The following is a 115343-nucleotide window of genomic DNA, read 5'->3' as shown; positions in this document are numbered from 1 at the left end:
CTCGACATTGCCGGAGTTGAAGCCGCCGACGATGCCGGCGAGAACGTCCGGCATGGCATTGCCCAGGCCTGAAATGCAGCCGGCTGCGCCGTTCTGCAACGACCACAGGACCAGATGGTCAGGGCCGGAATAAACTTCGAACCCTTCAACGTCCTTGGAAACCTGCAGATAGGCGGCCAGCGTTTCCTGTGCGCCGCCACTATCCTTGATACCGGCGATGTTGCCGTGGGCTGCAAGCTTGCGGGCGGTTTCCGGCTCGATGTGATTCTGCGTGCGAGCCGGGATATCGTAGAGATAGACCGGCGTTTTGACGGCATCAGCGACGGTGGAGAAGTGGCGGATCAGGCCGTCCTGCGTGCAAGCGATGAAGAAGGGCGTGATGACAGCGATGCCGGTGACGCCGATACGGTCGAATTCCTTGGCCAGTTGCAGAGTTTCGAACGTGGCGGGCATGCCGGCATTGACGATGACGTCGACCTTGCCGCCGACTTCATCGACCACTTCCTCGAGCAGCTTGATCTTCTCGCCGTGGGTCAGCGCGGAGAAATCGCCATTGGTGCCGGCGCACATGATGTTGTTGCCGGCCGCCACCTGACGGCGCACCTGTGCGCGCGTAGCTTCATAATTGATGGTTTCGTCATCGTTGAAGCATGTCACGATCGCGACGAAGGCTTTCTTGGTCATCATTCTACTCCAGAATCAATCAAATCAGGATGCGGTTGCCAGCCGGGCATTGCGGTTGGCCGCCTGCACGTCCGGGTCCGGATCGAGGCTGGCGGCGAGAAGGGCCTGCGTGTAGGGCTTTTGCGGGTTGTCGAAGACCTGGGCGACAGTGCCGAATTCGACCACTTCGCCCTTCTGCATGACCATCACATAATCGGCGAAATCGCGCACCAGCGGCAAGTCGTGGGCGATGAAGATAAAGGCGATGCCCATTTCCTTGCGCAGCTTGTCGAGAAGCGCGATCACCTGTGCCTGAACCGAAACGTCGAGCGCCGAGACGGCCTCGTCGCAGACGATCAGTTGCGGTTCAAGCGCAAGCGCGCGGGCAATGGCGATACGCTGGCGCTGGCCGCCGGAGAACTGATGCGGATAACGGCCCATATGTTCGGAAGAAAGGCCGACCTGACCAAGCAGCTCGGCGACACGCTCGCGCCATTTCGCCTTGGGCAAAATTTCCGGATGGATGACCCAGGCCTCGGAAATCAGCTGGTAGACGGTCATGCGCGGGTTCAGCGACTGGGTTGGGTCCTGAAACACCATCTGCAGATCGCGGCGCAGCTTGAACAGATCACCCGGCGACATGGTGAAAAGGTCTTTGCCCTTCCATTTTGCAGTCCCGCCATCCGCTTCTTCGAGACGCAGCAGGATACGGGCGAGCGTGGATTTTCCCGAGCCGCTTTCGCCGACGACAGCAACGGTCTCGCCAGCCTTGAGATCAAAGGAAACGCCCTTCAGGGCTTCGAAGCCGCCGTAAAACTTGCGGGCGTCCTTGACGCTGAGGATGGCGTCGCCGGAAGCTTCCGGTTCATGCATTTCGCCCTTGCCGGGAGCGGCGGCGATCAGCTTTTTCGTATAGGCGTGCTGCGGATTGTGATAGACCTCGCGCACCGTGCCGCTTTCGACCAGCTGGCCCTTTTCCATGACGACGACGCGGTCGGCGACTTCGGAGACAACGCCAAGATCGTGGGTGATGATCAGCACACCCATGCCGGTTTCGCGCTGGAGTTCCTTCAGCAGGTTCAGCACTTCCGCCTGCACCGTGACGTCAAGAGCCGTGGTGGGTTCGTCGGCGATCAGAAGGTCAGGTTTGAGGGCAAGCGCCATGGCGATCATGACGCGCTGGCGCTGGCCGCCGGAAAACTCGTGCGGATATTTGTCGAGCGCGCGTTCCGGATCAGGCAGGGCGACGCGCTTGAAGAGGCGGAGCGCCTCGGCCTGGGCTTGCGTATTGCCTATTCCGTGGGTTTTCAGCGCCTCGCGCATCTGCCATCCGACCGTGTAGACCGGATTGAGATGACTGAGCGGATCCTGAAAGATCATGGCGATCCGGCGGCCATTGACTTCGCGGCGTTGCTCCCCACTCATCGTCAGGAGATCCTTGCCGTCGAGCAGGATTTCCCCGGAGGAGATCTTGCCAGGTGGCATGTCGATCAGGTTCATGATCGCCGAGGACGACACCGACTTGCCGGAACCGCTCTCGCCGAGGATGGCGAGGGTTTCGCCACGATCGAGATGGTAGGAGATGTTGCGCACGGCGTGCACGACACCTGATGCGGTGTGGAAGTCGACCGAGAGGTTGCGGACTTCGAGCAGATGATCAGCCATGTTTCGGTCCTTTCATTTCCAGGCGCCAGCGCTGCACGGGGTCGAGCGCGATACGCAGCCAGTTGGACAGAAGGTTGAGCGAGAGCGTGGTGAGGATGATCGCCAGACCCGGCCAGAAGGACAGCCACCAGGCATTGGTGAGGTACTGGCGGCCCTGAGAGATCATCAGGCCCCAGGTGATTTCCGGCGGCTGGATACCGATGCCGAGGAAGGACAGCGCGCTTTCCGCCAGCATGACATAGGCAAAATCGAGCGTCATCAACGTCGTCAGCGTAGGGATGACGACCGGCAGGATATGGCGGAAGAGGATACGGTTGGACGACGCCCCCATGACCCGTGCGGCTTGCACGAACATACGCTGGCGGATTTCCAGAACTTCCGCGCGGGTGGTACGCAGATAGACAGGAATACGGGTGATCGCGAGTACCAGCATGAGGTTGAGGATGGACGAACCGAGGATGTAGAGAACGATCACAGCCACCAGCAATGACGGAAAGGACATGATGACGTCTGCCAGACGCATGATGACCTGACTGACGCGTTCCGACGCAAAACCGGCGATAAGCCCGAGCAGCGTGCCGACGATGGCCGAGATGACAACGGCACCTGCAGCAACCATCATGGTGTTCTGGGTGGCGACGATGATGCGCGGCCAGAGCGGGCGGCCAAGCGCATCGGCACCGAGCCACATATACCATTCGCGGTCGAACATGAATGGCGCAAGGTTACGGCCACGCAGGTTTTGTTTGGTAGCAAGCTCATCGAGCCATGTCGGGCCGATGATCGCCATGACGATGACGAAGACGAGGAAGATTGCGGCACAGAGGGCAAACTTGTCTGCCCAAAGCATGCGCGCCATACGCACAATGGCACTTGGTTCTTCCGCGACTGTTTCTTTTGGGGTGTGGGTAGATTGAATGGCCATGGTCATGTCGATCCTCAGTAGCGGATGCGCGGATCGAGAAGCGCGTAAGCGAGGTCGATCACGAGGTTCATGAGGAAGATGGCGAAAGCGGTGACGAGGATCGCCGCAAGCACGACGTTAAAGTCACGCTGGAGAATGCTGTCGATCATCAGTTTGCCGACGCCGGGGAACCCGAAGATCGTCTCGATGATGACAGCCCCGTTCAAGAGGCTTGCCGCCTGATCGCCGATAACGGTGATGACCGGCAACATGGCGTTGCGCAGTGCATGAACGAAGATGATCGGGCCGGATTTGACGCCCTTGGCGCGCGCCGTCTTCACGTAAGCCGAGGAGAGGGCCGAAATCATCGAGCCGCGCACCACCTGAACGATGATGCCGAAGGGACGCACGAACAGAACGCTGATTGGCAGGATCCAATGGGCGAGCGTACCGGTACCGGAGGTCGGCAGCCAGGAAAGCTGGATGGCGAAGATAACAATGGCGACGATGGCCAGCCAAAAATCCGGTACGGAGGCGCCTATCAACGACAACATCGAGGAAAAGCGATCGAAAAAGCCACCGGTGCGGAAGGCTGCGAGCGAACCGACGACAATGGCGCAGACTGTGACCAGCGTCATGGTGATGACCGCAAGCCACAGAGTCCATGTGAAGGCTTCGAGCACGACGTCAAGTGCGGGACGGGCCTTGCGCAGGCTCTCCCCCAGATCACCGGTGACGACATCGCCGACATATTGGCCAAACTGCACGAGAAGCGGCTGGTCCAGCCCATGCAGGGCACGGAATTCGGCCTTCATTTCGGCCGACGCTTCAACGGGAAGAAAGAGCGATGCCGGATCGCCGGTCAGGCGGGACAGAAAGAATACCATGACCAGCAGCCCGATCAGCGAGATAAGGCTGGCGAGGGCGCGTTTGCGGATGAATCTGAGCATTGGGACCTCGATCTTGCTGGAATGGACGGCGAACGCCTCGCCGCCCACTTCGCTTCGATAGGGCGATCAAATCGCCTGGCGGTAGTTACTTCTTGAAGCCGATTTCAGAGAGCTGCAGCATCCCGTTGGTGGCAATGCTGGGCTTGAAGTCCAGACGTTCGGATACGCGAGAATAACCGACCATGTGGAAGAGCAGGACGTCGGCGACAAGATCGTCGTGGACATAGGCGATCAGCTGCGACCACAGTTTTGCACGCTCATCACCGGTGGCGGCCGAAGCGCGGGCGATGAGATCATCGACCTTGGGGTCGGCGTAACCGGACTGGGTACCCTTCGAGTCGTACTTGAAGAACATGGTGAAGGACGGGTCACCCTTGGAGTTGTCGTGCATGGCGGCGACAATGATCGGGCCACGGCCTTCTTTGAATGGCTTCGAGTAATAGACCTCATGTTCGGCAACTTCGACAAACTTCAGGTCGATCTTGAAGCCAACGTCCTGCAGCTGCGCCTGCACGGCTTCCATGATTTCCGTCACGTTGGGGAAGTTGGCCGTACGGGCGACGACTGTGATCGGAGTATCGACCGGAACGCCGGCAGCCTTGGCTTCTTCAAGCAGCTTCTTGGCCTGATCCGGATCATACGGGAAAACCTTGACGTCCGGGTTCCAGCCGAGCGTGGTCGGCGGCACAAGGGCTGTTGCCAGAACAGCATCCTGCGGCACGAGTGTACCAAGGAACGCCTGACGGTCGATCGCCAGATTGAGTGCCTTGCGGACGCGGACATCGTTAAGCGGCGCGATGTTTCCGTCGATACGCAGATAGACCGTTTCGCTGTCGAGATAGGAGAAGTCGGTCTTCTCGTTCGTGGCTTCGACCTGCGAGATCGACGGTGCGAGATCGGCTTCACCGGCCTGAACCATGGCGGCGCGGACGGCAGGATCGGCGCGGAAGACGTAGGTTGCCTTGGTGACGGCGGGCTTTTTGCCCCAGTAATCGTCACGCGCATCAAGCACGATCTGCTGACCCGGCGTCCAGTTGGACAGCTTGTAAGGACCGGTGCCAATCGGCTCGCGAACGAATTCTAGCGGCGTGCCTTCCGGAACTATGGTGACGAGCGACAGGAGCAGCGGCAAGATCGGCTGGACTGGATCAACCTTGAAATCGATCGTGTTGTCGTCGACGACCTTCACGTCAAACTTCATGCCACCGAAATAGCGGCGGGATTCGCAGACATTCTTGTCGCTGAAAATGCGGTCGAAGCTATATTTGACATCCTTGGCGCCAAAAGCCTTGCCGTCGGAAAATTTCACGCCCTGGCGCAGATGGAAACGCCAGCTTCCATCGGCATTTTGCTCCCACTTTTCAGCCAGACGAGGCATCACACCGTTCTTGGTGCGGACATCGAGCTCGGTCAGCGTTTCGCTGACGTTTTCCATGATGACGCGACCAATATTTGAGCGGGTCGCCATGCACGGCTCGAGAAGGTCTGCCTCTTCCGGGAGAACGATCTTGATATCCGTAGACGCGGCATGAACCGGTGCAATGCCGGCACCGAATGCCATGACAGAGCCAAGAACGGCTCCAAATAGATGCGAGGTTTTCATGTCATTTCCTCCCTCTGGGGTGCATGTCGCACCGTTTGCTGCTCATCTCGCGGCGCATTGGCGTTCGCGTGCTGAAGGCACTCCTCCTGAAGCCCTGTGCGTCGGTCGGGATGCCTCCGTCCTTAACGATCGCCTTGATCGAGCTGGCACCGACCATCGGATTTCTCGATAAGTTTGTCAAATTAAATATTCGGAACTATCGATTTGTACAAACTTAACTTTCATAAAACGATTTAATTTCAGATAGATGTATCGCAACATGGGGTCATCAATGGCAAATTTCGTTTTTTTTCAAACTTGACAACTTTGTTATTTGAGTGATTTTCATAGGGTCAAGAGGAGACCCCGATGACGCCTGAAGAGATTGCATCCGCCATGAACGGCGCGGTAAACGTTGCCGGAAATGGACGACATGAGGCCATGTTGGCCTCTCCGATGATCCAGAACCATGCTTCCTTCCTTCACATGACCGATGAAGGCGCACTTATCTGCGCCTGGTTTGGCGGCACGCTAGAAGGGAAGTCGGATATCTCGATCTTTGCTTCGGTCCTGCCTGAAGGCTCCGACCAATGGGGCGAGCCGCAGCGGCTGAGCTTCGACCCAGATCATTCCGAACAGAATCCGGTTCTGTTTGCCGCACCTGATGGCAAGCTCATCCTGTTTCACACCTCGCAGCCATCCGGCAATCAGGACGAATGCCGGATTCGTCTGGCAGAGATTTCGCGCGATGCCTCCGACCCGACCAAGCTGATGGCAAGCGAGGGACAATATCTCGATCTGCCGCGCGGCTGTTTCGTTCGCGCTCCTCTGGTGGTACGCGATGATGGCGCGTGGCTTTTGCCGATCTTCCGCTGCATCCAGCGTCCAGGCCAAAAGTGGAATGGCAGCCATGACCGTGCCGCTGTCGGCATCTCTGAAGATGGCGGGAAGACATGGCGACTGGAGGATATCGACCAGTCGACAGGCTGCGTGCATATGAGCCCTGTCTTGATCGGCGAGAATAAACTGGCGGCAGTATTCCGCCGCCGCCAGGCCGATTCCGTCTATCGCACGGAAAGTGGGGACGGCGGCCGCACTTGGTCCGCGCCGCAGGCAACCGATGTGCCAAACAACAACTCTTCAATTGCAGCGATCCGCCTGCAAGACGGCCGGATCGCAATGATCTGCAACCCGACCAATGCGGAAATGTCTGCAGATCGCCGCGCGTCGCTTTACGATGAGTTGGGCGAAGAAGACGACCGGCCGGATGCCAACCCGGATGGCGGCTGCGTGCCCATCTGGGGCGTGCCACGCGCTCCGGTTTCCGTCTGCATTTCGGCTGATGGTGCCAGAAGTTTTTCACAGCGGATCGTGATTGAAAATGGTCCTGGCACCTGCATGTCGAACAATTCAATCGACGGCCACAACAAGGAAATGTCCTATCCGTGGCTGCTGGAAGGACCAGACGGCAGCCTCCACATCGCCTACACCTATTACAGGCGCGCCATCAAATATGTTCGTCTGGCTCCGGGCTGGGCCAATGCCAGTTCGAGTGCAGAAGTGGGAGAATAATCATGAGCAATATCATCGGCATCACCATGGGTGACCCCTGCGGCGTCGGACCGGAAATCACGGTGCGGGCGCTGGCCGAAATGGACGATGCGGACCGCGCCGCCACCCGCATCTACGGCAACCTGCCAACGCTGGAAGCGGCCCGTGAGGCACTGAATGTCGATATCGATCTCAAACCTTATGTCGTTGACCTCCCTATCGAAGGTGCGCCGCTTCCATGGGGCACGCTGTCGCCGGTCGCCGGCGACGCAGCTTTCCGTTTCATCGAAAAAGCGGTGCGAGATGCGGAAGCCGGAGTGATCGGCTGCGTCGTTACAGCCCCCATCAACAAGGAAGCACTCAACCTTGCCGGCCACCATTACGATGGCCATACGGGCATGCTGCGAAGCCTGACCAAATCAGCGGCGGCCTATATGCTGCTGGCATCGGAAAAGCTGAAGGTCATCCACGTTTCCACGCACGTCTCGCTACAGGAAGCCATCCGCCGCGCCACGACCGAACGGGTACTGGCAACGATCAAGGCCGGCAATGACCACCTGAAGCGCACCGGCTATGCCGCTCCCCGCATCGCGATTGCCGGCATCAATCCGCATTGCGGCGAAAACGGCCTTTTCGGCACTGAAGACGATGACCAGATAACACCGGCCGTTGCAGCAGCGCGTGCCGAAGGCATTGATGCCTATGGTCCGATTTCTGCCGACACTGTATTCCACCGTGCCTATTCCGGCGCATTCGATCTCGTGGTCGCGCAATATCACGACCAGGGTCATATCCCGATCAAGCTTGTTGCCTTTGATACTGCCGTGAATGTCTCCGTCGATTTGCCGATTGACCGTACTTCGGTCGATCACGGAACGGCCTTCGACATTGCCGGCAAGGGCATTGCCAACCACGGCAACATGCTCTCGGCCATAGCCTATGCCCGCAAATTGGTGAACGGCGGCAAAGGAGAACAGGCATGAGCAGCGCTCCCGTTATCACCCTGCATCAGCCGAAAAGACTTCTTGTAGGCGCCGGCACGATCGGCGAAGTTGGGCCATGGGCCGGTGACGTATCCTCGACGCTGGTGATCGCGACGCCGATCACTGTCGGCTTTGTCGATCGCCTTAAACTGCCGGGCAAAATATCCGTGTTCGATGCCATTCCGGGCGAGCCTGAAATTGCGACGCTCGATGCAGCGCTTGCTGCAGCGCGGGCAGCAAAACCGGATCTCGTTGTCGGTCTCGGCGGCGGTTCGGTCATGGATGTCGCCAAGCTGGTGGCAGCCCTGTGGGACGGCGAACAGGCGCTTGCCGACGTTGCCGGGCCTAACAAGGTTACCGGCCGCAAGACCCGGCTGGCGCAGGTGGCAACGACAGCCGGCACCGGTTCGGAAGCCGGTATCCGCTCGCTGATTACCGACCCGGTCAAGGGCAGCAAGATCGCGGTCGAGAGCCCGCATCTGATCGCCGATCTGGCGGTCCTAGACCCGGAACTGACCTATTCGGTGCCGCCGGCCGTAACAGCCGCAACCGGCGTCGATGCCATGGCGCATTGCGTCGAGGCATTCACCAACAGACGCGCCCATCCGATGATCGACGGTTTTGCCCGTATGGGCTTTCATCTTGTCGGCAAATTCCTGGCACGTGCGGTCAAGGATGGATCGGACCGAGAAGCCCGCGAAGGGCTGATGCTCGCGTCCTATTACGGCGGCATTTGCCTTGGCCCGGTCAACACGGCGGCAGGTCATGCCATTGCCTATCCGCTCGGGACGCTTTTGCATCTGCCGCATGGGCTCGCCAACGCCATCGTGTTTCCGCACGTCCTCGCCTTCAACCAACCGGTCATGAGGGACAAGACGGCAGAAGTTGCTGAGGCACTCGGCCTCGGCAAGAACCTTTCACAGGCCGACCTGAGCAGTGCGGCACATGGCTTCTGCGCTGATCTTGGCATCCAGATGTCTCTCGCCAAACACGGTGCCGCCGAAGCTGATTTGCCCCGCTTTGCCGCGGACGCCCACGCCATTCGCCGACTGATGGACAATAACCCGGTCGATATGAGTGTTAACGACATTCTAGGGATCTACAGGGCCAGCTTCTGATCACAGGCCTCTGGAGGAGGAGAGGTGGCGCGATAGCTCGCGCCACCTTTTTTGTCTGATATCGCTGCGGTATAGACTTGAGAGAGCTATTTTCGCTCTCTCCCACCCTACTTATGAGATGACTGGAAAAGCCGCTCGCGCGAGCCCTTCAAATGTTCAAGCATCAGCCGCCGCGCTTCATTCTCGTCACGGCTGGCAATCGCAGTGGCGATAGCCTCATGCTCGCCAAACACGCGGGACAAGCCAGAAGCCTCCCGCTTGATCGAGGCGCCATGGAACTTCATTCCGACGGCAATATGGTCCTTCAACGCTTCCATGGCGGTGGAGAAATAATTGTTCTGGGCGGCGCGGGCGATTGCGAGATGGAACTGAAAATCTGCGTCTTCGCGATGTGACTGGCGGTTTGTCGCGTCACGCAGCAGTTCCAGCGCCTGGCGGATCGCCTTCAGGCTTTCGGCATCATGCCGCGTGGCGGCGGCAGCTGCTGCAGCCGGCTCCAGCGTCAGGCGGAATTCGTAACAATTCAGAAGGTCAGCGACATTTTCCAACTGGCCAAAACCGAGCGGGTTTCTCAGACCCATCGAGCGGACAAAACTACCCGCCCCGCGGCGAGAATAGATCAGGCTCTGGTCGCGCAAGCGCTTCAATGCCTCGCGGATAACCGGGCGGGAAACCTCGAATTCGGCGGCGAGATCATGTTCCGTCGGCAGACGCTCATCCGGCTTGTAGGCACCGGACTTGATCGCACGCAGCATACGCTCGAAAACGACGTCAGCGAGACCTTTGCGAGCTGTTCCTGTTTCCAATCCCATCATCAACCTGCTTTCTGCAGGACAGTATCTGCAATCTGTTTCAACGTATCGGGCTGACCGAAACCACCCGATTTGGCGATAATGCAGCGCCCCTCGGCTGAAGCAATACCCAGGCCCGGCATACATTCACCATGCAGGCGCATCCGCGAAAGACCGAACCTGCGCAGCACGGCTTCCGCAGTCGCGCCACCAGAGAGAAGCAGTATGCCTTCGTAATCGGCGAAATTCCGCTTCAGACCGTCCGCCAGAGCTTCTGAGACAAGCTGAGGGTTTACATCGTCGGTACCCGGCGTTGCCTGAACCAGCGTCAAGTCAGATCCGGTATCGGTTGCCGCGTCGAGATGACCGTTGGGCGCAGGCAGATAATTCAACCTGTGTTCATGGCGCAGAATTTCTATCTGCCTAAGCGTTATCGGATCGCGCGAGCCGATAACGAAAGCAATCCGGCCGGAGGGAATGGCTGCCGCACGTGCCTCGGCTCCGGCGGTCATGCGTCGAGCAAGCGCTTCGGCAAGGCCACGAGCTCCGACCAACAGGTCCGTGCCGTCGCTCTGCGCCTCAGCCAGAATGGCATCCATATCGGCCGGCGTGCGGGTATTCGGAATGCGGGCGCAGGCAGCATGGGCGCCCAGCCGATCGGCAATCACGATCGGTGTCTCTATGCCGAAACCGGAGACGCGCCCATCCTCCACGATACGGTCAAATTCCGGGATCGCCGGCACGACGAGAGCTTTCTTGAAGGGGGTAGCATCCAACTCGGCGACAATATTGCCCTTCAGGCGGGAGTCGACCTTCTTGAAAAGTTTCGTCCCCTTCGGCAGCAGAGCAATGACCGCAGTCGTTACAGCACGAGCCTTATCTGAATCAATTTCCCGCGTATTAAGATTGATCGACAAAACGTCTGGGCGGTCCCCAGCGACACCAGAGATTGCATCCCGGTCGAGCGCGACTTCCGTACGAAGACCACGCCCGGCAAAAGGGGCTGCAGAGTCGAGCGCACCTGTCAAATCGTCCGCGAGAATGGCTAACATATGTCTCCGCCCACTTATGTTGTAATCTTTATACCATAAAAAAACGCTTATATGTCAACAATAATATAGAACTAAATTACAAATGAGATCACCTCTTCTGACAAAGCGAGAGGACGTAAAGCCTACTCTGCCAGGCCTGCGATCGGAGAGAAACCTCGCAGCCATCAACAAGGCCAGCTATCGAATCGACAGCAATTTCGCCGTTTTGATCAATTGCAAAGAAAACAAGGGCAGCAGCAATCGCTCAGCCCTTCTGGAACTTGACGGACATTTTCCGAATGGCAGGGATGCGGTATTTTATCGATGCGGTGGCGTACTGGCACTCGGTGAAATCTCGACTGCCAGTCACAAGCCCGCTCTTCGCTATACGGAAATAGCTTTGGACTGCCATGATTTTCTTCTACCGCTCCAACCGAGGCCGCCAACCATGACGTGGGGCGAGGCTCTCGGTCGAAACGCGATTTTATGCTAGTTACTTTTGCCTGACTTGGCCTTGGTCGGCCACCAGGCGCGCCTGTTTGAATACTTTGCGATTTCCGGGGAAGCCGACGACCGCTTCCGCAACATGTTCGGCGGCGATCGCAACGAAATCAGCCTTGGCACCGACTTCGATCCCATAACCATCAAGCCTGAGCGCCTTGGCACCCGCCGTGGTGACGATATCGAAGGCCGCCTGCAATTCCGCGTCGGTAAAAAAGCCGGAGCGGTAACCGATGATTTCCGCCCGGCGCAGCATGTCGCCATCGCCATAAGGCCACCAGCTATCGCGGATGTTGTCGCTGCCGCTGAAAACGTTGACGCCTTCCGAGCGCAAGAGCGCGACCGGCGGAAAGCTGTGATGTCCCGGCGCGTTGGTCATGATCGAGATACCGCTCCGGGCAACTCTTGCGGCGATCCTGCGCGCTGCATCGGCCGGAAGATCGCCGAGACCATAGGCGTGGCTGATCGAAACGTGGCCCTGCATGCCGAGCGCTTCCGTCCGTGCGCAGATTTCCTCGATGGTGAAGGCTCCCATCGTGCCGCCCTCGTGCAGATGGATATCCGCATCGACGCCGCGTTTTTCGGCGATGCCGAAGACGACATCGAGATGGGCGGTGACATCACGGTCGAAACTGGCCGGGTCAAGGCCGCCGATCAGGTCTGCACCAAGGCCGATCGCCTCATCGAGAAGCTCTGGAGTGCCGGGGCTTTTCAGAATGCCGCTCTGCGGAAAAGCGACGAGCTGGATATCGATGACATCCCGGTATTCTTCCCTCACCGCCAGGATGGTCTCCAGCGACTTCAACCCGACCGACCCGTCGACCATGACGTGGCTGCGCATCTGCAACGTGCCGTGAGAAACGCAAAGTTCGAGCTGCTTGATGGCACGCTCGGCCATCGGCTCCGCTTTCGCCATGTTTTCGGCCTGGAAGGCGACCCGTTCATGCACGTCGAAACCGTTGGTGCAGGGACGATGCGGCACCCATTTTCCGCCGTAGAAGCTCGTATCCAGATGGATGTGACCTTCGACGAAACCCGGAACGAGCAGATCCCCTGCGATATCGACGACAATGCCTGAAGCGGATGCCTCGGTCGCCGGCTGGATACCGGTTATCCGGCCGTTCTCGACATGAATATCGTGCAGCCTCCCATCGGCAAGCTTCGCATTGGTGAATATCGTCTTGGTCATGATCGGGTATTTCCTGAAAATCTTGGTCGTTGAAGGATTCAGACGGCTAGCGCCAGATGACAGGCAACCAAACCGCCGCCCTTGCGTGCCCGAACCTCGGGCGCCGCCTTGCTGCAAATATCCGTCGCCATCGGACAGCGGGGGTGGAAGGCGCAGCCTTTCGGCGGATCGAGCGGGCTTGGTGGTTCACCGCCCATCAGTTCCCGGTCGCGATTGGGAGCCGCGACATCCGGGATCGTCTGGAGCAGCAGTCGCGTATAGGGGTGTTGCGGATCGGCAAAAAGCGCCTCGGTATCCGCTTCCTCAACGATCCGGCCGAGATACATGACTGCGATCCGATCCGCCATGTGCCGCACGACGGCAAGGTTGTGACTGATGAAAAGATAGGTAAGGCCGAGTTCGTCCTGCAGGCGGCGCATCAGGTTGAGGATCTGCGCCTGCACCGAAACGTCGAGTGCAGAGGTCGGCTCGTCGCAGACGAGGAATTCCGGCTCGCTGGCGAGCGCCCGGGCGATCGAGATGCGTTGACGCTGCCCGCCGGAAAATTCGTGCGGATACCGTTTCGCATCATCCGCAGAAAGACCGACCGTGCGCAGCAGTTCGGCGACACGCGCCTCGATCACGTCAGCGCCATTGCGCAGGCCGAATTCGCGGATCGGCTCGGCGATGATATCGCCGACACGCCAGCGCGGATTGAGGCTCGCATGCGGATCCTGGAAGATCATCTGCGCTTCCATCGGCTTGCCGCGGCCTCGGCCCTTGTCCGCGGGTGCAAACAGGATTGCGCCTTCGCTCGGTGCGTAAAGCCCGGTGACAAGCCGCGCGACCGTGGACTTGCCGCAGCCGGATTCACCGACAAGTGCGAGGCATTTCCCCTTCTCGACCGTGAAGGTGACATCCTGCACGGCGCGCAGGTAACGCTTCGGCTTGCGGTCGATCACCCGGTTCAACCAGGGCGCGGAGACATCGAAAATGCGGGAGAGCTGATCGACTTCCAGGGCGTTGTTTGTGCTTCTCACTGAACACCTCCATCATGAACGAGACAGGCAACACTGCCCTGCCCTTCGGCAACCATCACGGGGCGGACCTGCCGGCACCGCGACCCGGATTCAAGACAGCGCGGATTGAAGGCGCAACCGGTGGGAATGGCATTCAGTCGCGGCATTGCACCGTCGATCTGGGCAAGACGCTCGACACGGGCGCCGAGGGCCGGGATCGAGCCCATCAGGCCGCGCGTATAGGGATGTTTCGGTCGGCTCAGCACCTCTTCGACCGGACCGATCTCAATGACGCGGCCGGCATACATCACGGCCACACGGTCGGCGGTTTCGGCAATCACGCCCATATCGTGCGTCACCAGCATGACGCCCGTACCGTGCTCACGGCAAAGTTTTCGCAGCAATGCGGTAATCTGCGCCTGAATCGAAACGTCGAGCGCCGTCGTCGGTTCGTCGGCGATGATCAGTTGTGGATTGCCCGCAAGCGCCAGTGCGATGACGACACGCTGGCGCATGCCGCCGGAAAACTGGTGTGGATAGTGATCGATCCGCTCATCCGCGCCGGGAATGCCGACCTGTTTCAGCAATGCGATCGCCTGGGCGCGCGCTTCCGTACGGCTTCGGCTGGAATGCAGCCGGACGGTCTCGATCAACTGCTGGCCGACGGAGAACAACGGATTGAGCGAGGTGAGCGGATCCTGGAAGATCGCACCGACCATGCTGCCGCGGATCGATGCCATTTCCGCTTCGCCGAGATTGTCCGTGCGCTTGCCGCCGATGCGAATTTCGCCAGAAGCCACTCGGCCGGGCGGTTCGAGCAGGCCGAGCACGGCCATGCCCGTCATTGATTTGCCCGCGCCGGATTCGCCGACGACACCGAGAATTTCGCCGCGTTTGATCGTCAACGAAACATCGGAGAGTGCGGTGAGTACTCCCTTGCGGGTCGGAAATTCGACGGACAGGCCGCGAACATCCAGCGCAAGTGCGTCGGAGGCTGGAGGGTGACAGGAAATGCTCATGACGCGACCTCGCTTTGGCTGAGATGCAGTGGATAGCTTGGAGGAAAGATCGTCTCGACCGGCGGATGCCCGTAAGTGCGTTCGGGATAACGCTTCACAAGCCTGTCGAACTGCGCCTGTGCCTCATCGCGAGCCGCCGAAAGATCGATGCCGGCAACCTGTCCGTCACGCATCGACAGGCGACCATCGACGATGGTGGCGCGGGTGACGCGCCCGGTCGCGCCATAGACGAGCGTCTGGATCGGATCGATGCGCGGTGCGATCATCCGGTCGGCCATGTCGAAGACGGCGATATCTGCTTTGGAGCCGATGGCAAGCCGACCTAGATCGGGGCGTTTGAGAGCGTCGGCACCTGCGATCGTCGCAGCGTCGTAGAAGTCCGCGGCAGATCCGGCATCGCCACGCCCTTCGGCAATGCGGTTTGCCATCAGGCCGACCGCCATGTTCAGCACCATGTCCGGCGGCGCGGTGTCGGTGCCCATCCCGATGCGGATACCCATCGCCTTCAGCTTCGAGAAGGACTTGAGCGCAGAACCATGCCGGGCCGAAACCAGCGGGCAATGGGCGACCGTGACGCCGTTTGCGGCATAGCGGGCAAGATCGTCGTTCGTGGCGACGGTCGCATGCGGTGCTATCAGGCGTGAGGAGAGCAGGCCAAGGCCATCCAGCCATTCCGGCGCGGTGACCCCATGCAGGCGCCGAACGGTCTGCAGTTCCATTTCGCCCTGTGCCATATGCAGGCGAACCGGAAGACCCAGCTCCCCGGCATGGGCGAATGTGCGGCGCAACAGGGTCTCGGTACAGGTCTCTACACGGTCGGGGGCGAACATCCCGGAGAGCAAGCCACCGGCGGTTCCGTGGATACGGCCTGCAAAAGCCGCGGCGACATCCAGTTCCGCCAGCCCCCGCTCCTCGTCGAAAACCGCCTGCATCGCGCCCGTCTCATCGAGGATCACGCCGCCGCTGCGATAGGCAGGCCCGAGCCAGACGCGCAGGCCGAGTTCCTCGGCTGCCACCGCCGCCGCCTCGAATTCCGCCACCGTCTCGCCCCAAGCGCGGTAGAAGAGCGATGCAATCGGCAGAGCCGAAGTAATGCCGTTCAGAAGAAGCTGCGCAAAGGCATAACGCTTCTGAAAGGCAAGCTCTTCCGGGCTGTACATTTCATAAGCCCATGCTGCGTAATCCGTCGGCCAGACACGGCCCTTTTTCCATCCTGGCTGGTTGTCCATGCCCAGAACGGTCGTGTCGAGGTCAGACAGCGCATCGAGATCGACGAAGCCGGGGCCGATCAGGGCGTCGCCCATATCGTAACGTGCCGCAACTTCGCCCTCGAACCGTTTGCCGATCCAGATGACGCGATCATTCTCGATCACCGCTTCGCCACCTTCGACGAGCCGCCGGCCTTCGGGAAAATCGGCAACGATGTAGCGAGCCTTCAGCGCCCACCGGCCGGGCGGCCGTTTTCCGAGCGGAAGGACGGACCAGTTTCTGTCTCTGATCATGGCCGTTCCCGCAGGCTCTTCCCGTCACGGGCAACGACATTGCCGGTCGTCACGACAAGCTTGCGCGGCTGGTGGGTGACGATCGCCTCACCGACACTCTCGCCCTCGACGATGACCACATCGCCACGCCCGCCGACAGCCAGCACATGGTTGGCACGGTCCATCGCCACCGCGCCGCCTGTCGTGCAGACATCAAGCGCCATCAGCAATTCATCGTCGCGGCGCAGATTGTTCTTCATGCCGAGCAGCATGGCGCGCTCCAGCATGTCGCCATTGCCATAAGGCCCCCATGTGTCGCGAAAACCGTCGACGCCCGCGCCGAAACGCACGCCGGCAGCACGCAACCGCTTGAGCGACGGGACTTCGCGCGACGGCGGCGCGGTGGTCAGGATCGGCACGTCGAGTTCGGCGCAGGTATCGATCAGTCCCTGGCTCACGTTCCAGTCGGGCATCCCGAGGCAGAAGGCGTGGCTGACGGCCACCTTGCCCTGCATGCCGAAAGCCCGAATACGCTCGAAGATCAGCTCCATCGAAAAGGCCCCGAGTTCGCCGCCTTCATGCAGATGGATATCGATGCCCTTGCCGTATTTTTCCGCCAGCGCGAAGATCGTGTCGAGATGTCCCTTCGGGTCGCGGTCCATGCCGCAAGGGTCGAGGCCGCCGACGAGATCCGCGCCCATCGCCATCGCCTGATCGAGCAGTTCGACCGTCCCCGGCCGACGCAGCAGGCCGGATTGCGGGAAGGCGACGATCTCGATCTCGACGACACCGGCAAGCTGGCGACGCGTTTCCATCACGCCTTCGAGCGCGACCAGCCCCTGATCGGTGTCGATATCCACATGGGTGCGGATCAGCGTCGTGCCGTAACCGACAGACTGCAGCGACTGGCGCATGGACTGGACATGGGCATCAAGCCCGTAGTCGCGTTTCACCTTGCGCTCGTTGTCGATCTTGTCGATCAGCCGCGGGCCGACCTCGTTGACATACCAGGGATAACCAAGCAGCGACTTGTCGAGATGGGTATGCGCATCGACCAGGCCCGGAATGGCGATGCGGCCACCGGCGTCCTCCGTTGCTATGCCTTCGTCGGAAAGTCCCTGTCCGATCGCGGCAATAAGGCCGTCCCTGATCAGGATGTCGGACGCCTCGCCCCCCAGGGGTCTTGCGTTCTTAATCAGAAGATCACTCATGGATATGCCTCAGCGCAGTTTGGGATTGAGAGCGTCACGCAGCCAGTCGCCCAGCACGTTGATCGAGACGACCAGCAGACAGAGCTGCAGGCCGGGGAAAAGCACGATCCACCATTGTCCGGAAAACAGGAACTGATTGCCGATGCGGATCAGGGTGCCGAGCGACGGTTGTTCCGGCGGCATGCCGACGCCGAGGAAGGAAAGCGTCGCCTCGATCAGGATCCCGAGACCGAAATTCAGCGTCGCAGTCACCAGAAGCGGCGTGGTGGTGTTGGGAAGGATATGCTTGATCAATATCCGCCATGTCGGCACGCGGATCAGCCTTGCCGCCTGCACATATTCCTTGTTGCGCTCGACCATGGTCAGCGCCCGGACGGTGCGCGCATATTGCACCCAGGCGGAAAGTGAAATCGCCAGCACGATGACACTGGAAGCGCCAACCTCACGCAAGGACGGCGGCAGAGCCTGCCGTGCGAGCGCCGAGACGAGGATGGCGATCAGCATGGTCGGCATCGACAGGAGAACGTCTCCGGCCCGCATCAGCAGACCATCCGCCCATTTGCCGTAATAACCCGCGACCAATCCGAGCGCCGAGCCGACGATCAGCGATACCGCGACGGAAGCGGCGCCGATGACGATCGACGCCCGCGAGCCATAAAGAATGGCCGACAACAGGTCGCGGCCCTGCGTGTCGGTTCCAAGGATGAACGGCCACTGGCCGTCCTCCATCCAGATCGGCGGGATCTCGGCGTTGAGCAGGTCGAGCGAGGCGAGATCGTAAGGATTCTGGACGGTGATCAGGGGCGCGAAGAATGCCGAACCGATGAGAAGCAGCAAGAGGATTGCGGCTCCGACGGCGGAAGGGTGGTGCGTGAAACTCCACCACAAATCGGATTCCCGCAGACGGGAGAGCCAGAAGGGAGCGGAGCGGGGGTCCCGTTTCGCAGTCTGTTCAGCAGTATTGATCAGGGGTGTCATGATTGTCTCCCGTCACGCAGCGCGCAGGCGCGGGTCGATCAGCGCGTAGGCAATGTCGACGAACGTGTTCAACGTCACGAAGATGAAGGATACGATGCAGAGATAGGCCGCCATGACGGGGATATCGACGAAGGTGACGGCCTGCATGAACAGCATGCCCATGCCGGGCCACTGGAAGACGGTTTCGGTGACGAGCGCAAAGGCAATCAGGTTGCCCACCTGCATGGCGGTCAGCGTCACCACCGGCATGAGACAGTTTTTCAGTGCATGGCGAAACCAGAGTGCCCGGCGCTTCACCCCGCGGGCACGGGCGAACTTGATGAAATCGGCCCGCAATATTTCCAACATTTCGGCGCGGACGAGGCGCATAACCAGCGTGATCTGGAAAAGCGACAGGGACAGCGCAGGCAGCACGATTGCGGCACGGCCGGAGGGCGTCAGCAGTCCAGTCGACCACCAGCCGAGCTGCACGACCTCGCCGCGACCATAACCCGGCAACCAGCCTAGGCTGACGGAAAAGGCAAGGATCAGGATGATGCCGACGAAGAAACTCGGCAGCGAGACACCGACGATGGAGGAAAACTGCAGGCCTTCAGCCCACCAGCGCCCGCGGCCGATCGCGGTGAAGACGCCGAGCGGAATGCCGATCGCCAGCGATAGGATGGTGGCGATGATGACGAGTTCGAAAGTTGCCGGAAAACGCTCGCCGATCAGGGTGATGACATTCTGCTGATTGCGCCAGGAAAGGCCGAATTCACCCTGAGCGGCATTGGTGACGAAACGCAGATATTGCACCAGAAATCCGTCATTCAGGCCGAGACGGCTGCGCAACTCGTCACGCTCCACCTGGGTGGCGCTTTCATTCACCATCATCTCGACGGGATCGCCGAGAAAACGGAAGATCAGGAAGGCGAAAAAGGCGACGGTCAGCATGACAAGGATGGCGTTGCCGACGCGTTTTACGAGGAAGGCGATCATGGTCGCGGCGTCCCTGGTTTCAGAAAAGCGAAGGGTACCCCTTGCCGGTGTGATCGACGGCAAGGGGCATGGCGACTTACATCTTCACCAGCCAAAGGCGGGGAAGGTTGTCCGAGAAGAGTGGGAAATCCTTGATCTTCGCGGTTGTCGCCCAGGCAAGCGGCTGCTGATGCAGCGGGATCATCAGGGCATGGTCCTTGGCGATTTTCAGCGACTGCGCCTCCATCGCCAGCCGCTTGGTCTGGTCGAGTTCGACGGCGGAAGCCTCGGTTACCTTGTCGAATTCCTTGTCGGACCAGCCGCCCCAGTTGAAGATGCCGAACGAGCCTTCCTTCGTATGAAGAACCTGCGAGGTGAGGCTGTAGGTGTCGAGCATAGGCAGGGTCGCCCAGCCGAGCGTGTAGACATCGACCTTGCCGGACGAGCGCTTCGGCGTCTGTACCGCACGAGTGCCCTGGTCCAGCTTCGGCTTCAAGCCGACGCGCGACCACATGGAAGCAACCGCCTGGCAGATCTGCTCCTCGTTGACGAGGCTGTCGGCACAGTTGAACTCGAATTCGAAACCTTCCGCGCCTGCTTCCTTCAGCAGAGCCTTGGCCTTCTCCGGATCGGCCTTGACCGGCGTATCGAGTGCCGCGTCATAACCGGGGATCTGCGGGGCCACGAGCGCGCCGGCATTGCGCGATTTTCCGCGCATCACCTTCTTGTTGATGAGATCGAGATCGATGGCGAGCTGCATTGCCTGGCGGACACGCAGATCCTTCATCGGGTTTGCAGCACCGGACAGAAGCTGATCACGCTGGGAAAAACCAATCATCACCGTGCGAAGATCCGTGCCTTCCAGCACCTTGACCTCGGGAGAAGCGGCAAGCCGCGGCAGATCCTGCACAGGCGCCTGATCGGTGAAATCGATATCGCCGGCCAGAAGAGCGGCAACACGGGTTGCCGGCGAAGCAATCGGGGTCAGCTCGATCCGGTCGATATTGTGCTCCGGCTTGTCCCACCAGCCGTCGAATTTGGTGAACACCGTCTTTGCATCCGGCTGCCGGCTCTCTACCTTGAACGGGCCGGTGCCGTTTTCATTATAGGTGGCATAGCCTTCGCTACCGGATCCGACATCGGTCGGCGCTTCGGCATTGTTGTCCTTCAGCCAGCCCGCATCGAAAATGTAGATGGTGGTAAGATCGTTCGGCAGAAGCGGGTAATTGGCCGAAACATCGATTTCGATCGTGTGTGCATCGATGACGCGGGAGCCTTTGTAGGCCGGGATGTTACCGCGCAGCGGCGACTTCGGGTCCGAGGCGCGCTTCAGCGAAGCCTGCACGTCTTCTGCCATGAAGTCAGCCCCATTGTGGAACTTCACACCTTCCCGCAGCTTGAAGCGCCATGTCGTCGGCGAGACGATTTCCCAGGATGTGGCGAGCGCCGGCTCGATCTTGAGATTGCGGTCATAACGGACCAGCCCCTCATAAGCGTGATTGAGGACGCCAAGCGCAAAACTGTCGCCGTAGGAATAGGGATCGAGCGAGCTGATATCGCGCGATGCACCCCATTTCAACGTTCCGGCCATGGCCGGCATTGCCAAGGCGAGCAGTGCAACGCCTCCCACCAGAATTCTCGATAAACGCATTGATAATTCCCCTCGGATTGCATGCAATTCTCACAAGACGATGCTTGGGACTGGAATGCATGGCGTTAAAACCGGCTGCTGAAGGTGGCTTTTGGCGCTTTCTCTATCAGCTTGACTTCAGGCTAGATCAGAACGAATGCAAACTCAATAGATAATTGCATGCAATTTATTAGACTGGATGACGTACGATTTTTATGCGATATGCAGGTGAAACTGCATTCAGTCGAAAGAGCGACAGCGATGTCCACCAATCTCAGCAGAAGCGATGCGATCTACGCTTCGCTTCGTCGCGCAATCCTCGAACAGGCGTTGAAGCCCGGCACCAAGCTGCCGGAAGATTCCATCGGCGATACGTTCGGTGTCAGCCGCACGAGTGCCCGTAATGCGTTGCTAAGGCTGGCTTCCGATGGCCTTGTCGAGATCAAGCCGAACCGCGGCGCGGCCGTCGCCATGCCGACGTTGGAGGAAGCGGAAGAGGTCTTTGCTCTGAGGCGCTGCCTTGAGCGCGAGGTGATCGAAAAACTCTGCAAGCGCATGCCGCGCGACGGCATCGACGCGTTGATCAGCCATGTTCGGGAAGAAGAAAGGGCGCTTCAGGCATCCTCACCGCGCTCCATCCGGCTTGCCGGCGAGTTTCATATCCTGCTTGCCGAACTCACCGGATCGAAACTGTTGATAGACTTCATCAGCCAGGTCGTCTCGCGCTCGTCGCTGATCCTCGCGCGTTTCGGAAGACCGCATTCAGCCGAATGCGGGATCGACGAACATGTGCAGTTGATCGAGGCGCTCAAGGAGCAGGATCCGCAGACGGCTTGCCGGATCATGGACCACCATTTGCATGCAGTCGAAGACCGCGCCAAGACGGATGACAAGGATGACGGCCCCGACATCACCGAAATTCTCAGCCGCTACATGTCGGCGTCCGATTGACATGAGCCAGCAGGAAAAGACCACTGCGCGGTCCAGGCGCGGCATGGTGACGAGCCCGCATCATCTCGCCAGCGAAGCCGGAGCCAAGGTTCTGCGCCGCGGTGGTACGGCGATCGAGGCGGTGATCGCTGCAGGTGCCGCGCTGACCGTGCTTTATCCGCATTTTTGCGGGCTGGGCGGCGATGCGATCTGGATCATCGCCGACCGCGCCGGCCGGCGCAAGGCGATCATGGGGATCGGCCAGGCAGCAAATGACCTGCCGAAGTTAGAAACCATCCCTGCCCGCGGTCCGCTTTCGGCCCTGACCACCGCAGCAGTCGTCGACAGCTGGGGCGAGGCACTCAGTTTTTCGCAAGAGAACTGGCAGGGTAACGCAAGCTTCGCGTCGCTGCTTGGCGATGCGATCGAGCTGGCGGAAGAAGGTTTTCCGGTCAGCCGCTCGCAACAGCATTGGCATGCTTTTCGAAGCGGCGAGATCGAAAGCTGGCCGGGGGTCGCAAATGCTTTCGTCACGGAAGGACATCAACGTCAACCGCAGCTTGCCGAAGTGCTGAAAGCGATCGCTCTGCATGGGCATCGCGAATTCTACGAGGGCGAACTCGCTAGCCACATCGCCAGGGCACTGGAGGCAGCCGGCAGCCCGATCCGGGCGGACGATCTGGCAAAGACCGTGGCCACCCTTGTCGAGCCGGTGTCGCTCACCTATCGCGATATCGAGCTTCTGGCCCCGCCGCCCCCCTCGCAGGGTATTTCGACACTCGCCATCATGGGCATATTGTCGAATTTCTCGATGCGGAATGTCGATCCGACCTCCGCCGATTTCTACCATCTCTGCGTAGAGGCGGTAAAACAGGCGTTTCACGACCGGGGACAGATCGCCGATCCGGATTTTGCCGCGCAACGTTGTGCAGAATGGCTGGCGGGCGATTATCTTGCGGCCAAGGCGGAGGCGATCGATCCCAAATCCGCCCTGCCCTGGCCTCACCGTTTCCAGACCGGCGATACTGTCTATCTCGCAGCAGTCGACTCCGAAGGCCGATCGGCAAGCGTGCTGCAGAGCACCTATTATGACTGGGGCAGCGGCGTATTGCTGCCGGATAACGGAATTCTCTGGCAGAACCGCGGAGCCGCGTTCAGCACCGATCCGAAAAGCCCGAACGTGCTGGCTCCCGGCAAACGACCCTTCTACACGCTCAATCCCGGCCTTGGCCTGAAGAACGGGATGCCGCATCTTCTCTACGGTACCCAGGGCGCAGACGGCCAGCCGCAGACGCTGACCGTTCTTCTTAGCCGTCTTATAGACCACGGCTTTGACCCACTATCCGCCCTTTCGGCGCCCCGTTTCCTTTTGGGCAGAACCTTCTCCGACACCTGCGACAACCTCAAGATCGAGGATGCCGTCGGCGATGATGTTCTGGCCGAGCTTGCGGGTCGCGGGCACGAGGTCATTCCGATCTCGGCGCTGAATGCCCTTTCCGGTCAGGCCGGCGTCATTCGATTGGACGGTGACGGCTGGACGGACGGGGCGCATGACCCGCGCAGCGATGGCTGCGCCATCGGAATATAGGTTTCAGATGAAAGTCGATCTCGTTCTCCGCAATGCCTTGATCGCCGGCCATCCGGGCCTGGTCGATATCGCCATCAGGGACGGCCTGATTGCAGAAATAGGAAGCCGGATCACTTGCGAGGCGGTCGAGGTAGAGGATCTCAAAGGAGCCTTTGCTTTTCCCGGCTTTGTCGACAGCCATATCCATCTCGACAAGGCCTGCATCATGGAACGCTGCTCGATCTGTGCGGGAACGCTCGAGGAGGCCGTGCGCGAGACGGCGAAGGCAAAGGCCGGGTTCTCGGAGGACGACGTCTACAAGCGGGCATCGGCGCTGGTCGAAAAGGCCATCATGCATGGCACCAACCGCATGCGGACATTCGTTGAAATCGACCCACGCGCCGGAATGCGCTCCTTCGAGGCGATAAAGCGGGTTCGCGAGCATTACGCCTTCGCAATCGATATCCAGATCTGCGCCTTCGCGCAGGAAGGGCTGACACAGGAACCGGAAACGGAAGCCATGCTGGACGACGCACTTGGCTCGGGGGCGGACCTGATCGGCGGCTGCCCCTATACCGATACCGATCCGACAGAACATGTCCGCAGGATCTTTGCACTGGCGCGAAAACATGATGTCGATGTCGATTTCCACCTCGATTTCAGCCTCGATCCGGCAAGAACCGATCTTCCGGCCGTGATCGAAGCGACACGAATAAACGGTTATGCCGACCGCGTGACGATAGGGCATGTCACCAATCTGTCAGCGCTCGATCCCGATGCGCTTTCCACAGTTGGAAAGAAGATTGTCGAGGCGGGTATCGCACTCACGGTCCTGCCTGCAACCGACCTTTTTCTTATGGGGCGGCAATATGGTTCGAATGTTCCGCGCGGTATCGCACCTGCCAACGCCCTTGCAGCTTTGGGCGTCAAAACGGCAATCGCGACCAATAATGTGCTGAACCCGTTCACGCCCTTCGGTGATGCATCGCTGGCGCGCATGGCCAATCTTTATGCCAATGTCATGCAGCTTTCGCGTGACGCCGACATCGAGCTTGTCTTCGACATGGTGGGAGCGCAAGCAGCAGCAATTACCGGCTTTCGACATGATCTGTCGGTCGGCCAACCGGCAGATATCGTCGCTCTCGATGCCGCAAATCCATCCGAGATCGTCCGTTCCTCAGCTCCCACCCTTGCGGGATGGAAGCGCGGGCGAAAGACATTCGTTCGCCCGAAGGCGCGGTTGCTCTGAGGCGATTGCATTTACGTCAGTGCGAGCAATCCGGGATGCCTGTCGGTTTCCCCGGCTGCAGGAATGCTGCTTTGGCTGCCGCGTCGCGAGCAGGCTATACCGGCCGCGACCGAAGCGCGTTCCATGGCCGCCTTGAGCGGCAGGCCGCGATCGAGTGCTGAAGCAAGCACGCCGACAAAGCAGTCGCCGGCCGCTGTCGTGTCCTTTACATCGATCGGCAGAGCCGTGACCCGGATTTCATCTCCATCGACACAGGCTTCCGCACCGTCTCCACCCAGAGTTCGCAGAACGCCGGTGCCAAGGCGGGTCGAGAGCGCTGCGGCGGATGCTCCGCAGCCGAGCCAACCGGCCAGCGCCTCGGCCTCATCTTCGTTGACGACGACAAGGCCGCAGAGCGACAGTATCTTTTCGGACAGCGGGAAGGCCGGAGCGAGGGTGAGGATCGACAGGGCCTTCGAGGCACTTGCGCGGCGGATGAGCTTTTCCACTTCCGCCACATCGTTTTCCATCTGCATCAGCACGACATTTGCCTGCTGCAGCAGATCCTCTTCCACGGCATCCGAAGACACGGAAAGATTGGCGCCGGATGCGACCACGATCATGTTGCGGCCTCTGGCGTCGATATGGATAGAGGCGTTGCCTGTCGGCTCATCCACACGGGCGACACGGCTGATATTCGCCGCAGTGGCAAGGTTCTGCAGACCGATTTCGGCAAGGCTGTCATTGCCGACCGCACCGACCATCACCACTTCGGCGCCATCCCGTGCCGCCGCCAGCGCCTGATTAGCTCCCTTGCCGCCGGCTTCCGTGCGAAAACCCTTGGCAAGCAGGGTCTGCCCCGGTTGCGGCATCTCCTCGACCTCGTAGACGAAGTCGACGTTGATGGAGCCGAAGGTGATGATCATGGCATGTCTTCCTTCAAGCGACCTGAACGAAGTGGCCTTCGCCGGCTTCTTCATAGGTGCGTTTGGGCGGAACGTAATCGGCGGCGCGGAACGGGCTCTTGATCTCGTCATTGGAGATGCGGCGCGTCTGCCGGCGTGACGGATCGGCGATCGGAACCGCCGCCATCAGGCGCTTGGTATAATCGTGCTGCGGGTTTTCGAACACGGCCTGACGCGGGCCGATTTCGACGATTTCACCGAGATACATGACCGCAACGCGGTGGCTGATGCGCTCGACAACCGCCATGTCATGGCTAATGAAGAGGTAACCCAGCCCAAGCTTTTCCTGAAGGTCCAGCATCAGGTTGATGACCTGCGCCTTGACCGACACATCGAGCGCCGAAACGGATTCGTCGGCGATCAACAGCTTGGGTTCCAGAGCAAGCGCACGGGCGATGCAGACACGCTGTCGCTGGCCGCCGGAAAACTCGTGCGGGAAACGATCCGCCATCGACGCGGCAAGACCAACACGCTCCAGGAGTTCACCAACACGGTCACGCGCATTCGATGCACTCACCAGACCATGGGTGATCATCGGCTCGGCGATCGCCTGCCCGACACGAATACGCGGGTTGAGGCTTTCGAACGGATCCTGAAAGATCATCTGCGCTTCGCGGCGAATGTCCGTCAGTTCCGTATTTCCGGCTTTCAGCACGTTCTTGCCATCGATCCGTACTTCGCCCGACACCGGATCGGTGAGGCGGATGATCGAGCGGCCGGTGGTGGACTTGCCGCAACCGGATTCGCCGACCAGCGACAGGGTTTCGCCCTGACGAAGCTCCAGCGAAACACTTTCGACGGCATGGATACGGCCGATCGTCTTGCGCAGGAAGCCCCGCTTGACCGGAAAGCGGGTGATCAGGTTCTCGACCTTGAGGATCGGCGGCTGATCGCGCTTGACGGTGTCTTCGGTCGCCTTGACCGGCTTGATCTCGCCGGTCTGCATGTCGACCTGCGGGAACCTCAGCGGACGATCCTTGCCGGTCATCGAGCCAAGCTGCGGCACAGCCGACAGAAGCGCACGGGTATAGGGATGTCTTGCGCCGGCAAAGAGATCGTGCGTCGTGCCGGTCTCGACCTGCTCGCCGCGGTACATGACGACGGTGCGGTCGGAAATTTCCGCGACCACGCCCATGTCATGGGTGATGAAGAGGACTGACATGCCCTCCTCTTCCTGCAATGTCTTGATCAGTTCGAGGATCTGCGCCTGGATGGTGACGTCGAGAGCCGTGGTCGGCTCATCTGCGATCAGCAGCTTGGGATCACAGGCAAGCGCGATGGCGATGACGACACGCTGGCGCATGCCGCCCGAAAAGTTCATCGGATATTCGTTGAGGCGCGCCTTGGCCGAGGGAATCCGGACCTTTTCGAGAAGCCGTACGGCTTCAGCCTGAGCTTGGCTTTCCGACATGCCGCGATGCTGACGCAGCACTTCGGTGATCTGCTCACCGATCTTCAGGACCGGGTTGAGCGAGGTCATCGGTTCCTGAAAGATCATGCCTACACGGTTGCCGCGGATCTTCTGCATGTCTTCGAGCGGGATGGACAGAAGATCCTTGCCCTCGAATTCAATCTTGCCGGTCACGCGGGAGTTTCCGGGCGACAGCAGGCGCATGATCGACATGGCCGTGACGCTCTTGCCGGAACCGGATTCCCCGACGACGGCAACGGTTTCCTTCGGTGCGATGTCGAAGCTCACATCTTTGACGACATTGCGCCACTCGCTACCGACGCGGAAAGCCGTGTTGAGGTTGGAGATGGAGAGAATTGGACTTGTCATGATCTTAGCCCTCACGACGCGGATTGAGGATGTCGCGCAGGCTGTCACCGATCAGGTTGATCGCGACGATGAGCAACAGAAGGGCGATGCCCGGGAAGAGGCTGATCCAGTAATCGCCGGAGAGCAGATATTCGAAACCGTTCGAGATCAGGAGACCCAGCGACGGTTCGGTGACCGGCAGGCCGATACCGAGGAAGGAGAGTGTCGCTTCCAGCATGATTGCATAGGCAACGCGCATGGTGGCGACCACGATCAGAGGCGGCAGGCAGTTGGGCAGGATGTGCCGGAACAGGATGCTGCGGTCCGGCAGCGCCATCGAGCGGGCGGCATCGACATAGGCGCGCTTGCGCTCCACCAGTGCCGAACCGCGGATCGTACGGGCATAATAGGCCCACTGCGTCACGACGAGCGCCAGAATGATCTTGTCTACGCCCTGACCGAGAATGGCGAGGAAGATCAGCGCGATCAGGATGGCGGGGAAGCTGAGCTGAATGTCGACGATACGCATCAGGATCGAGTCGGTCCGGCCACCGACATAGGCGCTGATGAGGCCGATGGAGGCGCCGATGACCAATGCGATCGCCGCGCTGGAAAGGCCGACGAGGATGCTGGTGCGCAGGCCATAAAGGATGGCGCTGAACAGATCGCGCCCCTGTGTGTCGGTGCCGATCAGGTAGGTCATGCCCGACATGCTTTCCGAACCCGGCGGCAGGCGACCATCCATGATGTCGAGCTGTGCGAGATCGTAAGGGTTCTGCGGTGCAATCAGCGGCGCGAAGATCGCCGCAAGAATGAAGATGGTCACCAGCACCATGCCGAGTAGCGCAAGCTTGTCATGCAGCAAGGCATAGATGATTTCGCGCGCGGGCGAACGGGAGGTGGATTTTGCACCGCTGTTTGCAGTGGCATGAACTGAAGTGGTGGAGGACGAAGTATTGTCGGTCATCACGAGTTCCCCTCAAGACGGACGCGGGGATCGACGATCGAGTAAAGAATGTCGACCAGAAGGTTGATGACGCTGAACATCACGACGGTAATCATCAGGTAGGCGAGTATAACGGGGCGATCGAGAACACCGATGGCATCGATGATCAGCTTGCCCATGCCCGGCCATGCAAAGATGGTTTCGGTCACGACCGCAAAGGCGATCAGCGAACCGAGTTCGAGGCCGATGACGGTGATCAGCGGGATGAGTGTATTCTTCAATACGTGCACGGTGACGATACGGCGTTCCGGCAGTCCCTTGGCACGGGCGAAACGGACGAAATCGAGCTGCATGGTTTCCATCACGCCGGCGCGGGTGAGGCGGATGACCAGCGAGATCTTGAACAGCGCCAGATTGAAGGCGGGCAGGAACAGATGCGACAGGCCATCCCATGTGAACATCGACAGCGGCACGCCAAACACATTGACGGTATCGCCACGGCCCGATGACGGCAGCCAGCCGAGATAGACGCTGAAATACATGATCATGACGAGGCCGATCCAGAAGGTCGGCAGGCTGAAGCCGAGGATCGAGAAGGTCATGATCGATTTTGAGATAAATCCCTTGGGCTTCAAGCCGGCATAAACGCCGAGCGGAATACCGATGACCAGCGCCATGGCGAGCGCCACGAAAGCCAGTTCCAAGGTCGCCGGCATCCGGTTCAGGATCAGCGTCAGGGCCGCCTGGTTGAACACGAATGAATTGCCGAGATCACCGGAGAGAGCGTTGGTCAGAAAGATCCAGTACTGCTCCCAGACCGACTTATCGAGACCGAAGGCCTGAATGACCTGCAGGCGTTCGGCCGGTGTCGCGGTCGGGCTCAAGAGGACGTCGACCGGGTTGCCGACGAGAAAGAGGCCAGCAAAGACCAGAACAGACATGACGAAAAGTGTGAGCACGGTCTGCAGGGACCGGCTTAATAGATATCCGCTCATGCGTGTGAGCCTCCCATAGTTCGGCTACCGAACGTTTCCCCGCCATGGCGGGCAATGCGCTCGATCAGCAATTCGATGAACCCGGTTTCGTCGACATCGGTGACGACAGTGGTATTGGCTGGCCGGTTCATCTTGTTGTAGAAATCGGCATAGGTATAACCCATCGTCAGGCCGCTAACCTGCGCGCCGACAAAAGCCTCGCGGCTGGTAAACAGTTCGGGGCGGATGAGCCAGGCGATAGTCGTCGCATCATGGATCGGGCCGCCCGGACGACCGAAGCGCTTTTCGTCGCTGCGGTCGAAAGTGGTGAAGAGATTGTAGAGTGCGGCACCCGCCTCGCCGCCGGCGCGGAACCGCTCGAAATGGTCTGCCGTAAACAAAGCCTGAAAGGTCATGTCGAGGGGCATCAGCACGATCGGCACGCCGGACTGGAAAACGATCTCGGCCGCGTGCGGATCGGCATAGATGTTGAACTCCGCCCAGGGCGTGCGATGGCCAAGCGCCGTGAAGGCACCGCCCATCGATACGATCTGGCGAATGCCGCGCGCGACATCCGGATGCTGGATCAGCGCCAGTGCGACATTCGTGAGCGGTCCGATGGCGCAAATGGTGATCTGCTCACCCGCCGTTACGGCGGCGCGAGCCGAACGCACGATAAACTGGATTGCACTCTCTTCTGCCGGCACGACATCGCCCGCCTTGACCAGCTTGTCATCGAACGAACCGATGCGAGCGTATTTGCCATAAACCTGTTCGCGCACAAGCGGGCCACTTGCGCCGGCAAAAACCGGCACGTCACGGCGGCCGCTCACGCCCACCAGCTTGCAGGCATTCGTAACCGTATGTTCCAGCGAAACATTGCCGGCCACGATAGAGAGGCCGAGAACCTCGATTTCCGGCGAGGCAAGCGCCATCAGGATGGCGGCGGCATCGTCCACGCCCGGATCCGCATCGATGATGACCTTGTGGCTGCTCATGCGACAGCCTTTTCGTCAGCGTAGCGCGACAGGCGCTCCAGGAAAAAGGCAGTCACGCCTTCCGCATCGACCTTGGTGACGATGTCTGCATTCGGCGCCAGCCCGCTCTTGCCATACCAGTCGGCAATCGTCTGGCCCATGCAAAGCTCGCTTTCGTATTCGACGAAGACGCGCGCCTTCTGCGTCTCGAACAAATGCGGCGCGAGGATGTAGGCCATGACCAGCGGGTCATGAAGCGGGCCGCCGCGCGAGCCGTAACGGCGCACGTCGTTGCGGTCCCAGAAAGCCATGAGTTCGGCCAGCGTTTCGGAAATACGGCCGCTGACGCGCGAAAACTCGGCGACATGCTCCGGCTTCAGCATCACCTGATGGGTCGCGTCGAGCGCCAGCGCCACGATCGGGATGCCGCTCGAAAATACAATATGCGCGGCGTGTGGATCGGCGAGAACGTTGAATTCCGAGGTCATCGTGCGGTTGCCCGGCTCGCGATAGGCACCGCCCATCATGACGATGCGTTCGATACCGTCGGCCAATTGCGGTTTCATCCGTAGGGCCACCGCAACATTGGTGAGCGGTCCAAGGCAGCAGAGCGTGATGCGCTCACCGGTTTCGGCAGCATTGCCAAGCGCTTCGATAAGAAAATCGACGGCGGACATCGCTTCCGCCTTCTTCACCGGCTCCGGCAGCGTCGTGTTGCCGAGGCCCGTCTTGCCATGGAACTGTCCATGGATCGGCTCGCGCAGCATCGGCCGGAAACAACCGGCATAGACGGGGATATCAGTGCGGTTTCCGAGCTCGCAAACTTGCAGCGCATTACGCACCGTACGCTCCAGCGGCTGGTTGCCGCAGACCGGAGTTATACCAAGGATCTTCAGTTCCGGCGAAACGAATGCGGTCAAAAGCGCAATCGTGTCATCGATACCGGGATCACAATCGACGATGATCGAAGTCGGCTTCATACAAAATGCCTTCAATGTGGGAATCAGAAACGTCAAAGGGCGCCGATACTGCGCAAAACGCCGGCGATTTCCTCGCGCGCCGCGTCATTCAGCGGCATTTGCGGATGCATCGGCGCACCAACGGCAAATCCCTGCAGGTCGAGCGCCGTCTTGATGCAGGCGGCGATCGAGTATTTCGCAAAAACCTCGTTCAGCTTCCAGAGCGGCCGCTGCAGCTCCATTGCCCGCGCCCAATCACCCGCCTTGGCGGTTTCGTAGAGTTCAATGCTCTGTCTGGGCGCGATACAGGCCGGTCCAGCCATCCAGCCAACCCCGCCGATCATCATCACGCAGGTCGGAATGTGTGCGGAAGCTGCAAACACTTCCATCCGGCCACGCGTCCGCTCGATGATGGAGAGAAGACGACCGGTATTGGTGGAGGCATCCTTAATGTAACGAATATTGTCGATGCGGCTAAGGCGCTCGATCACCGGGAGCGACAGGTCGGAGCGCTGGAACTGCGGGTTGGTGTAGAGCACCACGGGGCGCCCTTTTGCCGCCTTGGCGATTGCGGTGAAATACGCTTCAACGCCCTCGTCGCTGATCGGGAAGTAGGCTTCCAGGATGGCCAGAATCCCGTCGGCGCCCGAGTTCACCATATATTCGGTCTGGGCAACGGCATCGGCTGTTGATGTCGACGCCACGCCGGCGACAACGGGGACACGGCCACTGCTGGCCGAGATCACCGTGTCGACGACGCGGCGCCTTTGCTCTTGGGAGAGATAGGCAAATTCACCAGTGCTGCCGAGCGGCGCGAGGCCATGGACACCTTCATCGATGAGATGGTCCACCAGATCTGCAAGCAGATTCCGCATCACATTGCCGGCTTCGTCGATCGGCGAAACGAGATAGGGAAATACACCGCTGAAGGACATGGTGAACCGCTCCTCTTTCGATCAGTTCGGCTTCACGTAATAGGGAAGCGTGTAGCCGTCGGAGCGACCCGCATAGTTTATGTCGCTCTTCACCGCCCAGGTATTGGCGAGATAGAAGACCGGGATGACGCCGAGGTCGGTCATCGCGATTTCCGTGGCCTTCTTCAGCAGGTCCTCGCGCTTGGCATCGTCCAGCGTTGCACGGGCTTCGTTGAGCGCCTTGTCGAATTCCGGGTTGGAATAACGACCGCGATTGCCCTGGCCGGCCTTTTCGCCATAGGTCTCAAGGATAGGCCCGAGAACGCCCGAAGCTTCGCCGGTTTCGACGGCAGCACCACCCATGATGAACGAGAACTCGAGGTTCGAGGCGCGGGTGAAATAAACGCTGCCTGGCAGGGTGGCGACTTCGGTCTTCACGCCGACGCGGCTGAAGAACTGGCCGATTGCCTGTGCCACCTTGCTGTCGTTCGGATAACGGTCGTTGGAGGCATGGAAGGTCAGCGCAAAACCATCCGGGTAACCGGCCTTGGCAAGCAGTTCCTTCGCCTTGTTCGGATCATAGGCATCGACCTTGATGGCCGGATCATAACCGAAATAACCCTCCGGCACGACCTGGCCGGCAGGTACGCCCTGCCCGTCCATTATCCGATCGACCAGCGCCTCGCGGTTGATCGACAGCGAAAGCGCACGGCGCACATCGGCGTTCAAGAGCGGGTTCTTGCCGTCAGGACCCTTGGCGAACGGCGATTGTTCGCGGTTCTGGTCCATATGCAGATACATGATGCGGTTGCCGGCAATGTTGACGACCTTCATCTTGTCGGAGGCTTCCAGGCGGCGGGTATCGGCCGTCGGGATGTTTTCGATCATGTCGACATCGCCCGAAAGCATGGCGGCAACACGGGCGCTCGGGTTCTTGAAGACACGGAAGGTGACCTTGTCCCACTGAGCCTTTTCGCCCCAATAGGCATCGTTTTTCTCAACGACGACGTTATCATCCGGAGACCACGAAACGAACTTGAACGGCCCGGTGCCGATGACGCCCTTGCCAGTGTTCATCTCACCGGTCGTGACCTTTTCCATCTCGGCCGGCAGGATGGCGATACGGCTGAGGTTGTTCAAGAGCAGCGGCGTCGGGCCGGAGGTCTTGATGCGCACCGTCAGTGGATCGACTGCCGTCACGTCGGTGATCGCCTTCACATAGGCGGCAAACGAGCTAGGGCTGTTGGTGGATGCAAGCGGAATGCGCTTGATGCTGGCGACCACGTCTTCAGCGGTGAAATCGCTGCCGTCGTGGAATTTCACGCCTTCACGCAGCTTGAATTCCCAGGTCGTGTCATCAACGATCTGCCAGGAGACTGCCAAAGCCGGCTGGATCTGCTGCTTGTCGTCCTGATTGACAAGGCCGTCGAAAATATTGCGCGCCATCGCGCTATTGGGGCCGACGACATAGAATTGCGGATCCATGGATGTCGTCGAGGCGGAAAGACCGACGGTCAAATCCTTTGCCTGGCTTGCGAGCGGCATGGCGGAAACAGACGCGACCAATGCGGCTGCGAACACAGAAAACTTCATGGTGAGGACTCCTCCGGGTTGTCCAATCTCCGCACTCTCCCTGCGGGGTGGAGATGAGTTAAAGCTTTCTTACAAGAAAGAAAAATTGCATTTTGTACTCGATCCATGCCTAAATGTTATGGAGAGGATACCAGCATGCGATTGAAACCACGTCAGGTAGAGGCATTCAGGGCCGTGATGATGGCCGGGGGCATTACCGCGGCGGCAGATGCCCTCAATGTTACCCAACCCGCCGTCAGCCGGTTGATCCGCGATCTCGAGGACGTCGTTCAGATGACATTGTTCGAGCGGATCGGCGCACGCCTCATACCGACCGCAGAGGCGACCCAGCTCTATCGGGAGGTCGAGCGGCTTTATCTGGGTCTCGACCAGATTGCCCAGGCCGCCGACGATATCCGCCTGCACAAGAATACCGTTCTTCGTATCGGCAGCGTGACATCACTTGTCCGTCCCTATCTGCATCGGGCCATAGTCGACGTGATCGGCGAGCGGCTGGATATTCCTCTGGTTATCGAGGTCGAGAACAGTCGTTACATCTGGGACATGGTCGAGCGGAACCGCTACGATCTCGGCCTGGTCTTCGCTTCACCGCGCATGGCCGACAAAAACGCCGTTCGTCTGCACAGCACGCACGCCGTTGCCGCGATGGCGCCGGGCCATCGTTTGGCGGGGCGTTCCGTCATTACGCCCTCCGATCTCATCGATGAGCGGGTGCTGATACCAGGCCGGAATTCGCCTTTGCGCCTCTCGCTCGACAGGGCCTTTTCTCGCGAGGAGCATCAGCCGGTCAGCACTATGGAAACATCCATGCTGAACTGCTGCTACTTCGCCGCCGCCGGCATGGGAGTGGGGATCGTCGATCACACCAGCCTCAGGTCCGCGGAGGCGGATGTGATCTCCATCCCGTTCGAACCGAATATCGAGGTTTCCTATTTCGCCATACGCCCGAGCGGCGGTCAACGGATCGCCATCCTCGACGAGATCATCAACAGGATCCAGCACCTGATCCAGAACTGACCCAGAGCGAGCCTTTCCTGCCGGCGCTTCGTTACGGCTGATTGGCGGCCTTTCGCACTGGAGCCAGCAATTCCGCCTGATCGGCAATGATGGAAGCAGCCTCGGCCCTCAAGACGTCCTTTGCGTTCTTGCGGGCATTCTCAAGCGCAAGATCCGCACTCAGACTGCGCTCGTTGGCCTGCAAGCCGTCATCCTCGCCACGCAGCACGCCGTCATCACCTTCTGCACGTGCCTTCAGGCGGCTTTCAAGGGCTTTCATCTCTTCTCGGCGCTCGGCCTCATTCAGGGAGATGACGCGCTTTTCCCGTTGCGCCTTCAACTCCGCAGCGTCTTCGACGAAACGCTGAAAATCCTTATCGTCTTTCACGCGGGCTTCATGACGGCTCAGGAGTTGCGGCAGCAACGAAGTCGTCTTGTTTGATGCGGTATATCTGGCAGGCTTGATCTTGTCCCACGGCAAGGCATTGTCATAGCTCGACTCGCCAACGATCTTCGGATCAAGGAGACCCGGCAAAGTAATGTCAGGCGTCACACCACGAAGCTGGGTCGTGCCGCCGTCTATCCTGAAAAACTGCGCGATCGTCAGCTTCAACTGGCCGTATTTCGGCGTATTGTTGCGAACGGCCTGGTCGAGATCGATGACAGTCTGCACTGTGCCCTTGCCGAAACTGGGCTCGCCGATGATCACGCCGCGACCGTAATCCTGTATCGCCGCTGCAAAGATTTCTGATGCCGACGCAGAGCCGCGATTGATCAGCACGCCGACCGGGCCAGCCCAGGCCGGCTTGGAAAGATCATCGCTTTCGACCTCGACCCTGCCCGCCGCATCGCGTTGCTGAACGACCGGACCCTTGCCGACGAACAGACCGGTCAGGTCGATCGCTTCGGTCAGCGAACCGCCGCCATTGTCGCGCAAGTCGATCAGGACGCCATCGACCTTTTCCTGCTTCAACTCCCCGAGAAGCTTGGCGACGTCGCGGCTGGCGCTTCGGTAGTCCTTGTCGCCTTTGCGGCGCGCATCGAAATCCTCGTAGAAGGCCGGCAGGGTAATGACCCCGATCTTGCGGGGCACACCATGATCATCGATGGGCAGGACGGTTTTCTTCGCAGCCTGTTTTTCAAGGCTGATCTTGTCGCGCACCAGGCTGATCACCCGATGGCTTGCATTCGCGGCAGTCTCGGCGGGAAGGATATCGAGCCGCACGACGGAGTCCTTCTCGCCGCGGATAAGCTGGACAACTTCGTCGAGGCGGATGCCGACGACTTCCTTGACCGCGCCATCCTTGCCCTGGCCAACGCCGATGATGCGATCTCCGACCCCCAGCTGCCCGGATAGCTGGGCCGGACCGCCGGGCACGAGTTCGCGAATGGTCGTGTAGCCGTCCCGTTCCTGCAGAACCGCCCCGATGCCGACCAGCGAAAGCTTCATCGAAATGTCGAAATCAGCCGAGGCGGCAGCACCGAAATAGTCGGTATGCGGATCGACGGAGGTTGTGTAGGCAGCCATGAAGGACTGGAACACGTCATCACTCTTGTAGGTGTAGACGCGCTGCTGGATGTTCTCGTAACGCTTGTCGAGCGTATTGCGAATTGTGTCGCTTGTCTGGCCGGCTAGTTTCAGCCGCAGCCAGTCGTTCTTGACACTCTTGCGCCACAGGTCATGAAGCTGTGCTTCCGATTGCGCCCATGGGTCATCCTCACGCGACAGAGGAAAATCTTCCTTGGCGCTGAAATCGAAGCCCTGCTTGAGCAGGTCCCGCGCATATGCCATGCGATCGACAACGCGCTGCGAATAGACGTTGAATATCGAAAACGGGATCTTCAGGTCTTCGTTGACGATGGCATCGTCGATCCTGGTCTTGTTGACCATGAACTTGTCGATATCGGCCTGCAGGAAAAAGCTCCGGTCCGGATCGAGCGACTTCAGATATCGATCCATGATTTTCGCAGACAGGGCATCGTCGAGCGGAACCGGCTTGTAGGCATAGCGCTCAAGGAATTGCGCGCTCAGATTTGCGGCCTCCGCCTGGCTCTTTTGCGGCGCAAGAACCGGTGGCGGGCCAAGCTCCAGGGCATAGGCCGACGGTGCCATTAGAAGAAACAGGCCAACGAAACCGTAACGAGCGCGCATTCAGCTATAATCCCAAGTGCAGAATAAACAGACTGTCAGGTGTTGCATCAACCGTGCCGTTTTAGCAACCCAACTCTATGCGCAATAATTTGTGTCTAACGCCCACATTATCGACAAAATTGCTGTCGCGAGCCGGCTCCCGCTCTGCCCTGCCGTCGCCTTGCGCCATGTTTTCCGGTCGCCATCACATTTTCCTTCATGGTCTTAAGACTGAAACCGGCCTTTCCCTCGCTCCGGTTTTGCTATCTTTATATGTGTCTGCATTCGCACATTCTTTGGGAGGAAATATGTGGGCAATGTTGAACGAGGTCGAGAAGCGTCGCGCGGAGGCGAGGCTGGGCGGCGGCGTCAGGCGGATCGAGGCCCAGCATGCCAAAGGCAAGCTGACGGCCCGCGAACGGATCGAGGTGCTGCTCGACGAGGGTTCGTTCGAAGAATTCGACATGTATGTCACCCATCGCGCCGTAGATTTCGGCATGGCGGACCAGAAAGTCGCCGGTGATGGCGTAGTCACAGGGTGGGGCACGATCAACGGCCGGCAGGTCTACGTCTTTTCCCAGGATTTCACCGTACTCGGCGGCTCGCTGTCGGAAACCCATGCGCAAAAGATCTGCAAGATCATGGATATGGCGGTGCGGGTCGGCGCACCGGTGATCGGCTTGAACGATTCAGGCGGCGCGCGTATCCAGGAAGGTGTCGCCTCGCTTGCCGGTTATGCCGAAGTGTTTCGCCGCAATGCCGAGGCATCCGGCGTCATTCCGCAGATTTCCGTGATCATGGGCCCCTGCGCCGGCGGCGCCGTCTATTCGCCTGCCATGACCGATTTCATCTTCATGGTCCGGGATTCCTCCTACATGTTCGTCACCGGCCCGGATGTGGTGAAAACGGTGACAAACGAGATCGTGACCGCGGAAGAACTGGGAGGCGCAGCCACCCACACGCAAAAGTCATCCGTGGCCGACGCGGCATTTGAAAACGATATCGAGGCGCTGGAAGCGGTTCGCCGGCTTTTCGATTTCCTACCGCTCAACAATCGCGACAGGGTTCCGATCAGGCCGGTTCACGACGACCCATCACGGGTCGAAATGCGGCTCGACACGCTGGTGCCGGACAGCGCGGCCAAACCCTATGACATGAAGGAACTGATAACGGCACTTGCGGACGAAGGCGATTTCTTCGAGATCCAGCAGGCCTTCGCGAAAAACATCGTCACCGGCTTCATCCGCATCGAAGGCCAGACGGTCGGCGTCGTTGCCAACCAGCCGATGGTTCTGGCCGGCTGCCTGGACATCGATTCATCGCGCAAGGCGGCGCGGTTCGTCCGTTTCTGCGATGCCTTTTCCATTCCTATCCTGACGCTGGTCGACGTCCCCGGTTTCCTGCCGGGCACCGCGCAGGAATATGGTGGTGTCATCAAGCATGGCGCAAAACTGCTGTTTGCCTATTCGGAGGCGACTGTACCGATGGTGACGCTGATCACCCGCAAGGCCTATGGCGGCGCCTATGACGTGATGGCATCAAAACATATCGGCGCCGATATCAACTATGCATGGCCAACAGCTGAGATCGCGGTGATGGGCGCCAAGGGGGCGACCGAAATTCTCTATCGCTCCGAACTTTCAGACCCGGACAAGATCGCGGCCCGCACGAAGGAATACGAGGAACGTTTCGCCAATCCCTTCGTTGCCGCCGAGCGCGGTTTCATCGACGAGGTGATCATGCCGCATTCGTCCCGTCGCCGTATCGCCCGCGCCTTTGCCTCGCTGCGCAACAAGCAGGTAACGACGCATTGGAAAAAACACGACACGATACCGCTCTGAAGGCCCGCAACCATGTTCAAGAAAATCCTCATCGCCAATCGTGGCGAAATCGCCTGCCGGGTTATCAGAACAGCGCAGAAGATGGGCATCGCAACCGTCGCCGTCTATTCGGACGCCGATGCGAATGCCCTGCATGTGTCGATGGCCGACGAGGCGGTGCATATCGGCCCCGCACCTTCCAACCAGTCCTATATCGTCATCGACAAGATACTCGATGCGATCGCCCGGACCGGTGCGGATGCCGTACATCCGGGTTATGGCTTTCTGTCGGAAAATGCCGCTTTCGCCGCCGCACTCGAAAAAGCCGATGTCACCTTCATCGGCCCGCCCGTGAAGGCCATCGAGGCAATGGGCGACAAGATCACCTCGAAAAAGATCGCTTCGAAGGCCGGTGTCTCGACCGTGCCCGGGCATATGGGCCTGATCGAAGATGCCGACGAGGCGGTGAAGATTTCCTCTTCGATCGGCTATCCGGTCATGATCAAGGCCTCCGCAGGCGGCGGCGGCAAGGGCATGCGCATCGCCTGGAACGACGCGGAAGCCCGCGAGGGTTTCCAGTCGTCCCGCAACGAGGCGAAAAGCTCGTTCGGCGACGACCGTATCTTCATCGAGAAGTTCGTCGACCAGCCGCGCCATATCGAGATCCAGGTTCTGGGCGACCAGCATAAAAACACGCTTTATCTCGGCGAACGCGAATGCTCCATCCAGCGGCGCAACCAGAAGGTCATCGAGGAAGCCCCCTCGCCTTTCCTCGATGATGCGACCCGCAAGGCGATGGGGGAACAGGCGGTAGCACTTGCAAAGGCCGTCGGTTATTTCTCCGCGGGCACGGTCGAATTCATCGTCGACGGCAACCGGAATTTCTATTTCCTCGAAATGAATACCCGCCTGCAGGTGGAGCATCCGGTGACCGAACTCGTCACCGGCATCGACCTCGTCGAGCAGATGATCCGCGTTGCAGCTGGCGAAAAGCTTTCGTTCAAGCAGAAGGACGTATCACTCAGGGGATGGGCGATCGAAAGCCGACTTTATGCCGAAGACCCCTATCGCAATTTTCTGCCGTCGATCGGCCGGCTTTCCCGTTACCGCCCGCCGGTCGAGGGGCTGCAAGATAGCGGCGCCGTTATCCGCAACGATACCGGTGTTTTCGAAGGCGGCGAGATATCGATGTATTATGATCCGATGATCGCCAAGCTCTGCAGCTGGGCCGAGGACCGGAAAGCCGCAATAGACGCCATGGGGACGGCTCTCGATGCGTTCGAGGTGGAAGGGATCGGTCACAACCTTCCCTTCCTGTCTGCCGTGATGGGGCAGGAAAGGTTCCGCTCCGGCGAGCTGACGACCGCCTATATCGCTGAAGAGTTTCCGGATGGCTTTTCCGGTGTGGAGCCCGATGTCGGCGACGCGCGCAAGCTTGCGGTCATTGCAGTGCTGGTCAACCAGGCTTTGGAGGAACGCGCAAGCTGGATTTCCGGCACGCTGTCCAAACGCCGCCGGGCGGTGGCGAAGGACTGGGTCGTGACACTTTCGGCCGGGGCAAAGTCCACATTCGAAGGCCCGGTCACGCTCGATACGGCGGCCGATGGAGCCTTCGTGCGTTTCGACGATGCCCATCATATCTCTGCTGCGACCGGCTGGTTTCCGGGGCAGAGTCTTGGGGATTTCCATGTCGGCGGTGAGAGCCTGATGGTGAAGGTTGATCTGGTGGGGTCGGCCATCCGGCTGCGCTGGCACGGCATGGATATTCTGGCGCGGGTGCGCTCGCCGCGCATTGCCGAGCTTGCCAAGCTCATGCCGGTCAAGCTGCCGCCGGACACGTCGAAAATGCTGCTTTGCCCGATGCCCGGGGTCATCACTTCGATCGCAGTGAGCGCGGGTGACAAGGTGGAGGCCGGCCAGACGCTTGCCACGGTCGAGGCGATGAAGATGGAAAACGTTCTGAAGGCCGAGAAAGCGGCGCTTGTCAAACGCGTTGCCGCCACACAAGGCCAAAGCCTTGCCGTGGACGAATTGATCATCGAATTCGAATGATCTGATCGCCGGGTGACATTGCCGCCATTGATCATAACCGCTCATGTCGAGCTTGACGACATGGAGCCATTCGATCGTCTCCGACAGGAGCATTTTCCGCCTGCCCGCAATTTCCTCAAGGCGCACGTCACCATCTTCCACCATCTCCCCGGCCAGCGGCTCGCGGCGGTCAAGGAGATCTTGGCCGAAACGCTGCTGGAGCGGACAGATTTCCTCGCAACCGTCAGCGGCATTCAGCATCTGGGAGCAGGCGTCGCATTCAAGATCGAAAGCCCCGAACTGCAGGAGCTGCGAGCCGAACTCTCCCGTCGTTTCGGCTCCTGGCCCGGCCCGCAGGATCTGCAGAAATTCCGCCCGCATATCACGATCCAGAACAAGGTATCGCGGGCAAAAGCCGACCAGTTGTTTTTCGAGCTGACCAGCCGGTTCGAACCGAAATCCATCCGCATGACCGGGCTCGATCTATGGAGTTATCTGGGCGGCCCGTGGCGTCATGAAGGCTTGATGTCATTATCGGATCGAGAGGGGCAGCAGCCCCAGTCATCCGGCGCGGGACACTGATCCTCCGTACTCTTGGAAACGTTTTCGCAATTTCATCAAAAAACCGAGCCATCGTCGGAACCGGAAGCCCTGACAGGCATTACGCCCTCGTTCTTTCTCTCACCACAAGCTTGATGTCCGAGGATTGATGATATGCCCAACGCAAGCAACCTTTTACGCTTAGGCCACATCGTGCTCACGGACTTTGGACCGTCATTCTCGATCCTCCTGTCGATTTTCGCCTTGGGTGCCTGGGTTTTGGGCCTTCAGTTTGGAAGCGTGCTGCACGACTTTCCCGACTACGGAGACAGCGTGTTTCAGAATATGCGGTCGTCGACGATTTCCGATTTCATCGGATAAACACCGCCCGGCCCTAAACGAGCCGGACGCGTATTGCGTGAGGAAACTACCTTACCACTCGGCGAAGCTTCCATCCTCATGGCGCCAGATCGGATTGCGCCAACGATGGCCTTCCTTGGATCGTTCAATCACATAGGCTTCGTCGACTTCAACACCGAGGCCCGGCCCCTGTGGAATGCTGACAAAGCCATCGGCGTAATGGAAGACTTCCTTGTTTGAGATATAGTCGAGGATGTCATTGCCCTGGTTATAATGGATGCCGAGGCTCTGTTCCTGAATGAACGCGTTATAGGAGACGGCATCGACCTGCAGGCAGGCGGCAAGCGCAATCGGGCCGAGCGGGCAATGTGGCGCCAACGCCACATCATAGGCTTCCGCCATGGCGGCTATCTTGCGGCATTCGGTAATCCCGCCAGCATGCGATAGATCCGGCTGGATGATGTCGACATAACCGTCCGACAGAACCTGCTTGAAATCCCAGCGTGAGAACAGCCGCTCACCGAGCGCGATCGGTGTCGAGCAATGGTTGGCGATCTCTTTCAGCGTCTCGCGGTTCTCGGAAAGCACCGGTTCCTCAATGAACATCAGTTTGTAGGGCTCGAGTTCCTTGGCAAGGACTTTTGCCATCGGCTTGTGGACACGGCCATGGAAATCGACGCCGATGCCGATATGCGGGCCAACGGCTTCACGTATGATGGCGATCGTCTCGACGGCCTTTTCAACCTTTTCATTTGTATCGACGATCTGCATTTCCTCGCAGCCGTTGAGCTTGATGGCCTTGAACCCGCGGGCAACCACGTCCTTTGCATTGTTGGCGACATCCGACGGGCGATCGCCGCCGATCCAAGAATAGACTTTGATCCGATCCCTTACCTGGCCGCCCAGGAGCGAATGGACCGGCTGGCCCAACGCCTTGCCCTTGATGTCCCAGAGCGCCTGGTCGATGCCGGCGAGCGCCGACATGTGAACGGCCCCTCCTCGATAGAACCCGCCGCGATAAAGAACAGTCCAGTGATCCTCGATCAGAAACGGGTCCTTGCCGATCAGGTAATCGGACATCTCATGCACGGCGGCCTCGACCGTCAGTGCTCTGCCCTCGACCACCGGCTCACCCCAACCGACGATGCCTTCGTCGGTCTCGATCTTCAAAAACAGCCAGCGCGGCGGGACGATGTAGGTGGTAAGCTTGGTAATCTTCATCAAAGTGCTCCAAATATGAAGTCGTGCGGCTGCATTGCCGACTATAGCGCGGACTATGGTGTTCCTTTTGCTCCAGAAACGGTCGGCACCAGGCGATCTAATCCTCGCTGACAAGGATTAAAATTCATAGGATGGATGTCAATATAAATATGATTTATTTCTGGATTTGATCCAAAAATAAGATCGTTCCATACTATGAATTGCAAACGACAAACGGCACCCCGCAGGAGAGAGATCGAGCAATGACAAAAGAGGGCTCTCTGCTGAGAAACGCTTCGATGACACGGGTGCTGACAGAGGACGGCGAACCGATCGCACAGCGCGGAAAACGAACTGTCCGAGAAGCGCTGCTTCACTGTCTTATCGAAATGATCGTATCGGGGGCGTTTGCCGAAAACTCCACCCTGCCTAACGAGGCCGAGCTTACCGAACGTTTTGGCGTCAGCCGCACCAGCCTGCGGGAAGCCATGCAATATCTCTCTGCCCTCGGCATGGTTCGATCGCGAACAAGAGCCGGCACTACCATCCTGCCGAAGGAAAACTGGAACTATCTTGATCCGATCGTCCTTGAGGTCATACTGTCGGTCGGAGCTGACGACGCCTTTTATTCCTCGCTGATCGACGCTAGACAACTCTTAGAACCTGCAGCAGCCGCGCAAGCGGCCGCCAATGCCAACGCGCGCCAGCTCTACCAGATTTCAAAAGCATTCGAGGACATGGTCGAGGCCAACTCCCGAGATACAGAGGCCTGGAGTCGGGCCGATCTGGAATTCCATACCGCAATCATCAATGCCAGCGGAAACTGGGTCTACCGGCAGTTCGCAAGCGCCATCCAGGCAGCGCTGCTCGCGAGCTTCCGGCTCACCAACCGTGCCAGCCAATCACACGAACAGGCGATCTTGAGTCATCAGGTTGTATTGGAGGCCATTCGCATGCGACGACCCGAGGCAGCGCACCATGCCATGGCACACCTTATCGGCGCGGCACGAATAGAAATGACTGAAGCACTTCGACAAGCAAGTATGGTTTTTCAGCAGCCAAAGCCATAACAGGATATTGAATAAATCCTACAATACATCAAGATCATATGCGATTTTCTGCCACTTCATGCGTGAGAGGGCTGCGGGCCGCTTGACGTAATCCCGTCAATCGTTGACAACTCCAGCAACGAGAGACAGACCGGTCTTGCTTCCGTCGATTTGGGACCGTCTATGGATCATCGAAGTAATAGGCCCAAAATTTAAAGCGATGCGATGAGAGAAGCCATACCTGACCAGATCCTCACTGCTGCCGGAGCACTTTTCTATAAAGAAGGCATTCGAGCGGTGGGAATTGACCGCATCATAGAAGAAGCGAATGTCGCCAAGGCGACGCTTTATCGGCACTTCCCTTCCAAGGACCATCTGGTCGCAGCCTACCTTCAGGCCCGCCACGATCGAGTTATCCGATCTCTCGAAGACGTCACCGAAGCCGCGATGGCCCCAAGAGACAAGATAAAGCTGATCTTCGAACGCTTGCACGAAAAGGCAGACAGCCCGGAGTTTCGCGGCTGCGCATTTGCGTTGGCAGTCGCGGAACACGGCGATTCCGAACGTGTCGTCTCTGTAGCTCGAACTCACAAGACAATGGTTCGGGACATATTCTCTGCCATTATGTCAAAGGCCAACAGCGGATCTCAACAGGCGTCCGCCCATCTTTCCCTTCTTTACGAAGGCGCGCTGGCTACCGTGGCAGTCGGACGCGACCCGAGTGCCGTACTCATTGCCCGTGATTGCGCACTTTCCGTCTTCGATATGGCAGTGTCCACCAAGCAGCCCTCCTGAAAGCGATAGCAGACCATGACAAAAACGATCGATTTCTTCTTCAGCATTGGCTCACCCTGGGCCTTTATCGGGTTGGAACCATTTGCCACGCTGGCAGCTGAACATGGCGCCACGATCCGTCCTCACGTCATTCCGCTGGTCGAGGACAATGGCGGTATCTACTCCCGCAATCGACCCGAAGCGCGCCGCGCCTACTGGACGAAAGACCTGAAACGTTGGGCGGCGTTGAGAGGCAAGACGCTCAACTTCGACAATCGCACCGCACTTTCCGATCCAGCACCGGCCGGTCTGATGGTCGTCGCCGCGATCGAGGCCAATCAGGACTGGCTCAAGCTGACGAAAGCGCTTCAGGAAGCGTTCTGGGGACGTGGCGAAGATATTGGCGATACCGAGATCCGCCGGTCGATTGCGACGGCAGCGGGCTTTGATGCAGCAGCACTGGATGACCTGGGCCAGGGCGAAGCCGTGCAGGCACGCCGCACATCCAGCTACGAGACTGCAAAGGCTGCCGGCGTCTTCGGGCTACCGACCTTCCTGTATGACGGCGAGCTTTATTGGGGCCAGGACAGCCTGCCTTTCCTTGAACGCCATCTGAAGGGCGAAAAGCTGGTCGCCTGATTTTCACTCAAGCGACCTCATGCGCCGCAGACGCGGCACAGGTTTGTTTATCCGCTTATATTTTCGGAGTTTCCCAATGTCTCTTTCCCTGCCCGGCTCTCTTGTCACCACCGAATGGCTTGCAGCGCATATTGACCAGCCGGATCTCGTCATTCTCGATGGATCTTTCAAACTGCCGGGCGCCACCCCGATCGCGGCTGACGATTTTGCCGCCCGGCACATTCCGAAGGCGCGGTTTTTCGATATCGACAAGATTGCCGACCACGAAACGTCGTTGCCGCATATGCTACCCTCGCCCGAAGCTTTCGAGCAATATGCGGCGGATCTCGGCATTTCGAACGGCAGCATCGTAGTGGTCTATGACACGCCCGGCCTTATGTCGGCTGGCCGCGTCTGGTGGACATTGCGGACTTTCGGACACGACAAGGTCGCAGTTCTAGACGGTGGCCTGCGGAAGTGGCTGGCAGAAGGTCGACCGGTAACCGAGGAGGTTGCACCATTCTCCAGAGGCGTTTTTAAGGCGCATTTCAATCCCGGGGCGGTGCGTTCGAAAGCACAGGTCCTCGATAATATCGCAAGCCAGGCAGAACAGGTAATCGATGCCCGCTCCGCCGGACGCTTCACCGCGACAGAAAAGGAAGCCCGCCCGGGTCTTCGCTCCGGTCATATTCCGGGCAGCCTCAATCTGCCATTCAATGCGCTGACCGATCCCCAGACCGGCGAACTTCTCGATACCCCAAGCATCGCGAAGGCTTTTGAACAGGCCGGGCTCGATCTTTCCGAACCTGTCATCGCAAGCTGCGGCTCAGGTGTAACTGCAGCAGCGCTTGCCTTCGGCCTTCATCTTGCAGGCAAGGACGACGTGGCGATCTACGACGGAGCCTGGACAGAATGGGGGCAGCAAGGCGATACACCTGTTGAGACCGGAGACGGAAAATGAGCGCGCTTCCGCTCTCCCTTTCCGAAGCGCTGAGCAAACGCTTCGGTGATCGTTATTCGATATCGCAGGCCCTGCGCGAACAGCATGGTCGCGGTGAATCCCATCACACGCCTGCCATCCCGGATGCCGTCGTTTTTGCGGAGAACACACAAGAGGTGGCCGATATCGTGCGGCTATGCGCTGCCGAAAGCGTTCCGGTCATCGCCTTTGGCGCGGGAACATCGCTGGAAGGCCACTTGACCGCAGTGCGCGGTGGTATTTCCATCGATCTGTCGCGCATGGCGAAGATCACCCGCATCAGCTCCGAGGATCTCGACTGCACCGTCGAGGCGGGCGTTACGCGTGAACAGTTGAACACCCATCTGCGTGACATGGGTCTGTTCTTCCCGATCGATCCGGGTGCCAATGCCTCGATAGGCGGCATGACGGCTACACGCGCTTCCGGAACCAATGCCGTGCGCTACGGTACCATGCGTGAAAACGTGCTTGGGCTAACCGTCGTATTGCCGAATGGCCAGATCATCCGCACCGGTGGCCGGGCGCGCAAGTCCTCCGCAGGTTACGACCTGACCCGGCTCTTCGTCGGCTCGGAGGGCACGCTTGGCATCATTACTGAGGTCACATTGCGTCTCTACGGTATTCCCGAGACGATCTCTGCTGCGCTCTGCTCTTTCGAAAGCGTCGAACAGGCGGTAGCCGCTGCAATTCAGGTAGTCCAGCTCGGCATTCCCGTTGCCCGTATGGAACTGATGGACCGCGGCCTGATCAAGGCAGTCAACGCCTACTCCAGCCTGTCGCTGAAGATCGAGGATACGCTCGCCTTCGAATTTCACGGCTCACCGGCCGGCGTGCAGGAACAGGTCGAAATGGTTGCCGCAATCGTCGCGGAAAACGACGGTCGGGATTTTGAATGGGCAAATGCAGCAGAAGAGCGAAACCGGCTTTGGAAGGCGCGTCATAGCGCCTTTTATGCTGTCGTCTCCCAGCGAGAAAACGCCAAGGGCTGGTCGTCCGATGTCTGCGTGCCTGTCTCCGAATTAAGTGGCTGCATCCTGAAGACACGCGAACTTCTGAAGGATTGCAGTGTCCCGGCAGCCATTCTCGGACACGTTGGGGACGGCAATTACCACGTCGTCTTCGCCGTCGATCCGAACAACCGGCAGGAACTCGACGAAGTCGCTTCAATTAATAAGAAGATGGTGCAATATGCCATCTCTGTCGGCGGTACATCGACAGGCGAGCATGGGGTCGGCACGGGCAAGATTGCCTATCTTCGGGCTGAGCATGGTGATGCCGTTGATCTCATGGCCGTCATCAAGAATGCTATCGATCCGGCGGGCATCATGAACCCTGGCAAGGTTTTGCCAAATTAGCCCTTGACCGACAGCTGAAACACATTGATCGCCGAGGATACCCGCCATGAGCTCGTTCAAGCCTCACAGCTCACATTGGGGCGCCTTTTCAGGCAGATATGAAAACGGCACCCTCCACATCCGGCCTCATCCCGACGATCCGCACCCGTCTCCCCTGCTGGGCAACATTCCGGCGATTGCCGATAGTCCTGCTCGTGTCAGACGCCCCGCCATCCGGCGTGGCTGGCTTGAGCAAGCACCTGCTCACGCAAAAAAACGTGGCGCCGATGATTATATTGAAGTTAGCTGGCCCCAAGCGGTGGAGCTGGTCGCAAACGAACTTCACCGCGTTTACCGGGATTTTGGCCCGCAAGCCGTATTCGGCGGTTCCTATGGTTGGTCCAGTGCCGGCCGTTTTCATCATGCCCAGAGCCAGATCCATCGTTTTCTAAATGTGCTCGGCGGTTACGTGCGATCCGTCAACACCTACAGTTCCGGCGCGGCATCGGTCATCATCCCGCATGTATTGGGGCCTTATGACACGGTCGACCGCAAGAGCGTCACCTGGGATGCAATCGAGCGCAGCACAGAACTCGTCGTCGCCTTCGGCGGAATGGCGATCAAGAACGCCGACGTGCATGGCGGTGGTATAGGTGCCCATATCGTGCGGCCGAAACTGTCGGGCGCCAGCGCTCGCGGCGCCCGGTTCGTCTCCATCACCCCGCTTAAGGACGACTTTCCTTCTGAAGTGAATTCTGAATGGCTGGCGATCATTCCGGGCACCGACGTTGCGCTCATGCTGGGAATAGCACATGTGCTGGCGGCAGAAGGACTGCATAACCGCGAGTTTCTTGAGCGCTATACGGTCGGATATGAGCGCTTCGAGGACTATCTGCTTGGCCGCAACGATGGATTGCCGAAAACGGCCGAATGGGCAGCGGAAATCTGCGGCATAAGCGCAGAAACAATCAGGGATTTGGCGCGGGCAATGGCACGCTTGCGGACGTTGGTGACCGTCAGTCATTCGCTCCAGCGAGCCGACTACGGCGAACAACCAGTCTGGATGGGTATTGTGCTTGCCGCGATGCTCGGCCAGATCGGTCTTGATGGAGGCGGATATTCCTATTCGCTCGGAGCGCTTGGCAATATCGGAAAACGCCAGCTGGCCGTGCCGCTGCCGACACTCAGCCAGTTCAGGAATCCTCTGGCGGACTATATCCCCGTCGCCCGTATCGCTGACATGCTGCTCAATCCGGGCGGCGAATTCCAGTATAATGGCAATGATCTGCACTATCCGGATATTCGCCTCGTCTATTGGGCAGGCGGCAATCCGTTTCATCACCATCAGGATCTCAACAGGCTGCGCGCCGCATTCAGGCGACCCGAGACAATCATCGTTCATGAGACGGCCTGGACGTCCACCGCGCGTCACGCGGACATCGTTCTGCCCGCAACAACGACGATCGAACGGGACGATATCGGCGCAGCAGACCGCGACGATCTGATGGTCGCGATGAAGAAATTGATCGAACCGGTCGGCGAAGCACGCGACGACTATGAGATTTTTTCCGCCATCGCCCGGCATCTCGGGAAATTCGACGCGTTTACCGAGAACCGCACTGCCCGGGAATGGCTCTCATTCCTGTTCGAGACGACACGTCGGGCGCTCGCAGCCGGCGGCCATGATGCTCCGGATTTCGAAGAGTTCTGGGAACGCGGTGAACTGCGGCTGCCGATCAAACCCGATGATGGCGGCCCAGCACGTACCTTCCGTGACGACCCGTCTGCATCTCCCCTGCAGACCCCATCCGGTAAGATAGAGATATTCTCAAAGACGATCGCAGCTTTCGACTATGACGATTGCGGTGGTCATCCATATTGGTATCCGGCAAGAGCCGAAACGGCGGTCGATAAAACGATCTACCCGCTGCATCTGGTTTGCAACCAGCCGCACCAGCGGCTGCACAGCCAGCTTGATTATGGTGACTTCAGCCGCTCGACGAAGATCAAGGACCGCGAGCCGGTCCGCATCAACCCGACAGATGCGGCAGCGCGCGATATAAAGGATGGCGATATCGTCAGGCTTTTCAACAATCGTGGCAGCTGCCTTGCAGCAGCGATATTGAGCGAAGACGTAAGGCAAGGCGTGATGCAGCTTTCGACAGGTGCGTGGTTCGAGCCGGATGATCCGAAGTCGGAACACCCGATGTGCATCCATGGAAATCCGAATATCCTCACGCAGGATATAGGCACTTCCAGATTGGCCCAAGGCTGCACCGGTCAGATCACCAAAGTGGAGGTCGAGCGGTTTTCCGGCGACACTCCACCGGTCCGAGTCCTCCAGGGCATGACATTCGTGACGAATGAGAATGGTTCCGAGACATAAACCCGGACCGCAAATCCCCACCTTTGTGCCGGCCGATCATCTCTCGTATGCGGCCTCGACCAAGATGTAGGCCGGCAGTTCGCTGCATTTTCCATTTCTCACCGCCTGCCTCGCAATCCGGCGTTCAGGCCTTCCCCATTCCCCGTCACCACGTTTGAAACATCAATCCCAAACGCTTCCCAAACTGTGACAAATTAATCCACTAATTCCATGGAAAAAGAATAACCAGTCTTTCTCCTTGGCGCTGCGCTGATAGGCTGTGTGTCATGATCTTCTTGCTGAACAACGGAGGACCGCGTCATGAACGGAATATGTAGCGCCGAGCGCGCTCTGCGCGCGATACGGCCTGCCAGGACCAGCTAACAGCGGCTCCGCCGAAGTCCAGTCATCGGAATTTGCATTTTCCTATTCGCCCGCTCGGCACGGAACCGCAGCGGCAACGGCTTGACGCGCGCAGTTTCCGCTTATTGCGGACCAGCATGCGCGCTCGCAGAACATCGAAACACAACCTACACCCCGAAACATCAGGATCACCCCATGACCGAACGATCTTCTCTTCTCAATCTCTCCCGGCGCCGCCTGCTGATCACGACATCGGCTACGGTTGCGGCGGCTCTTCTGGTCTCGACAACGGGCTTCAATCCGGCTCAGGCCGCCGAAACGCCGAAAGATGGTGGCGACATAACCTTCCTGATTGACTCTCTCGGTGATACCTGGATCCCCAACAACAGCGCCATCTCCAGCTTCCAAGGACATATCTGGGGGCATGTCACCGACAAGCTTCTTTATGTTGATGCTGAAGGCAAGGTCAGCCCCTGGCTCGCCGAACGCTGGGAGCAGAATGACAATGCCACGGAATTCACGCTACACCTCAAGAACGGTGTGACCTTCTCCGATGGTGCACCGCTCGATTCCGCCGCGGTCGTTGCCAATCTCGACATCTGGTATGCAGGCCGAAAGAACGAAGGCATCAACCCGATCGGCCTTTTCCCCAAGACTTACGATCGCGCCGAGGTTATCGACCCGTCCACCGTCAAGGTGTTCTTCAAGAAGCCTACACTGGGCTTTATTCCGACGCTGGGCTATCACGGCTCGATCCTGGTATCGCCCAAAAGCCTGGCCCAACCGGCTTCCGAACAAGCCGACCTGAGCAAGACTGCCGGCAGCGGACCCTATGTGGTCGAGAGCTGGAAGGAAGGCGATCACGTTACGCTGGTCAAGCGCAAGGATTACAACTGGGGACCGGCCGCCGTCGGCCATACCGGTCCGGCCTTCCTCGACTCAATCACCTACAAGCTTGTGTCAGAACCCTCGCTCCGGGTCGCCTCGGTCCAGTCCGGTCAGGCAGATGTCGCCTATAATGCCTCCCCCCAAGAGCTAAAGTCGCTCAAGGAAGAAGGTTATACGATTGCAACGCCGCGATATCTCGGTTTCGTCAATGGCTGGGCAGTCAATACGAAGATCGCCCCCTATGACGACGTAAAAGTTCGCCAGGCGCTGCAGGCCGGTATCAACCGTCAGGAAATCATCGATACGGTCTACACGCCCGACTGGAAGCTGCCGACCTCTTTCATCCAGAGCAACGTGCCCGGCGCGACCGACCAGAGCGGCCTTTTAGCTTACAATCCCGACAGAGCCGAAAAGCTGCTCGACGAGGCGGGATGGGCAAAGGGCGCAGACGGTGTTCGCACCAAGGACGGCAAACCGCTTACGCTGACGCTCCATTCCAATCCCTATCTCGCCACCTCCAAGTCTGTGGACGAGCTTATCGCCCAGCAGCTCGGCAAGCTTGGCTGGAAGGTCGCTATCCGTGCTTATGACGTCGTGACCTATGGAGAAAAGGTGAAATATGGCGGTCCTGCCATCCCGACATACGAAGTAACACGCAGCTTCATCGACGCCGGAACGGTTGCCGGTATCCTGACAAATGCCAACAATGGCGAGAACTGGTTCGCACTCGATGACCGCGATGCCAGGCTCAACGATCTGCGCGACAAAATCGCGGGGGCAGGCACTTTCGATGAGCGCAACCCGCTGCTGAATGACCTGCAGCAATACGTTCTCGACCAGGGATATTTCATCCCGCGCACGCAGATCGTCCAGCGCATCTATGTGCAATCGCCGACGCTGAAAGGCGAGGTCTATAACGGCGTTGCCTATGCCAGCTACTACACGGCCTTTATTGCCGATTGACGCATAAAGCAACCAACCAATGCGAGGCACCGGCATGAGCAATGCCTACCTAACCTATGCCGCAAAACGGCTCGGCCAGGCGGTCGTCGTCATCCTGCTGGCCTATGTGTTCACCTTCGTGGTCGTCAGCATTCTTCCCGGCGATCCGATCACCAGCGTTCTGCGCAACCCGCAGAACGGCTTCAGTGAAGAAGAAATCGCCGAGATCATCGCCGCACAGGGGCTGGACAAGCCGATCATCGTCCAGCTCTGGCATTCGCTGTCCGGCTTCCTGACCGGCGACCTCGGCATCTCGATGCGGTCCAACCGGCCCGTCTCGACGCTGATTGCCGAGGTCCTGCCCTCGACGCTTATTCTGGCATCGGCGGGTCTCGCCGTCGCGCTGGTCCTGGCCATGCTTGTTGCCTATGGCACCCGTTTTGTTCCCAAGCGATACGGGCAGGGCCTGCTTCGCGGGTTTCCCTCGCTGTTCCTGTCTGTACCGAATTTCGTCATCGGCCTGGTGTTGATCCACCTGTTCGGTTTCCAGCTCGGGCTGTTCCGGGTGATCAATCCGGATAGTTTCTGGGCAACCCTGTTTGCGGCAATCGCGCTCGGCATCCCGATTTCCGCACAGATCGCAGAAGTCCTCATCGCCAATCTCGATAAGGAGGCGGAGCAGGAATATGCCACCGTCGCCCGCAGCCGCGGCCTCGGTCAGGCGCGTCTCTTCGTAAGCCACCTGCTGAAGCCGGCTTCGCTCCCCGTCGTCACCGTCATCGCCCTTACGATCGGTGAACTTCTCGGCGGTTCTCTGATTACAGAAACGGTATTCGGGCGAACCGGTATCGGCAGTCTCGTACAACGATCGGTCAGCACACAGGACCTGCCCGTCCTGCAGGCCATTGTCTCGCTCGGCGCCGTGATCTTCGTTCTTGTCAATCTCGTTGCGGACCTTCTCTACCCCCTCCTCGATCCGCGCGTGAAAATTCTGGGCGGGCGGAAACGCCAGCCGACCACTGCGGACGAGACATCGATCGGCCCCACCAGAGTGGTGATGCCATGACCTTTGTCGCGAATTCCACACTTTCACGCGGAAGCCGAAGCGGCTGGGCGGAAGCGCTTCGAATGCCGCCGATTGTTGCGCTCTCCTTCTTGATCACCGCGACCATCATTGCCTGGTCAATCGCGCCGCAGCTATTCACCACATACAGTCCGGTCGTGGGTGTTCCGGCAGACAAATTGCTCGGCCCCAGTGCCGCGCACTGGTTCGGCACAGATCACCTCGGGCGCGACCTTTACGCTCGCGTTGTCTACGGCACGGCCTCCTCGGTATCGAGCGCATTGGTTGCCGTGGTGATCGGCGTTCTGGCAGGCGGACTGATCGGGCTGCTGGCAGGTTTCCTTGGCGGCTGGGTCGATGTCGTTCTGGCTCGTCTCGTCGATGTCCTGCTTTCCATCCCGAAATTCCTGCTCGCCGTCATCGTCGTCACCGCGATCGGCTTCGAGACGATCAATGCTGCAATAGCGACGGGCGTATCGGCTGTGGCGATCTTTGCACGCGTCACCCGCGCAGAGGTCATCAAGACCAGACAGGCGACATTTGTCGAGGCCGCATTCCTGTCCGGCGGTTCGCGCTGGTACATCCTCTGGCGGCATATCCTGCCGAATGCTTCGCGCTCGGTGCTGCCGCTTGCGGTGCTGCAGTTCGGCGAATCCATTCTGGTCATCGCCAGCCTTGCCTTCCTTGGATACGGCGACCCGCCGCCTGCCTCAGACTGGGGCCTGCTGATCTCGATCGGCAAGGATTACCTCAAATGGCCATGGCTCGTTTATGCGCCCGCCTTCATCACGATCGTAACCGTACTCTCAGTGAACAGGATCAGCCGATGGCTTCGCAAGACAGACTGAGCGCCGCTCTCATTCACGCAATTACGGTCGCTCCGGCGCCGCAACCCGTCACCCCTCTGCTGAGTGTGGACAATCTGTCTGTGTCCTATGGACGGCAGGATGTCGTGCACGATGTTGGGTTCGAACTCGGACGTGGCAAAAGCCTCGCCCTGATCGGCGAGTCCGGCTCCGGAAAATCGACGATTGCCCGCGCCATTCTGCGGTTGTTGCCGAGCGGTGCGACAGCCTCCGGCGCCGTTCGGTTTGGCGGAGACAACCTGCTGGCCCTTCCCGAGCGCCGTTTCCGACCACTGCGCGGACGCCAGATCGGCTTTGTCCCTCAGGATCCCGGCAATGCACTCAACCCGGTGCGTACGATCGGCGCACAGGCGATGGAAGCGGCAGAGCTGACGGACGAGCCGAATGCCTCGATCCGCAAAGCTCTCGTCCTCGAAACCTTTGCCCAGGTGGGGCTCGAAAATCCTCAACGGGTTTTCTCTTCCTACCCTCACCAGCTCTCTGGTGGCATGCTGCAACGTGTGCTGATCGGACTCGCCGTTCTGCCTCGGCCGGCGCTTCTGATTGCCGACGAGCCGACATCCGCGCTCGATGTAACCATCCAGAAGCGGATTCTCGATCTTCTCTCCCGGTTGCAGCATGATCTGAATATTAGCCTGCTGCTCATCACCCACGATCTCGCCATCGCTTCCGAAAGGACGGACAGTCTCGTCGTGCTGAAGAACGGTGTGGTGCAGGAAGCCGGAAAGACGTCCTCGGTATTTTCGTCCCCGACCTCGGCCTATGCGCGGAAATTGCATGCCGATGTACCGGCTCTCAATCCGGATCGGTACGCGAGGCTAAGGGAGACGGGCTTGCGTTTGCGCAGTGCCGACGAGGCTCCGAAGATCGAGGTCAACGCGGTAAGAAAGAGCTTTACGGTTGACGGCAGGACACTGACAGCTGTCAACGATATCTCTTTTGCCGTCCCTCCCGGTACAACTCATGCACTGGTCGGAGAGTCGGGTTCCGGCAAGACGACAACCATCCGGCTGTTGCTCGGGCTTGAAGAGCCGGACGCGGGCGAGATCTCAGTTGCTGGTGAAAGACTGTCCGGCCGCTCGCACGCATCATTGCGTGCCGTATGGCGGCACCTCCAGCTCGTCTACCAGAACCCCTTCACCTCACTCGATCCGACCTGGACCGTCGAGCATCTGGTGGGCGAACCTCTGGACCGTTTCAAAGTTGGAACACCGAAAGAGCGTGCAGAACGGGTACGCGAGGCGCTCGCCAATGTCGGCTTGGCTGAACACCTGCTTACCCGCAAGCCGGGTGCACTTTCAGGCGGGCAAAGGCAGCGTGTGGCAATCGCGAGAGCGCTTGTCCTCAAACCCGATGTGATTGTTCTCGATGAACCGACATCGGCACTCGATGTCAGTGTCCAGGCGGATATCGTCGAGGTTCTTCTGTCGCTGCAGGCCAAGCTGGGCCTCACCTATGTCTTCGTCTCGCATGACCTCGCGCTTGTCCGCCAGCTCGCCCACACTGTCTCCGTCATGCAGCGAGGCAGCATCGTCGAACATGGCAGCGTCGCGGATATTTTTGGCAATCCGCAGCATCCCTACACGGCGACCCTCCTGGAATCGATCCCGGCGGGCATTACCAATCTGGCCAACACCACCCAGCCGAAACCTCGGGAAGTCTTTAGAAAGGAACAGATCGCATGACCATCGCCGTTCCGGCCAAAAGCCTACCCGGCTCATTCCGTCCCAAGCAGCGGCTCGGTTTCAACACACGCGTGTCATTCAATGACGATGCCGGACCAGCTCAAGGACTGCGCGACGGACTGAAGCTGTTCAGACAGGCCGAGCAACTCGGTTACCAGTCGGGTTGGGCCTATCAGCGTCATTTCGATCATTACCTGTCCTCACCGCTTCCATTTTTCGCAGCCGTCGGCCAGCATACGCGGCATATCACGCTCGGATCAGCCGTCATCCCGATGCGTTATCAGGATCCCATCCTTCTCGCAGAAGCTGCCAGTACGACGGACCTTCTGATCGGCGGCCGGCTTGAGCTTGCCATCTCGACCGGGACCAATGGGGCTTTCGATGCTGTCTTCGGCACCGTCGATACCGACGCCCGCACGGAGGCCAAACGCCGCCAGGCACGTTTCCTCTCGGCTGTTTCCGGCGAAATCCTGCATACCGTCACCGAGCCGGTTCAGGGGGCATCACTGGGAGCCGAGCTACGGGTCACCCCACATAGCCCGACCCTGCGCAGCCGTATCCGGCAGGGTTCAGCCAGCCTCGGCTCAGCGATCCAGGCTGCCGAACTCGGTATCGGACTGATTTCCGGGACCGTGCTGCACGATCAGTCCGAAGGCGAGACCTTCGGCGACTATCAGGCTCGGATCATCGAAGCCTACCGCACGACCTGGCGCAAGCTCTGGGCAACCGAGCCACCGCCGGTAGCCGTCGCCGCCTCTGTTCTTGTTGGCACAACCGCCGAGCTTCGCGAAAAATATGCCGCGTATGATCTGGATCGTCGGACCAATGGCATTGCCGCATCACGTCCCAAGGGCGCGCTCGCACCCGCCAGCCAGCCGGTCGGAGCACTCATATCTCCCGTTTTCCAGGGAACACCCGATCAGGTGATCGAATCCATCTTTAACGATCCAGGTCTCAGCGCAGCTGACGAGCTGGTCCTCTTTTTGCCACCAGCCTTCGGGCTCACCGAAAACATCCGGCTATTGAGCGACCTTGCCCAAACCGTAGCCCCGGCATTCGGCTGGTCGCCCGCCCTGCAGCACTAAGAACGGTCAGGGTCGCGGTAACACCGTCTAAAGCATCATCAACCGCAGAGAATATTTTCTACATACTCCATAGAAAAAGAACGACCTGTCTTCCTCATCCATCTGCCGCTGCTTAACCTTTGCGCATCGGCTGCCAAACTTAAGGAGCTCACATGACCGCGGAATTTATCAGCGTAAGCTTTCCCAATGCGTCGAATGATCTGCACCCCATTCCCGACGCCCCTGTGGATCCACGGTTCCTCGAACGCTACTCTCGTTCGCTGGATGATTACGGCTTCAACTATACGCTGATCCCCTATTCCTCGTCGTCATTCGATCCCTTCACGCTGGGCGCAACGGTGCTGGCACATACCAAGCACATCAAGATCATCGTGGCGCTGCGGCCAAACACTGTCTACCCGACCGTTGCGGCAAAATCGCTCGCTACGCTCGACCAGCTGAGCGGCGGTCGCGTCGTCGTCCACTTCATCGCCGGCGGCAGCGATGAGGAGCAGGCGCGCGAGGGTGACTTCCTCAACAAGGAAGAGCGCTACGAGCGGCAGGAAGAGTATATCCGCATCCTGCGCCTCGCCTGGACATCGAAGGAACCCTTCGATTTCGACGGGAAATATTACCAGTTCAAGCAGTTTCGCAGTGCCGTGCGCCCGACCAACGGGCTGATCCCGATCTCGCTGGGCGGTTCGTCCGACGCGGCTTATCGCATCGGCGGCTCCCTCTGCGATATCTTCGGCCTTTGGGGCGAACCGCTTGCCGAAACAAAACAGCAGATCGAACGGATCTATGCGGAAGCGGCAAAGGCCGGCCGGACAGATCGCCCGCGCATCTGGGTCACCTTCCGTCCCATCGTCGCCGAAACCGACGAACTTGCGTGGCAAAAGGCGCACAGGGTTCTCGACCAGTTGAACGAGAACCGCCAGAAGGGTCTTCATCGTGCTCCGGTAAACGCTCCGCCGCCGGCCAATGTCGGCTCGCAGCGACTACTGGAAATCGCCAAGCGTGGCGACGTGCATGACCGCGCCCTCTGGTATCCGACAGTCACCGCGACCAATGCCAGCGGCGCGACCACGGCACTCGTCGGTTCACCACGTACGATCGCGGACTCGATCCTCGATTATATCGATCTCGGCGCCGATCTGATCTCGATCCGCGGCTACGACAATTACAACGATGCCGTCGATTACGGACGCTACGTGCTTCCACTCGTGCGCGAAGGCATTCGCGAGCGGGAAGAGGCCAAGCGCAAGACGGCCGCGTAAACCTGGAAGGTCCGGCACCTTGCCGGATCTTCACCCACTTCAGGTAAAACAGCGAACTCAATCGCTTCTTCGGGGAGATATTCCCTGCAATCCGGAAAGCCCAGAGCTGCATGTCCTATGATCCAACTCTCCTAGATGCTACGGCACGCATCCTTGCAGAAGCCGCACCCGATGCGGATCAGACCGGCCAGTTCCCATGGGTCGGTATCCGTGCCGTTCATGAGGCGGGTTTGCTGGAAAGCACCGTGGCCAGCCGTTATGGCGGTGAAGGATCAACGCTGAGTGATGCCGCGCATATTCTGGCAGCACTTGGTCGTGGCGATCCTTCGGTGGCACTGATCAGTGCCATGACGATCTTTAACCATCTCGGCCAGGCGACAAAGAGCCATTGGCCGGATGGCCTCTATAGGCAACTGCTGGAAGAGGCCAAACAACGCCCCTTGCTGCTTAACGCGGCTCGCGTGGAGCCTGAACTCGGTTCGCCCGCACGCGGCGGCCTGCCTGCAACGATCGCGCGCCGCACGGCAAACGGATGGTCGATCTCTGGCCGAAAACGTTTCGTGACGGGTGCCCATGGCCTGACGCATTTTCTCGTCTGGGCACATACGGACGAAGTGCCGGCGCGCGTCGGAACCTTCGTCGTGCCAAACGGCCTTCCGGGTATTGAGGTCATCGAGAACTGGAAAAGCCTCGGCATGCGAGCGACCGGGTCCCATGACGTCGCATACACGGATGTTGAAATTCCGACAGAAAACGCGCTGGACCTGGTTGATCCTTCTATCGCCCAACAGGATAACCGAGCTCATGCTGCGATCAATCTGGCATTGACTGCTATCTATCTCGGCGCAGCCGAAGCGGCCCAAGCTGTCTTCATCCAGTTCGCGCATGAACGCATACCGGCCAACCTCGGCCATCCCATCGCTCGGACAGAGCGGTTTGTTACGCTCTCAGGGGAAATTGATCTGGCCATTTCAGGCGCCCGCCAGATCATATTCGGCACGCTGGATCACAATAGTGACGACGCGGAGGCACTGATAAGGGCAAGACTACTTGCCGGCCGGCAGATCCGGGACGCTGTCGAGATTGCGGTACGCGGCATCGGCAATCCGGGCCTGAGCTCGGACCTGGGCCTTGAACGTCATTTCCGGGATATCCAATCCGTACTGGTCCACGCGCCGCAGGAGGATACTACCGTCTCCATCCTTGGACGCGCCGCTTTCGATAAGTGGAAAAGAAGCAATGCCGGCCGGTCCGACGATGTGACCAATGTTGCGATCCTCAAGACCGCCTGAGCAAGCGAGAGAAACCTCACTGACGGCTAACAGCCTGTGACCGCATTTCTGAAAGGGATTTGAATGAGTAACAATCTTATTGTCGGCTTCTCGGGCAACATCTCGCGCCCTTCAGGTACGCGACGCTTCGTGGAGAATGTGACGGAAGCGTTGGCGGCGCAAGCCGGTTTTCAGCACGTGGTCTTCGATGTTGAGGACCTCGGCCCATCGCTGGCGACCGCCAGATCGGTCACGGATCTAGATCCAGCCGCCCGCAAGGTGATCAGGACGATTATCGAGGCAGAAGCCCTCGTCATCGGTTCGCCGACCTATAAGGGAAGTTACACCGGTCTCTTCAAGCATGTGATCGACCTGCTGGATCCTTCCGACCTGCGCGGCAAGCCGATCGTTCTAACCGCTACCGGTGGCGGGGACCGGCACTCGCTTGTGGTCGAACATCAGTTGCGACCGCTCTTTGCCTTCTTCGAAGCCTTTGTCACACCGACTGCAATCTACGCTTCGGGCCGTGATTTCGTCGAAGGTGCTCCCTCACCGGCCATCCTCGGTCGCGTGAACCAGGCGCTTGCCGAAGCGTCTTTGCTGATCAGCGCTCGTTCGATCTCTGCGGCGATTGCAGCCGAATAGGCCGCGGGTTCGCTGGCCTCGGATCCGGAAGATAAGCCAGCGGCATAGGGACAGACGGGATGACAGCCAAAAAATATGTGGTCGGGATTACCGATCACATGATCGGCCGGCCCGATCTCGAAGCGGAAGTGCTTGGTGATGACGTCGAGATCGACTTCTTCGCCAGCACGGACGAGACGTCGTTTGACCCCGGTCGTCTGGCCAGGCTTGATGCGCTGATGGTATGGGGCGCGCGGCTTGGACCCAAGACCATAAACCACCTGACCCGCTGCAAGGGCGTAGTTCGTTACGGCGTCGGTTACGAAAAGATCGATCTTGCGGCCCTTGCCGCTGCTGGCATCCCCTTTGCCAATAATCCCGACTATGGGACAGAGGAAGTTGCCGATCATGCGCTTGCGATGATCCTTTCCCTGCATCGGCGTCTCTGGGAACATGACGAACGCGCCCGAGGATATAGTTCCGGTTGGCAAATCCACAGTTTGAAGCCGCTTTCCCGCTCGAACCGTGCTACGGTCGGGGTCATTGGCGTCGGCAGAATCGGAACGGCAGTCATCAACAGATTGAAGCCTTTCGGATTTCGCATGCTTGGTTACGATCCCGGCCAGCCACCCGGGCACGAGAAAGCCATCGGTTATCAACGGGCCGAGCGACTGGATGACGTTTTCGCCCAGTCGGATATCGTCACCCTTCATTGCCCGGCAACAGCGCAGACACGCGGCATTCTGAACGCTGAAGGCCTCGCCCGGTTGAAACACGGCACGATTGTCGTCAACACTGCGCGAGGGGAATTGATCGAAGATCTCGATGCGCTTGAAGCAGCGCTTCGGAGCGGGCAGGTCGCAGCGGCAGCAATCGACACGTTACTGCGTGAACCGCCGGGAAATCACCCTCTGTTGGAAGCATGGCGCAACCGTGAGGATTGGCTCGCAGGCCGCCTGGTCATCACGCCGCACAATGCATTTTACTCCGATCACGCAGCCATAGAGATGCGCACGAATGCAGCAAAAACGGTAAAGCTGTTGTTCGATGAGGGCAGGCTTCGCAACAGAGTGACGGAGTGACCTCGCCGGAGCGGGGTTCGCAAAACTCAGCGCGGCTTCGTACAAGTGACCGCAAGAAGGTTTGCATGACTGATAAACTTCCTGGTGCAGTACTGAGAGAAAAAAACGCTCCGCTAGTCGCGTTATTTAATGCTTTGTTCCTTCTATCGCGATGAGGACCATGGCTGAATATCGCCCTTGTGCAGGAGGGTGCGATGAGCAAGGTCATCAACTTGGCAGGAACGCTCAGGGCCGTTTCCCCTTATATAAGAACTGAAGATGAAGCGATTGAGGTTGCAAAAGCCCTAGCGAATGAAATTCGCAGCGGCGCCAGCCGTCGTGACCGGCAACGTATCCTACCCCATCACGAACTGGAGCGTGTCGCTCAATCCGGCATTCTGGGCATCACGGTTCCGGCTGAATATGGCGGAGCCGATATCTCGAACCCGTTTCTGGCCGAAGTGCTGGCGATCCTGTCCGAGGCGGACAGTTCCATCGGGCAGATCCCCCAGAGCCATTTCCAAATCCTTGAGATACTCCGCCTTGCCGGTACAGAAGAGCAGAAGCGGTATTTCTTCATCAGGGCATTGGCAGGCGATCACTTTGCCAACGCCCTTGCCGAAAGAAATACCGAGGCGGCAGGACTGATAACCACCCGCCTCGTGCCGGATGGGATCGGTTATCGTATTTCCGGCCAGAAATATTACTCCACCGGCGCCTTGTTTGCCGACTGGATTGCCGTCTTCGCGCAGGACGATCGTGAGCATCTTGTCATGGCGATAGTCCCTCGCGACACCGAGGGGCTGACTATCATCGATGATTGGGCAGGCTTCGGCCAAAGGACGACGGCAAGTGGCTCCGTGATCATCGACAACATGTATGTATCGGCAGATTCCGTTATCGCTCACGACAGGGCTCTCGAACAACCGGCAACGCTGGGATCGCTTGGCCAGTTGCTGCACGCAGCCGTCGATCTCGGCATTGCCCGTGCGGCCTTTGCCGACATGATCGATTTCGTCCAGACCAGATCACGGGGCAATCGAAATCTCGACATCGAAAGCACGAGCACCGACCCTCTGGCGATCGCAAAAACGGGATCGATCGCCGTCAAGATCGAAGCGGCGGCAGCAATGATCGAGCGCGCTGGCCGAAAAGTGGACGTAGCCCAGGTATCTCCGTCTGCATCCGCAGCCTCGGATGCCTCTCTGGCCGTGGCAACTGCCAAAATCCTGACGACCGAAGCCGCGCTCGAGGCCGCCAACGCGCTTTTCGAGCTTGCAGGAACGTCCGCGACAGGCGAGGATTTCAATCTCGATCGCCACTGGCGAAATGCACGAACCCACACGGTTCATGATCCGGTACGCTGGAAATATCACGCCATCGGCGACTTTCACCTCAATGGCAGGCTTCCCAGGCCGAACGGCCAATTCTGAACAGGCGATCGCCGGATGCTGAAAGCAGGCATGCCGATTATCTATAGCTTCGGCCTAAAGCCTCGACGAGCTGTCCAGATGGCGACGCGGTGGGGGATGCCCACTGCTCCGTCAATAGAGAACGCCGCACCAGCCGCTCAAAGAATTCATATCCTTCAGGCCAGCGCCCAAAACCGCTTGCAACATTGATGTGGCCGGAAAACCCGATCGTCACCAGATCGCTTCCCCAGGCTTTCACATGACGTTCCAACTGCGGGACGCTCATGTAGGGATCGTTGAGGCTACCGACAACGAGACTTGGAAAGGGAAGATGCTCGAGCGGTTCGGCACCAAATTCAATCATACAGGGATGCATCTGCATGGTTGTTTCCAGCGAACAAGGAGCGACCAGTAGCGCGCCACGGATAAGGCCTGCCCCACGGCGGCTGGCATAGCTTGCTGCAAGGAGGCAACCGAGACTGTGTGCAACGAGAAAGGCGCCATCGGTGTTCGACAGCGCCTCATCGAGCTTCGCCTGCCAATGCGCAAGAACCGGACAGGTCCAGTTCTCTTGTTCCACGACCGACGCGGATACTTGCTCGCGTACCCAGTGTCGCTGCCAATGCTCATCGGAAGAGCCATTCAAACCCGGAATGACAAGCGTCTGGATCATAACCGCCTCATTACGTTTCTAACGCTTGTAGAAGATAGGCGGGCGGTCACGTTGCGTCGGCGAAAGCTCATCCAAAATCTACCAGAAAGATAGATTAATTTGCCTCGTTGCGCGCAACATGATCCGGTAATTTACAGAAATCGAATACAGAACGAATGGAAGTCGGACATGAAAAACTTCATCACTGCAGGCCAAGCCAAAACCAGCCAGTTTGTGGGTTCGTCCGTTTCCCGATGCCACCTTCACTCGCGAATGCAGATGTGTATTGCGCCCATTACGGCCGAGAACATTGAGGAAAGATTGCGAGATTGGAGTGAAGGACATGCAGAAGCAAGTCGTTGAGCATGGTGGGTTGCCGGTCGGTATAGCTATTCCGGATAGCGGGAAGCTGCGTTTTATAGCTGTGAAGTTTCATGTCATCGATCTCGATGATCAGCGTTTTGCAACGCTTGGCGAACTGAGGGCCGCGATCAGCGACCATCTCAGATCCTCAAGGCCGATTGCTGCCTGACGACGACAGACCAAGTGCCAAACTTGGTCGTCGGCGTCACGCCCGCGCTCGACAAACTCGTTTTCCCAGAGAGATCCATGAAAGACATTCTGAAAGTAACCGGCAACCGGACATTGACGGTTGGTGCAGCCCTCATCGTTGCAAGCTTGGTCTTGCGCAATTTCGACACCGGAATACCCAGCTGCCTTGTCGCTGTCAGCCTGGCAGCTGGTCTCGTCTCGGTTATTTTTGCTGCTGGCCGGATGAGCGATTAGTACGCCTGGCACATCCGTTCATCTGAGCTCTCGCACGACGTGAACGGCGACGCGTTTAGCCTTCCGAGCTTGAGGCGACAATGCAACAACCTTGCTCAGCTATGGATAGGCTGGCGGTAACCTGGAGGTAGACGGGAAAAGAGGTTCGTGAACGATCTTGACGAACCCACCTCCCCGACCCACATCCCCGGCGATCAGGACAAGATGCATAGCATGACAACATTTCTAGAAAAGACGTTCGGCCCGACCGAACTTGCCATTGTTGAGGCTGCTTTCAGCGAATGGGTTGATCAAGCAAAAGTTGAAAAACAAAGTCCTGAGGCAGAGTTGGCAGCGGCGATCGTCATCAACCTGTTTCGCGAGGGAAACGACACCATTCCCGCAATGCGAAAAGCAATTTCCGCTCATCGTGGCTTGATCGACCTGCGTTGCTCTTAAATAGCTCAGCGGATTTGGCTGCGGGGAGATACAGCTCTCTCTTACGGTTTGCCGGAATTTGAACGCTATGCGCCGACAGGTCGTCTCATGCTTAAATTTTGGCGGAGATATGATCCGTACCGGCGAAACAGCATCGCTCGCTTGTTGTGAGCGGGCACGCCATCCTTGAGAAAGCACCGGGCTTGGACCGCCTTGAATTGTTCACCCGTGGGTGTTCGCGAAATCATGACCACCCGGCTTCACATCGGTTATGCCGGGCCAGGCAGTCTGTTACCCCGAATACCCCAGAAGCCGCGAAATTCGCACGGCGGTGCTCTTCGTCTTTTCGATATGTTCTTCTGATGGAACCTCGCCGAGGAACTGGATCATGTCGACGATGCCCACAGCGCCACAGACCATGCCTGCTGCGTTGAATATCGGGCTGGCGAGCGTGTTCAAACCGAGAGCGGCCTGATTGGGCGCGACAGCCCAGCCCTGCCGCCGGATGATTTCGTATTCTTGCGCCAGCACGGTCGGCGAAACGATTGTCTCAGGGGTGAAAAGCTCAAGCCGGTTTCGTAATACACGCGCCTGAAAAGCCTGCGAGGAAAAGGCAGTTGCGACTTTGCCCTGAGCAGACCCGTGAAATGACAGGATCGATCCGACCCGAACCCCGATTTCAATCGAAGCCCGCCCAGGAACGGTCGCAATGACAAGCATGCCTTCCGGCGTCAGTTGGGATGCGACAGCAGAGTGGCCCAGCGCATCCCGAAGATCGAGAAGCGGATCGTTGGAGGCACGAATAAGACCCATATTGTCGAAAACGGATTGGCCGAGAGATAGCAGCTTGGAGCCTAATTCATATCGTTCGGAATCATCCTGCTGAAATACATATCCCTGCTGAACAAGCGTCTGGAGATGGCGGTGGATACGGCTTTTGCTTGTCCCTAGCGTATTGGCGAGGCTGGTCACACCTACACCCTTGGGAGTGCGGACGACCTGCTCGATAATATTCATCGTAAGGATGACGGACTGGAGGCCATCTGAATTTTTGTCTTCAGTATCAGTCATCTGCCGTTACACCTTTAAAACTCATCCAAACGTCCATAAAATAATCGGAGCCGCTTTGTGCTTCCGAAGCATGCTAAATCCAGGCATCCGAGATTTCTGGTCGAGTCTGAAACAATAGCAGCCTGCCATTTTTCCATTCCGGAACGCTCTGCTGGAGCGTCTTTCAGAAAATTCATTCCCTCCCAAGACGCCGCAAAACACTCGTGCGCAATTTCGTCCACGGGCGTAACCGCTCATTCGCGAACATAAACTGGTAAGAACAAAGTTCTGAGAAATCAAGGTATTTGGCTTTCCGCTTGCGAAACAGCAAGCCTTCTATCGGCGTTTAAATCCCAGAAATATTGACCGCCGCATCCGTTTGACGCGCAAGCCGTCCCCAATCAACCGCTTGACGAATGATCGCGGAAAGCAAATAAATCAGAACACCGTTTCTTTCAGCGGAACAAAAGAATGCGGTGCCGTGATTGATGGAATGGCATCCCTCTTCTGGAGGTCCGTCTTGGAATAACGGAAATCGAGCTGGTGACGTGAAGATGCCGCCAGAGGAGAATGGAGGAATATAAATGGCTGAAATTGCCTCAAGGACCTCGGAACTTGACGCCCGTGTCGATGAGATATTGCGCGGGGGCGTCGACCCGCATGTTCACAGCGGCCCATCGATCGCAGCTCGGGCTGTCGATCATCTGGAACTGGCCAGACAACTCTCGGATGCGGGCTTCATTGCGGCCGTCACCAAGGATCACGACTACTCCGGCGTCGTGCCAACGGAGATGATCCGCAAGCATCACCCCGAACTTTCGACAAAGGTTTATTCAGGCATCGTACTGAATAACGTGGTGGGTGGCTTCAATCCTTATGCGGTCGAGCACACCGCTGCCATGGGCGGGAAAATTGTCTGGTTGCCGACACTTGCCGCCGAAAACCATCTTAAATGGGAAAAATCATCGGGCTGGGTTCATCCTGCATCGACGCAGAAAATCCGCCCAGCGACCGCGGTTCCGCTTTTCGACAGCGACGGCAAGCTTCTCGAACCAGTGCTTGATGTTCTCGATGTCGTTGCAGCAACTGGCATGGCCTTAGCCAGCGGCCACATCCACGTCTCAGAGACAAAGGTGATATTCGCGGAGGCTATAAAGCGGGGCGTAGAACACCTCATATTCACTCATCCGGAAGACATCGTCGGTGCGTCCCTGGAAGACGCCCGCGAACTCGCCGGAATGGGGGCCTATGTAGAGCATTCGCTCGCCTTCTTCCTGAACGGTTCGAAGTTCCAGACGCGCAAGGAAGAAGAGCTTAAGGCTCATATCGATATCGTTGGCGTAGATCGGACAATCTTGTGTTCTGATCTCGGACAAGTCGGCACATTCACACCGATTGAAGGTTTCCGAAATGGCGTTCTCGCCTGCATCAAGCTTGGCTACTCCGACAGCCAGATCCACGAAATGGTGGCGACCAATGCGGCGAATGTCCTCGGCCTCACCGGCTGACCATTTGATACTTGCTATCAAGCCAAAAGGTTGGCCTGAAAGCGTATTTCAAAATTATTAGCGCTGTCTGCTTCGGACCGGGAATCCGAAGCAGCTTTTCTGGAGGAAAAAATGTTACAATGGTATCATGAGCTTAACAGCAAAGAACGAAAGACGTTCTATGCTTGCTTTGCCGGGTGGGCGACCGATGCGCTCGACACACAGCTCTTCAGCTTTCTTATTCCGACACTTGTTGCGTTCTGGTCGATTACCAATGCCGAAGCCGGCTGGCTCGGCACATCCGCTTTGATCTCCTCTTCAGTCGGTGGTTGGGTCGCCGGCATTCTTTGTGATCGCATCGGTCGCGTGAAGGTCATGAAGATCGCCATCGCATGGTTCACCGTATTTACCATCGCAAGCGGCTTTGCCGATTCCTATGAGCACCTTCTGATTGCCCGCATTCTCTCCGGCCTCGGCTTCGGTGGCGAATGGGCCGCAGGCGCAGTTCTCATGGGTGAAGTCATTCGCCCTGCCTATCGCGGCAAGGCCGTCGGTAGCGTTCAGAGCGCCTATGCACTCGGATACGGATTTGCGGCCATCCTGTCTTCGGTGCTCTTCGCCACGATCGAACCGTCCGAGGCCTGGCGCTGGATGTTCTGGATCGGCGCACTTCCTGCCGTCTGGGTTTTCTGGGCACTGCGCGGCGTGGAGGAACCGGAAGTCTTCCTCAAAGCCAAGAAGGAACAGCACGCCCGTGGCGAACGTGTCAATCCGCTGGTCATCTTCGCACCACGTTACCTGAAGACGACGATCCTGTGCTCGCTGCTTGCTCTGGGGGTACAGGGCGGCGCATTCTCGATCGTCATGTGGCTGCCGTCGTTCCTCAAGAGCAACTATCACCTCACCTCGGTCGAAGTCGGTTACTATGTCTTCGTACTGACCTTCGGATCGTTCGTCGGCTATATCGTCGCTGCTTATCTCTGCGATTCCATCGGCCGCCGGCTCAGCTTCTTCGTCTTCACCATCCTGAACTGGATCATCATTCCGGTGTTCCTGTTCGTGCCGGAAATGGGTGCGGTGTCGCTGCTGCTCATCTTCCTGTTCGGCTTCTCGCTGCTCGGTATCTACAGTGCGCTTGGCCCTTATTTCACCGAGTTGTTCCCCAGTCTCATCCGTGCGAACGGGCAGGCTTTCAGCTACAATTTCGGCAGAGCCGTGGGTGCCTTCTACCCGGCCATCGTCGGCATGCTGGCATCCGCTGAACTGCTGCCCTTGCACAGCGCAATGGGTGTGACGGCAATGTCCGCTTACGTCTTCGTGTTGCTAGCCGTCGCAATCCTGCCGGAGACCAACGGCCGGGATCTGACCACGACGGATGGAAAAGTCGATGCGACGCCCGTCGCGCCGAGCGGACAGCCAAACGAAGCCAACCCTTAACAATACCGTCAAACGCAATCTGAAATTCCCAACGGCCTCAGGCCGTTGGGGGTCGGTAGTGCGCGACACCCGGAATCTCAACATCTCAGCTGAAATGCGTGACCACCATGACAATTCAGAATCGAAACATCCTGATCGTTACCGCTCACCCTGAACAACGGTCCTTCAATCATGCGTTGACCGAAAGCGCCGCCGCTGCGCTGCGTTCCGCCGGACATGATGTCGTGGTTTCGGATCTTTATGCCGAAAATTTCGGCGCCTCCTCCGGACCTGGCGATTTCACCGCCCGTGCGGATGCCGATCACCTGCACTATCAGAACGAACAGACCAATGCGGTTCGCACCAAATCCTTCGCGCCCGACATAGCACGCGAACAGGCCAAGCTTGCTGCCGCCGATGTCGTCATCTTTCAATTCCCGCTCTGGTGGGGAGGGCCGCCCGCCATCCTAAAGGGCTGGCTCGACCGGGTTCTGGCCTATGGCTTCGCCTATGTGGACGGTTATCGATTTGACACCGGCCTCTTTCGCGGCAGGCATGCGATCCTGTCGGTGACCACAGGCGGAACACCCGCCCGTTTCAGCGACGATGGCGTTTATGGACCGATTGAACAACTCCTGCGCCCGATTAAGCGCGGTGCGCTGGAATATATGGGCTTCGAAGTCGCGCCATCCTTCGTTTGCTACGGCGCACCACGCATGAGCGAGGAGGATCGCCAGACCCATCTGTCGCTCTGGGCGAAACAGGTGCTCGAGATCGCCAGGCTTCCCACGGACAAATCGCTTTATCCCGCCGACCCGCTGTCTCTGGTTGAGGACGGAGCATGGGCGAGAGGCCGATGACGTCGGCAAGGATACATTTGGAACGAGCCTGCCTCGTCACCTCTGATTGGAGTTAAAAAGGGAACAGGACATATTCATTCTCGATGGGGCCCGTACCGCGATCGGTACGTTCGGGGGGGCATTGAGCACCTTTACACCGGCGGAACTCGGCGTGATTGCCGCAAAATCAGCGATTGAACGCTCGGGTGTTGCCGCTGCCGATCTCGACAATGCCGTCGCCGGCAATGTCATTCCGAACTCGCCTCGCGATCTTTACCTCGGGCGCGTGATCGGCATGGAAAGCGGCTTGCCTGCCTCTGCACCGGGCCTCACGCTTAACCGGCTCTGCGGCTCCGGCGCCCAGGCAATCGCAACGGCAGCTTCGATGATCCGGGCCGGCGAAAGCAGGCTCTCGCTCGCCGTAGGCTCCGAAGTCATGAGCCGTGCCCCCTATTCGATCGACAGCCTGCGCAAGGGCCAGAAGATGGGGGATGCCGGGCTGACCGATTGGTTGCTCGGATCGCTTACCGATCCGTTTGGCTGTGGGGGAATGGGCATCACGGCGGAAAACATTGCTGCCAAATACGATATCGGCCGCAGCGAGCAGGATGTCTTCGCACTCGACAGCCAGCAGAAGGCAGTGCGCGCGATCGCCGGGCAGCGGTTCGCGTCTCAGATCGTTCCGGTCACGGTCAAGACCCGGAAAGGGGAGCAGATCGTCACGCAAGACGAGCATCCCCGCGCGGATACGACGCTCGAAGGCCTTTCATCTCTGCGACCGACCTTTCGCAAGGACGGTACGGTGACTGCCGGTAATGCGAGCGGCATCAATGATGGTGCTGCAGCCGTCGTGCTGGCAAGCGGCGCAGAAGTTGCTGCCCGAAATCTTCGTCCGCGTGGAAAATTGCTCTCGTGGGCCGTTGCCGGCGTTCCGCCGGAAATCATGGGTATCGGCCCGGCTCATGCCGTTCCGCTGGCGCTGCAGCGCGCGGGCCTCGATCTCGCGCAGATCGACGTGATCGAATCAAACGAGGCATTCGCCGCGCAGGCGATTGCCGTGAACCGGCTGCTCGGTCTGCCTCTCGAAAAGGTCAATCCGAATGGCGGTGCAATCGCGCTCGGGCATCCGCTGGGCGCGACCGGCGTCATCCTGACGGTCAAGGCTCTTTATGAACTGGAGCGCATCGGCGGCCGCTACGGTCTCGTCACCATGTGCATCGGCGGTGGGCAGGGGATCGCTCTTGTTATCGAGAATTGCCTGGCCAATCGCGCGTAGACTTCAAGGAGGAAAAAATGACTTCGAATTTGCGAACACGGATCCACGCAGGTGAGCTGCTTGTCGGGTCATTCATCAAGACGCCTTCCCCGCATGTGATAGAAATCCTTGGTCATGCGAAACTGGATTTTGCGGTGATCGACCAGGAACATGCGCCGATCGGCATCGCCCAGGTGGACATGCTGGCACTTGCCGGCAAGGCGATCGGCCTGCCGCTCCTGTCCCGTCGCTGGGGTGCCTCGGTCGACTGGATCTCTCCGCTGCTCGACCTCGGACTTGCCGGAGTGATGGTGCCGCACGTGCTGAATGCCGAAGGTGCCCGTGCCGTCTGCGATGCAGTGCGTTTCTCTCGTGGGAAACGTGGCCTTTCGCCATCACCACGGGCCGGCAATTACGGTGGCATCGGCATCGCCGACTATCGTGTCAAATGCGACGCGGAGAGTGTCGTTATGGTGCAGATCGAGGACAAGTCGGCGCTCGATCATCTCGATGAGATCGCCGGCGAGCCGGATGTCGATCTACTGTTCATCGGGCCGGCAGACCTCTCGCAATCGATGGGGGTCAGTTATCCCTCGCCGGAACTGGATGCCGCCATCGACCAGATCATCGCAGCCGGCAAGAAGGCGGGCATCGCAATCGGCCTGTTCGTCGGCGATCCCGCCCATATCGCCAAATGGCACGCCCTTGGCGTGACCGTCTTCGTCTGCGGCTCCGATCAGGCGCTTCTGCGCAAATCCGCCACCCAGATGATGATCACAGCAAAAACCGAGAAGGAGTGAAACATGTACAACGACAAGGATCCGCGCGCAGATCTCTTCGCCGCGGCGGCAAAGCCGCCGGCAACGGGTTTGGTTGCAGAAGAGCAACTGGTGACCTTCTATGATACGCCACCGCAGGATGAGCATAATGGAAGCCGCACCTGGTATGTCAGGGGTTGTAATTTCGTCCTCGCTTATTCCGAAACGAAGGACGGGGCGACCCTGGAGCGCAAGGGACAAGCTGACGAATACGTTCTTTATCTTGCCAATCCGGCCGACAGGGCGATCGTCGAGTGGGGTGGTCAGAAGGTCGAGGTTGCGGGTTATTCCGTCACCTTCATACCGCCGGGCGACAGCCGGATCGTCCTGCCGTCTGGCGGCAAGCTCGCACGGCTTTTCACCACGGCCTCGAAGGATCTGGTCAAGGCATGCCCCAATGCCGACGCTTACGATGTGCCGCGCCAGCACATCCCCGCATTCGAGCCCTGGCCGGAACCCGTGGGTGGGTGGAAAGTACGCCAGTATTCGCTGAACGTTCCCGATGAGCCGGGTCGTTTCGGGCGAATCTTCCGCTGCACGACATTCATGGTGAATGCGCTTCCGTCGCAGGTCGGACCGCGCGATCCGGCAAAGATGTCGCCGCATCATCACGACGATTTCGAACAGTGCTCGCTGGCATTGGGCGGGAGCTTTACCCACTACCTGCGCTGGGCCTGGACGACCGATATGGCCGACTGGCGCGAGGACAAGGCGATTGATGTCGGCTCGCCATCGGTGCTCGTCATCCCGCCTCCGGTCATTCACACGACGCGGGCCAGCAGCGACGGCAACAACGATCTGGTCGATATCTTCTGCCCGCCGCGCGTGGACTTTTCGCTTAAGCCCGGCTGGGTTTTGAACGATGCCGACTATCCAATGCCGGGCACCCGGTAATCCAGCGGGAGAGGGCCAGGCTGGCAGCAGTCGGCCCTCTCCTGGAATGTGCCTGTTCGAAAGTGCGCAAGGCGCTGCCTCGGGCGGGCGTTCCAGCACGGCTGCAAAGCTTCAGCTCTTTAGAAATCAAAGGTCTCAAAAATGTACAAGGTGAATACCGCCGAGGAAGCCGTGCGACGGATACCAGATGGAGTCGTCCTGATGATCGGTGGCTTCGTCGGCATCGGGACGCCTCAGGATCTTGTCGATGAACTGGTGCGTCAGGGAAAGAAGGATCTGACGCTCATCGCCAACGATACAGCGCGCCCGAATGTGGGCGTTGGCAAGCTGATCGACGCCGGGCTGGTGAAAAAGGCCATCGTCAGCCACATCGGCACCAATCCGGTCACGCAGAAGCAGATGATCGGCGGAGCGATAGAGGTCGAACTGGTTCCGCAGGGCACGCTCGCCGAGCGGGTACGCGCCGGAGGTTCCGGGCTTGGCGGCGTGTTGACGCCAACCGGTGTCGGCACGGATGCGGCGATCGGCAAGGAAACGATCGAAATCAACGGTATCCCCTATCTGTTGGAAACGGCGCTCAAGGCTGACTTCGCCTTGATCAAGGCACGCAGCGCGGATTACTCCGGGAACCTCCGCTATTCGCTGACATCGCGTAATTTCAATCCGCTGATGGCCATGGCTGCTGAAATCGTTATCGCGGAGCCGGACGAAATCGTGCCGGTTGGTTGCATCGAGCCCGATGCCGTCGTCACGCCGCATGTTCTTGTTGACTTGCTGATTGCGAAGGGAGCCACGATATGAACGACAAAGAGATCATCGCGAGGCGGGTTGCTCAGGAACTCAAGGCCGGCACACTTGTCAATCTCGGGATCGGCTTGCCCACCATGGTCGCATCCTACCTGCCTGCCGGGCTCGACGTTTCGTTCCAGTCGGAAAACGGCATTATCGGCATGAGCGCCTTGCCTGATCCGGGTCTTGCCGGAAGCAATCTCACGGATGCCGGAGGGACACCTGCAGGCGCGTTGCCGGGAGCCTGTGCCTTCGACAGCGCCATGTCGTTCGCACTGGTTCGCGGCGGCCATCTCGATGTCACTGTGCTGGGGGGGCTTCAGGTCGACGAAGAAGGACACCTTGCCAACTGGATGGTGCCCGGCAAGATCGTGCCGGGCATGGGCGGCGCAATGGATCTCGTATCCGGCGCCAAGCGCGTCATCGTTGCGATGACGCATACCGCCAAGGGCGAACCCAAGATCCTGAAGAGATGCACCTTGCCGCTGACATCCGTTCGCCGCGTTGACCTGATTGTCACGGAGATGGGCGTCATCCAGCCAACAGAAGAAGGCCTCGTGCTTCTCGAGACAGCGCCGGGCGTGACAGTCGAACAAATTGTCGCCGCGTCGGAAGCCAAACTGTTAATGCCGAAGGTTCCAGGCGTGATGGGCATCGCAGCCTGAACTATCGGTTCGCGGGAGCGGTGTATCCTCCTCCGTCGCCGCTCCCGCTTCATTCCGCCTCATCCCGAGGCATCATCATGTCCCGGCGTCAGCTTTCCTCTTTCGCCAACGCTACGCCACACCAATCAAGGGCGGCATGCCCACCATTTCACAATCTGCGCCATCCGGGGGATTTGCGTCTCAAGGTTTGAGCGAGCGCACCATATTGGCCAGCCTTTCGCAGGCACTTTCGAGTTCAGGTTCGGATGCCGCGATCGATAGCCGAATAAATCCGGGCGCCGCAAACGCAGCCCCCGGCACACTCGACAGGCCGAATGTCTGCAACAGACACGCCGCAAACGCCGTATCGTCGCCGAGAACGACACCATCGGCAGTCTTGCGGCCAATCAGTTGCTGCACGCCGATGAAAGCGTAAAAGGCTCCATCGGGCGCTATGAAATCGATACCCTCGATCTCGGCCAGCCGGCCGGCCACGATCTTCGCGCGCCCGGCAAATGTTCGGGCACCCTCGCTGACAAAAGTCTGATCTCCGGTGAGGGCCGCGATTGCTGCCGCCTGAGCGACCGGCGACACGCATGAGACGCTTTGCGACTGCATCTTGTTGAGCGTCGAAATCAGCGCTTTCGGACCGGCGGCATAACCCAGCCGCCAACCCGTCATGGCGTAAGCCTTGGAGACGCCGTTGACGATCAGCGTCCGGTCCCGCAACTGCGGGCAGGCCTCGCCGAAGGAGACAAAGGGCGTGTCGTTCAACAGCACATGCTCGTAGATCTCGTCGGAGACGATGAGCACACGCGGATGGCGCGCCAGCACATCTGCAAGCTTGCGATATTCTTCGCCGGAATAGATCGCTCCTGTCGGATTGGACGGAGAATTCAGCATCAGCCATCTGGTCTTCGGCGTGATCGCTGCTTCGAGCTGCTCGGCCGATAACTTGAAACCGGCATCCGCACCGCAGGTCAGATAGACCGGTGTGCCCCCATGCAGCGAGACGATGTCTCCGTAGGATACCCAGCAAGGTGTGGGAATGATGACTTCATCGCCCGCTTCCAGCGTTGCGAGAAACACGTCGAACAGGATCTGCTTGGCGCCATTGGCAACCATCACCTCGTCGGTGGAATAATCCAGTCCGTTTTCCGTCTTGAACTTCTTCACGATCGCCTGACGCAGGCTTTCCATTCCCGCGGGCGCGCCATAGCGGATACCGCCCTTGCGGATCGCTTCGACGGCCGCTTCCGCAACATGCGGCGGCGGTTCGAAATCCGGCTCGCCGAGCGACAGGTCGATAATGTCGTGACCTTCTGATGCCAGCTTCTTTGCCGCCATGGCAATCGCCATGCTCGGAGACGACTTGATGCCCGCGGCACGGCGGTTCTCGAAACTCATTTTCGGCTTCCCTGGAGGATTTGACTTGATCGAAACCGGGCGGGGCCTCTGCCTCGCCCGACACTCTTGGGAGAGTTATTTCGAAGCGACGTAGTCAAAGGCGATATCGCGTTCTGCCGCAGCGACATCCCGTTTGTCAGCCGACCCGTAACCGCCGCCGCCCGGAAGCTGCAGGATTAGCCTGCGACCGGCCGGAACATGCTGGCGACCCTTGGAAGCGAGACGGGTTCCGTCATCCAGCATCACGGCACCGGCGGCACCGTTTTCACCACCTTCGCGACCGCGCGGGGGATGATCGACACGGTCGAACATGGCGTTGAAGTGCATCTCGTGACCCTCGGTCGGCGAGATTTCCACCACCTGACCGAGACCGCCGCGGAACTGACCGGCACCGCCGGACCCGTCGCGCAGTTCCTTGCGCCAGAAGATGACCGGACCGACATGTTCTGTCGCCTCGATCGACATCGAATGCACGCCGCTCGGGAATGCCGTTGCGCTCATGCCGTCGAGCGTCGGGCGTGCGCCGGAGCCACCGCTGTTGAACAGCAGAACCTCGGCACGCTGGCCGCCATCAGCCGGAGCCTTGTCGCCCTGAAGCGGGCGAACGCTGACATGCAGGTTCCACAGCGCGCCAGCACCTTCCGCCGGCACCTTGCCCGGCAACATCTTGTGCACGGCGCCGAGCACTGCATCGGGCACCAGATGGCCAAGTACGTGGCGCACCGAGACAGGCGCCGGATGCTGGGCATTCAGGATGCAATTCTTCGGTGCCACGACGCGGAACGGCAGGAGCGAATAGTGGTTATTTGGAATATCGGGTGCGATCGCGACCTTCATGCCGTAGCATGCATAAGCTGCCGAATAGATGATCGGGCAATTGATGCCCTTCGGGCTCGGCGGCGAGGTCCCGTCAAAATCAGCGAGAATATGATCGCCTTCGACATCTAGACGTACCGCGATATCGATCGGTGAACCGTAACCATCGACCCGCATCGTGTTGGAATAGGAGCCCTTCGGTAAGGCAGCAATTCGCTCGATCGTGGCGTCATAACTGCGCTTGAAAATGAATTCGCCGAGCGTCTCCAGATCGTCGAGCTCGAACTCTTCCATCATGTCCATCAGCCGGCGATGGCCGATCTCGTTGCAGGCGGCCAGCGAATAGACGTCACCGACCACCTGATGGCTCTCACGCACATTGTTGTGCAGGATGTTGACGAGATCCTTGTTGACCTTGCCGCGCTCGGCAAATTTCATGATCGGAACGAAGATACCCTCTTCATAGACCTCGTTCGCATCCGGCCCGAAACCGCGACCACCGACATCGACCACGTGTGCCGTGCAGGCGAAATAACCGACAAGCGCGCCGTTGCGGAAGCTCGGCGAAACGACGGTGAAGTCGTGCAGGTGGCCGGTGCCCTTCCATGGATCGTTGGTGATAAAGACATCGCCTTCGAAAATGTTTTCAGGCCCGATATCGCGGATGAAGTGACCGACGGCTTCCGCCATCGCGTTGACATGGCCGGGCGTGCCGGTGACCGCCTGGGCGATCATCAGGCCGCCGCGGTTGAAGACGCCGGCGGACAAGTCGCCCGATTCACGCACGCTGGTGGAGAATGCCGTGCGGATGAGGGTGACGGCCTGCTCTTCAACGACGGAGATCAGCCGGTTCCACATGATCTGCATGTGAACGTCGGAAAGTGCATTGGTTTTCATGGATAGTATCCTCCGTTCAAGCGCTCTGCTTGACGCGTACGAGCAGGCAGCCATCGGCCTGCATGATGACTTCGCGGCTGGCGGTGATGATGGTCGAGGTTTCGCGTTCGGTGATCACGGCAGGCCCCGAGACGAAATCGCCCGGTTTCATGTCTGTGCGGTCGACGATCGAAGCATTCTGGAAGCTGCCTTCCTGCACATCGAAGATGTCGCGTGTGCCACGAACCTTTGCCGCGCCGGCCTTTGCCGTCTTTCCGATCCGCTCCGGCGGCGCGACCTTGGATGTGGCCCGCAGCGACCAGCTGACGATCTCGACATCGAGCCCGTCGATGACGCGACCGAAGAAGTGTTCGTATTGCTCGTCGAACAGTTTGCGGAACAGGTCGCCATCGGCATCCGCATAGTCACGAACTTCGATCGTCACCGGCACTTCCCAGCCCTGACCGACGTAGCGCATGTAGGCGATGCATTCGAGATCCGGATCGGCATCTGGCGCGCCGGAGCGCACGAAGGATGTCGCTTCCGCGATCAGCTCAGACACCGTATGGTTGATCGCGGCCGCATCGAAGCGGCTGAGGCGGCTATAAGCGCTGCGAACGCTTTCGAAACCGAAGGGTGCTCGCAGGAAGCCGATAGCCGAGCCGACACCCGCGCCCGGCGGGATCAGAAGTTCGGCCATGCCGAGCTTTTCGCAAAGGCGCGCGGCGTGGATGGGGGCAGCACCGCCGAAGGCGATCATGGTGAACTCGGAGAGTTCCTTGCCGTTTTCCACGGCGTGCATGCGTGCCGCATTGCTCATGTTTTCGTCGACCACCTCGCTGAGGCCATAGGCGGCTGTGGCGATATCGGTATCGAGCTTGGAGGCAAGATCCGTATCTATCGCCTTGTCAGATGCCGGGCGGTCGAGCTTCATCGCGCCGCCGGCAAACTCGTCGGCATCCAGACGGCCAAGGATGAGGTCGGCATCGGTGACGGTCGGGTTTGCGCCACCGCGGCCGTAGCAGGCCGGACCCGGTTCGGAGCCAGCACTATGCGGGCCGACGCGGATCTGGCGCATGCTGTCGATCGTTGCGATCGAGCCGCCGCCTGCGCCGATTTCCACCATTTCGATGACGGGAATAGAGATCGGCATGCCGCTGCCCTTCTTGAAGCGCCAGGTACGTGCCACTTCGAAGGTCTTTGAGGTTTTCGGCGTCTGCTTTTCGATCAGGCAGATTTTTGCCGTGGTGCCACCCATGTCGTAGGAGAGCACCTGATCGAGACCATAGCTGCTGGCGATATGGGCTGCGAAGATCGCGCCGCCGGCCGGGCCGGATTCAAGCAGGCGTACCGGAAATTCGATGGCGCTTTCAACGCTGATGATGCCGCCGCCCGAGTGGATCATGAAGACCGGGCAACGCGTGCCCTCTTCGGTCAGGCGACCGACGAGGCGATTCAGATAGGACGCCATCAGCGGCTTGACGAAAGCATTGGCGCAGACGGTGTTGAAACGCTGGAACTCGCGCATCTGCGGCGAAACTTCAGAGGAGATCGAAACCGAAATGTCTGCCTTCTTGGCGAGAAGCCGGTCTCTCACGATCTTCTCGTGCGTGCCGTTCAGATAGGAGTGAATGAAGCCGATGGCGACGCTCTCATAGCCGGCGGCGATGATGTGATCGCACAGGGCATCGACCTCATCGAGATCAAGCGGCTTCAGCACGAGACCATCGGCGCCGATACGTTCATCGACGACAAACCGTTCGTTGCGCGGCACGAGCGGCGCCGGCAGAACGATATCAAGATCATACTGTTCGAAACGGCTTTCGGTGCGCATTTCGATGACGTCGCGAAAGCCCTTGGTGGTGACGAAGGCGGTGCGGGCGCCGCGCCGCTCGATCAGCGCATTGGTGGCGAGCGTCGTGCCGTGAATGATCGTATCGATTTCGGAAAGCTCGACACCGGCGACTTCGGCGACCTGCCGAATGCCCTTGACGATCGCATTTTCGGGATAGGAATAGTCGGTCAGCACTTTGATCGAATGGAGCGTGATGCCTACCTCCATCGCAACGTCGGTGAAGGTGCCACCGATATCGACACCGACCCTGATCTGCTTGCCATCTTTCGCCATTGTCTGTCTCATGCTCCATAAGCGAGCTGTTGTTGCGTGCTGCCCGAAAACCCGTTTTTCGGCGTGCAGCGACCTGTCCCCGCCCGCGCGAACAGGCGGGGGCCAAGAGCTCTTCAGTTGTTGATGTTTTCTGTCCGGCGCGGCGGCCTTCAGCGGTCGCGCTGGATCGAGATGTTACTGCTTGCCTGTAAAGTCGACGCCCGGCAGCGTGGTCGGGAGTTTTGCGCGATCGACGCCGATCCACTTCTTGTAGAGCGCGTCGAGCGTGCCGTCAGCGGTGTGACGGGTCACGAAATCGGTGAGGAAGGCGAGCATTTCCTGGTCGCCCTTGCGAACTGCCATGCCCTGAAAGTTGTCGGCAACCTTGTACTTGCGCTCGAACTGCGCATCATAACCAGCCTGCTTGATGACGAGGCCGTAGGTAATGCTGCCGACGATAGCGTCGACCTGGCCGGACAGCAGCGACTGAACCGTCGTCGCGTCATCATCGAAACGCTTGATCTGCGTATTCGGCGGGGCGACCTTGACGAGAAGCGGATCGAAGGCGCTGCCGCGATTGACGCCGATCACGTATTTGCCGAGATCCTCATTGGCCTTTATGGCCGCGTCCTTCTTACCCCAGACGGTGATGTCGTTCGACGAGTAGGGAATGACATACTGGATCACCTTGGCGCGTTCCTCGGTGATCGTCATGGACGGCACGAGGAAATCGACATTGCCGTTGACCAGCAGCGGAATGCGGTTCTGGCCGGTGATGCGCTCGAACTTCACCTCGACGCCGAGTTCTTTGCCGATCAGCTTGGCGATCTCGATGTCAAACCCGTCGTTCTGGCCCTTGGGATCGATGAAGCCCCATGGAAACTGATCCATCTGCACACCGATCGTGGCAGTACCCTTGGCCTTGATCTCTTCCGGCGTCACGGCGAAAGCCGTTGTGGCAAAGGAGGTCGCAGCCAGAAGCACGGCGGCGAACCCGCCCATGACTTTCGAACGCGCAAGGGTCAATGCTGTATTGAACATGTGGTCACCTCTGGTTGGTTTCTTTTCATGCGTTCTTGTTTTACCGAGCGGCGTTGAGGCGCCTTTCGATCTTTGCGCTGCAATAGGTCAGGGGTACGCAGATGATGAAGTAGATCAGTGCGACCGCCCCATAGACCTGCAGCGGCTGAAAGGTGATGTTGGCCATCAGCTGCCCCGATCGGGTAAGCTCGGTGAGGCCAAGCAGGGCGGCGAGCGCCGTGCCCTTGATCAGGTTTACGAGGAAGCTGATGGTCGCCGGCAGGCCGATGCGGAAGGCTTGCGGCAGGACCACATCGATCATCCGGTGCATGTAGCCGATGCCGAGCGCTCGCGCCGCTTCGCTTTGACCATCCGGCACCGCCTGGATGCTGCCGCGCCAGATTTCGCCGAGAAAGGCGCTCGTGTGCAAGGACAGGCCGATCGTCAGCGCCACCCAGATATCCACTTTGAGCCCCAGAAGCGGCAGGCCGAAATAGACGAAGAAGAGCTGGATCAGCAGCGGCGTGCCCTGAAAGATCTGGATATAGGTCGCCATCAGGATGCGCAGCCAGCCCCATTTGCTGGTTCGCCCGAGTGCCACGGCAAGCCCGAGCGCGCCGCCGAGGGTGAAGGCAAGCAGCGACAGGACAACCGTCCAGCGTGCGCCTTCGAGCAGAAAGAGGAACTCACCCCAACCGAATTGACGGATCATCTCGCTGCCTCACTTTGCCGGATAGGAGAAATAGACCCGGCCGATCACGCCGAGAGCGATGGAGAAGAACTGCGACAGCGCCAGGTATATGACGCCGAGCGTCAGATAGATCTCGAAGCTGCGGAATGTCTGGGCATCGAGCGTCTGGGCGAAATAGGTCAGTTCTTCGGCGGAAACCGATGACATCAGGCTGGAGTTCAACATCATGAGGATGAACTGGCTGCACAGAGCCGGATAGACAGCGCGGATCGCCGGGCGAAACACGATGAAGCGGTAGATGTCGACCGCATGCATGCCGAGCGCCCTACCCGCCTCGATCTGGCCGGGGCGAATGGACTGGACGCCGCCGCGGACGATCTCGGCCGCATAGGCCGCACAGTTGAGCGTCATTGCAAGGATTGCGGCCTGTTCGCCGCTCAGGCGAATGCCGATCGCCGGCATGCCGAAGAAGACGAAGAACACCTGCACGAGGATCGGCGTGTTGCGGATCATCTCGATGTAGCCGACGGCGATTGCTTTCAGCGCCGGCTTCTTGCTCATCCGCATCATCATGAAGACGATGCCGAGCGACAGGCCGAAGATCATCGATAGCGACGACATCTTCAGAGTACCGATCACGCCATCGACCAGCGACGGCCAGGCTGCAAACACGGGGGCGAAGTCGAATGTGTAATTCATCACCCGCCCCTCAGTGATTGAGGATCTGGCTGAGGAAGGTCTTGGTACGCTCATGGCTCGGATTGCTGAAGAACACATCCGGCTTGGCGCTTTCAATGATCTCTCCGCGATCCATGAAGATGACGCGGTGCGCCACGGCGCGGGCAAAGCCCATTTCATGCGTCACGCAGATCATCGTGATGCCATCGTCTGCAAGCGAGATCATCGTGTCGAGCACTTCCTTGACCATTTCCGGATCGAGCGCCGATGTCGGCTCATCGAACAGCATGATCTGTGGATCCATGCAAAGCGCCCGAGCGATTGCGACGCGCTGCTGCTGGCCACCGGAGAGCTGAGCGGGATATTTCTGTGCCTGCTCGGCAATATGCACCCGTTCCAGATGGCGCATCGCCTTGTCCTTTGCCTCTGCTGCGGAAGCCTTGCGCACGCGGCGCTGCGCCAGCATGCAGTTCTGCAATACCGTCAAATGCGGGAAGAGATTGAACTGCTGGAACACCATGCCGACATCGCGGCGGATGTGGTCGGCATTGGAGCCCTTCTGGCTGAGCGTCGTGCCGTTGACGGCGATGCTGCCTTCCTGGATTTCCTCCAGATGGTTGATGCAGCGGATCAGCGTCGACTTACCGGATCCGGATGGGCCGCAAAGCACGATATGCTCGCCGCGCCCGACTTCAAGGTTGATCCCCTTCAGCACCTGCAGGTGGCCGTACCACTTGTTGACGCCGCTCATGGAGATGGCTTTTTCCGAAATGCTGGTCTCGTTCATGGCCAGTTCCCCTTTTTGTCAGGCTTCAGGTGCGATTTCGAAGATCGCATCGACTTCGACGGATGATCCGCGCGGCAGCGAACCGGCACCGAGCGCCGTGCGTACATGGCGACCCTTGTCGCCAAAGATCTCGACGAGAAGATCGGACGCACCATCGATGACCGCGGGATGTCCTTTGAAGTCCGCCGGTGCATTGACGAAGCCGCGCAGCTGGACGCACGCAACGACCCGATCCAGATTTCCCTCCAGCGCCGCATTGACGCGTGCCACGATATTCAGTGCGCAAAGCCGGGCAGCCTTGTAGCCATCTTCGGGCAAGAGGTCTTTGCCGACGACACCGACATAATGCTCGACGCCATCGATCCTTGGTATCTGACCTGATACGAAGAGAAGGCTCCCAACGATGCGATGCGATATGTAATTCCCAGAGGCTGGCGCAATCGTAGGCAATACGATACCGAGCTCTGAGAGGCGTGCGGAGACGACACCCATAGCGACTTTCCATCCGATTTTTAAAGATGCGCCAGAAGCGCAACCATGTTCCCGGAGCAGGTCGTCATAGGCTTGATGGCGTTGGCTGATCGCCTGCTCACTTCTTATGGTTTGAGATTATTGAAATACTATCTCTTGTCAATAAGAAAATTAGTGATGCTATCACTTGGTGAATTCAGGCGATTTATCAAATCTAACTATCTGATTTATATGTATTTAGACGTGATAATACGACATGAAGATTGCATCATTTAAAGCATTTATCGGATTCTTTTTACTGCTATCGCAGGGATCGAAACACACGGAAAAATCCAGTGTGCGCACTCTATCAAACAAAAGATGTATTAAAGAGATAGCATCACTACGATAGGTCGTGCTACCTTGCTGCTTATCAAGACATGCGCAGACCGCCAGCGCTTCACAAGACGGGTGATTTTTGGACACTTTGACGGGCCGAACCATACAGGCACTGAAAACGCATATCAGCGACAACCAGCTTTCGGCCGGCATAAAGCTCGGCTCACTCAACGAGCTGTCACAGCAATTCGGAGTGAGCAGAACCGTTATCCGAGAGGCGGTCTCGGCGCTGCGTTCTGAAGGTGTCGTCGAAGCACGGCATGGCGTCGGCGTGTTTGTCCGCGATATCCCACGTGCCGGCGCCGAAGACCCGGGCACATTCGATGCTGACGTTGCCCTCGCCCCTTTATCTCGGCTCAAGACATCCTTCATGGATCTTCTCGAACTCAGGATGGCATTCGAGGTGCATGCGGCAGGCCTCGCCGCCGTCCGGCGCTCTTGGGCGCAGGAATCGAACATATGGAATGCCGCGCGTCAGTTCGAGGCTTCATTGGATGACGAGGCTGCACTCGATCATCTCGATTTCGTCTTCCACCGCTCCATTGCGGAAGCGACCAACAACGGCGCCTTCATCGAATTCTTCAGCCTCATGAGCCTGCAGATCCTGCCGCAGCCCGCTTTTTCCAAAGAGCTGAACCCTGCGCTCATAACGTCTGACTATGTGCAGAACACCGTTGTCGAACACCGTGCAATTTGCGAGGCGATCAGCACCGGAAGCCCGGAAAAGGCGCGTGAGGCCATGCGGGCGCACTTGAACCGAAGCCATCTGCGCTATCGCGGCTTTGCGGATGGCGGCGCATCGCCGCTCAGCAATGTGGCAAGAGATGACTGAGAAGCCGCAATTGCAAAAAATACTGCACTGGCGCTGATGTTGTTTAGTAACCTGAGACATCCCGAGCGGCAGAATAATACGGCGCAGTGAGCAAAACTTCGTTGCCCAACTTATAGGGCAACAGGCCAAGAAATTTATTCAGAAAAAATCCGCATCCGAGCGCTTATCTAAAAGCGAAGCGGCGCAGATAGACTGACCTTAACCCGCCGGCAACGGAAATGTGCTCGGGTGAGATTTTATCGCCCATTACCTCAATGGCTCCGATGACCTTATAAGCCACCGGGATCACTTGCTCATCTTCGGTTGTCAACGAGAGCGCGTTGACCGAATGGTGAAACAGTGGTGTGTCGAAATGGTCTCCCAACGCCTATACCTCCGGAGAAGGCGCTAGATCCAAAGCCGCCCGAACTGAAACTGTTGAGAGCGCAGATAAGCGGCGATTGACGGGCTCGGCGTGAAGTGTAGACCTGCATCGACACTGCCCAACCGGAGACCGCCCGCATTTCCAAAACCCTGACCCTTCACCGCAAGATTCTGGCGGATATCGAGGGAAAGATCGTTTCCGGCACATGGCCGCCCGGCCACCGGATCCCTTTCGAGGTCGATCTTGCCGCGCATTACGACGTCTCGCGGATGACTGTGAACAAGGTGATGGGCCAACTGGCACAGGCTGGCCTGATCGAGCGCCGAAAGAAGGGCGGAAGTTTCGTATCCCAGCCCAAGGCACAATCAGCCGTGCTGGAGATCCACGATATTGCCGACGAGGTGCGCTCCCTCAACCTTGAATATTCCTATCAGCGGTTGTCGATCACCCGCCGCAAGGCGATCGGGGAAGAGCTAGCATGGTTTGCGACCGGCACGCCCGGCGACGTCCTCTTCGTCACCTGCCTGCATCTTGCCGCAGGCCAGCCGTTCTGCCTCGAAGAGCGCGCAATCAATCTTGTCACCGTACCGGCCGCGCTCGAAACCGATTTCATCTCGGTCGCACCCGGCCCCTGGCTCTCTTCGCAAATTCCCTGGATCACCGCCCAGCACCGCATCCAGGCCGTGCCTGCCGACCGCAAGGAACACAAGCTCCTCAATCTCACCCCGAAAAATGCCTGCCTCGTCATCGAGCGCCGCACCTGGAATACATCGGGAGCGGTGACCTGGGTGCGCATGACCTATCCCGGCAATCGCCACGTCGTCACCGCGGATTTTCGTCCGGCGTCCGCCTGAGTGGATGTAACGCAGCGGCAGCAAGACCGGAATGCGATTGTTCTAACAGCCTCCAGACAGCAAAGAAACTTCCGCGCTTGCCTTCAAAATAGAATAGCAAATCCATAGAAATCTGAAGCAACTGGATAGGCTCATGGTCATCGATCAACCGCGAGACCGGACCTATGACGCGCTATCGGAAACTTCTTTCTCTCAGCCTCGGATTGCTGGCTGCCACGACACTTGCAACGGCCAGCCTCGCGGCAGACGCGCCGGTCAAGGGCGGCACGCTCGTCTATCTTGAGCAGCAAGCCCACACCAATCTCTACCCGCCGGCGGGCGGCTTTTACCCCAACGGTGGTATTCTCAACCAGATCACCGACAAACTGACCTACCAGAACCCGAAGACGCTGGAGATCGAGCCCTGGCTGGCGGAATCCTGGACGGTCAACGACAACGCCACCGAATACACGTTCAAGCTCCGTCCCGGCGTCACCTTCTCCGATGGCACACCGGTTGATGCCGCAGCCGTCGCGAAGAACTTCGACACCTACGGCCTCGGCAACAAGGAGTTGAAACAGCCGGTTTCCGAAGTGGTCAACAATTACGAGCGTAGCGAAGTCATCGATCCGCTGACGGTAAAGTTCACCTTCAAGAAGCCCTCCCCCGGCTTCCTGCAGGGCACGTCGGTGATCGGCTCCGGCATCGTCTCGCTCTCGACCCTGGCGCTGCCCTTCGAGCAGCTTGGCGATGCAACGAAGATCATCGGCTCCGGCCCCTTCGTGGTCAATGCCGAGACGCTGGGCAAGTCGCTCGATCTGAAGGTTCGCGAGGACTATAACTGGGGACCGGCGAAGCTCGAACATCAGGGCCGCGCCTATCTCGACGAGATCAACTACATCATCACCGCCGAAGACAGCGTGCGTATCGGCGCTCTTCTCGCCGGTCAGGCCGATTTCATTCGTCAGATCCAGGCCTATGACGAAGGCCAGGTCGAGGCGCAGAGTTTTACCATCTATGCGCCCGGCACGCGCGGCGTGAACAACTCGATCGTATTCCGCCCGGATAATCCACTGGTCGCAGACCTCAAGGTGCGCAAGGCGCTGTCGCTCGCTGTCAACCGCGACGAGATTCTCTCGACGATCTTCTCGAAGAACTACCCGAAGGCGACCTCGATCATCGCATCGACCGCAATCGGTTACGTACCGCAGGAAGACAAGCTCGGCTATGATCCGGAAAAGGCGGAAGCGCTGCTCGACGAAGCCGGCTACAAGCTCGGTGCAGACGGCATCCGCGCCAAGGATGGCCAGAAGCTCGTCCTGACTTCCTACGAATCGCTGCCACAGCCGCAGAGCCGTGCGGTTCTGCAGCTGATTGCACAGCAATGGTCGAAACTCGGCGTCAAGCTGAACGTGTTGGCCGGTGACGCCGGCAGCAAAGTGGTCGATGAACTCGATCCGCTGAAAACGCCGGTCGCCGTCGCCATGGTCGGCCGTGCAGATCCGGACGTGATCAAGAGCCAGTATTATCCGACCAACCGCAACGTGCTGGTGCAGAAGGGCGGCGTCAGCGACAAGGTAAAGACCTTCTCCGACGACAAGCTGAACGCCATCCTGAACGAAATCGCCTCGCAGCCGGATCGCGAAAAGCGCCTGAAGGCGGTGGCGGATGCGCAGGCCTATGTTCTCGATCAGGCCTATGCCGTTCCGATTTTCGAGGAGCCGCAGGCCTTCGCTGGAGCACCCTATGTCAAGGGCGTCGCCTTCGAAGCGGTCGGTCGCCCGGCCTTCTATAGCACCTGGCTGGACAAGTAAGCGCCGATAACCAACAGGCCTCCCAAGCCGCACGGATGGCGGCCTTAAGGGCTGCCATCCACCCTTTGCTGGAGATATGAAATGACGCGATATGTCATAGGACGGATCAGCCAGGCGCTGCTCGTTCTCTGGGCGGCCTTCACGCTGTCCTTCATCCTGCTGCAGGCCATGCCCGGCGATGCGGTGCTGATCAAGTTCCTCAATCCGGAATTCGGCCTGAGCGCCGATCAGGTCGCGGAAATCCGCGCCGCCTATGCGGTGGATTCCAGCGTGGTCGTGCAATACGGACACACACTCGTCAATTTCCTGCAAGGCGATTTTGGTTATTCGCTGCAGGCGGGCGTTCCGGTCTCAGCCCAGCTTGCCACCAACCTGCCACCGACATTGAAGCTTGCCGGCCTCGGCTTTCTTGCGGCGACCCTGCTTGCCGTCTTCATCGCCTTTCTCTCCTCGATGGCGCCTTTCGCGTGGCTGAGAAACGCCATCCAGTCACTGCCGTCGCTGTTCATCTCGGTCCCGGTCTTCTGGCTGGCGATCATGCTGATCCAGATATTCTCCTTTCGCTTCCGGCTGGTGTCGGTCATCAATCCCGGCCCGTGGGAAAGCCTTGTTCTGCCGGTCGCAACGCTTGCCGTTCCGATCGCCGCGCCGCTGGCGCAGATCCTTATCCGCAATATCGATGAAATCCGCACTCGTCCCTTCGTGTCCGTCGCCCGCGCCAAGGGCGCCAGCGAGACGCGGCTGCTCTGGCGGCATGTCGCCCGCAATGCCATCCTCCCGACGCTGACGATCGCCGGCGTGCTCTTCGGCGAACTGATCGCCGGCGCGGTCGTCACCGAAACCGTTTTCGGCCTCAACGGTATCGGCGGCCTTACAGAAAAGGCGGTCGGCAATCAGGATCTCTCGGTGCTTCAGGCAGTCGTCGTCATCTCCGCTGCCGCTTTTGTCACCATCAATCTCGCGGTCGACCTTGCCTATCCGTTGCTCGACCCACGCCTCCGGACCGGACAGGGAGCTGCAGCATGACCAGTCTCGACACTTTCGTTCACCTCACTCCAACGGTGGCTGCCGAGACCGCGAGCCGCCCCGGCAATCGTCGCGACGTGCTGAGCGTCCTGCGCAACTTCCCTTATGGTCTCGCGCTTGCCTGGCTGGTGCTTGCCCTTGTGCTTCTGTGGGCAACCGTGCCTTGGGTATTTACCAGCTATGATCCGCTGCAGGGCACGCCCGGCGGCCAGCTCAAGGCGCCCTCAGCCCTGCATATTCTGGGCACGGATTCGCTTGGCCGCGATCTCTTCGCCCGCATCGTCTACGGCGCGGTTCATTCGCTTTCGGGAGCCATTGCTGCCGTCGGCGTCGGGCTTGTCGTCGGCAGCGGGCTCGGCCTGATCGCAGGTTCGGTCCGCGGACGTGTCGATGAAGTCCTGATGCGGCTGGTCGATGTGCTCCTGTCTATCCCGACCCTCTTGCTTTCGCTCAGCATCATCATCCTGCTCGGCTTCGGCACGCTCAATGCAGCAATCGCCGTCGGCGCAACGGCAATTGCCGGTTTCGCCCGCCTCATGCGGTCGGAAGTCGTACGCGTGCGCAATGCCGAATTCGTCGAGGCGGCCTTCGGAAGCGGCGGCACGTTCGGCAAGGTTTTGTGGCGACATATCCTGCCCAATTCGCTGACCTCGGTCGTAGCCTATACCGCCGTGCAGTTCGGCTGGGCGATCCTGCAGATCTCCACCCTCGGCTTCCTTGGCTATGGCGCACCGCCGCCGACGCCGGAATGGGGCCTGCTGATTGCCGAAGGCCGCAACTACCTCGCAACCGCCTGGTGGCTGACCGCCGCCCCCGGCCTGATCGTCGTTGCCGTCGTTCTGTCGGCCAACCGCATCAGCCAGTCCATCGGAAGGAGCACACGATGAGCACCTCCCCAAATTCCGTACTCGACGTCCGTGACCTGCACATTTCCTACAGCCAGGGCGAGGAGCGCCCGACGGTCGTGCATGGCGTTTCCTTCACCGTTGAGCCGGGCGAAGTCGTGGCTCTGGTCGGCGAAAGCGGATCCGGCAAGACTTCGACCGCACAGGCCGTCATCGGCCTGCTTGCAGAGAACGGTCGGGTCGAAAGCGGTTCCATTCTCCTCAATGGCGAGGATATCAGCCGCTGGAGCGCAAGGCGCCTGCGATCGATCCGCGGCGCCGTCGTCAGCCTCGTTCCGCAGGATCCGGGCAGTTCCCTCAATCCTGTCCTCACTATCGGCGCGCAGGTGCGCGAGATCCTCCAAATTCACGGACGGCTCGATCGCCGCACAGCCGATCGCAAGGTTATCGAGCTTCTCACCAATGTCGGAATCTCCCAGCCGGAACTGCGGATACACCAATATCCCCACGAGCTTTCCGGCGGCATGAAGCAGCGGGTGCTGATCGCCATTGCCATCGCTCTGCGTCCGGCGCTGATCATAGCCGACGAACCCACATCCGCACTCGACGTCACCGTACAGCGCCGTATCCTCGACCTGATCGACGATCTGCGCCGCGAACACGGTACCTCGGTCCTGCTTGTCACCCACGATCTCGGCGTTGCCGCGGACCGGTCGGACCGGCTCATAGTACTGCAGGGCGGGCGTATTCAGGAACAGGGCAAGACCGCAGACGTGCTGGCCTCGCCGCAAAGCGCCTATACCCGCAAGCTGCTTTCCGATGCTCCATCGCTTTCTGTTGCCAAGCCGCGCCCGCCGGTCGAGCCGAGCCGGCCAGCCGCGCTGACTGTCACCAATCTGGTTCAGGATTTTTCGCTGCCGACGGCTAAGAATTTTCGCGCCGTCGATAACATTTCCTTCAGTGTCGCGCGTGGCACGACCCATGCGGTGGTAGGCGAAAGCGGCTCGGGAAAAACCACGACGATCCGTTCGATCGCCGGTTTCCAGAAACCGACATCCGGCGAGATCCGCATCGGCGATCTCGATGTCGCAAGCCTGCGTTCCGAGGCCTTGCGGCAGTTTCGGCGCAAGGTGCAGCTCGTCTACCAGAACCCCTGGGCATCACTCGATCCGCGCCAGACGGTGCAGGCGATCGTCGAGGAACCGCTGCTCAATTTCGACCCGTTACCACGGGCCGAGCGAGAAGCGCGCGTCCGCGCCATCATCGAGCGCGTCGGCCTGCCCGCCACGGTTCTCTCCCGTCTGCCGCACGCCCTTTCCGGCGGCCAGCGCCAGCGTGTGGCAATCGCCCGCGCGCTGGTTCTGGAGCCTGAGGTCGTGGTGCTTGACGAAGCCGTCTCTGCACTCGACGTGACCGTGCAGGCGCAGATCCTCGAACTGCTTGCAGAATTGCAGCGGGATCTCGGCCTTACCTATGTCTTCGTCTCCCATGACCTCGCGGTCGTGCGGCAGATCGCCGACACGGTTTCCGTCCTGCACAATGGCAGGCAGGTCGATTACGGCACCGTTGACGAGGTCTTCTCCTCAACCTCGACCGCCTACACGCGCGAACTCATCGAAGCCATTCCCGGACAGAAATTTCCACGCGCCGAGATATCGCGCCAGCCTATAAAAACAGGACTTTTATCATGACCAGCAAGATTGCCCCCAAACGTCTCGGCTTTTTCACCCGTCTACTCGACGATGTTCCGGCCGGCGAACGTTATCGGCTGGCGGCGGAACAGATCATCCATGCCGAAGAAAACGGTTTTGACAGCGCCTGGATCGCGCAGCACCATTTTCACGCGGAAGAAGGCGGGCTTCCCTCCCCCGCGGTCTTCCTCTCGCATGTCGCTGCCCGCACATCGACCATCCGCCTCGGTACCGGCGTGATCACGCTACCGATGGAAAATGCGCTGCGCGTGGCCGAAGATACTGCCGTGCTAGATCTGCTTTCAGGCCGGCGGCTGGAAGTGGGCTTCGGCACCGGTGGCACGAAGGAATCCTTCGAGGCTTTCGGCATCGACGCTGATCGTCGCGGAGAAGTCTATGCCGAAAACCTCACCGTGGTTCGCGATGCCTGGGCCGGAAAGGTTCTGCATGGCGGCAACCGCCTTTATCCCGATGCCCCGCATCTGCTCGATCGGGTCTGGCTCGCCACCTTCTCCGCCAATGGCGCACGCCTCGCGGGACTTAGCGGCGATGGCCTGATGCTGTCGAGAACCCAGCCCCGCCCGGCCGACAATCCCGATGCGACGCTGGACGACATCCAGAACCCGATCATCGACGCCTATCTTGCCGGCCTGCCTCAGGGCCGCGCACCGCGCATTCTCGGCTCGCGCAGCCTGTTCGTCGCCGACGATCGCAAACGAGCGCTCGCCTTTGCCGAAACCGGCCTCCGACGTGTCGCCGATCGTTTCGCAGCCGCCGGCCACCGGATTGCAGGAGACAGGCTCGAAGACCTGATCAAGGCGCTCGACAGCCACGTCGGCACGCCGGACGATGTTATCGCATCGCTGAAGAAGGACACGGCCCTTGCACGCGCGACGGACATCGTTTTCCAGGTCCATTCCATCGACCCGCCTCATGCAGAAATCCTGCGCTCGATCGAACTGATCGCTGCGGAAGTCGCGCCGGCCCTGTGCTGGACGCGGTCTTCAGCGCCGCAGCTCGTTGCCGCCCAGTAATAGCCGATAATCGAAAGAGACATTCATGACCGATACGATCGACGTTATCGACCACCTCGTCGGGATCACGCCGGGCGCGCCTGCCGACGCGCTGCGCAGCCGGCGCCCGATCACCAAGGAGCACGCACAGAAAAGCTGGACGGCTCTTTTCGAACCCGTAGATGAAAGCCAGGCATCGCTTGTCGAGCGTTTTGCCGTCGCAGTCTTTGTTACAGTCCTGCATGGCGACAAAAGCATCAAGGAATTTTACGGGACAAAACTGGCAGGGCTCGAAAACGGTACGGTCATTCTCGCGACCGTGAAGGCTCTGGCCGAGCTCAATGCGGCGAAAGGCCCCTATGGTCATTATCCCGAAGGGCCTTTGAGCGCGGAAAACACCGATGGGCCGGCTCTTGATATCGGCCCCACCGATCGCGCCATCCTCGGGGATCGGCTCTCCGCAGCGCTCGAACACGCCTATTTGCTGACATACCACCCTCGGGACGCCAGCCCCGCGGAACTGCAAAAACTGCTTTCAGCCGGATGGAGCACGACGGGCGTGGTCACGCTATCCCAGCTCGTCTCCTTCCTCGCCTTCCAGATCCGCGTCGTCGCCGGCCTTCGGGTCCTGGCTGCGGCCTAACGGAGAACCTTCCATGTCTGATACCGTTATTGAACCCACCGTCGAAAACCCACCGGTTGTCTTCACCCAGGACAAGATTGGCTGGACCGCTTGGCTTCAGCCACTGGCAGAGGGCGAACTCACCGACCGCCATTATGAGGCGCTGGTCGACAAGGCGCGCGCCAAGTCTGCCTATTTCGCGCTTCTGGTCCGCGATCCGGATATTCTCGAAGCCCGCACCAAGACGGACAACGACATCTTCTACAACACCAAGGATGGATTGCCGCGCGCAGAGCGGGAGCTTGCTGCAACGGCTGCCTCAAGGCTGAACGGTTGCATTCTCTGCGCTTCGGTCCATTCGCGCTTTGCCTCGCAATATTCCAAGCGTGAAGCGGATGTGCAGAAGCTGCTGGACGAAGGAGTGGGGGCCGATCTTGGCGAACGCTGGAACGCAATCGTCTCGGCTTCGGTGGCGCTCAGCACCACGCCGCCCAGCTTCACTGCAGACCACGCAAAGCGTCTACGTGAAGCCGGATTGTCAGACGAAGAAATTTCCGACGTCGTTCATGGCGCCGCGTTCTTCAACTGGGCAAACAGGCTGATGCTCTCGATCGGCGAGCCGACCCCTGCGGGCTGACCATATCCGAACACATTCGCAACACTCTAGCTGTTGATCACGGATCAATGGCGTCGGCATGGAAGACCATTCTTGCCATGCCGACCTGTTGTCGTCATATACGGGCCATGACGTCTGATTCAAAAATTTTCGTAAGCCTGAAGTCCACTAAGAAGCGGGCTGCCAAGCCTGCTGAACCCGTTGGCCCCAAGTGTCAGTGGGATGGTTGCGACAAGGTCGCTCCGCATCGCGCGCCTGTCGGCGGCGCGGCAGATGGGTTGTATCTGTCCTTCTGTATCGAGCATGTGAAGGAATACAACAAGGGTTATAATTACTCCCCGGCCCTCTCCACGCCTGAAGTTGCCCGTTACCAAAAGGAAGCGGCGGCAGGCAGCCGGGTAACATCCGGCACGGCCTTTACCGAGGCGAAGGAGGCTCCGCTTCCTTCCACCGCCCGGTCCGGCTCGGCCAAGTCGATCAACGCCCGCAAGTCCGCAGCGCAGCGCCTGCTTGAGAAACGACAAACTCAAGCGCGCAAGCTGAAAGTCCTCGAAGCAAAAGCTTTCGAGGTGCTCGGACTTTCGGAGGATGCGACGCCTGAGGAAATCAGAACCCGTTACAAGGAACGTCTGAAGATGCACCATCCTGATGCAAATCAGGGCAATCGCAATTCAGAAGACCTGCTTCGAGCGTCAATCGAGGCGCATAAAATCCTGAAGCTGAACGGATTTTGCTAGAGGAAGCGTTCAAACGGTTTACCTGAGCACCCAGTTCGGGATATGTAACGATTAAGCGTCTTGCGGCGTGGTATCTGTATGGCGAGGCTTTCAGCGTCGCCATATAAAATGGTGGGGCGAGTTCCCCAAGTGAACAGGGATTTCTGATGGCGACCGGCACAGTTAAATTTTTCAACCAAGACAAGGGCTTCGGCTTTATCACGCCTGAAAATGGCGGCGCGGACGTGTTCGTGCACATTTCGGCAGTAGCCTACGGCGCCGCTCTGCGTGACGGCCAGAAGGTCAGCTACGAACTGGGCCAGGATCGCAAGACCGGCAAGTCGAAGGCTGAGAACGTCAACCCGCTGTAAGCGGATTCTTTGACGGAATAGATGATGTCGCGTGCAAAAACGCGGCATCATTTCCGAAGGCGGGTTCAGATATTCAGCTCCCGGCGAGCTTAAGAACGTCGACCTTCCGCTGATTGGGCGAATACATTTCCCATTAGCTGTGTCGTAGATGATGTCTGCACACAACGAACACTGCGGCGCCTGATGGCCTGAGTGTCTTATTTCCCAAGAGAATTCGATTGTCGGGCGATACGCTATCAGCCCCCGAATTAGCAGATTTGAAGGGCCACCGAATGCTGATCAAGCAGAGCGACTATCATCGAATCTACAGGGTCATCAACAGCCTTCTTGTTAATGAAAATGCTGACCCCGCAACAGCTTCCATGTATTTCAGCACATTCGGAGCCTTTATCCTAAAACAGCACTATAAGCTGGATGCGACACCGAAGGGTGGTTTGGCGGCCTATAATCTTGGCGGAACCGTCATCCTTTTTGCCGATCACCGCGAGGACGGTTTTGTAACCGGAGCCGGTGAAAACTTTCATTGCTGGGTGGAAGTGGATGGCTGGGCAATCGATTTCATGGCGCCTGCGTTTTCCGAAAGCGCAAAAGAACTCTCGGTTTCCTCCAGGATGTTTCAACGTCCGATGTCCGATGTGGCGATCTCGATCAATCAGATCGAAAAGTCGGGCGACTTCTTCTATATGTCGGAACCTGAAGCAACTGCCCGGCGCTTCGCCGAATGGCGCAAACACGCGATGATCGGAGATCTGGCTACGATTGCTGCAAAATGGTTTCGCAAATCGCCGAGACAAATCCCGTCATCCATTTCGATTGAGGGGCAGCACGGGGCGATCAAGGAAGTTCCGCTTGTCGGCCACAGTCTCGTTGGGGCCTGGTGACAGAGCCTCGGAGAAGAGGATGCCCCATTTCCTGCCGTGGCAGACCGGGAGATCGCTGTTTCCCATAAACACATCCCGCTTCATCGATGAAAGCAAGGAAAAGTGCGATTGACGCGTGCTGACCACCATGGTCAGAACAGTTCGCCCAAGGCGAGGAAATGATATGATCGGTGAACGCCAACTGCTGAAGATGCTGTTCGATGCCGCTGTAAAGGCCGCTGATCCTCTTAACGGAATTCGCAAGTATCTACCTAATCCACCCGCGAACGCTCGCACAGTCGTGATCGGTGCAGGCAAGGGAGCCGCACAGATGGCCGCGGCGCTGGAGGCCGTCTGGAATGGCCCTCCGCTCAGCGGCCTGGTCGTCACGCGATACGGTTATGGCTGCGAGACAAAGAGTATCGAGATCATCGAAGCTGCCCACCCGGTACCGGATGAGGCAGGACTTACGGCAAGCCGCCGGCTGATCGAGACTATTTCAGGCCTCTCGGAAGGTGATCTGGTCATAGCGCTTGTCTGCGGTGGTGGGTCCGCCTTGCTTCCGTCACCTCCGGAAGGGCTGACGCTTCAGGACGAGATTGCGCTGAACGAGGCGCTGCTAGCCTCCGGCGCACCCATTTCGGCCATGAACGTGGTGCGCAAGCACGTCTCGACAATCAAGGGGGGCCGGTTGGCGGCAGCGACGAAGGCACGTGTCGTCAGCCTGATCGTCTCGGATATACCAGGCGACAATCCAGCCTTCGTCGCCTCCGGCCCGACCGTACCTGATGACAGCACGCGCCATGAGGCTCTGGCAATCATAGAACAATATCGAATGAACCTGCCGTCGGCCATCATTGCCCATCTGAATTCGCAGGCAGCCGACGCGCCGATGCCGCAAGAGCCACATTTTGCGAAAAACGAACACTACATCATTGCCTCTGCCGGCGTCTCGCTTCGCGCTGCAGCGGATCTCGCCCGCAGCAATGGCGTCGAAGCGCATGTCCTCTCGGATTCCATTGAAGGAGAGGCACGTGATGTCGCCCTCGTTCATGCGGCCATCGCCCGAGAAGTTGCCTTGAAAGACCAGCCATTTACCAAGCCGACCGTGCTGCTCTCCGGTGGAGAGACAACCGTAACCATCCGCTCGAAAGGCGGCAGAGGCGGACGGAACGGTGAATTCGCCCTATCGTTTGCTTTGGCAATTGGCGGCACCGGGATCGTGGCGCTTGCCGCCGACACGGACGGGATCGATGGTTCGGAAGATAATGCCGGCGCCTTTGTTGATGGCACGACTGCACAACGTCTGCTGCATGCCGGAACCGAAGGCCGCGCTCTGCTCGAGCGCAACGACAGCTATTCAGGCTTTGTTGCAATCGGCGACCTGTTCGAAACCGGACCAACAGGAACAAATGTCAATGATTTCAGGGCTATCCTGATACGCTAGACTATTTATTGCAACGACGGCTTTATCAAGAAGTCGTTTCTGTCTGCAGATTTCACCCTGAGCCAGGCTTCACGTCCGTCACGAAGTATGCGCATAGGAATTTCGGCGCCCGGTGAGCCGCTCTCCCAGACTTTCCGATAGAAGTCCGCCAATCCATCGACTTCACCGTCCCGGATTTCGGAAATGACATCACCGCTGCGCAACCCCGCCTTGGCGGCCGGCCCGTTTTCCGTAACGCTCATGACCACGACTTCGCCATTGGTCTCAGCCGAATATGCCCCAAGCCAGGGTCTTGGCGGTTTATTGATTATTCCCTGGCTCAGGACGTCATCGAGTATAGGCTTCAGCAGATTGATGGGGACCGCCATATTGATGTCGGCGATCTCACCGCCCTTGCTCATCTGTAATCGCAGTGATCCCAGCCCGACGAGCTTGCCTTCACTGTCGATCAAAGCAGCTCCCCCCCACGACGGATGGGCGGGCGTAATAAAGATCGCTTCCTCCAGCAAGTATTCCCAATAACCGGCGAATTCCTGTTTTGCGACGATATGCCCCCGCACATATTGTCCCTCACCGTCGGCAAAGACGATAGCATCTTCGATAGATGCCTCATCTGAATCACCGATGGGAAGCGCCGGCAGTTCGAGTGGCGCAAGCGCCTGAACTAAACCGAAACCGCTTTCCTGATCATAGGCCGTAACATAAGCCGGCACGACGCGACCGTCGTGACGTGTCAACCAGACTTCCGTTGCCTCTGTAATCAGGTAACCGATTGTAAGCACCAAGCCGTTTTCGCGGATCACCACGCCGCTACCCTCCCGGCGCGTGCCGAGCGTGCCAGCCGTGAAGGCCTTTTCCGGAACGGAGGCACGGACAGCGACGAGCGACCGCAAGGTTTTTTCGAAATCCATTGTGCAAATCCTCAAAACAAGCCGGGGAGGATCCCGGAAGATATTGCCGTATGATGATAAACTTAGCGCACGAGAAACGTAAGCTAACCAGCATGGGACGTCCAGGCGAGCAATTTGTTCCATGAGATACGCCCGAGTGTTCCTTACCATTTACTGGTCGGTATAGCGTCTGCCTGGCAATCCGTCTGGAGCATATGCAAACCCGGCATTCAACCAGGATATCGAAGCCTGCAGATTATCTGCAGATTAAGGATATACTGATCGATACCTTTGAAAGCAGTATCCTCAATGACTTGGGGAGGTGTCCAATCCTTATCACCTTTGACGCTGCCATGCCCAAGCTCTGCAAGACGAAGCTCTATAAGGCCCGCTCTAAGGCCCTCCCGGATGCGCTGAACCTGCAACTGTCTTTCAATGCAAGCGCTGCTGCTTGACCAAAAATATTCGGCGGCATTGCCTGGGCCGGCCAGGGCCAATGAACAGGCGAGAAATGCGGAGAGCTCCGGCCTGACTTTCATGTTTGCACCGCGGCGAATCCGCAGGTTTTTCTTATGGTGACACCCATGTCTGACATTGATGCTCCTCTGCGAGAATGCAGAAAACCGATTTGGATCGGGATAAAACAAAATTCAAGAAGAGTCTCGATTAATCTTGCGTTTCTTACGCCTTCGATCCATCATATATTCGAATAAGTCGAGCTTAAACTCTGCAATATCATATAAAAACAAGAATTTAACTTAAATAAAACACACGTTACGTTGCTTGCCATGAATACATAGACACATCTCTTCTGTTAAATCAGATCCGATGTTTCTTCTGGGACAGTCAATCGAAATCAGAAGGCGGCAAGGCAGGCCTTCGACCATGTAACGAGGCGATATCGGTCATGTTGGGCGCACTATCGGCGCATGAACAATATGACTGACCAGTGACGGGGGTATCTTCATGCTGTCCAGCCGCGACGTCCTGAATAGCGGATTCGATGTATGCGTTGTCGGCGCCGGCCCTGTCGGCGTCTGTATTGCAATTACTCTCAGCCAGGCCGGCGTTCGAACACTCCTTCTCGAACGTGGCGCACGGAATGCAATACCGCCCAAGAGACGGGAAGGAGTGCGATTGGATGATACTGTCCCTCACGCACCCGATCACGATACGCTGGCATTTGGCCTGGGAGGCACTTCAAGCAGATGGGGAGGGCGATGCGTCGAACTCGACGACATTGATTTCGAGCATCGCGACTATCTTGGCGAGGATGCACGCTGGCCAATCAGTCATAGCGAACTTGAGCCGCATTACGTGGAAGCGGCGAAACTCATGAAGGCGCCGCGCCCACACAATACGCCGCTGGCAAACGAAGCATTCCTGGAATCGATGGAAAGCTGGGCTTTTCCTCGAAACACTGCGACAGCAAATCGCTCTGCTCTTCTGTCTTCGAAATCTCTGCACATTCTTCTCGACGCCCAACTGATCAAATTGAATTTTGATAGTGCAACAGGCCGGACGACCTCGGCGGCCATTCGATGCGACAAGCAATTGGGTACGGTTCACGCGAACCACTTCGTTCTGGCATGTGGAGGCAGGGAGAATTCGCGTCTCCTGCTGAACCTGCAGGCCCAATTTCCAGATCTGTTTGCCGGCAAGGAAGGGCCGCTCGGGCGGTATTACATGGGGCATCTGACGGGCCAGATTGCTCAAATCCGGTTTCGGTCAGAGGCAATCGCAGAGCAGTTTTTCTTCAGGCGGCAGCAGGATGGTCGCTTCACGCGCAGACGCCTGCAGCCATCTCCACAGACCCAACGAAATCTAGGCGTACTGAACACGGTAATGTGGCCACACAATTCAGACGTAGGCAAACTACCGCCGCGTCAGCCGTTGGCTTCTGCCGTATTCCTGCGAGAAGTGCTGCAGGGCAAACGCAGTGCATCCCGCCAGGACTGCATTACGCATGGAATGTACCTGATGCGGCATCCCATCAACGGTCTGGCTTCGATTTCCAAGGTTGCGCATGAAAGATATTTTTACGGACTGCCGCACCTTCAGATGCGTGACGTCCATAACGAATACAGCCTGACCTATCATGCAGAGCAGGCGCCGCGCAGGCTAAGCCGTGTTGGCTTGATCAACGATGCCGACCGGGATGGTCAATTCGGGATAAGCACCGAATTCAGTTACTGCCCGGAGGATTATCAATCCGTGCTGAAGATACATCATAGTTTTGACGAGTGGTTGAGGGCAGCGGGCCTCGGTTCACTTCGTTTCCTGGAAGGCGACCTCGAAGAAATGGTGATATCGCAGGCTCATGACGGTTATCATCAGATCGGACTGACGCGAATGGGCACTAACCGTCGGGAGGGTGTCGTTGATGCGGACTGCCGTGCCTTCGACATCGATAACCTCTTCGTTGCAGGCAGCTCGGTTTTCCCGACTTCGGGACAAGCCAATCCGACATTTCCTGCCGTCGCTTTCGGGATTCGACTGGCTCATCATCTCGTGCAGATCGTCGGTCGTGTCCAACCGGCAAGGACTGCCTGAGCGCAAAGCGTGATGCAATCAATCCGCACCCGCGACGAGATTGCAAATGGCCTTGCCTTTTGCGGACATGGATCCGCGAAAGGAAGGCCATTTCAAAGTTTTACTCAGCGGCAATCTTCGGCTGACTGGCGTTGAGAGCCATCAGCCGTTTTGCACGTTCAAGGCTTTCGGGCTGTTCCGCATGGTAGCGGCGGCCGATCTCCATCATCAGCACGGTACCCGGCAGAAAGGTGAGTTCTGAAAAGATATCTTCCCAGTCGATATCGCCCCAACCGAGCGGCATATGCAGGTCGCCGATACCGAGCGCGGTGTTTTCCTGCAGATGATACGGCTTGTAGAAAGCCTGCGGGCGGCCAAACGAGTCATGGACATGCAGATGGCCGGCTACCGATGCCATGGCCCGCAGTTCTTCGCGGAAATTCAGGCCGCGATAGGTGGATTCGAGATAGGCGTGGCTGAAGTCGATCAGTGCCACGAGGTTGGGATGATTGACCGCCTTGACCGTTTCAGCAACCTGTGTCGGTGTCTGGCGATATTGGCCAAGCTCGGTGGTGAAGATGTTCTCGAACGCGATGCGAACACCATAAGGCTTGCAGAATTCGGCAAGTTCGAACAGCGCTTCACGCTCTCTTCTGTCAGCTTCAGCGCGTTCCGCCAACTGATCGGCACGCAGATTGCCGCCGTGCTGGACGAGGATGCGCGCGCCGATCCGGTCGCAGACCTGAGCCAATGCCTTGGCGGCATCGATCTGGTACCGGCAGGTGTCGGGATCCATGAAATTGGAGGAAACGAGGCCGTGCACCGTATAGCGGAAATCGAACTGCTTGGTGATAGCGACCAGTCTCTCGGCGCGCTCCTCGATGATGCGGCCGCCGGCAATCAGATCGAGGCTGGTGAGGCCCAATTCGACCGTATCGACGCCGATCCCAGCCAGGACACGCAGTTCCTCTTCAAGGCTTGCCAGTTCCCCGTTGACGGAGCCGGCGTTGAAGCCTGTACCAATAATATTGCCCATGGTTGATCTTTCCTCTTCAGACAGGTTCGGATTGTGATTGGATTTTTCCGCGCAGGGTCAGCGCGAGATCGGGACTGTCGGAAGTCAGGTGACCGATGCCACGCTCCAGCCAAGGCCGGATCAGTGCCTCGTCATTCAGAGTCCAGACACAGAGACGATCAAGCGGCAGCTTGGAGGTGATGAGGTCCCACTCGGCCGCCATCAGCTCGTGGTGAATGGCGACGATATCGACGAGGCCATCGACATTATCGATGAAGCTTGAAAGGCCGCCCTGTTTGGCTGCCCATTCCGCATTCACCGAAACGAGGCGCTCGACCTTCGGCGCCACGCGGCGGCATTCCTCCAGTACCGACACATCGAACGAGGTCAGGTGGCAGCGGTGAGCGAGGCCGAAACGTTCGATCTCGGCGACCACCTTTTCGGTGATACCGGGATAGGGATTCTTCGCTTCATCGGACTTGATCTCGACATGCAGCTGACGCTCACCGGCATCGACCAGAATGGCCAGCACTTCAGCAAGCGTCGGCACCGTATCTGCCGTCGCTTCGAGATGCGTCTCGGTGCGCGACTGCGGCGTCAGATGACGTACGAGGCCGGACTTGTCTGTGGTGCGCTCCAGCGTCGCGTCATGGATAACGACCAGTTCGCCGGCATCGGTGAGGTGCACGTCGAATTCGATCGCGTCGACACCAAGCGCCAGCACGTTGCGAAAGCCGGTCAGTGAGTTTTCCGGCCACAGATTACGGGCGCCGCGGTGGCCGGTGATCTTGGTTCTAGTCATGAGAAAATCCTTGAATGAAACGGAAGAGATTATCGAAGTGTCGGATCGAGCTCGTCGCGCAGCCAGTCGCCGACCAGCGAGATGGAGAGCGTCGTCATCATGATGACGAAGGCGGGGGCAAGCATGATCCATGGCGCACGCGTGAGATATTCGCGGCCAAAGCCCACCATGTTTCCGAGGCTGGTTTCCGGCGGCTGAACGCCGAGCCCGAGGAAGGAAAGCCCGCTTTCCATCAAGATGATTTCCGGAAAAGTCAGCGTCATCGAGACGATCAGCGTCGAGGCGACGTTGGGCAGGATGTGCTTCATGTAGACCCGGGTCGGCGTCGCACCGAGCTGCACGACTGCCGCGGCATATCCTTGCGCGCTTGCCGAGATCGCCAGACCGCGGGCAATGCGGGCGTAACGCTCCCAGCCGTAGAAACCCATCAGGCCGATCAGAAGCGGCATGGACGAACCGAAGAAGGCCAGAACCGCAAGCGACATGATGAGAAACGGTAGAGCCGCCTGAAAATCGGCTAGGACCAGAACGAGATGTTCGACCGCACCGCGGAACTTTGCGGCGGCAAAACCAAGTGCCGTGCCGAAGACAGCCGAGATGATGGTTGCGCCGAAGGCAATCGCGAGCGACACGCGGATCGACTGGATGAGGCGGGACAAGACATCACGCCCGAGTTCATCGGTTCCCAGAAGATGCGCCGGGGTGCCGGGCAGCGACAGACGCGCACGTAAATCTATGGCGGTAATGCCATAGGGACGGATCAGGTCGGCGAGGAAGGCGACGAGCACCATGGCAACGAGCCATGCGATACCGAAACCGACGGAGAAAGGCAGTTTGCGCACCTGCTTGATGAAGCGGATGAAGAAGGACAGTTCGGAGGCCGGCTGACGCGATGTATCGACGATGGTCATGTCCGTCTCTCCTTAATGGGCGCTTTGGGCACGAAGCCGCGGGTCGAGCCAGCCATAGAGCAGGTCGACGATCAGGTTGGACACGACCATGGTGGCGGCGATCATCAAGAGAATGCACTGGACGACGGCAAGATCGCGGTTGGTGACCGAGACGACCAGAAGGCGGCCGATGCCGGGCCAAGAGAAGATCGATTCCACCACGACCGCACCGGCGATCAGCGAGCCGACCATGAAGCCGACAATGGTGACGATCGGCACGGCGGCATTGGGAAGCGCATGACGCCAGACGACATCCTGCCATGCCATGCCCTTGGCCGAGGCCGTGCGAATATAGGGCTGGCTCATCACTTCGATCATCGCGCTGCGCGAGAAGCGGGCGAGGATGCCTATGCCACCGATGCTCATTGTCAGCGTCGGGAGAATGCCGTGCTGCCAGGTGTCCTGACCGCCGGAGGGGAGCAGGCCGAGCGTGATCGAGAAGATCAGCACCAAAAGCAGGCCCATGACGAAGGACGGAATGGTGAAGCCGAAGATGGCAGCCAGGATGACGCCGCGATCGACGGCGCTCTGGCGATGCAGCGCGGCGTAGACGCCGGCCGGAATGCCGATCACGACCTTAAGGAACAGCGCCGGAATGGTGAGCTGCAGGGTGGCGGGAATTCGATCGATGACCAGCTGCATGGCAGACGCCTTGTCGCGCATGGATACACCGAAATCGCCGGTAAAGATCGCCTTGATATAGGCGAGATACTGGATCCACAGCGGCTGATCGAGACCCCAGGCCTTGCGGAAGGCATCGACGGATTCCTTCGGCACGTCAGGCCCGAGCATGACCTGCGCCGGATCACCGGACATGCGCAGGACCACGAAGGCGAAGGTCAGGACCGCCAGAATGGTAATCATCGCGCGGAGAAGACGAATGGAGGCAAAACGTAACATGTCTCTGGCGCTCCTTATGCAGCAACAGGCTGATCGGCGCCGGCCACAAGATGGCAGGCGGCAGTGCGGCCATCTGCAACCTGACGGAGCTGAGGCACGCTTGTGCGGCAGATATCGGTCGCCAACGGGCAGCGCGGGTGAAAGGCGCATCCGGACGGGCGATTGGCCGGGTTCGGCGGTTCGCCCTGCAGGATCACGCGCCCTTTGAGAGGTTTTCCCGGCACCGGCACGCTGGACACCAGAGCCTTGGTGTAGGGATGCAGCGGTGCTGAAAAAATGACATCGGACGAGGCTTCTTCGACGATCCGCCCCAGATACATGACCGCAACCCGGTCAGCCATGTTGCGCACCACCTTCAGGTCATGGCTGATGAACACCATGGCGATGCCGTTCTTTTCCTGCAGGTCGCGCAGCATGTTGACGACCTGGGCCTGGATCGACACATCCAGCGCCGAAACCGGTTCGTCGCAGACGAGGAGTTTCGGGCGCGAGGCGAGCGCACGGGCAATCACGACGCGCTGGCGCTGTCCGCCGGAAAGCTCATGCGGATAACGATCCGCCTGATCGGGACGCAGGCCCACGGCGGTCATCAGTTCGGCCACGCGGGTCGCACGATGTTCCTTCGGCACCAGCTTGTGGATCGCAAGCGGCTCACCGATCTGCTCTGCTATCGTCAGCCGCCGATCGAGAGCCGCGAGCGGGTCCTGATAGACGAGCTGCATCCTGGCCCGTAACGCGCGCCATTCCGGCGTGCCGAGCTTCGGCATCGGCTTGCCTTCAAAAAAGGTCTCACCTTCCTGCGACGGGTCGATGCCGAGCAACATGCGCCCAAGTGTCGACTTGCCTGAACCGGATTCGCCGACCACGCCAAGCGTTTCGCCCGGCATGACAGTGAGATTGATGCCATCAACGGCGCGCACCGGCGTCGCCTTGCCGAACATGCCTTGGCGAACCTCATAGGTCCTGACCAGATCTTTCGCTTCAATCAAAGGGGCATTCGCAGTATGGGAAATCACGCTACGGCCTCCGCAACGCGGCTTGCCGCAACAGTCGCCAGATCGGAGGACTGGCTGACCGGGTGAAAACAGGAAAGAAGGCGGCCATCATCCATCGGAGAGAGATTAGGCCTGCGGCTGCGACAGTCTATGGCAGCATGCGAGCATCGTGGCGAGAAGGCGCAGCCTTCCGGCAGATCGCGAGGATGGGGAACGGTGCCCGGAATGGGGATCAGCCGTTCGCGCGGACCATCAAGCCGTGGAATGGCATCGAACAGGCCACGCGTATAGGGATGGCGCGGATTGTCGAACAGTGCCTCGATCGTGCCCTGTTCGACGATGCGGCCGGCATACATGACGCAGGCGCGTTCGCAGACCTGGGAAACGGCACCGAGATCGTGGCTGATGAAAATCGTCGCCATGCCGGTTTCGGCGCGAAGCTCGATCAGGAGGTCAAGAATCTGCGCCTGAATGGTCGCGTCGAGTGCCGTGGTCGGCTCATCAGCCACCAGCAGGTCAGGTTCGCCGGCAAGCGCCATGGCGATCATCAGGCGCTGACACTGACCGCCGGAAAATTCATGCGGAAAAAGATCGAAACGCCGGCGTGCGTCGGGAATGCCGACCATGTCCATCAGGCGCAGGGCTTCGGCCTTTGCCGCCTGGCCGGTCAAGGCACGGTGAAGGACGAGCGCTTCAATGATCTGACGGCCGATCTTCAGAACAGGATTGAGCGAGCTGGATGGATCCTGAAAGATCATCGCGATCCGTTTGCCGCGCACACTTTCGAGCACGCTGCGCGGGGTGCCGAGGATCTCCTGCCCGTCAACGCGCACCGAACCAGCAACCGTTGCCTTGCCCGGGAGCAAACCGAGTGCTGCAAGCCATGTGACCGACTTGCCACAGCCGGATTCGCCGACAAGGCCGATCGCCTCACCACGGCCGACCGTGAGATCAATACCGTGCAGCACCTGGATACCGTCAAAAGCAACCTTCAGGTCGCGCAGTTCCACGAGGTTGTTGGAAACCATCGGAGCTCATCTCCATTTCAGCAATAGAAGACGCCGGCCGCTGGGGGCGGCCGGCGCGCGATATCGAACGGTTAGGAGGCGTTCCAGTTACCAGTGCGGAAATCCATGGCGAAAGCCGGGGCAGCCTTCCACTTCAGCGAGGACTTCATGCCGGTGAAGACGGCGTTCTGGTGCAGGACCTGATAGGCAGGGTCTTCACGTTCGGCGATTTCCAGCATGCGGGTGATTGCTTTCTTGCGAAGATCGCGATCGGTGGAGGTTTCCATCACGACGGAGAGCTTATTTAGCTCCTCGTTGCTCCAGTCCTTCTTCTGCTGGGCTTCACCGTTCGGGCCGAACTGGACGACAAGCGGGGTGATCGGATCGTTGATCGTGTTCGAAGCCGACCAGTCACGTACACCCTTGACGCCTGCCGGGTCGTGGATCTGCGCCCAGTTTTCCTTCATCTGGATCTCGACATTGAGACCGACCTGCTTCCACATCTCAACCATGATCTGCGCATTGGCAGTCTGGTTGGTGTAGTAGTTGTTGAGCAGGCGATAGGGGATCGCATCACCCTTGTAGTTGGCTTCCTTGAGAAGCTTCTTGGCGAGATCCGGATTGTACTCCGGTGCTGCCCAGCCTTCGACGAACATGTTCGAGGTCTTGAAGGATTCGAACTGCAGGCCGGCAGGAACCACGGTCTGACCGGCCCAGAGTGCCTCAACGATCGCCTGGCGATCGATCGAATGGGTCATGGCGCGGCGAACCAGCGGGTTTGCCAGAATGGGGTTCTGGGTATTGAAAGTAGAAACGCGATGGTTCCAGATCGTTGAGCTCTGCACTTCAAGGCCGGGAGCAGCCTTGACCGTGGCAATCTGATCCGGCGGCAGGTCGCAGGCAAAGTCATATTCGCCCGACAGAAGGCCGTTGACGCGGGACGCCACTTCCGGAACCTCGACGAAACGGATCTGCTGCAGCGGCGGGCGACCACCCCAGTATTCATCGAAGGCAACCAGCGTCAGCGAGACGTCCGGCTTGTATTCGCCAACCATGTAAGGGCCGGTGGTGATCGGCTTGCGCGCCCAGTCAGTATAGCTCTTGGCTTCGTCCCAGGAACGGCGGCTGGTGATCTGGCTGCCGAAGGAATAAAGACGACCTTCAAGCGTCACGTCCGGCGTCGCGTTGTGGAAACGGACAGTGTACTTGTCCACCACTTCGACGCCGGTGAGTGCCGGCCACAGGCGACGGGCAACGCCCGGAACGATCGCCGGCAGTTCCTTGACAGTGGTCGGCTTGTTATCGGCTTCAAAGATGGTCTTGCCGCCGACTGGTTCGGTATTGCCGAACACGCGCTCCTTCGAGAAGGAGAAGGCAACATCTTCGGCGGTCAGCTCGTCGCCGTTATGGAACTTCACACCCTGGCGCAGCTTCAGTTCCAGCGTCTTGTCGTCAATACGCTTCCATTCGGTGGCCAGACCCGCAACCGGACCCTGATTGCCCATCCAGTCACGGTTAATCAGGCCTTCCCAGAGGTTGGGGAAGAACACGCGTTCGCCGACGTTGGACTGTTCATTCCAAACATCGAGCGTGTTGTTGTTGGTGATCTTCTGTACGGCGATCGTGATCGACGGACGTGCACCCTGGCTGAACGACATGCGTGGCAGGATGATGGTGCCGGCCGCAGCAGACATCAGTCCCAGCGCATGGCGACGGTTGATAGAAAGCATGGATCTCTCCTGTTGAACCAAATGAACGATATGGGCGCGCGGACGCCTTCGCCGGTCGGGAGGACCTCGGCGTCGGGCGTCGCATGGAAATCGACAGACAAAATTTCGTCAGGAGGCTGTGGTTGATGAAAGCCGCTTTACCGCCCCGCCGACTTCGCGTAGCTCTAGGTTACAAATGTTACGGTGATGTGACATTTGGGCGGGAGGCAACATGTCCAATCAGCAGCTCATGGTAAGAGCGTCGTGGCTCTATCACGTGGAAGGATTGACGCAGGCGCAGATTGCCGAGCGGATGCTGCTCACACGCCGCAAGGTCAACGAGCTGCTCTCAGCAGCGCTTGATCAGGGTGTCGTCAAGATCAGCTTCAACTCTCCACTGACCGAAAACATCGAGCTGGAGGCTGAGCTGCGGCAGCGATTTGGCCTGACTGACGTGGTCATCGTTCCGACTCCCGAGGACAAAAAACAGATGGCGACCGTGATCGGTCGCGCGGCTGCAATGTTTCTGGAGCGACTGATCCAGGCAAGCGAGCCGGCGTCACTTGGGGTCGGTTGGGGCGCAACGCTACGCGAGACCGTCCACCATATGGCGCCGGCGAATGTACCGAACGTCAAGGTTCGATCGATGATGGGTGGCTTGACGCGCGGCTCGGAAATCAACACGTTCGAAATCGTGCGGCGCTTCGCCAAGGTCATGAATGCGGAATGTCACTATCTGGCAGCACCGATCTATGCGGACGATCCGGCTTCGCGTGACACGATCGTTGCGCAGACGGTGTTCCAGAGCCTGCTTCAAGAAGCAACCGCGGTAGATGTCTCTATCCTCAGCATCGGCGACATTTCACCGGAATCGCTTCAGGTTCGATACGGCCTGCCCACTGGTACCGATGTTGGGAAATTGACGGATGCCGGTGCTGTCGGCGATCTTCTGGGACGATATCTCGATGGTAATGGCCAGGAGATTGATCACCCCTTGAACCGGCAGGTCATATCTCCATCGATCGACGATTATCGCCGAATTCCAACACGGATCATTGCGTCTGGAGGAGCGCATAAGAGGGCGATTTTGACTGCGTGCCTCCGTGCAGGCCTGGCGACCACCGTGATTACCGATACGGATAGCGCTTATCGCCTGTTGGGCAGGAACCTATCTGAATAAGCGGTGAGGCTCGACAATCACATTTATCATCTACGGCGAGCGAGCTGCGGCATGACCTGGCTTCGAGCCAATTCATGAATTTTAAGCATAAGTTCATGCCGTATCCAGCGCCTAATAGAATGACTGCTTAAGGTTTACATCTCCATCCACGGTGAGGTGATCGCCAGCGAAAACTGGCCGGAAGACACCCGCTCGTTATGTCCGTGAATGGAGACAGGATATGAAAAAGCGCGTCCTCGGAAAGGCCGGCCTTGAAGTGTCGGCACTCGGTTTTGGCTGCATGGGGCTGGATTTTGGTTATGCCAACAAGGTCAGCAAAGAGGAAGGCATCACCCTGATCCGTCAGGCGGTCGAACGCGGCGTAACGTTTTTCGACACGGCTGAGGTCTACGGCCCCTTTACCAACGAGGAAATGGTCGGCGAGGCATTGAAGCCTTTCCGCGATCAGGTCGTCATCGCCACCAAGTTTGCCTTCAACTTCGTCGACGGCAAGCAGTCCGGCCTGAACAGCCAGCCGGCGCATATCAGGCAAGCCGTCGAAGGCAGCCTGAAGCGCCTCGGCGTCGAGGTGATCGATCTGCTCTATCAGCATCGCGTCGATCCCAATGTGCCGATCGAGGATGTCGCCGGCACGGTGAAAGACCTGATTACCGAGGGCAAGGTCAAGCATTTCGGCATGTCGGAACCGGGCGCCAACACCGTGCGCCGCGCCCATGCGGTGCAGCCGGTCACCGTGCTGCAGAACGAGTATTCGCTGTGGACCCGCGGTGTCGAGACCAACGGCATTCTTGAGACCTGCGAGGAACTCGGCATCGGCCTCGTTCCCTACAGCCCGCTCGGCAAGGGGTTCCTCACCGGCGCTATGAACAAGGATACGAAGCTCGGCGAAGGCGATTTCCGCAATATCCTGCCGCGTTTCACGCCGGAGGCGATGGAGAAAAACCAGGCGCTGGTCGATCTTTTGAAGACGATTGCCGATGAAAAGGGTGGTACGCCTGCCCAGATCGCGCTTGCATGGCTTTTGGCGCAGAAGCCATGGATCGTTCCGATCCCCGGTACCACCAAGCTGCACCGGCTCGAAGAGAACCTAGCAGCCGCGGATGTCGAACTGACATCGGGTGAGCTTGCACGGATAGAAAAAGCCGCCGCCGAGATCCGGATCGAGGGTGAGCGTTATCCCGAACATCTGCTCAGGACGACCGGTCTCTAACATTCCCGCATTATTTCAGGCCGGCAGGAGCAGCATGCCCTGCCGGGCGCTGGCACTTATCCGGCAACAGGACACCCACACCCTCATGCCATCCCAAACTCAGCTCTGTTCGGCGGATACCATCATCGACAGCGCCCCCACACCGCACACGCAGCGCTGGCAGGTGCTCGCCATCCTCAGCGCATTGATGGGCTTTGCGTCGATCTCGACCGATTTTTATCTGCCGACGATGCCGGAAATGGCCGATCAGCTGGGCGCCGATGCAGGCAGTGTCGAGTTCACCATTTCAGGCTTCCTGATCGGCTTCAGCCTTGGACAGCTTTTATGGGGAGCCCTGAGCGACAAATACGGACGGAGGCTCCCGGTCGCGATCGGCCTTGTCCTGTTCGTCATCGGTTCGATCGGCTGTGCGCTCTCGGCAAGCGTTGAGGAGATCATTCTGTGGCGCATCCTGCAGGCGATAGGCGCCTGTGCGGGTGTGGTTCTGTCACGTGCCATCGTCCGTGATCTTTATCAAGGTGCGCGCGCCGCACAGATGCTCTCCACGCTGATTGCCGTGATGGCAATCGCCCCGTTGCTGGGGCCCATCCTCGGCAGCCAGATCGCGGCCATCGCCGGTTGGCGCGCAATATTCTGGGTGCTGGTACTGCTCGGGCTTTTGGCGCTCGTAGGTCTTTTCACCTTGCCGGAAACATTGCCGGCCGAGCGGCGGAGTACGGAGCCACTGACAGGGGCATTCCGTCGTTACGCGAACCTGCTCACCCATAAGAAGATCATCGGTTATGCCGGTACGGGCGCCTTCTTCTACTCGGGCATGTATGCCTATATCGCCGGAACCCCGTTCGCCTTCATCACCTACCACAAGGTTCCGGTCGAATATTACGGGCTGCTTTTCGGTTCAGGCATCATCGGCATCGTCATCACCAACCTGATCAACGCGCGGCTCGTCCATCGCTTCGGCATGAACCGGATTCTGGCAGGTGGTACGGGTTTTGCGATGCTCTCGGGCATCGTCCTTGCGATAAATTCCTATTTCGATTTCGGCGGATTATGGGGGCTTTTCCTACCGCTTCTGGCTTTCGTTTCCGTCACCGGCTTCGTCGTCGCCAATTCGATCGCCGGTGCGATGGCCGATTACCCCGAACAGGCCGGCTCGGTTTCGGCGCTTGTCGGCGCCATTCAATATGGCAGCGGCATTGCCGGGTCGGGATTGGTCGGCGCTCTTGCGGACGGCACGCCCTGGCCGATGGGCTGGGTGATCGCGGTGATGGCGACAGGTGCAGCACTCTGCGCCTGGCTCGTCATCTCGACATCTCGACATCTTCGAAGGACTGATCAAACCTCTCATCCGTTCCCGACAACAAAGTTGAAATCAGAAGGAAGCACATAATGCTTGCGACAATTCTCCATGGTCCCGGCGACGTTCGCTGCGAGGAAGTCTCCGAACCGAAGATCCTCAAGCCGACGGATGCCATCATCAAACTGTCGGCATCCTGCATCTGCGGATCGGATCTGTGGCCCTATCGCGGCGCCAACGAAGTCACCGCACCGCTCTCCATGGGCCATGAATATTGCGGCGTGGTGGTTGAAGTCGGCGGTGCGGTCAGAAACGTCAAGCCGGGTCAGTTCGTCGTCGGCTCCTTCTGCCTCTCGGACAATACCTGCCCGCATTGCCGCTTCGGTTTCCAGTCGTCCTGCGAGCAGCGCGAGTTCATGACCGGCGCTCAGGCGCCCTATGCCCGCGTGCCTCTGGCCGACGGAACGCTTGTCGCAACCGCCGACCTGCCCGCCGACGATCTGATCCCGAGCCTTCTTGCCACCTCCGACGTGCTGGGGACCGGCTGGTATGCGGCCGACGCGGCAGGCGTCCAGGAGGGATCGACCGCCGTCGTCGTGGGTGACGGCGCTGTCGGCCTGATGGGCGTTCTCGCCGCCAGACAGATGGGTGCCGAACGCATCATCGCGATGAGCCGCCACAAGACCCGCCAGGATCTGGCGATGGAATTCGGCGCAACCGATATCGTTTCTGAACGTGGTGACGCAGGCGTGGCCCGCATCAAGGAACTGACCGAGGGCGTAGGTGCTACTTCCGTTCTGGAATGCGTCGGAACGCAGGAATCCATGTCCCAGGCGCTCGCCTGCGCCCGTCCGGGCGGCAAGATCGGCTTTGTCGGTGTTCCGCATGGCGTGACATTCGACGGCCAGAACCTGTTCTTCCAGCAGAAGAGCCTGCTTGGCGGCCCCGCCCCGGTGCGCCGCTTCCTACCCTATCTGATGGATCTGGTTCTCGACCGCGCGATCAATCCCGGCAAGGTTTTCGACCTCGAACTGCCTTTGGCCGACGTGGCGGAGGGATACAGGGCGATGGACGAGCGCCGGGCGATCAAGACCCTGCTGCGTTTCTAAAACTCCTGCGCTTCTAAAAAGAGACCGGTCGCGTCGCCGATATCGATGGCGCGACCGGCCGACCATTCATGAACCCGTCGCATAGGCCCAATCGGTTTCAACCATCTAATCCTGCGGCAATTCCGGCCCACATCAAGGGCGGGAAATCCGCGCTTTTGGCCAACCGACACCGTATGAAGAGGAAAATCCGGATGAAGAACATCGCCGCCAGCATCGCCATGTCCACGCTCGCCGTCACAGGCGTCGAAGCCCAGGAGGAACGGCGGCGCGTCGCTCCGCCGGCGGTCTATGACGTTGCACCGGGGCTTGGCCATTTCACCGATAGCGTCCTCTTCGGCGAGGTGTGGGAGCGAACCGAACTTGCGCCCCGCGACCGCAGCCTCGTGACGGTCGCGGTTCTCGTTTCCACCGGCAAGTCGGCACAGATCGGCAGCCATGTGCGGCGCGCGCTCGATAACGGTGTAAAGCCCGAGGAGATCGGTGAACTGATCACCCAACTCGCGCTTTATTCCGGCTGGCCCAATTCGATTTCAGCGGTGCAGGAAGTCGCCCAGGTCTTCGGTGAACGCAATATCGCGCCGGTGAGAAACAGCGATGCCGCACGCATCGAACTTGAAGCGGCGGCGGAAGCTGCTCGTACCGCGACGGTCAATACGGCGGTCGCTCCGACTGCCCCTGCCCTTGCCGACCTGACCAACCGCGTGCTGTTCGGTGATCTCTGGCAGAGGCCGGATATTTCCGCCCGCGACCGAAGCCTGATTACCATGGTCGCACTCGTGGCGATCGGCCAGCCGGAACAGCTGCCATTTCACGCCAACCGCGCGATGGATAACGGCCTGAGCGCTTCCGAGGCATCCGAAGCGATAACCCATGTCGCCTTTTATGCAGGCTGGCCACGCGCCATGTCCGCAGTCCCTGTGCTGAAGGCGGTCTTCGAAAGCCGTAACGCTGCGGCTCAAGCAAAGCCGACACAAGTCAAATCCCAAGGAGCAGACATGGACCTTCAGGTCACACGCGCCAACAGCAATTCCGGCCCCGGGCCGGACGCCTATTTCACCGGAGAAGTGAGCGTTGCCGGCCACTACAAGGGCACCGATCCGGCGCGCATCAGTGGCGCAACCGTTTCCTTCTCGGCCGGCGCGCGCACCGCATGGCATACCCATCCTCTCGGACAGACGCTTTTCATCACCTCCGGCAAGGGCTGGGTGCAGAAGGAAGGCGGCCCGGTCGAAACGGTCGGTCCCGGTGATGTCGTCTGGATCCCGCCGCATCTGAAACATTGGCATGGCGCGTCCGCCGATGAAGCCATGACACATTTCGCCGTGGCCGAGGCGGAAAACGGCAGTGTCGTCACCTGGATGGAGAAGGTTTCCGACGAGGATTACGCCACGGCCGGTGCCATAGACTGACGAAACCGGGAGCCGGAGGCAGCCGATCATGGGAACCGAATTGCCGAGAAGAAACCTGCTGAAGGCTCTGCCGCTGACTGCCGCCGGCCTGGTGCTGGCAGCATCTGAGACATCGGCCGAACAGCGCCCTGCTGAAGCGGGGCGCATCCTCGTCGCCTATTATTCGCGAACGGGAAACACCGCCGTCATCGCCCGCCAGATCAGGCGGGCCATGGATGCGACACAGTTCGAGATCAAGACGGAGACGCCCTATCCGGAGGACTACGAAGCGACTGTCGAACAGGCACGCCGCGAAACGCAGTCGTAATATCTGCCGCCGCTCGGGCATTTCGTTGCCGATATCGGTCGCTACGATACCGTCTATCTGGGCATGCCGATCTGGGGCATGACCGCCCCGCCGGTGATCCGCTCGTTCCTTCGCGCCCATAACCTCTCCGGCAAAGTAGTCATTCCCTTCATCACCCATGGGGGATATGGGCTGGGCAACAGTATCGACGTGCTGCGCGCCCATATGCCGGGCGCCGACCTGCGCCCGGCCTTTTCGATGGAGGCGGACCAGGAGCGCAAAACCCTGGAGCAGGTCTCCAGCTGGCTGGTGGAAAACTAGCTCAGCTCGCCATTCCTATTCCGCCGCCATATAACCTCCCGCCGTCGGCGTCACGACCGTGACGGCTTCGCCCGCCTCGATCAGCGTCTGGGCGCAGCCGGCAAGTTCTTCCACCGAGCCGTCGAGACGGCGCACGGTGGTGAGGCCGAGTTCGCCCTCTCCGCCACCGGCAAGCCCATGCGGCCGGATCGTGCGATGTGACGAGAGAATGGCGCAATCCATCTTTTCGAGAAAGCGGATCGTCCGCTTCGTGCCGTCACCGGCCGAAAACGCACCCCTGCCGCCGGATGCTTCACGGATATGAAAATCTTCCAGCAGCACCGGATAACGCGTCTCGAGAATTTCCGGGTCGGTCAGGCGGGAATTGGTCATGTGAACATGCACCGCATCCGTACCGGCAAAACCGGTGCCGTCGTTGAACCGGCCTGCGGGCGAGCCGGAGCACAGGGTTTCGTAATATTGGTAGGTGGCGTTGCCGAAAGTGAGATTGTTCATCGTTCCCTGGCTGGCAGCAATCGCGCCCAAGGCGCCGAACAGCGCGTTGGTGACATGCTGCGAGGTCTCCACATTACCCGCAACGACCGCTGCCGGATATTGCGGCTTGAGCATCGAGCCATCCGGCACGATGATCCTGATCGGCTTCAGGCAGCCGGCATTCATCGGGATCGAGCTTTCCACCATGACGCGGAAGACATAGAGAACCGCCGCCCGTGTCACGGGCTCGGGCGCGTTGAAATTGTTCTTTTTCTGCTCGCTGGTTCCGGTGAAATCGACGGTCGCCTCGCGCTTCGCTCTATCGACGGTGATCTTCACCCTGATCGTACTGCCCTGGTCGGTCGCATAGGAGAATTCGGCATCGCCGAGCTTTTCCAGAACCCGGCGAACGCTCTCTTCCGCGTTATCCTGCACATGGCCCATATAGGCCTGAACCACATCCAGGCCGAATTGCGCGATCATCTTGCGCATCTCGTGCACGCCCTTTTCGTTGGCGGCGATCTGGGCGCGAAGGTCGGCAACGTTCTGGGCAACGTTGCGGGCCGGATAGGGGTGATCGGAAAGCAGCTTCGTGATGCCCGCCTCGTCGAACCTGCCGCGATCGACAAGCAGGACGTTGTCGAACAACACGCCTTCCTCATCGACCGTCGTCGCAAGCGGCGTCATCGAGCCGGGAGCCGTACCGCCGACATCAGCATGGTGACCGCGCGAGGCAACGTAGAACAGGATTTTTTCAGCTGCCTCATCGAAAACCGGCGTGACCACCGTGATATCCGGCAGATGCGTCCCGCCATTATAGGGCGCGTTGAGCGCGAACACGTCGCCGGGACGGATCCTGCCCTTGTTCTGCGCGATGATGCTTTCGACAGAACGGTCCATCGAGCCGAGATGCACCGGCATATGCGGAGCATTGGCGACAAGCGCACCGTTTTCGTCGAACACCGCGCAGGAGAAGTCCAGCCGTTCCTTAATATTGACCGAAGACGCCGTGTTCTGCAGCGTCACGCCCATCTGCTCGGCAATCGACATGAACAGGTTGTTGAAGACCTCGAGCAGGACCGGATCGGCCTGAGTGCCGACAGCCTTTGCACGGGAAAGCTCCGCGACGCGTTTCAGCACCACATGGTTGAGTTTTGTGATCTCGAAAGCCCAGCCATCCTCGACGACGATCGTCTGATGCG

General features: G+C 59.1%; 101 protein-coding genes and 1 pseudogene (2 of these 102 cut by a window edge). 57 read left to right on the top strand and 45 right to left on the bottom strand.

Translation table 11 applies throughout. The features are described from left to right. From JZX87_RS18860 to JZX87_RS18840, 5 genes are all read right to left on the bottom strand, one after another. A protein-coding gene (locus JZX87_RS18860) for a dihydrodipicolinate synthase family protein (protein ID WP_206827281.1) crosses the window boundary here: on the bottom strand, window positions 1-684 show its 5' portion. 198 nt of this gene lie to the left of the window's left edge; 684 of the gene's 882 nt are visible here — the first part of the coding sequence; its start codon is at window positions 682-684; the stop codon falls past the left edge of the window. Between the two features lie 24 nt (window positions 685-708). Continuing rightward, window positions 709-2328 (bottom strand): ABC transporter ATP-binding protein, encoded by a 1620-nt coding sequence (locus JZX87_RS18855; protein WP_206827279.1) that lies wholly within the window; start codon window positions 2326-2328, stop codon window positions 709-711. Further along, window positions 2321-3253 (bottom strand): ABC transporter permease, encoded by a 933-nt coding sequence (locus tag JZX87_RS18850; protein ID WP_206827277.1) that lies wholly within the window; start codon window positions 3251-3253, stop codon window positions 2321-2323. The genes JZX87_RS18855 and JZX87_RS18850 overlap by 8 nt, the downstream gene beginning before the upstream one ends. A 14-nt stretch (window positions 3254-3267) precedes the next feature. After that, a complete protein-coding gene (locus tag JZX87_RS18845) occupies window positions 3268-4182 on the bottom strand; it encodes an ABC transporter permease (protein ID WP_183825023.1) in 915 nt (304 codons plus the stop codon). An 85-nt stretch (window positions 4183-4267) separates the two neighbouring features. Beyond that, the gene (locus JZX87_RS18840; RefSeq protein WP_148144631.1) at window positions 4268-5785 is read right to left on the bottom strand and encodes an ABC transporter substrate-binding protein; all 1518 of its coding nucleotides are present in this window, start codon (window positions 5783-5785) and stop codon (window positions 4268-4270) included. A 348-nt stretch (window positions 5786-6133) separates the two neighbouring features. On the opposite strand from JZX87_RS18840, the gene JZX87_RS18835 reads away from it, so the two are divergent. Genes JZX87_RS18835 through JZX87_RS18825 form a run of 3 tightly spaced genes read left to right on the top strand, consistent with a single transcriptional unit; the run spans window position 6134 to window position 9416 of the window. Continuing rightward, a complete protein-coding gene (locus JZX87_RS18835) occupies window positions 6134-7336 on the top strand; it encodes a sialidase family protein (RefSeq protein WP_206827275.1) in 1203 nt (400 codons plus the stop codon). Window positions 7337-7338: 2 nt separating this feature from the next. Next, complete coding sequence (gene pdxA / locus JZX87_RS18830; RefSeq protein ID WP_206827273.1) at window positions 7339-8298, top strand: 4-hydroxythreonine-4-phosphate dehydrogenase PdxA; 960 nt, start codon at window positions 7339-7341, stop codon at window positions 8296-8298. Beyond that, window positions 8295-9416 (top strand): iron-containing alcohol dehydrogenase, encoded by a 1122-nt coding sequence (locus tag JZX87_RS18825; protein ID WP_206827272.1) that lies wholly within the window; start codon window positions 8295-8297, stop codon window positions 9414-9416. Before pdxA ends, JZX87_RS18825 begins: the two co-directional genes overlap by 4 nt. A 107-nt stretch (window positions 9417-9523) precedes the next feature. Here JZX87_RS18825 and JZX87_RS18820 read toward each other — a convergent pair whose 3' ends face one another. From JZX87_RS18820 to JZX87_RS18775, 10 genes are all read right to left on the bottom strand, one after another. Then, window positions 9524-10228 (bottom strand): FadR/GntR family transcriptional regulator, encoded by a 705-nt coding sequence (locus tag JZX87_RS18820; RefSeq protein ID WP_148144756.1) that lies wholly within the window; start codon window positions 10226-10228, stop codon window positions 9524-9526. Window positions 10229-10230: 2 nt separating this feature from the next. Then, on the bottom strand, window positions 10231-11259 hold the full coding sequence (locus tag JZX87_RS18815; protein ID WP_206827270.1) for a four-carbon acid sugar kinase family protein: 1029 nt from the start codon (window positions 11257-11259) through the stop codon (window positions 10231-10233). 472 nt (window positions 11260-11731) lie between these two features. After that, window positions 11732-12928 (bottom strand): amidohydrolase family protein, encoded by a 1197-nt coding sequence (locus JZX87_RS18810; RefSeq protein WP_206827268.1) that lies wholly within the window; start codon window positions 12926-12928, stop codon window positions 11732-11734. Between the two features lie 38 nt (window positions 12929-12966). Further along, window positions 12967-13947 carry an ABC transporter ATP-binding protein gene (locus JZX87_RS18805; RefSeq protein ID WP_206827266.1) on the bottom strand — a complete coding sequence of 327 codons (981 nt, stop codon included), beginning with the start codon at window positions 13945-13947 and terminating at the stop codon, window positions 12967-12969. Further along, the gene (locus tag JZX87_RS18800) at window positions 13944-14945 is read right to left on the bottom strand and encodes an ABC transporter ATP-binding protein (RefSeq protein WP_206827265.1); all 1002 of its coding nucleotides are present in this window, start codon (window positions 14943-14945) and stop codon (window positions 13944-13946) included. Before JZX87_RS18800 ends, JZX87_RS18805 begins: the two co-directional genes overlap by 4 nt. Next, entirely contained in the window at window positions 14942-16447 is a 1506-nt protein-coding gene (locus JZX87_RS18795) for an amidohydrolase family protein (RefSeq protein WP_206827264.1), read from the bottom strand. The genes JZX87_RS18800 and JZX87_RS18795 overlap by 4 nt, the downstream gene beginning before the upstream one ends. Next, window positions 16444-17637, bottom strand: a complete 1194-nt coding sequence (locus JZX87_RS18790; protein ID WP_206827263.1) for an amidohydrolase family protein — start codon at window positions 17635-17637, stop codon at window positions 16444-16446. The genes JZX87_RS18795 and JZX87_RS18790 overlap by 4 nt, the downstream gene beginning before the upstream one ends. Window positions 17638-17646: 9 nt before the next feature. Then, a complete protein-coding gene (locus JZX87_RS18785; protein ID WP_206827262.1) occupies window positions 17647-18615 on the bottom strand; it encodes an ABC transporter permease in 969 nt (322 codons plus the stop codon). A 12-nt stretch (window positions 18616-18627) separates the two neighbouring features. Further along, a complete protein-coding gene (locus JZX87_RS18780; protein ID WP_183685400.1) occupies window positions 18628-19593 on the bottom strand; it encodes an ABC transporter permease in 966 nt (321 codons plus the stop codon). Window positions 19594-19669: 76 nt separating this feature from the next. Then, a complete protein-coding gene (locus tag JZX87_RS18775) occupies window positions 19670-21223 on the bottom strand; it encodes an ABC transporter substrate-binding protein (RefSeq protein ID WP_502711327.1) in 1554 nt (517 codons plus the stop codon). A 240-nt stretch (window positions 21224-21463) separates the two neighbouring features. Between JZX87_RS18775 and JZX87_RS18770 the strand changes: the two genes are divergently transcribed. The 3 genes from JZX87_RS18770 to JZX87_RS18760 are packed head-to-tail and all read left to right on the top strand — an operon-like array spanning window position 21464 to window position 24948. Then, complete coding sequence (locus JZX87_RS18770) at window positions 21464-22153, top strand: GntR family transcriptional regulator (protein ID WP_206827261.1); 690 nt, start codon at window positions 21464-21466, stop codon at window positions 22151-22153. 1 nt (window position 22154) lies between these two features. Continuing rightward, on the top strand, window positions 22155-23720 hold the full coding sequence (locus JZX87_RS18765) for a gamma-glutamyltransferase family protein (RefSeq protein WP_286194880.1): 1566 nt from the start codon (window positions 22155-22157) through the stop codon (window positions 23718-23720). A gap of 7 nt (window positions 23721-23727) precedes the next feature. Then, complete coding sequence (locus JZX87_RS18760) at window positions 23728-24948, top strand: amidohydrolase family protein (RefSeq protein WP_206827307.1); 1221 nt, start codon at window positions 23728-23730, stop codon at window positions 24946-24948. 11 nt (window positions 24949-24959) lie between these two features. Here JZX87_RS18760 and JZX87_RS18755 read toward each other — a convergent pair whose 3' ends face one another. From JZX87_RS18755 to JZX87_RS18720, 8 genes are read right to left on the bottom strand one after another with little or no spacing between them, the layout of a single operon-like run. Beyond that, window positions 24960-25853 carry a ribokinase gene (locus tag JZX87_RS18755; RefSeq protein WP_206827260.1) on the bottom strand — a complete coding sequence of 298 codons (894 nt, stop codon included), beginning with the start codon at window positions 25851-25853 and terminating at the stop codon, window positions 24960-24962. 13 nt (window positions 25854-25866) lie between these two features. After that, complete coding sequence (locus tag JZX87_RS18750) at window positions 25867-27672, bottom strand: ABC transporter ATP-binding protein (protein WP_206827258.1); 1806 nt, start codon at window positions 27670-27672, stop codon at window positions 25867-25869. A 4-nt stretch (window positions 27673-27676) separates the two neighbouring features. Beyond that, window positions 27677-28618 carry an ABC transporter permease gene (locus JZX87_RS18745; RefSeq protein ID WP_206827256.1) on the bottom strand — a complete coding sequence of 314 codons (942 nt, stop codon included), beginning with the start codon at window positions 28616-28618 and terminating at the stop codon, window positions 27677-27679. Next, window positions 28618-29592 carry an ABC transporter permease gene (locus JZX87_RS18740; RefSeq protein ID WP_206827255.1) on the bottom strand — a complete coding sequence of 325 codons (975 nt, stop codon included), beginning with the start codon at window positions 29590-29592 and terminating at the stop codon, window positions 28618-28620. Before JZX87_RS18740 ends, JZX87_RS18745 begins: the two co-directional genes overlap by 1 nt. Continuing rightward, window positions 29589-30569 (bottom strand): nucleoside hydrolase, encoded by a 981-nt coding sequence (locus JZX87_RS18735; protein WP_206827254.1) that lies wholly within the window; start codon window positions 30567-30569, stop codon window positions 29589-29591. The genes JZX87_RS18740 and JZX87_RS18735 overlap by 4 nt, the downstream gene beginning before the upstream one ends. After that, window positions 30566-31528 carry a nucleoside hydrolase gene (locus tag JZX87_RS18730; protein ID WP_206827253.1) on the bottom strand — a complete coding sequence of 321 codons (963 nt, stop codon included), beginning with the start codon at window positions 31526-31528 and terminating at the stop codon, window positions 30566-30568. The genes JZX87_RS18735 and JZX87_RS18730 overlap by 4 nt, the downstream gene beginning before the upstream one ends. Window positions 31529-31560: 32 nt before the next feature. Further along, the gene (locus JZX87_RS18725; RefSeq protein WP_148144609.1) at window positions 31561-32442 is read right to left on the bottom strand and encodes a dihydrodipicolinate synthase family protein; all 882 of its coding nucleotides are present in this window, start codon (window positions 32440-32442) and stop codon (window positions 31561-31563) included. 21 nt (window positions 32443-32463) lie between these two features. Then, a complete protein-coding gene (locus JZX87_RS18720) occupies window positions 32464-34014 on the bottom strand; it encodes an ABC transporter substrate-binding protein (RefSeq protein WP_206827252.1) in 1551 nt (516 codons plus the stop codon). 135 nt (window positions 34015-34149) lie between these two features. Between JZX87_RS18720 and JZX87_RS18715 the strand changes: the two genes are divergently transcribed. Beyond that, complete coding sequence (locus tag JZX87_RS18715) at window positions 34150-35031, top strand: LysR substrate-binding domain-containing protein (protein WP_183685404.1); 882 nt, start codon at window positions 34150-34152, stop codon at window positions 35029-35031. Between the two features lie 31 nt (window positions 35032-35062). On the opposite strand, the gene JZX87_RS18710 is transcribed toward JZX87_RS18715, so the two are convergent. Then, on the bottom strand, window positions 35063-37162 hold the full coding sequence (locus JZX87_RS18710; protein ID WP_206827251.1) for a carboxy terminal-processing peptidase: 2100 nt from the start codon (window positions 37160-37162) through the stop codon (window positions 35063-35065). Window positions 37163-37458: 296 nt separating this feature from the next. Between JZX87_RS18710 and JZX87_RS18705 the strand changes: the two genes are divergently transcribed. From JZX87_RS18705 to JZX87_RS18695, 3 genes are read left to right on the top strand one after another with little or no spacing between them, the layout of a single operon-like run. Further along, entirely contained in the window at window positions 37459-38982 is a 1524-nt protein-coding gene (locus JZX87_RS18705) for an acyl-CoA carboxylase subunit beta (protein WP_404945471.1), read from the top strand. Window positions 38983-38994: 12 nt separating this feature from the next. Continuing rightward, entirely contained in the window at window positions 38995-41013 is a 2019-nt protein-coding gene (locus JZX87_RS18700) for an acetyl-CoA carboxylase biotin carboxylase subunit (protein ID WP_183685407.1), read from the top strand. 27 nt (window positions 41014-41040) lie between these two features. After that, the gene (locus JZX87_RS18695; protein WP_286194879.1) at window positions 41041-41574 is read left to right on the top strand and encodes a 2'-5' RNA ligase family protein; all 534 of its coding nucleotides are present in this window, start codon (window positions 41041-41043) and stop codon (window positions 41572-41574) included. A gap of 390 nt (window positions 41575-41964) precedes the next feature. Here JZX87_RS18695 and dgoD read toward each other — a convergent pair whose 3' ends face one another. After that, complete coding sequence (dgoD, locus tag JZX87_RS18690) at window positions 41965-43113, bottom strand: galactonate dehydratase (RefSeq protein ID WP_148144603.1); 1149 nt, start codon at window positions 43111-43113, stop codon at window positions 41965-41967. A gap of 278 nt (window positions 43114-43391) precedes the next feature. Between dgoD and JZX87_RS18685 the strand changes: the two genes are divergently transcribed. The 16 genes from JZX87_RS18685 (at window position 43392) to JZX87_RS18610 (ending at window position 62748) form a co-directional block, all read left to right on the top strand. Further along, on the top strand, window positions 43392-44162 hold the full coding sequence (locus tag JZX87_RS18685) for a FadR/GntR family transcriptional regulator (RefSeq protein ID WP_148144753.1): 771 nt from the start codon (window positions 43392-43394) through the stop codon (window positions 44160-44162). A gap of 204 nt (window positions 44163-44366) precedes the next feature. Further along, window positions 44367-44936, top strand: a complete 570-nt coding sequence (locus tag JZX87_RS18680) for a TetR/AcrR family transcriptional regulator (protein ID WP_148144602.1) — start codon at window positions 44367-44369, stop codon at window positions 44934-44936. Window positions 44937-44951: 15 nt separating this feature from the next. Further along, window positions 44952-45554: a 2-hydroxychromene-2-carboxylate isomerase gene (locus JZX87_RS18675; RefSeq protein ID WP_148144601.1), complete on the top strand. Its 603-nt coding sequence runs from the start codon at window positions 44952-44954 to the stop codon at window positions 45552-45554. Between the two features lie 76 nt (window positions 45555-45630). Next, window positions 45631-46494 (top strand): 3-mercaptopyruvate sulfurtransferase, encoded by an 864-nt coding sequence (gene sseA, locus JZX87_RS18670; protein WP_206827248.1) that lies wholly within the window; start codon window positions 45631-45633, stop codon window positions 46492-46494. After that, window positions 46491-47867 carry an FAD-binding oxidoreductase gene (locus JZX87_RS18665; RefSeq protein ID WP_206827247.1) on the top strand — a complete coding sequence of 459 codons (1377 nt, stop codon included), beginning with the start codon at window positions 46491-46493 and terminating at the stop codon, window positions 47865-47867. The genes sseA and JZX87_RS18665 overlap by 4 nt, the downstream gene beginning before the upstream one ends. Before the next feature lie 46 nt (window positions 47868-47913). Next, window positions 47914-50232 (top strand): molybdopterin guanine dinucleotide-containing S/N-oxide reductase, encoded by a 2319-nt coding sequence (locus JZX87_RS18660; RefSeq protein WP_206827245.1) that lies wholly within the window; start codon window positions 47914-47916, stop codon window positions 50230-50232. Window positions 50233-50769: 537 nt separating this feature from the next. Continuing rightward, the gene (locus JZX87_RS18655) at window positions 50770-52425 is read left to right on the top strand and encodes an ABC transporter substrate-binding protein (protein WP_183825107.1); all 1656 of its coding nucleotides are present in this window, start codon (window positions 50770-50772) and stop codon (window positions 52423-52425) included. A 34-nt stretch (window positions 52426-52459) separates the two neighbouring features. Beyond that, window positions 52460-53470, top strand: coding sequence for an ABC transporter permease (locus JZX87_RS18650; protein ID WP_206827243.1), 1011 nt, complete (start codon window positions 52460-52462; stop codon window positions 53468-53470). After that, a complete protein-coding gene (locus JZX87_RS18645; RefSeq protein ID WP_148144595.1) occupies window positions 53467-54315 on the top strand; it encodes an ABC transporter permease in 849 nt (282 codons plus the stop codon). The genes JZX87_RS18650 and JZX87_RS18645 overlap by 4 nt, the downstream gene beginning before the upstream one ends. Beyond that, window positions 54294-56018, top strand: coding sequence for a dipeptide ABC transporter ATP-binding protein (locus tag JZX87_RS18640; protein WP_206827240.1), 1725 nt, complete (start codon window positions 54294-54296; stop codon window positions 56016-56018). The genes JZX87_RS18645 and JZX87_RS18640 overlap by 22 nt, the downstream gene beginning before the upstream one ends. Continuing rightward, complete coding sequence (locus tag JZX87_RS18635; protein WP_183685413.1) at window positions 56015-57103, top strand: LLM class flavin-dependent oxidoreductase; 1089 nt, start codon at window positions 56015-56017, stop codon at window positions 57101-57103. Before JZX87_RS18640 ends, JZX87_RS18635 begins: the two co-directional genes overlap by 4 nt. A 152-nt stretch (window positions 57104-57255) precedes the next feature. Next, window positions 57256-58359 (top strand): LLM class flavin-dependent oxidoreductase, encoded by a 1104-nt coding sequence (locus tag JZX87_RS18630; RefSeq protein WP_148144592.1) that lies wholly within the window; start codon window positions 57256-57258, stop codon window positions 58357-58359. A 110-nt stretch (window positions 58360-58469) separates the two neighbouring features. After that, complete coding sequence (locus JZX87_RS18625) at window positions 58470-59651, top strand: acyl-CoA dehydrogenase family protein (RefSeq protein WP_148144591.1); 1182 nt, start codon at window positions 58470-58472, stop codon at window positions 59649-59651. A 63-nt stretch (window positions 59652-59714) separates the two neighbouring features. Further along, window positions 59715-60275 carry an FMN reductase gene (msuE, locus tag JZX87_RS18620; protein ID WP_148144590.1) on the top strand — a complete coding sequence of 187 codons (561 nt, stop codon included), beginning with the start codon at window positions 59715-59717 and terminating at the stop codon, window positions 60273-60275. Between the two features lie 59 nt (window positions 60276-60334). Beyond that, a complete protein-coding gene (locus tag JZX87_RS18615; protein ID WP_183685415.1) occupies window positions 60335-61336 on the top strand; it encodes a C-terminal binding protein in 1002 nt (333 codons plus the stop codon). 194 nt (window positions 61337-61530) lie between these two features. After that, a complete protein-coding gene (locus tag JZX87_RS18610) occupies window positions 61531-62748 on the top strand; it encodes an SfnB family sulfur acquisition oxidoreductase (protein WP_148144588.1) in 1218 nt (405 codons plus the stop codon). Between the two features lie 37 nt (window positions 62749-62785). Here JZX87_RS18610 and JZX87_RS18605 read toward each other — a convergent pair whose 3' ends face one another. Beyond that, window positions 62786-63400: an RBBP9/YdeN family alpha/beta hydrolase gene (locus tag JZX87_RS18605; protein WP_183685417.1), complete on the bottom strand. Its 615-nt coding sequence runs from the start codon at window positions 63398-63400 to the stop codon at window positions 62786-62788. 322 nt (window positions 63401-63722) lie between these two features. On the opposite strand from JZX87_RS18605, the gene JZX87_RS18600 reads away from it, so the two are divergent. From JZX87_RS18600 to JZX87_RS18590, 3 genes are all read left to right on the top strand, one after another. Beyond that, window positions 63723-63911 (top strand): hypothetical protein, encoded by a 189-nt coding sequence (locus tag JZX87_RS18600; RefSeq protein WP_148144586.1) that lies wholly within the window; start codon window positions 63723-63725, stop codon window positions 63909-63911. A 77-nt stretch (window positions 63912-63988) separates the two neighbouring features. After that, window positions 63989-64165 carry a hypothetical protein gene (locus JZX87_RS18595; RefSeq protein ID WP_183825147.1) on the top strand — a complete coding sequence of 59 codons (177 nt, stop codon included), beginning with the start codon at window positions 63989-63991 and terminating at the stop codon, window positions 64163-64165. 147 nt (window positions 64166-64312) lie between these two features. Further along, window positions 64313-64603 carry a hypothetical protein gene (locus JZX87_RS18590; protein WP_148144585.1) on the top strand — a complete coding sequence of 97 codons (291 nt, stop codon included), beginning with the start codon at window positions 64313-64315 and terminating at the stop codon, window positions 64601-64603. A 270-nt stretch (window positions 64604-64873) separates the two neighbouring features. On the opposite strand, the gene JZX87_RS18585 is transcribed toward JZX87_RS18590, so the two are convergent. Then, entirely contained in the window at window positions 64874-65653 is a 780-nt protein-coding gene (locus JZX87_RS18585; protein ID WP_148144584.1) for an IclR family transcriptional regulator, read from the bottom strand. A 563-nt stretch (window positions 65654-66216) separates the two neighbouring features. On the opposite strand from JZX87_RS18585, the gene JZX87_RS18580 reads away from it, so the two are divergent. The 8 genes from JZX87_RS18580 to JZX87_RS18545 all read left to right on the top strand — a co-directional run bounded on the left by JZX87_RS18580 (window position 66217) and on the right by JZX87_RS18545 (window position 73795). Further along, window positions 66217-67140, top strand: a complete 924-nt coding sequence (locus tag JZX87_RS18580; RefSeq protein ID WP_206827239.1) for a DUF6282 family protein — start codon at window positions 66217-66219, stop codon at window positions 67138-67140. A 111-nt stretch (window positions 67141-67251) separates the two neighbouring features. Then, window positions 67252-68556, top strand: coding sequence for an MFS transporter (locus JZX87_RS18575; protein WP_206827237.1), 1305 nt, complete (start codon window positions 67252-67254; stop codon window positions 68554-68556). Between the two features lie 107 nt (window positions 68557-68663). Continuing rightward, window positions 68664-69395, top strand: a complete 732-nt coding sequence (locus tag JZX87_RS18570; RefSeq protein ID WP_148144581.1) for an NAD(P)H-dependent oxidoreductase — start codon at window positions 68664-68666, stop codon at window positions 69393-69395. A gap of 46 nt (window positions 69396-69441) precedes the next feature. After that, on the top strand, window positions 69442-70650 hold the full coding sequence (gene bktB, locus JZX87_RS18565; RefSeq protein WP_210349076.1) for a beta-ketothiolase BktB: 1209 nt from the start codon (window positions 69442-69444) through the stop codon (window positions 70648-70650). Between the two features lie 17 nt (window positions 70651-70667). Further along, window positions 70668-71429, top strand: a complete 762-nt coding sequence (locus tag JZX87_RS18560) for an HpcH/HpaI aldolase family protein (RefSeq protein ID WP_206827235.1) — start codon at window positions 70668-70670, stop codon at window positions 71427-71429. 3 nt (window positions 71430-71432) lie between these two features. Then, entirely contained in the window at window positions 71433-72341 is a 909-nt protein-coding gene (locus tag JZX87_RS18555) for a cupin domain-containing protein (protein ID WP_206827233.1), read from the top strand. Between the two features lie 141 nt (window positions 72342-72482). After that, complete coding sequence (locus tag JZX87_RS18550; protein WP_206827231.1) at window positions 72483-73142, top strand: CoA transferase subunit A; 660 nt, start codon at window positions 72483-72485, stop codon at window positions 73140-73142. Further along, a complete protein-coding gene (locus JZX87_RS18545) occupies window positions 73139-73795 on the top strand; it encodes a 3-oxoacid CoA-transferase subunit B (RefSeq protein ID WP_148144576.1) in 657 nt (218 codons plus the stop codon). The genes JZX87_RS18550 and JZX87_RS18545 overlap by 4 nt, the downstream gene beginning before the upstream one ends. Window positions 73796-73975: 180 nt before the next feature. On the opposite strand, the gene JZX87_RS18540 is transcribed toward JZX87_RS18545, so the two are convergent. The 8 genes from JZX87_RS18540 to JZX87_RS18505 all read right to left on the bottom strand — a co-directional run bounded on the left by JZX87_RS18540 (window position 73976) and on the right by JZX87_RS18505 (window position 82648). Then, on the bottom strand, window positions 73976-75181 hold the full coding sequence (locus JZX87_RS18540) for a pyridoxal phosphate-dependent aminotransferase (RefSeq protein ID WP_206827229.1): 1206 nt from the start codon (window positions 75179-75181) through the stop codon (window positions 73976-73978). Between the two features lie 75 nt (window positions 75182-75256). Then, complete coding sequence (locus JZX87_RS18535) at window positions 75257-76894, bottom strand: hydantoinase B/oxoprolinase family protein (RefSeq protein WP_148144574.1); 1638 nt, start codon at window positions 76892-76894, stop codon at window positions 75257-75259. A gap of 16 nt (window positions 76895-76910) precedes the next feature. After that, window positions 76911-79001, bottom strand: a complete 2091-nt coding sequence (locus JZX87_RS18530; RefSeq protein WP_206827228.1) for a hydantoinase/oxoprolinase family protein — start codon at window positions 78999-79001, stop codon at window positions 76911-76913. A 174-nt stretch (window positions 79002-79175) separates the two neighbouring features. Beyond that, window positions 79176-80021 (bottom strand): transporter substrate-binding domain-containing protein, encoded by an 846-nt coding sequence (locus JZX87_RS18525; protein ID WP_148144572.1) that lies wholly within the window; start codon window positions 80019-80021, stop codon window positions 79176-79178. A 40-nt stretch (window positions 80022-80061) separates the two neighbouring features. After that, complete coding sequence (locus tag JZX87_RS18520; protein ID WP_148144571.1) at window positions 80062-80712, bottom strand: amino acid ABC transporter permease; 651 nt, start codon at window positions 80710-80712, stop codon at window positions 80062-80064. A 9-nt stretch (window positions 80713-80721) separates the two neighbouring features. Next, complete coding sequence (locus tag JZX87_RS18515; RefSeq protein ID WP_148144570.1) at window positions 80722-81390, bottom strand: amino acid ABC transporter permease; 669 nt, start codon at window positions 81388-81390, stop codon at window positions 80722-80724. Between the two features lie 10 nt (window positions 81391-81400). Continuing rightward, window positions 81401-82156, bottom strand: coding sequence for an amino acid ABC transporter ATP-binding protein (locus JZX87_RS18510; protein WP_148144569.1), 756 nt, complete (start codon window positions 82154-82156; stop codon window positions 81401-81403). 18 nt (window positions 82157-82174) lie between these two features. Then, complete coding sequence (locus JZX87_RS18505) at window positions 82175-82648, bottom strand: RidA family protein (RefSeq protein ID WP_148144568.1); 474 nt, start codon at window positions 82646-82648, stop codon at window positions 82175-82177. A 436-nt stretch (window positions 82649-83084) separates the two neighbouring features. On the opposite strand from JZX87_RS18505, the gene JZX87_RS18500 reads away from it, so the two are divergent. After that, window positions 83085-83837: a FadR/GntR family transcriptional regulator gene (locus tag JZX87_RS18500; RefSeq protein ID WP_148144567.1), complete on the top strand. Its 753-nt coding sequence runs from the start codon at window positions 83085-83087 to the stop codon at window positions 83835-83837. 387 nt (window positions 83838-84224) lie between these two features. Here JZX87_RS18500 and JZX87_RS31180 read toward each other — a convergent pair whose 3' ends face one another. Continuing rightward, the gene (locus JZX87_RS31180) at window positions 84225-84455 is read right to left on the bottom strand and encodes a hypothetical protein (RefSeq protein WP_210349075.1); all 231 of its coding nucleotides are present in this window, start codon (window positions 84453-84455) and stop codon (window positions 84225-84227) included. Here JZX87_RS31180 and hutC point away from each other — a divergent pair. The 12 genes from hutC to JZX87_RS18440 all read left to right on the top strand — a co-directional run bounded on the left by hutC (window position 84351) and on the right by JZX87_RS18440 (window position 96055). After that, window positions 84351-85055 (top strand): histidine utilization transcriptional repressor HutC, encoded by a 705-nt coding sequence (hutC, locus tag JZX87_RS18495; protein ID WP_210349078.1) that lies wholly within the window; start codon window positions 84351-84353, stop codon window positions 85053-85055. The genes JZX87_RS31180 and hutC overlap by 105 nt on opposite strands. A 164-nt stretch (window positions 85056-85219) precedes the next feature. Continuing rightward, a complete protein-coding gene (locus tag JZX87_RS18490) occupies window positions 85220-86848 on the top strand; it encodes a TIGR04028 family ABC transporter substrate-binding protein (RefSeq protein WP_148144565.1) in 1629 nt (542 codons plus the stop codon). A gap of 81 nt (window positions 86849-86929) precedes the next feature. After that, entirely contained in the window at window positions 86930-87874 is a 945-nt protein-coding gene (locus JZX87_RS18485) for an ABC transporter permease (protein WP_206827227.1), read from the top strand. Beyond that, entirely contained in the window at window positions 87871-88761 is an 891-nt protein-coding gene (locus JZX87_RS18480; RefSeq protein ID WP_148144563.1) for an ABC transporter permease, read from the top strand. Before JZX87_RS18485 ends, JZX87_RS18480 begins: the two co-directional genes overlap by 4 nt. Continuing rightward, window positions 88758-90410, top strand: coding sequence for a dipeptide ABC transporter ATP-binding protein (locus JZX87_RS18475; RefSeq protein ID WP_206827226.1), 1653 nt, complete (start codon window positions 88758-88760; stop codon window positions 90408-90410). Before JZX87_RS18480 ends, JZX87_RS18475 begins: the two co-directional genes overlap by 4 nt. Continuing rightward, the gene (locus JZX87_RS18470; RefSeq protein ID WP_206827225.1) at window positions 90407-91444 is read left to right on the top strand and encodes a putative FMN-dependent luciferase-like monooxygenase; all 1038 of its coding nucleotides are present in this window, start codon (window positions 90407-90409) and stop codon (window positions 91442-91444) included. The genes JZX87_RS18475 and JZX87_RS18470 overlap by 4 nt, the downstream gene beginning before the upstream one ends. 25 nt (window positions 91445-91469) lie before the next feature. Further along, a complete protein-coding gene (locus JZX87_RS18465; RefSeq protein ID WP_206827224.1) occupies window positions 91470-92066 on the top strand; it encodes a CMD domain protein in 597 nt (198 codons plus the stop codon). Between the two features lie 13 nt (window positions 92067-92079). Next, window positions 92080-92682: an alkylhydroperoxidase domain protein gene (locus JZX87_RS18460; protein WP_148144559.1), complete on the top strand. Its 603-nt coding sequence runs from the start codon at window positions 92080-92082 to the stop codon at window positions 92680-92682. Between the two features lie 107 nt (window positions 92683-92789). Continuing rightward, window positions 92790-93398, top strand: coding sequence for a J domain-containing protein (locus JZX87_RS18455; RefSeq protein WP_183825220.1), 609 nt, complete (start codon window positions 92790-92792; stop codon window positions 93396-93398). A 146-nt stretch (window positions 93399-93544) separates the two neighbouring features. Beyond that, on the top strand, window positions 93545-93748 hold the full coding sequence (locus JZX87_RS18450) for a cold-shock protein (protein WP_112456227.1): 204 nt from the start codon (window positions 93545-93547) through the stop codon (window positions 93746-93748). A gap of 272 nt (window positions 93749-94020) precedes the next feature. Continuing rightward, window positions 94021-94629 (top strand): DUF2026 family protein, encoded by a 609-nt coding sequence (locus tag JZX87_RS18445; RefSeq protein ID WP_206827301.1) that lies wholly within the window; start codon window positions 94021-94023, stop codon window positions 94627-94629. Between the two features lie 163 nt (window positions 94630-94792). Continuing rightward, complete coding sequence (locus JZX87_RS18440; RefSeq protein ID WP_148144557.1) at window positions 94793-96055, top strand: glycerate kinase type-2 family protein; 1263 nt, start codon at window positions 94793-94795, stop codon at window positions 96053-96055. Between the two features lie 5 nt (window positions 96056-96060). On the opposite strand, the gene JZX87_RS18435 is transcribed toward JZX87_RS18440, so the two are convergent. Continuing rightward, complete coding sequence (locus JZX87_RS18435; protein ID WP_148144751.1) at window positions 96061-96966, bottom strand: S1C family serine protease; 906 nt, start codon at window positions 96964-96966, stop codon at window positions 96061-96063. Between the two features lie 945 nt (window positions 96967-97911). Here JZX87_RS18435 and JZX87_RS18430 point away from each other — a divergent pair. Continuing rightward, the gene (locus JZX87_RS18430; protein WP_148144556.1) at window positions 97912-99498 is read left to right on the top strand and encodes a GMC oxidoreductase; all 1587 of its coding nucleotides are present in this window, start codon (window positions 97912-97914) and stop codon (window positions 99496-99498) included. Between the two features lie 100 nt (window positions 99499-99598). Here JZX87_RS18430 and JZX87_RS18425 read toward each other — a convergent pair whose 3' ends face one another. The 7 genes from JZX87_RS18425 to JZX87_RS18395 form a co-directional block, all read right to left on the bottom strand. After that, window positions 99599-100513 (bottom strand): TIM barrel protein, encoded by a 915-nt coding sequence (locus JZX87_RS18425; protein ID WP_206827223.1) that lies wholly within the window; start codon window positions 100511-100513, stop codon window positions 99599-99601. 16 nt (window positions 100514-100529) lie between these two features. Beyond that, entirely contained in the window at window positions 100530-101294 is a 765-nt protein-coding gene (locus JZX87_RS18420; RefSeq protein ID WP_183685425.1) for a glycerophosphodiester phosphodiesterase family protein, read from the bottom strand. A gap of 29 nt (window positions 101295-101323) precedes the next feature. Continuing rightward, window positions 101324-102205 carry an ABC transporter permease gene (locus JZX87_RS18415; protein WP_206827221.1) on the bottom strand — a complete coding sequence of 294 codons (882 nt, stop codon included), beginning with the start codon at window positions 102203-102205 and terminating at the stop codon, window positions 101324-101326. Window positions 102206-102217: 12 nt separating this feature from the next. Beyond that, on the bottom strand, window positions 102218-103144 hold the full coding sequence (locus tag JZX87_RS18410) for an ABC transporter permease (protein WP_206827219.1): 927 nt from the start codon (window positions 103142-103144) through the stop codon (window positions 102218-102220). Window positions 103145-103158: 14 nt separating this feature from the next. Continuing rightward, on the bottom strand, window positions 103159-104085 hold the full coding sequence (locus JZX87_RS18405) for an ABC transporter ATP-binding protein (RefSeq protein WP_206827299.1): 927 nt from the start codon (window positions 104083-104085) through the stop codon (window positions 103159-103161). A 71-nt stretch (window positions 104086-104156) separates the two neighbouring features. Continuing rightward, window positions 104157-105167, bottom strand: a complete 1011-nt coding sequence (locus JZX87_RS18400; protein ID WP_206827217.1) for an ABC transporter ATP-binding protein — start codon at window positions 105165-105167, stop codon at window positions 104157-104159. Between the two features lie 71 nt (window positions 105168-105238). Beyond that, window positions 105239-106876, bottom strand: coding sequence for an ABC transporter substrate-binding protein (locus JZX87_RS18395; protein WP_183685426.1), 1638 nt, complete (start codon window positions 106874-106876; stop codon window positions 105239-105241). A 211-nt stretch (window positions 106877-107087) separates the two neighbouring features. Here JZX87_RS18395 and JZX87_RS18390 point away from each other — a divergent pair, with 211 nt between their 5' ends. The 6 genes and pseudogenes from JZX87_RS18390 (at window position 107088) to JZX87_RS32015 (ending at window position 113667) form a co-directional block, all read left to right on the top strand. After that, the gene (locus tag JZX87_RS18390; RefSeq protein WP_148144549.1) at window positions 107088-108035 is read left to right on the top strand and encodes a sugar-binding transcriptional regulator; all 948 of its coding nucleotides are present in this window, start codon (window positions 107088-107090) and stop codon (window positions 108033-108035) included. A 220-nt stretch (window positions 108036-108255) separates the two neighbouring features. After that, window positions 108256-109245 carry an aldo/keto reductase gene (locus JZX87_RS18385; protein WP_148144548.1) on the top strand — a complete coding sequence of 330 codons (990 nt, stop codon included), beginning with the start codon at window positions 108256-108258 and terminating at the stop codon, window positions 109243-109245. Between the two features lie 85 nt (window positions 109246-109330). After that, window positions 109331-110635: a multidrug effflux MFS transporter gene (locus JZX87_RS18380; RefSeq protein ID WP_206827215.1), complete on the top strand. Its 1305-nt coding sequence runs from the start codon at window positions 109331-109333 to the stop codon at window positions 110633-110635. Further along, entirely contained in the window at window positions 110635-111651 is a 1017-nt protein-coding gene (locus tag JZX87_RS18375) for a zinc-dependent alcohol dehydrogenase family protein (RefSeq protein WP_206827213.1), read from the top strand. The genes JZX87_RS18380 and JZX87_RS18375 overlap by 1 nt, the downstream gene beginning before the upstream one ends. Window positions 111652-111842: 191 nt before the next feature. Further along, the gene (locus tag JZX87_RS18370) at window positions 111843-113060 is read left to right on the top strand and encodes a (R)-mandelonitrile lyase (RefSeq protein ID WP_206827211.1); all 1218 of its coding nucleotides are present in this window, start codon (window positions 111843-111845) and stop codon (window positions 113058-113060) included. A 28-nt stretch (window positions 113061-113088) separates the two neighbouring features. Further along, window positions 113089-113667, top strand: a pseudogene (locus tag JZX87_RS32015) (flavodoxin). A gap of 15 nt (window positions 113668-113682) precedes the next feature. Here the strand turns inward: JZX87_RS32015 and JZX87_RS18360 are convergent. Continuing rightward, window positions 113683-115343: the final stretch of a hydantoinase B/oxoprolinase family protein gene (locus tag JZX87_RS18360; RefSeq protein WP_206827209.1), read on the bottom strand. Its footprint extends 1978 nt past the window's final position; the window shows 1661 of its 3639 coding nt (coding positions 1979-3639); its start codon lies beyond the right edge, outside the window; the stop codon is at window positions 113683-113685.

Origin of the sequence: Agrobacterium sp. Ap1 (genome assembly GCF_017313375.1) — a bacterium.
Classification (GTDB): domain Bacteria; phylum Pseudomonadota; class Alphaproteobacteria; order Rhizobiales; family Rhizobiaceae; genus Neorhizobium; species Neorhizobium cellulosilyticum.
Note: the sequence above shows the minus strand (reverse complement) of the source record. Positions and strands in the feature narration are given on the sequence as shown.

Excerpts from the sequence above, each read along its gene's own strand:
- JZX87_RS18540 (WP_206827229.1), bottom strand. The coding sequence starts at position 75,181 with ATGAGTTTCGAGAACCGCCGTGCCGCGGGCATCAAGTCGTCTCCGAGC.
- msuE (WP_148144590.1), top strand. The coding sequence starts at position 59,715 with ATGAGTAACAATCTTATTGTCGGCTTCTCGGGCAACATCTCGCGCCCT.
- JZX87_RS18765 (WP_286194880.1), top strand. The coding sequence starts at position 22,155 with ATGAGCCAGCAGGAAAAGACCACTGCGCGGTCCAGGCGCGGCATGGTG.
- JZX87_RS18415 (WP_206827221.1), bottom strand. The coding sequence starts at position 102,205 with ATGACCATCGTCGATACATCGCGTCAGCCGGCCTCCGAACTGTCCTTC.
- JZX87_RS18555 (WP_206827233.1), top strand. The coding sequence starts at position 71,433 with ATGTACAACGACAAGGATCCGCGCGCAGATCTCTTCGCCGCGGCGGCA.
- JZX87_RS18400 (WP_206827217.1), bottom strand. The coding sequence starts at position 105,167 with ATGGTTTCCAACAACCTCGTGGAACTGCGCGACCTGAAGGTTGCTTTT.
- JZX87_RS18585 (WP_148144584.1), bottom strand. The coding sequence starts at position 65,653 with ATGACTGATACTGAAGACAAAAATTCAGATGGCCTCCAGTCCGTCATC.
- JZX87_RS18610 (WP_148144588.1), top strand. The coding sequence starts at position 61,531 with ATGAGCAAGGTCATCAACTTGGCAGGAACGCTCAGGGCCGTTTCCCCT.
- JZX87_RS18470 (WP_206827225.1), top strand. The coding sequence starts at position 90,407 with ATGACCAGCAAGATTGCCCCCAAACGTCTCGGCTTTTTCACCCGTCTA.
- JZX87_RS18595 (WP_183825147.1), top strand. The coding sequence starts at position 63,989 with ATGAAAGACATTCTGAAAGTAACCGGCAACCGGACATTGACGGTTGGT.
- JZX87_RS18455 (WP_183825220.1), top strand. The coding sequence starts at position 92,790 with ATGACGTCTGATTCAAAAATTTTCGTAAGCCTGAAGTCCACTAAGAAG.
- JZX87_RS18835 (WP_206827275.1), top strand. The coding sequence starts at position 6,134 with ATGACGCCTGAAGAGATTGCATCCGCCATGAACGGCGCGGTAAACGTT.
- JZX87_RS18725 (WP_148144609.1), bottom strand. The coding sequence starts at position 32,442 with ATGTCCTTCAGCGGTGTATTTCCCTATCTCGTTTCGCCGATCGACGAA.
- JZX87_RS18520 (WP_148144571.1), bottom strand. The coding sequence starts at position 80,712 with ATGATCCGTCAATTCGGTTGGGGTGAGTTCCTCTTTCTGCTCGAAGGC.
- JZX87_RS18685 (WP_148144753.1), top strand. The coding sequence starts at position 43,392 with ATGACACGGGTGCTGACAGAGGACGGCGAACCGATCGCACAGCGCGGA.
- JZX87_RS18740 (WP_206827255.1), bottom strand. The coding sequence starts at position 29,592 with ATGAGCGGATATCTATTAAGCCGGTCCCTGCAGACCGTGCTCACACTT.
- JZX87_RS18785 (WP_206827262.1), bottom strand. The coding sequence starts at position 18,615 with ATGACACCCCTGATCAATACTGCTGAACAGACTGCGAAACGGGACCCC.
- JZX87_RS18705 (WP_404945471.1), top strand. The coding sequence starts at position 37,459 with ATGTTGAACGAGGTCGAGAAGCGTCGCGCGGAGGCGAGGCTGGGCGGC.
- JZX87_RS18530 (WP_206827228.1), bottom strand. The coding sequence starts at position 79,001 with ATGGCGAAAGATGGCAAGCAGATCAGGGTCGGTGTCGATATCGGTGGC.
- JZX87_RS18780 (WP_183685400.1), bottom strand. The coding sequence starts at position 19,593 with ATGATCGCCTTCCTCGTAAAACGCGTCGGCAACGCCATCCTTGTCATG.
- JZX87_RS18505 (WP_148144568.1), bottom strand. The coding sequence starts at position 82,648 with ATGGGTGTCGTCTCCGCACGCCTCTCAGAGCTCGGTATCGTATTGCCT.
- JZX87_RS18760 (WP_206827307.1), top strand. The coding sequence starts at position 23,728 with ATGAAAGTCGATCTCGTTCTCCGCAATGCCTTGATCGCCGGCCATCCG.
- JZX87_RS18410 (WP_206827219.1), bottom strand. The coding sequence starts at position 103,144 with ATGTTACGTTTTGCCTCCATTCGTCTTCTCCGCGCGATGATTACCATT.
- JZX87_RS18390 (WP_148144549.1), top strand. The coding sequence starts at position 107,088 with ATGTCCAATCAGCAGCTCATGGTAAGAGCGTCGTGGCTCTATCACGTG.
- JZX87_RS18750 (WP_206827258.1), bottom strand. The coding sequence starts at position 27,672 with ATGACAAGTCCAATTCTCTCCATCTCCAACCTCAACACGGCTTTCCGC.
- JZX87_RS18810 (WP_206827268.1), bottom strand. The coding sequence starts at position 12,928 with ATGACCAAGACGATATTCACCAATGCGAAGCTTGCCGATGGGAGGCTG.
- JZX87_RS18825 (WP_206827272.1), top strand. The coding sequence starts at position 8,295 with ATGAGCAGCGCTCCCGTTATCACCCTGCATCAGCCGAAAAGACTTCTT.
- JZX87_RS18645 (WP_148144595.1), top strand. The coding sequence starts at position 53,467 with ATGACCTTTGTCGCGAATTCCACACTTTCACGCGGAAGCCGAAGCGGC.
- JZX87_RS18465 (WP_206827224.1), top strand. The coding sequence starts at position 91,470 with ATGACCGATACGATCGACGTTATCGACCACCTCGTCGGGATCACGCCG.
- JZX87_RS18790 (WP_206827263.1), bottom strand. The coding sequence starts at position 17,637 with ATGAGTGATCTTCTGATTAAGAACGCAAGACCCCTGGGGGGCGAGGCG.
- JZX87_RS18490 (WP_148144565.1), top strand. The coding sequence starts at position 85,220 with ATGACGCGCTATCGGAAACTTCTTTCTCTCAGCCTCGGATTGCTGGCT.
- JZX87_RS18775 (WP_502711327.1), bottom strand. The coding sequence starts at position 21,223 with ATGCGTTTATCGAGAATTCTGGTGGGAGGCGTTGCACTGCTCGCCTTG.
- JZX87_RS18420 (WP_183685425.1), bottom strand. The coding sequence starts at position 101,294 with ATGACTAGAACCAAGATCACCGGCCACCGCGGCGCCCGTAATCTGTGG.
- JZX87_RS18405 (WP_206827299.1), bottom strand. The coding sequence starts at position 104,085 with ATGTTCGGCAAGGCGACGCCGGTGCGCGCCGTTGATGGCATCAATCTC.
- JZX87_RS18430 (WP_148144556.1), top strand. The coding sequence starts at position 97,912 with ATGCTGTCCAGCCGCGACGTCCTGAATAGCGGATTCGATGTATGCGTT.
- JZX87_RS18450 (WP_112456227.1), top strand. The coding sequence starts at position 93,545 with ATGGCGACCGGCACAGTTAAATTTTTCAACCAAGACAAGGGCTTCGGC.
- JZX87_RS18730 (WP_206827253.1), bottom strand. The coding sequence starts at position 31,528 with ATGAAGCCGACTTCGATCATCGTCGATTGTGATCCCGGTATCGATGAC.
- JZX87_RS18460 (WP_148144559.1), top strand. The coding sequence starts at position 92,080 with ATGTCTGATACCGTTATTGAACCCACCGTCGAAAACCCACCGGTTGTC.
- JZX87_RS18560 (WP_206827235.1), top strand. The coding sequence starts at position 70,668 with ATGACTTCGAATTTGCGAACACGGATCCACGCAGGTGAGCTGCTTGTC.
- JZX87_RS18615 (WP_183685415.1), top strand. The coding sequence starts at position 60,335 with ATGACAGCCAAAAAATATGTGGTCGGGATTACCGATCACATGATCGGC.
- JZX87_RS18855 (WP_206827279.1), bottom strand. The coding sequence starts at position 2,328 with ATGGCTGATCATCTGCTCGAAGTCCGCAACCTCTCGGTCGACTTCCAC.
- JZX87_RS18800 (WP_206827265.1), bottom strand. The coding sequence starts at position 14,945 with ATGAGCATTTCCTGTCACCCTCCAGCCTCCGACGCACTTGCGCTGGAT.
- JZX87_RS18600 (WP_148144586.1), top strand. The coding sequence starts at position 63,723 with ATGCAGAAGCAAGTCGTTGAGCATGGTGGGTTGCCGGTCGGTATAGCT.
- JZX87_RS18380 (WP_206827215.1), top strand. The coding sequence starts at position 109,331 with ATGCCATCCCAAACTCAGCTCTGTTCGGCGGATACCATCATCGACAGC.
- JZX87_RS18580 (WP_206827239.1), top strand. The coding sequence starts at position 66,217 with ATGGCTGAAATTGCCTCAAGGACCTCGGAACTTGACGCCCGTGTCGAT.
- JZX87_RS18550 (WP_206827231.1), top strand. The coding sequence starts at position 72,483 with ATGTACAAGGTGAATACCGCCGAGGAAGCCGTGCGACGGATACCAGAT.
- JZX87_RS18675 (WP_148144601.1), top strand. The coding sequence starts at position 44,952 with ATGACAAAAACGATCGATTTCTTCTTCAGCATTGGCTCACCCTGGGCC.
- JZX87_RS18425 (WP_206827223.1), bottom strand. The coding sequence starts at position 100,513 with ATGGGCAATATTATTGGTACAGGCTTCAACGCCGGCTCCGTCAACGGG.
- JZX87_RS18545 (WP_148144576.1), top strand. The coding sequence starts at position 73,139 with ATGAACGACAAAGAGATCATCGCGAGGCGGGTTGCTCAGGAACTCAAG.
- pdxA (WP_206827273.1), top strand. The coding sequence starts at position 7,339 with ATGAGCAATATCATCGGCATCACCATGGGTGACCCCTGCGGCGTCGGA.
- JZX87_RS18795 (WP_206827264.1), bottom strand. The coding sequence starts at position 16,447 with ATGATCAGAGACAGAAACTGGTCCGTCCTTCCGCTCGGAAAACGGCCG.
- JZX87_RS18485 (WP_206827227.1), top strand. The coding sequence starts at position 86,930 with ATGACGCGATATGTCATAGGACGGATCAGCCAGGCGCTGCTCGTTCTC.
- JZX87_RS18375 (WP_206827213.1), top strand. The coding sequence starts at position 110,635 with ATGCTTGCGACAATTCTCCATGGTCCCGGCGACGTTCGCTGCGAGGAA.
- JZX87_RS18630 (WP_148144592.1), top strand. The coding sequence starts at position 57,256 with ATGACCGCGGAATTTATCAGCGTAAGCTTTCCCAATGCGTCGAATGAT.
- JZX87_RS18700 (WP_183685407.1), top strand. The coding sequence starts at position 38,995 with ATGTTCAAGAAAATCCTCATCGCCAATCGTGGCGAAATCGCCTGCCGG.
- JZX87_RS18660 (WP_206827245.1), top strand. The coding sequence starts at position 47,914 with ATGAGCTCGTTCAAGCCTCACAGCTCACATTGGGGCGCCTTTTCAGGC.
- JZX87_RS31180 (WP_210349075.1), bottom strand. The coding sequence starts at position 84,455 with ATGCGCGGCAAGATCGACCTCGAAAGGGATCCGGTGGCCGGGCGGCCA.
- JZX87_RS18445 (WP_206827301.1), top strand. The coding sequence starts at position 94,021 with ATGCTGATCAAGCAGAGCGACTATCATCGAATCTACAGGGTCATCAAC.
- JZX87_RS18850 (WP_206827277.1), bottom strand. The coding sequence starts at position 3,253 with ATGGCCATTCAATCTACCCACACCCCAAAAGAAACAGTCGCGGAAGAA.
- JZX87_RS18655 (WP_183825107.1), top strand. The coding sequence starts at position 50,770 with ATGACCGAACGATCTTCTCTTCTCAATCTCTCCCGGCGCCGCCTGCTG.
- sseA (WP_206827248.1), top strand. The coding sequence starts at position 45,631 with ATGTCTCTTTCCCTGCCCGGCTCTCTTGTCACCACCGAATGGCTTGCA.
- JZX87_RS18640 (WP_206827240.1), top strand. The coding sequence starts at position 54,294 with ATGGCTTCGCAAGACAGACTGAGCGCCGCTCTCATTCACGCAATTACG.
- JZX87_RS18385 (WP_148144548.1), top strand. The coding sequence starts at position 108,256 with ATGAAAAAGCGCGTCCTCGGAAAGGCCGGCCTTGAAGTGTCGGCACTC.
- JZX87_RS18370 (WP_206827211.1), top strand. The coding sequence starts at position 111,843 with ATGAAGAACATCGCCGCCAGCATCGCCATGTCCACGCTCGCCGTCACA.
- JZX87_RS18665 (WP_206827247.1), top strand. The coding sequence starts at position 46,491 with ATGAGCGCGCTTCCGCTCTCCCTTTCCGAAGCGCTGAGCAAACGCTTC.
- JZX87_RS18745 (WP_206827256.1), bottom strand. The coding sequence starts at position 28,618 with ATGACCGACAATACTTCGTCCTCCACCACTTCAGTTCATGCCACTGCA.
- JZX87_RS18535 (WP_148144574.1), bottom strand. The coding sequence starts at position 76,894 with ATGAAAACCAATGCACTTTCCGACGTTCACATGCAGATCATGTGGAAC.
- JZX87_RS18480 (WP_148144563.1), top strand. The coding sequence starts at position 87,871 with ATGACCAGTCTCGACACTTTCGTTCACCTCACTCCAACGGTGGCTGCC.
- JZX87_RS18625 (WP_148144591.1), top strand. The coding sequence starts at position 58,470 with ATGTCCTATGATCCAACTCTCCTAGATGCTACGGCACGCATCCTTGCA.
- JZX87_RS18525 (WP_148144572.1), bottom strand. The coding sequence starts at position 80,021 with ATGTTCAATACAGCATTGACCCTTGCGCGTTCGAAAGTCATGGGCGGG.
- JZX87_RS18710 (WP_206827251.1), bottom strand. The coding sequence starts at position 37,162 with ATGCGCGCTCGTTACGGTTTCGTTGGCCTGTTTCTTCTAATGGCACCG.
- JZX87_RS18605 (WP_183685417.1), bottom strand. The coding sequence starts at position 63,400 with ATGATCCAGACGCTTGTCATTCCGGGTTTGAATGGCTCTTCCGATGAG.
- JZX87_RS18820 (WP_148144756.1), bottom strand. The coding sequence starts at position 10,228 with ATGGGATTGGAAACAGGAACAGCTCGCAAAGGTCTCGCTGACGTCGTT.
- JZX87_RS18635 (WP_183685413.1), top strand. The coding sequence starts at position 56,015 with ATGACCATCGCCGTTCCGGCCAAAAGCCTACCCGGCTCATTCCGTCCC.
- JZX87_RS18735 (WP_206827254.1), bottom strand. The coding sequence starts at position 30,569 with ATGAGCAGCCACAAGGTCATCATCGATGCGGATCCGGGCGTGGACGAT.
- JZX87_RS18395 (WP_183685426.1), bottom strand. The coding sequence starts at position 106,876 with ATGCTTTCTATCAACCGTCGCCATGCGCTGGGACTGATGTCTGCTGCG.
- JZX87_RS18840 (WP_148144631.1), bottom strand. The coding sequence starts at position 5,785 with ATGAAAACCTCGCATCTATTTGGAGCCGTTCTTGGCTCTGTCATGGCA.
- JZX87_RS18440 (WP_148144557.1), top strand. The coding sequence starts at position 94,793 with ATGATCGGTGAACGCCAACTGCTGAAGATGCTGTTCGATGCCGCTGTA.
- JZX87_RS18650 (WP_206827243.1), top strand. The coding sequence starts at position 52,460 with ATGAGCAATGCCTACCTAACCTATGCCGCAAAACGGCTCGGCCAGGCG.
- JZX87_RS18845 (WP_183825023.1), bottom strand. The coding sequence starts at position 4,182 with ATGCTCAGATTCATCCGCAAACGCGCCCTCGCCAGCCTTATCTCGCTG.
- JZX87_RS18815 (WP_206827270.1), bottom strand. The coding sequence starts at position 11,259 with ATGTTAGCCATTCTCGCGGACGATTTGACAGGTGCGCTCGACTCTGCA.
- JZX87_RS18770 (WP_206827261.1), top strand. The coding sequence starts at position 21,464 with ATGTCCACCAATCTCAGCAGAAGCGATGCGATCTACGCTTCGCTTCGT.
- JZX87_RS18715 (WP_183685404.1), top strand. The coding sequence starts at position 34,150 with ATGCGATTGAAACCACGTCAGGTAGAGGCATTCAGGGCCGTGATGATG.
- JZX87_RS18570 (WP_148144581.1), top strand. The coding sequence starts at position 68,664 with ATGACAATTCAGAATCGAAACATCCTGATCGTTACCGCTCACCCTGAA.
- JZX87_RS18720 (WP_206827252.1), bottom strand. The coding sequence starts at position 34,014 with ATGAAGTTTTCTGTGTTCGCAGCCGCATTGGTCGCGTCTGTTTCCGCC.
- JZX87_RS18435 (WP_148144751.1), bottom strand. The coding sequence starts at position 96,966 with ATGGATTTCGAAAAAACCTTGCGGTCGCTCGTCGCTGTCCGTGCCTCC.
- dgoD (WP_148144603.1), bottom strand. The coding sequence starts at position 43,113 with ATGAAGATTACCAAGCTTACCACCTACATCGTCCCGCCGCGCTGGCTG.
- JZX87_RS18755 (WP_206827260.1), bottom strand. The coding sequence starts at position 25,853 with ATGATCATCACCTTCGGCTCCATCAACGTCGACTTCGTCTACGAGGTC.
- JZX87_RS18515 (WP_148144570.1), bottom strand. The coding sequence starts at position 81,390 with ATGAATTACACATTCGACTTCGCCCCCGTGTTTGCAGCCTGGCCGTCG.
- JZX87_RS18510 (WP_148144569.1), bottom strand. The coding sequence starts at position 82,156 with ATGAACGAGACCAGCATTTCGGAAAAAGCCATCTCCATGAGCGGCGTC.
- JZX87_RS18680 (WP_148144602.1), top strand. The coding sequence starts at position 44,367 with ATGAGAGAAGCCATACCTGACCAGATCCTCACTGCTGCCGGAGCACTT.
- JZX87_RS18475 (WP_206827226.1), top strand. The coding sequence starts at position 88,758 with ATGAGCACCTCCCCAAATTCCGTACTCGACGTCCGTGACCTGCACATT.
- JZX87_RS18575 (WP_206827237.1), top strand. The coding sequence starts at position 67,252 with ATGTTACAATGGTATCATGAGCTTAACAGCAAAGAACGAAAGACGTTC.